Annotated in this window: 99 protein-coding genes, 5 tRNA genes, 2 rRNA genes and 1 pseudogene (2 of these 107 cut by a window edge); 27 read left to right on the top strand and 80 right to left on the bottom strand. The window is 64.4% G+C overall.

What is annotated here, in order from left to right; genetic code table 11:
• From VN634_06345 to nirK, 6 genes are all read right to left on the bottom strand, one after another.
• Positions 1-993, bottom strand: partial view of a hypothetical protein gene (locus VN634_06345; GenBank protein HXC50479.1) — the 5' portion only. Its footprint begins 456 nt before the window's first position; only the first 993 of its 1,449 coding nucleotides appear in the window; it begins with the start codon at positions 991-993; its stop codon lies off the left edge, out of view.
• A 206-nt stretch (positions 994-1,199) separates the two neighbouring features.
• Positions 1,200-1,928: a DUF1566 domain-containing protein gene (locus VN634_06340; GenBank protein HXC50478.1), complete on the bottom strand. Its 729-nt coding sequence runs from the start codon at positions 1,926-1,928 to the stop codon at positions 1,200-1,202.
• A gap of 128 nt (positions 1,929-2,056) precedes the next feature.
• Positions 2,057-2,857, bottom strand: a complete 801-nt coding sequence (locus tag VN634_06335; protein HXC50477.1) for a hypothetical protein — start codon at positions 2,855-2,857, stop codon at positions 2,057-2,059.
• 222 nt (positions 2,858-3,079) lie between these two features.
• Positions 3,080-3,685: an SCO family protein gene (locus VN634_06330; GenBank protein ID HXC50476.1), complete on the bottom strand. Its 606-nt coding sequence runs from the start codon at positions 3,683-3,685 to the stop codon at positions 3,080-3,082.
• On the bottom strand, positions 3,682-4,530 hold the full coding sequence (locus tag VN634_06325; GenBank protein HXC50475.1) for a formylglycine-generating enzyme family protein: 849 nt from the start codon (positions 4,528-4,530) through the stop codon (positions 3,682-3,684). Before VN634_06325 ends, VN634_06330 begins: the two co-directional genes overlap by 4 nt.
• 9 nt (positions 4,531-4,539) lie before the next feature.
• Positions 4,540-6,015 (bottom strand): copper-containing nitrite reductase, encoded by a 1,476-nt coding sequence (gene nirK / locus VN634_06320; GenBank protein HXC50474.1) that lies wholly within the window; start codon positions 6,013-6,015, stop codon positions 4,540-4,542.
• Between the two features lie 274 nt (positions 6,016-6,289).
• Here nirK and VN634_06315 point away from each other — a divergent pair, with 274 nt between their 5' ends.
• From VN634_06315 to VN634_06305, 3 genes are all read left to right on the top strand, one after another.
• Entirely contained in the window at positions 6,290-7,162 is an 873-nt protein-coding gene (locus VN634_06315) for a hypothetical protein (protein HXC50473.1), read from the top strand.
• An 86-nt stretch (positions 7,163-7,248) separates the two neighbouring features.
• Positions 7,249-7,926 carry a hypothetical protein gene (locus tag VN634_06310; protein HXC50472.1) on the top strand — a complete coding sequence of 226 codons (678 nt, stop codon included), beginning with the start codon at positions 7,249-7,251 and terminating at the stop codon, positions 7,924-7,926.
• The gene (locus VN634_06305; protein HXC50471.1) at positions 7,923-8,825 is read left to right on the top strand and encodes a hypothetical protein; all 903 of its coding nucleotides are present in this window, start codon (positions 7,923-7,925) and stop codon (positions 8,823-8,825) included. The genes VN634_06310 and VN634_06305 overlap by 4 nt, the downstream gene beginning before the upstream one ends.
• 54 nt (positions 8,826-8,879) lie before the next feature.
• On the opposite strand, the gene VN634_06300 is transcribed toward VN634_06305, so the two are convergent.
• Together VN634_06300 and VN634_06295 are read right to left on the bottom strand one after the other, a co-directional pair.
• Positions 8,880-10,223 carry a DUF1501 domain-containing protein gene (locus VN634_06300; protein HXC50470.1) on the bottom strand — a complete coding sequence of 448 codons (1,344 nt, stop codon included), beginning with the start codon at positions 10,221-10,223 and terminating at the stop codon, positions 8,880-8,882.
• A 14-nt stretch (positions 10,224-10,237) separates the two neighbouring features.
• Positions 10,238-12,307 carry a DUF1800 domain-containing protein gene (locus tag VN634_06295; protein ID HXC50469.1) on the bottom strand — a complete coding sequence of 690 codons (2,070 nt, stop codon included), beginning with the start codon at positions 12,305-12,307 and terminating at the stop codon, positions 10,238-10,240.
• A gap of 331 nt (positions 12,308-12,638) precedes the next feature.
• Here VN634_06295 and VN634_06290 point away from each other — a divergent pair, with 331 nt between their 5' ends.
• Together VN634_06290 and VN634_06285 are read left to right on the top strand one after the other, a co-directional pair.
• Complete coding sequence (locus VN634_06290; GenBank protein ID HXC50468.1) at positions 12,639-16,025, top strand: BREX system ATP-binding domain-containing protein; 3,387 nt, start codon at positions 12,639-12,641, stop codon at positions 16,023-16,025.
• Between the two features lie 503 nt (positions 16,026-16,528).
• Complete coding sequence (locus VN634_06285) at positions 16,529-17,113, top strand: AbiV family abortive infection protein (protein ID HXC50467.1); 585 nt, start codon at positions 16,529-16,531, stop codon at positions 17,111-17,113.
• A 2,295-nt stretch (positions 17,114-19,408) separates the two neighbouring features.
• Here VN634_06285 and VN634_06280 read toward each other — a convergent pair.
• The 9 genes from VN634_06280 to nuoB form a co-directional block, all read right to left on the bottom strand.
• Positions 19,409-19,485 (bottom strand) — tRNA-Arg (locus VN634_06280).
• 84 nt (positions 19,486-19,569) lie between these two features.
• Positions 19,570-20,721, bottom strand: a complete 1,152-nt coding sequence (locus VN634_06275; protein HXC50466.1) for a DUF3047 domain-containing protein — start codon at positions 20,719-20,721, stop codon at positions 19,570-19,572.
• A 19-nt stretch (positions 20,722-20,740) separates the two neighbouring features.
• The gene (locus VN634_06270) at positions 20,741-22,156 is read right to left on the bottom strand and encodes an amidase (protein HXC50465.1); all 1,416 of its coding nucleotides are present in this window, start codon (positions 22,154-22,156) and stop codon (positions 20,741-20,743) included.
• A gap of 59 nt (positions 22,157-22,215) precedes the next feature.
• Positions 22,216-23,232: a glycosyltransferase family 2 protein gene (locus VN634_06265; protein HXC50464.1), complete on the bottom strand. Its 1,017-nt coding sequence runs from the start codon at positions 23,230-23,232 to the stop codon at positions 22,216-22,218.
• Between the two features lie 69 nt (positions 23,233-23,301).
• Positions 23,302-23,844, bottom strand: coding sequence for a hypothetical protein (locus tag VN634_06260; GenBank protein HXC50463.1), 543 nt, complete (start codon positions 23,842-23,844; stop codon positions 23,302-23,304).
• Between the two features lie 194 nt (positions 23,845-24,038).
• On the bottom strand, positions 24,039-25,433 hold the full coding sequence (gene dnaA, locus VN634_06255) for a chromosomal replication initiator protein DnaA (GenBank protein ID HXC50462.1): 1,395 nt from the start codon (positions 25,431-25,433) through the stop codon (positions 24,039-24,041).
• A gap of 626 nt (positions 25,434-26,059) precedes the next feature.
• Positions 26,060-27,670 carry a 2Fe-2S iron-sulfur cluster-binding protein gene (locus tag VN634_06250; protein ID HXC50461.1) on the bottom strand — a complete coding sequence of 537 codons (1,611 nt, stop codon included), beginning with the start codon at positions 27,668-27,670 and terminating at the stop codon, positions 26,060-26,062.
• 21 nt (positions 27,671-27,691) lie between these two features.
• Positions 27,692-28,987 (bottom strand): NADH-quinone oxidoreductase subunit NuoF, encoded by a 1,296-nt coding sequence (gene nuoF / locus VN634_06245; GenBank protein ID HXC50460.1) that lies wholly within the window; start codon positions 28,985-28,987, stop codon positions 27,692-27,694.
• A 61-nt stretch (positions 28,988-29,048) separates the two neighbouring features.
• Positions 29,049-29,588 carry an NADH-quinone oxidoreductase subunit NuoB gene (gene nuoB / locus VN634_06240; GenBank protein ID HXC50459.1) on the bottom strand — a complete coding sequence of 180 codons (540 nt, stop codon included), beginning with the start codon at positions 29,586-29,588 and terminating at the stop codon, positions 29,049-29,051.
• A gap of 169 nt (positions 29,589-29,757) precedes the next feature.
• Between nuoB and VN634_06235 the strand changes: the two genes are divergently transcribed.
• Positions 29,758-30,339 (top strand): hypothetical protein, encoded by a 582-nt coding sequence (locus VN634_06235; GenBank protein ID HXC50458.1) that lies wholly within the window; start codon positions 29,758-29,760, stop codon positions 30,337-30,339.
• Between the two features lie 250 nt (positions 30,340-30,589).
• Here the strand turns inward: VN634_06235 and VN634_06230 are convergent, their stop codons facing one another.
• From VN634_06230 to VN634_06115, 24 genes are all read right to left on the bottom strand, one after another.
• Positions 30,590-31,543, bottom strand: coding sequence for a transketolase C-terminal domain-containing protein (locus VN634_06230; protein HXC50457.1), 954 nt, complete (start codon positions 31,541-31,543; stop codon positions 30,590-30,592).
• Positions 31,544-31,545: 2 nt separating this feature from the next.
• Positions 31,546-32,364 carry a transketolase gene (locus VN634_06225; GenBank protein ID HXC50456.1) on the bottom strand — a complete coding sequence of 273 codons (819 nt, stop codon included), beginning with the start codon at positions 32,362-32,364 and terminating at the stop codon, positions 31,546-31,548.
• 127 nt (positions 32,365-32,491) lie between these two features.
• Positions 32,492-33,136: a histidine phosphatase family protein gene (locus VN634_06220; protein HXC50455.1), complete on the bottom strand. Its 645-nt coding sequence runs from the start codon at positions 33,134-33,136 to the stop codon at positions 32,492-32,494.
• On the bottom strand, positions 33,126-34,325 hold the full coding sequence (gene moeB / locus VN634_06215) for a molybdopterin-synthase adenylyltransferase MoeB (protein ID HXC50454.1): 1,200 nt from the start codon (positions 34,323-34,325) through the stop codon (positions 33,126-33,128). The genes VN634_06220 and moeB overlap by 11 nt, the downstream gene beginning before the upstream one ends.
• A 142-nt stretch (positions 34,326-34,467) precedes the next feature.
• Positions 34,468-34,692 carry a hypothetical protein gene (locus tag VN634_06210; GenBank protein HXC50453.1) on the bottom strand — a complete coding sequence of 75 codons (225 nt, stop codon included), beginning with the start codon at positions 34,690-34,692 and terminating at the stop codon, positions 34,468-34,470.
• Positions 34,689-35,300, bottom strand: a complete 612-nt coding sequence (locus tag VN634_06205) for an NADH-quinone oxidoreductase subunit I (GenBank protein HXC50452.1) — start codon at positions 35,298-35,300, stop codon at positions 34,689-34,691. The genes VN634_06210 and VN634_06205 overlap by 4 nt, the downstream gene beginning before the upstream one ends.
• A 16-nt stretch (positions 35,301-35,316) precedes the next feature.
• On the bottom strand, positions 35,317-35,925 hold the full coding sequence (locus VN634_06200; protein ID HXC50451.1) for a glutathione S-transferase family protein: 609 nt from the start codon (positions 35,923-35,925) through the stop codon (positions 35,317-35,319).
• A gap of 181 nt (positions 35,926-36,106) precedes the next feature.
• Positions 36,107-36,919 carry a hypothetical protein gene (locus VN634_06195; GenBank protein HXC50450.1) on the bottom strand — a complete coding sequence of 271 codons (813 nt, stop codon included), beginning with the start codon at positions 36,917-36,919 and terminating at the stop codon, positions 36,107-36,109.
• Between the two features lie 22 nt (positions 36,920-36,941).
• The gene (locus tag VN634_06190) at positions 36,942-38,204 is read right to left on the bottom strand and encodes a hypothetical protein (GenBank protein HXC50449.1); all 1,263 of its coding nucleotides are present in this window, start codon (positions 38,202-38,204) and stop codon (positions 36,942-36,944) included.
• A gap of 81 nt (positions 38,205-38,285) precedes the next feature.
• Entirely contained in the window at positions 38,286-42,188 is a 3,903-nt protein-coding gene (locus tag VN634_06185) for a carboxypeptidase regulatory-like domain-containing protein (GenBank protein ID HXC50448.1), read from the bottom strand.
• A 128-nt stretch (positions 42,189-42,316) separates the two neighbouring features.
• Positions 42,317-43,525, bottom strand: a complete 1,209-nt coding sequence (locus VN634_06180) for a Coenzyme F420 hydrogenase/dehydrogenase, beta subunit C-terminal domain (GenBank protein ID HXC50447.1) — start codon at positions 43,523-43,525, stop codon at positions 42,317-42,319.
• A gap of 69 nt (positions 43,526-43,594) precedes the next feature.
• Positions 43,595-44,113: an adenine phosphoribosyltransferase gene (locus VN634_06175; GenBank protein ID HXC50446.1), complete on the bottom strand. Its 519-nt coding sequence runs from the start codon at positions 44,111-44,113 to the stop codon at positions 43,595-43,597.
• 22 nt (positions 44,114-44,135) lie between these two features.
• A complete protein-coding gene (gene surE, locus VN634_06170) occupies positions 44,136-44,876 on the bottom strand; it encodes a 5'/3'-nucleotidase SurE (protein ID HXC50445.1) in 741 nt (246 codons plus the stop codon).
• A gap of 119 nt (positions 44,877-44,995) precedes the next feature.
• A tRNA-Pro gene (locus VN634_06165) sits at positions 44,996-45,072 on the bottom strand.
• 99 nt (positions 45,073-45,171) lie between these two features.
• Positions 45,172-46,494, bottom strand: a complete 1,323-nt coding sequence (locus VN634_06160) for an ammonium transporter (protein ID HXC50444.1) — start codon at positions 46,492-46,494, stop codon at positions 45,172-45,174.
• 118 nt (positions 46,495-46,612) lie between these two features.
• A complete protein-coding gene (locus VN634_06155; GenBank protein ID HXC50443.1) occupies positions 46,613-47,149 on the bottom strand; it encodes a MerR family transcriptional regulator in 537 nt (178 codons plus the stop codon).
• Positions 47,146-47,481 (bottom strand): integration host factor subunit alpha, encoded by a 336-nt coding sequence (locus VN634_06150; GenBank protein HXC50442.1) that lies wholly within the window; start codon positions 47,479-47,481, stop codon positions 47,146-47,148. The genes VN634_06155 and VN634_06150 overlap by 4 nt, the downstream gene beginning before the upstream one ends.
• Positions 47,478-49,904, bottom strand: coding sequence for a phenylalanine--tRNA ligase subunit beta (gene pheT, locus VN634_06145; GenBank protein HXC50441.1), 2,427 nt, complete (start codon positions 49,902-49,904; stop codon positions 47,478-47,480). The genes VN634_06150 and pheT overlap by 4 nt, the downstream gene beginning before the upstream one ends.
• A gap of 12 nt (positions 49,905-49,916) precedes the next feature.
• A complete protein-coding gene (gene pheS, locus VN634_06140) occupies positions 49,917-50,969 on the bottom strand; it encodes a phenylalanine--tRNA ligase subunit alpha (GenBank protein ID HXC50440.1) in 1,053 nt (350 codons plus the stop codon).
• Between the two features lie 43 nt (positions 50,970-51,012).
• On the bottom strand, positions 51,013-51,369 hold the full coding sequence (gene rplT, locus VN634_06135; GenBank protein ID HXC50439.1) for a 50S ribosomal protein L20: 357 nt from the start codon (positions 51,367-51,369) through the stop codon (positions 51,013-51,015).
• A gap of 12 nt (positions 51,370-51,381) precedes the next feature.
• Entirely contained in the window at positions 51,382-51,579 is a 198-nt protein-coding gene (gene rpmI / locus VN634_06130) for a 50S ribosomal protein L35 (protein HXC50438.1), read from the bottom strand.
• Entirely contained in the window at positions 51,566-52,120 is a 555-nt protein-coding gene (gene infC, locus VN634_06125; GenBank protein HXC50437.1) for a translation initiation factor IF-3, read from the bottom strand. The genes rpmI and infC overlap by 14 nt, the downstream gene beginning before the upstream one ends.
• Positions 52,117-54,033 carry a threonine--tRNA ligase gene (gene thrS, locus VN634_06120; protein ID HXC50436.1) on the bottom strand — a complete coding sequence of 639 codons (1,917 nt, stop codon included), beginning with the start codon at positions 54,031-54,033 and terminating at the stop codon, positions 52,117-52,119. Before thrS ends, infC begins: the two co-directional genes overlap by 4 nt.
• Before the next feature lie 171 nt (positions 54,034-54,204).
• Positions 54,205-54,279 (bottom strand) — tRNA-Val (locus tag VN634_06115).
• A 169-nt stretch (positions 54,280-54,448) separates the two neighbouring features.
• Here VN634_06115 and VN634_06110 point away from each other — a divergent pair.
• Together VN634_06110 and VN634_06105 are read left to right on the top strand one after the other, a co-directional pair.
• Positions 54,449-55,534 (top strand): AI-2E family transporter, encoded by a 1,086-nt coding sequence (locus VN634_06110; GenBank protein HXC50435.1) that lies wholly within the window; start codon positions 54,449-54,451, stop codon positions 55,532-55,534.
• Positions 55,535-56,225: 691 nt separating this feature from the next.
• A complete protein-coding gene (locus VN634_06105; GenBank protein HXC50434.1) occupies positions 56,226-57,455 on the top strand; it encodes a hypothetical protein in 1,230 nt (409 codons plus the stop codon).
• 276 nt (positions 57,456-57,731) lie between these two features.
• Here the strand turns inward: VN634_06105 and VN634_06100 are convergent, their stop codons facing one another.
• The 9 genes and pseudogenes from VN634_06100 to ispE form a co-directional block, all read right to left on the bottom strand.
• Positions 57,732-59,009, bottom strand: coding sequence for a DUF1329 domain-containing protein (locus tag VN634_06100; GenBank protein ID HXC50433.1), 1,278 nt, complete (start codon positions 59,007-59,009; stop codon positions 57,732-57,734).
• Between the two features lie 12 nt (positions 59,010-59,021).
• The gene (rplI, locus tag VN634_06095) at positions 59,022-59,519 is read right to left on the bottom strand and encodes a 50S ribosomal protein L9 (protein ID HXC50432.1); all 498 of its coding nucleotides are present in this window, start codon (positions 59,517-59,519) and stop codon (positions 59,022-59,024) included.
• 27 nt (positions 59,520-59,546) lie between these two features.
• Positions 59,547-59,750, bottom strand: a pseudogene (rpsR, locus tag VN634_06090) (30S ribosomal protein S18).
• Positions 59,751-59,863: 113 nt separating this feature from the next.
• Complete coding sequence (gene rpsF, locus VN634_06085; GenBank protein HXC50431.1) at positions 59,864-60,337, bottom strand: 30S ribosomal protein S6; 474 nt, start codon at positions 60,335-60,337, stop codon at positions 59,864-59,866.
• A gap of 81 nt (positions 60,338-60,418) precedes the next feature.
• Complete coding sequence (pth, locus tag VN634_06080; protein HXC50430.1) at positions 60,419-60,997, bottom strand: aminoacyl-tRNA hydrolase; 579 nt, start codon at positions 60,995-60,997, stop codon at positions 60,419-60,421.
• A gap of 12 nt (positions 60,998-61,009) precedes the next feature.
• Positions 61,010-61,642 carry a 50S ribosomal protein L25 gene (locus VN634_06075; protein HXC50429.1) on the bottom strand — a complete coding sequence of 211 codons (633 nt, stop codon included), beginning with the start codon at positions 61,640-61,642 and terminating at the stop codon, positions 61,010-61,012.
• Between the two features lie 18 nt (positions 61,643-61,660).
• Positions 61,661-62,602, bottom strand: coding sequence for a ribose-phosphate pyrophosphokinase (locus VN634_06070; protein HXC50428.1), 942 nt, complete (start codon positions 62,600-62,602; stop codon positions 61,661-61,663).
• Between the two features lie 69 nt (positions 62,603-62,671).
• Positions 62,672-62,744: transfer RNA gene (locus tag VN634_06065), tRNA-Gln, on the bottom strand.
• 30 nt (positions 62,745-62,774) lie between these two features.
• Complete coding sequence (gene ispE, locus VN634_06060) at positions 62,775-63,695, bottom strand: 4-(cytidine 5'-diphospho)-2-C-methyl-D-erythritol kinase (protein ID HXC50427.1); 921 nt, start codon at positions 63,693-63,695, stop codon at positions 62,775-62,777.
• A gap of 46 nt (positions 63,696-63,741) precedes the next feature.
• On the opposite strand from ispE, the gene VN634_06055 reads away from it, so the two are divergent.
• Both VN634_06055 and VN634_06050 read left to right on the top strand, forming a co-directional pair.
• Complete coding sequence (locus VN634_06055; protein ID HXC50426.1) at positions 63,742-64,524, top strand: inositol monophosphatase family protein; 783 nt, start codon at positions 63,742-63,744, stop codon at positions 64,522-64,524.
• Between the two features lie 139 nt (positions 64,525-64,663).
• Positions 64,664-64,736 (top strand) — tRNA-Arg (locus VN634_06050).
• Positions 64,737-64,798: 62 nt separating this feature from the next.
• Here VN634_06050 and VN634_06045 read toward each other — a convergent pair.
• Positions 64,799-65,947 carry a DPP IV N-terminal domain-containing protein gene (locus VN634_06045; protein ID HXC50425.1) on the bottom strand — a complete coding sequence of 383 codons (1,149 nt, stop codon included), beginning with the start codon at positions 65,945-65,947 and terminating at the stop codon, positions 64,799-64,801.
• Between the two features lie 103 nt (positions 65,948-66,050).
• Between VN634_06045 and VN634_06040 the strand changes: the two genes are divergently transcribed.
• Positions 66,051-67,340, top strand: coding sequence for an integrin alpha (locus tag VN634_06040; GenBank protein ID HXC50424.1), 1,290 nt, complete (start codon positions 66,051-66,053; stop codon positions 67,338-67,340).
• A gap of 74 nt (positions 67,341-67,414) precedes the next feature.
• Positions 67,415-69,211, top strand: a complete 1,797-nt coding sequence (locus tag VN634_06035) for a trypsin-like serine protease (GenBank protein HXC50423.1) — start codon at positions 67,415-67,417, stop codon at positions 69,209-69,211.
• Positions 69,212-69,257: 46 nt separating this feature from the next.
• Here the strand turns inward: VN634_06035 and VN634_06030 are convergent, their stop codons facing one another.
• The 3 genes from VN634_06030 to VN634_06020 all read right to left on the bottom strand — a co-directional run bounded on the left by VN634_06030 (position 69,258) and on the right by VN634_06020 (position 72,395).
• The gene (locus VN634_06030) at positions 69,258-70,598 is read right to left on the bottom strand and encodes an Npt1/Npt2 family nucleotide transporter (protein HXC50422.1); all 1,341 of its coding nucleotides are present in this window, start codon (positions 70,596-70,598) and stop codon (positions 69,258-69,260) included.
• A 166-nt stretch (positions 70,599-70,764) separates the two neighbouring features.
• On the bottom strand, positions 70,765-71,700 hold the full coding sequence (locus VN634_06025; protein ID HXC50421.1) for a transporter: 936 nt from the start codon (positions 71,698-71,700) through the stop codon (positions 70,765-70,767).
• A complete protein-coding gene (locus tag VN634_06020; GenBank protein ID HXC50420.1) occupies positions 71,697-72,395 on the bottom strand; it encodes a potassium channel family protein in 699 nt (232 codons plus the stop codon). The genes VN634_06025 and VN634_06020 overlap by 4 nt, the downstream gene beginning before the upstream one ends.
• 236 nt (positions 72,396-72,631) lie before the next feature.
• On the opposite strand from VN634_06020, the gene VN634_06015 reads away from it, so the two are divergent.
• The 11 genes from VN634_06015 (at position 72,632) to VN634_05965 (ending at position 80,506) form a co-directional block, all read left to right on the top strand.
• Positions 72,632-73,462, top strand: coding sequence for a hypothetical protein (locus VN634_06015; protein HXC50419.1), 831 nt, complete (start codon positions 72,632-72,634; stop codon positions 73,460-73,462).
• 391 nt (positions 73,463-73,853) lie between these two features.
• The gene (gene rpsU, locus VN634_06010) at positions 73,854-74,051 is read left to right on the top strand and encodes a 30S ribosomal protein S21 (protein ID HXC50418.1); all 198 of its coding nucleotides are present in this window, start codon (positions 73,854-73,856) and stop codon (positions 74,049-74,051) included.
• Positions 74,052-74,238: 187 nt separating this feature from the next.
• On the top strand, positions 74,239-74,421 hold the full coding sequence (locus VN634_06005; GenBank protein HXC50417.1) for a hypothetical protein: 183 nt from the start codon (positions 74,239-74,241) through the stop codon (positions 74,419-74,421).
• Positions 74,422-74,502: 81 nt separating this feature from the next.
• A complete protein-coding gene (gene cysC / locus VN634_06000; protein ID HXC50416.1) occupies positions 74,503-75,117 on the top strand; it encodes an adenylyl-sulfate kinase in 615 nt (204 codons plus the stop codon).
• A 10-nt stretch (positions 75,118-75,127) separates the two neighbouring features.
• On the top strand, positions 75,128-75,880 hold the full coding sequence (locus VN634_05995; GenBank protein ID HXC50415.1) for a hypothetical protein: 753 nt from the start codon (positions 75,128-75,130) through the stop codon (positions 75,878-75,880).
• Positions 75,881-76,078: 198 nt separating this feature from the next.
• Positions 76,079-76,294 (top strand): hypothetical protein, encoded by a 216-nt coding sequence (locus tag VN634_05990; protein ID HXC50414.1) that lies wholly within the window; start codon positions 76,079-76,081, stop codon positions 76,292-76,294.
• Positions 76,284-77,201 (top strand): COX15/CtaA family protein, encoded by a 918-nt coding sequence (locus VN634_05985; protein ID HXC50413.1) that lies wholly within the window; start codon positions 76,284-76,286, stop codon positions 77,199-77,201. Before VN634_05990 ends, VN634_05985 begins: the two co-directional genes overlap by 11 nt.
• Positions 77,202-77,212: 11 nt before the next feature.
• Positions 77,213-78,112: a heme o synthase gene (gene cyoE / locus VN634_05980; protein HXC50412.1), complete on the top strand. Its 900-nt coding sequence runs from the start codon at positions 77,213-77,215 to the stop codon at positions 78,110-78,112.
• Positions 78,109-79,041 carry an ATP-binding cassette domain-containing protein gene (locus VN634_05975; protein HXC50411.1) on the top strand — a complete coding sequence of 311 codons (933 nt, stop codon included), beginning with the start codon at positions 78,109-78,111 and terminating at the stop codon, positions 79,039-79,041. The genes cyoE and VN634_05975 overlap by 4 nt, the downstream gene beginning before the upstream one ends.
• A 38-nt stretch (positions 79,042-79,079) precedes the next feature.
• A complete protein-coding gene (locus tag VN634_05970) occupies positions 79,080-79,865 on the top strand; it encodes an ABC transporter permease (GenBank protein HXC50410.1) in 786 nt (261 codons plus the stop codon).
• A 41-nt stretch (positions 79,866-79,906) separates the two neighbouring features.
• The gene (locus tag VN634_05965; GenBank protein HXC50409.1) at positions 79,907-80,506 is read left to right on the top strand and encodes an SCO family protein; all 600 of its coding nucleotides are present in this window, start codon (positions 79,907-79,909) and stop codon (positions 80,504-80,506) included.
• 20 nt (positions 80,507-80,526) lie between these two features.
• On the opposite strand, the gene VN634_05960 is transcribed toward VN634_05965, so the two are convergent.
• Positions 80,527-81,765 carry a glycosyltransferase family 87 protein gene (locus VN634_05960; protein HXC50408.1) on the bottom strand — a complete coding sequence of 413 codons (1,239 nt, stop codon included), beginning with the start codon at positions 81,763-81,765 and terminating at the stop codon, positions 80,527-80,529.
• 98 nt (positions 81,766-81,863) lie between these two features.
• Between VN634_05960 and VN634_05955 the strand changes: the two genes are divergently transcribed.
• The 4 genes from VN634_05955 (at position 81,864) to VN634_05940 (ending at position 86,984) form a co-directional block, all read left to right on the top strand.
• Positions 81,864-82,622, top strand: a complete 759-nt coding sequence (locus VN634_05955; protein ID HXC50407.1) for a glycosyltransferase — start codon at positions 81,864-81,866, stop codon at positions 82,620-82,622.
• Positions 82,623-82,632: 10 nt separating this feature from the next.
• Positions 82,633-83,862 carry a glycosyltransferase family 87 protein gene (locus VN634_05950; protein ID HXC50406.1) on the top strand — a complete coding sequence of 410 codons (1,230 nt, stop codon included), beginning with the start codon at positions 82,633-82,635 and terminating at the stop codon, positions 83,860-83,862.
• Positions 83,863-83,938: 76 nt separating this feature from the next.
• Positions 83,939-85,744, top strand: a complete 1,806-nt coding sequence (locus VN634_05945) for a DUF6798 domain-containing protein (protein ID HXC50405.1) — start codon at positions 83,939-83,941, stop codon at positions 85,742-85,744.
• Entirely contained in the window at positions 85,737-86,984 is a 1,248-nt protein-coding gene (locus VN634_05940) for a CapA family protein (protein ID HXC50404.1), read from the top strand. The genes VN634_05945 and VN634_05940 overlap by 8 nt, the downstream gene beginning before the upstream one ends.
• A gap of 2 nt (positions 86,985-86,986) precedes the next feature.
• Here VN634_05940 and VN634_05935 read toward each other — a convergent pair whose 3' ends face one another.
• From VN634_05935 to VN634_05815, 25 genes are all read right to left on the bottom strand, one after another.
• Entirely contained in the window at positions 86,987-88,993 is a 2,007-nt protein-coding gene (locus VN634_05935; GenBank protein ID HXC50403.1) for a hypothetical protein, read from the bottom strand.
• A gap of 55 nt (positions 88,994-89,048) precedes the next feature.
• Positions 89,049-91,481, bottom strand: coding sequence for a hypothetical protein (locus VN634_05930; GenBank protein ID HXC50402.1), 2,433 nt, complete (start codon positions 91,479-91,481; stop codon positions 89,049-89,051).
• 167 nt (positions 91,482-91,648) lie between these two features.
• Positions 91,649-93,568, bottom strand: a complete 1,920-nt coding sequence (locus VN634_05925) for a hypothetical protein (GenBank protein HXC50401.1) — start codon at positions 93,566-93,568, stop codon at positions 91,649-91,651.
• A 64-nt stretch (positions 93,569-93,632) separates the two neighbouring features.
• Positions 93,633-94,436, bottom strand: a complete 804-nt coding sequence (locus tag VN634_05920; GenBank protein HXC50400.1) for a DUF1566 domain-containing protein — start codon at positions 94,434-94,436, stop codon at positions 93,633-93,635.
• Positions 94,437-94,710: 274 nt separating this feature from the next.
• The gene (locus tag VN634_05915) at positions 94,711-95,976 is read right to left on the bottom strand and encodes a hypothetical protein (GenBank protein HXC50399.1); all 1,266 of its coding nucleotides are present in this window, start codon (positions 95,974-95,976) and stop codon (positions 94,711-94,713) included.
• Between the two features lie 187 nt (positions 95,977-96,163).
• On the bottom strand, positions 96,164-97,456 hold the full coding sequence (locus VN634_05910) for a D-alanyl-D-alanine carboxypeptidase (protein HXC50398.1): 1,293 nt from the start codon (positions 97,454-97,456) through the stop codon (positions 96,164-96,166).
• Positions 97,456-98,445, bottom strand: a complete 990-nt coding sequence (locus VN634_05905) for an NADPH:quinone oxidoreductase family protein (GenBank protein HXC50397.1) — start codon at positions 98,443-98,445, stop codon at positions 97,456-97,458. The genes VN634_05910 and VN634_05905 overlap by 1 nt, the downstream gene beginning before the upstream one ends.
• 114 nt (positions 98,446-98,559) lie before the next feature.
• On the bottom strand, positions 98,560-99,546 hold the full coding sequence (locus VN634_05900) for a tetratricopeptide repeat protein (GenBank protein HXC50396.1): 987 nt from the start codon (positions 99,544-99,546) through the stop codon (positions 98,560-98,562).
• 94 nt (positions 99,547-99,640) lie between these two features.
• Entirely contained in the window at positions 99,641-100,624 is a 984-nt protein-coding gene (locus VN634_05895) for a type II secretion system F family protein (GenBank protein ID HXC50395.1), read from the bottom strand.
• Between the two features lie 12 nt (positions 100,625-100,636).
• Positions 100,637-101,608 (bottom strand): type II secretion system F family protein, encoded by a 972-nt coding sequence (locus VN634_05890; GenBank protein ID HXC50394.1) that lies wholly within the window; start codon positions 101,606-101,608, stop codon positions 100,637-100,639.
• Positions 101,609-101,616: 8 nt separating this feature from the next.
• Positions 101,617-102,915 carry a CpaF family protein gene (locus VN634_05885; GenBank protein HXC50393.1) on the bottom strand — a complete coding sequence of 433 codons (1,299 nt, stop codon included), beginning with the start codon at positions 102,913-102,915 and terminating at the stop codon, positions 101,617-101,619.
• A 106-nt stretch (positions 102,916-103,021) separates the two neighbouring features.
• Positions 103,022-104,221, bottom strand: coding sequence for a P-loop NTPase (locus tag VN634_05880; protein HXC50392.1), 1,200 nt, complete (start codon positions 104,219-104,221; stop codon positions 103,022-103,024).
• A gap of 33 nt (positions 104,222-104,254) precedes the next feature.
• Positions 104,255-105,376 carry a Tad domain-containing protein gene (locus VN634_05875; protein ID HXC50391.1) on the bottom strand — a complete coding sequence of 374 codons (1,122 nt, stop codon included), beginning with the start codon at positions 105,374-105,376 and terminating at the stop codon, positions 104,255-104,257.
• Positions 105,377-105,557: 181 nt separating this feature from the next.
• The gene (locus VN634_05870) at positions 105,558-105,989 is read right to left on the bottom strand and encodes a TadE/TadG family type IV pilus assembly protein (GenBank protein ID HXC50390.1); all 432 of its coding nucleotides are present in this window, start codon (positions 105,987-105,989) and stop codon (positions 105,558-105,560) included.
• A gap of 45 nt (positions 105,990-106,034) precedes the next feature.
• A complete protein-coding gene (locus VN634_05865; protein HXC50389.1) occupies positions 106,035-106,346 on the bottom strand; it encodes a hypothetical protein in 312 nt (103 codons plus the stop codon).
• 13 nt (positions 106,347-106,359) lie between these two features.
• Positions 106,360-107,772: a type II and III secretion system protein family protein gene (locus VN634_05860; protein ID HXC50388.1), complete on the bottom strand. Its 1,413-nt coding sequence runs from the start codon at positions 107,770-107,772 to the stop codon at positions 106,360-106,362.
• A 158-nt stretch (positions 107,773-107,930) separates the two neighbouring features.
• On the bottom strand, positions 107,931-108,767 hold the full coding sequence (gene cpaB, locus VN634_05855; protein HXC50387.1) for a Flp pilus assembly protein CpaB: 837 nt from the start codon (positions 108,765-108,767) through the stop codon (positions 107,931-107,933).
• A gap of 33 nt (positions 108,768-108,800) precedes the next feature.
• A complete protein-coding gene (locus tag VN634_05850; protein HXC50386.1) occupies positions 108,801-109,331 on the bottom strand; it encodes a prepilin peptidase in 531 nt (176 codons plus the stop codon).
• A 92-nt stretch (positions 109,332-109,423) separates the two neighbouring features.
• Positions 109,424-109,585, bottom strand: coding sequence for a Flp family type IVb pilin (locus VN634_05845; protein HXC50385.1), 162 nt, complete (start codon positions 109,583-109,585; stop codon positions 109,424-109,426).
• Positions 109,586-110,017: 432 nt separating this feature from the next.
• Positions 110,018-110,170, bottom strand: coding sequence for a Flp family type IVb pilin (locus VN634_05840; GenBank protein ID HXC50384.1), 153 nt, complete (start codon positions 110,168-110,170; stop codon positions 110,018-110,020).
• Between the two features lie 212 nt (positions 110,171-110,382).
• Positions 110,383-110,532, bottom strand: coding sequence for a Flp family type IVb pilin (locus VN634_05835; GenBank protein HXC50383.1), 150 nt, complete (start codon positions 110,530-110,532; stop codon positions 110,383-110,385).
• Between the two features lie 259 nt (positions 110,533-110,791).
• Complete coding sequence (locus tag VN634_05830; protein ID HXC50382.1) at positions 110,792-110,953, bottom strand: Flp family type IVb pilin; 162 nt, start codon at positions 110,951-110,953, stop codon at positions 110,792-110,794.
• 168 nt (positions 110,954-111,121) lie between these two features.
• Positions 111,122-112,159, bottom strand: coding sequence for a sigma-54 dependent transcriptional regulator (locus tag VN634_05825; protein ID HXC50381.1), 1,038 nt, complete (start codon positions 112,157-112,159; stop codon positions 111,122-111,124).
• Between the two features lie 296 nt (positions 112,160-112,455).
• A 5S ribosomal RNA gene (rrf, locus tag VN634_05820) occupies positions 112,456-112,570 on the bottom strand.
• 82 nt (positions 112,571-112,652) lie between these two features.
• Positions 112,653-115,343, bottom strand: a 23S ribosomal RNA gene (locus tag VN634_05815) (it continues 315 nt past the right edge of the window).

Below are 115,343 nucleotides of genomic sequence, written 5' to 3'. Positions count from 1 at the left end.
GTCCGGATCGTCGCCGAGCGGCGAGAAGCGCAGCGCGGTCGGATGATCTTCGACGTCGCCGAACTTGTTGATCAGCAGCTGCGTCGTGTCGTCGAACACCAGCACGCGTCCCGAAGCTTCGGCGATGTACAGGCGGTTCGTGACCGGATGGAAAGTCAGCGCGGCCGGATCGTTGACCTGGCGATCGCTGTCGCCGAACGCGCCTACGATCGTGCCGGTGCGCAGGTCGAACACGCGCACCAGATCGAGTGAATCGTCGATGATGACGAGGTTGCCGTTGGCCGGATCCGAAGCCCCCTGCACCGGCTCGGTCGTGAACTCGTCGGCGTCGGCGACCGGTCCGAGAAGCTTGCCCTCGGTGCCGCCGAACTGAAGCAGCGAGCCGACCAGATAGAGCGACGGGAACGTATTGAGCTCGATCGTCTTGGTCGCGTTCGACTCGTCGCCGATGGCGGTCAGGCGCACCTCGAACGGACCGGCCACGTCGGCGCGGAAGGTCGCGACGACGCCCTCGTCGCCCTCGCCCAGCCCGCAGATCCCGGTTTCGCAGTCCGGAGAGGACGTGCCGGAGTTGATTACGCAGGTCCCGGGACTCGGGCAGTCGTCGTTCTCGTGGCAGAAAATGGAGTCGTCGGTGCTGCAGTGGTCGTCGTCGTTGGTCGTACAGACCACGTTGGCGTCGTTGCGGCAGTGGTCATCCAGCGCGGTGTCGTCGCTGCCGCCGCTGACGATTCGCCACTGGAACTCGAGGCCGTCCTGGGGACCGTTGGGATCGGTCGTCTGGCCGGCATCGAGGACGAATCGCTCGCCAACATCCTGAATGGACTCGTTTTCCTCGATGACGATGCGCGGTGGCGGCGGGTTCTTCTTGTCCTTGCTGCCGCCGCAATCGGCCGACAGAAGCATCGCCAGGGCAAAGGCCGAGGCCATGATCGTGGAGGTTGCGCCAGGCGCAAGACGGAACGTGGAACGACGAGAAACAGGATTTCGCACCGGGTGAGGCCCCTTTTTCAATCGGGAAAAGCTGGAATCCGGCGCACCTTAGCGGCGCAACTTGCCGGTTTCAAAGCCGTCGCTGCACATCCGGCGGCACCGGTGCGTACCTCGGCGCCTGGCCCGGCGTAAGAGGCGGTTTCGGGCTGCCGAAGCGGCCGCGGCTCGGCCGTGCGGGGACGATCGATCCGGCTCTGTGCGCGCCGTCAGAGGCCGCCGCGAACCGCGCGCGCGAAGTTCTGCTCGGTCTTCGTCGTCGAGTCGGTGTAGCCGTTGTACATGTCGACGAACCACGCGTCCTCGTTGGTCTCCTGGTACGTCGTCGACGTCCAGTACCAGTCCGGCTGGATGCAGTTGCAGGTCAGCACCGTGCAGCCGGTTCCGCAGTTGCTGTCGAATTCGGGAGCGACGGCGGGACTGAACGTATCGAAATTGAGAAGCGTGCGCGCCTCGACGATGTTCGGCAGCCGCCAGTCGTTGTGTCCGGCGAACGACTGCGAGTTGAGCGTATCGACGCGGTCGAGCGCTTCGCTCCACGTATAGACGTTGCCTTCATCGTGGATGCTGCCGTCCTCCGACAGCTTCTCCCACGTAAGCCCGGTCGTCTCGTCGGTGATCGTGCCGTTGCCGTTGTCGGTGTATGTCGCCGGCACGCCTTTTTTGAGCGCCGCATCCTGACCCGTGCCGGCGCAGTTGATGACGTCACCGCCCTCGTTGAAGCACTCGCTCTGACCCGACTCGAGCGGCGTTGCCGCCGCAGGGCACTGAAGCGCCACCGGCTGGCCGACCGCCCGCTTCAGCACCGACAGCGCATCCGCCGTCGTCACCGTCCCGCTGGTATTGACGTCGCCGCAGATCGGATCTGCGGCGCGGGATTGGGCTGGAATTGCGAGAAGGCCGACGAACGCGGCAGACAGAACGGTACGGATGCGCATTGGCTGGTGCTCCTGGAAGGTGGTGCGGCGCAAGATACGTCGAGGAAGCGCCCGCCTCCAGTTGCAGTGAGCACGTCGAAGACGACGGCCGGGGTCTCCCCTACCCCGACCGCCGCCAGCCCCGTGCGCTATTTGTTGTGCGCGTTGCCGTGTCCGCCGCCCGAGTGTCCCTGAGGCCCATGCGACGGCGAATGCTGGCCGCCTTGGCCTCCATGGCCTCCGTGCGTTGCATGCTCACCCTGGGGGCGACTGGCCTCGTGCATCTGCGGCTGATGACCCTGCGGATGGCTCTGGTGCTGCGGACCGCGGTATTCGTGAGCGGTGCCGCGCGTCTCGTGATGCGCAGGCCCGGCTCCGTGTCCCTCGTGGCGCGTCGTCGTTGCACGCGTCTCGCTGTGCGTGGTCGTGCCGCGGTACTCGTGGCGCGCAGTCGGCGCCGACCTTACGTCGCGCGTCACTGTACGAGCCTCACCGTTGTGGTCCGAGCTCCAGCGCCGCTCGCGCTTCCAGTTGCTCCAGTTCTGATGGGCATCGTCGTACGAAACCCTCTCATAGTTCCACGGGCGGCCTCTCCATTCGTGACGGCTGTACTCGGTTCGCCAGTCATGCGGAACGGAGCGATAGAAGTACGGCACGCTCGAATATGACTCCCAGTCGCGGTCGTAGTAGTGCGACCGGTACCAGTGGCCGTGCCACGGCCGCCACCACCAGCCATCGACGAAGAAGATGTCCTCGCCGTAATCGGGAACTGCGTACACGTACGTTCCCGGCAGGACCACGAGCTGCGGCGGAGCCGCGAACACGACCGGCGGAGGAAGCCCGATACCAACGGAGACGTGGACCTGGGCGCGAGCGGGAAGCGGCGCAAGCGTCAGCGCGACCGCGGCACCTGCTGCCAGCAAAAATTTCGTGGGATGTCGTTCGATCATGGCTTTCTCCTTCAGAGACCGTGTCATCGCCGACCCTTCGACGGCGTGGTGACGCCACCCGCTAAAGTGCGTCGCAGTCACTGAGCTTGCAGCAATGGACGAATGCTGAGGAGACGATATTCCCCGAAGTGCCCATAAAGAGCCGCGTGCGAGTCGCCGCGAACGAGGCGCACTCGCATGCATCTCCCGCATCCGGGGAAACAGGGCGCAGATGCCGGCAAATTACTTTGCGTGAGCGACGAGCGACGTTACGGCTTCGACGACGTCGCCTGCATCCGCATCCAGTCCGATACTTTGCTTGACGATCCTGCCTTCGGCGTCGAGCACGGTGATCATGTTGCTGTGGGAGTAGCCGCCGTCTTTTTCCTGCCGGTAGCGGAAGCCGAGAAGTGCGGCCAGCTCGCGGACGTCGTCGTCGCTACCATGGAGCAGCGTCCAGTCGCCTTTGAGCTCCATGCGTTCGGCATACGCCCGAAGCTGCGCGGGATCGTCGTGGGCAGGGTCCATCGACACCAGGACGAAGCCGACGTCGCTGCGCAGCTTGTCCGGTAGCGAGGCTTCGACCGACTTGATGCGGCCGATGATGATCGGGCATGCGTACTCGCAGGCCGAATAGAAGATGGCGAGCACGCGCACCTTGCCGCGAAGCGACGCGAGCGCGATCTTTTCGCCGTCGGCACGCGTCCAGCGCGATTCCACCTGGTAGATCGACGCCGGATCGATCTCGCCGGCTGCCGCTGCGGACACTTGCGGCGTCGCCGCAGAGACTGCACCGGCGGCTGCGCACATGAGCAGTGTTGCCGCGAGAAGCAGGGTCGGAGTTTTCATCTGCTTTCGTCCGTTGTGCTGCGCGCGCAGCGAAATCCGAGGTTGGGAACGGAATACTTTGCTTCGAGACTGCTGCGGAACGCGTAGCGCATGAAGGCTGCATAGTCGCGAAAGTCGGATGCACCGGCAGCTCCGGATCCGCAGAAGAGATTCCGATCGAGGCCGGTGTCGGCGCGCGACTCGCCGGTGACCATGGCTGTGTTGAAGTCCTCGACCCATTCCCAGACCAGCCCGTGAAGACCGCGCACGCCGTGGAAGTCGGGCGGCATCGAACGGACGGCGGGAAGCGGGAAATGCGTCGGCTGCGCATACCATGCGAGGATCTTCTGGTAGTGCGCAGGGTCGTCTTTGCCGCGCGCGCTGGTGTCGCTCGCTGCAGCGGCCATTTCCCATTCGGCGAGGCTCGGCAGCCGTTTGCCGCGCCATTTTGCGTACGCACGCGCGGCAAACCACGACACGTTGGTCACCGGACCGTCCGGGCGGATCCTGTCGGGAGAGCCAAGCTCGAGATCGCTCTGCCACTGTTCGAGATAATGCCCGTCCACGAAGAGCTTCGGAGCCTGGGAGCGCCGCCAGCGCGGATTGGCTTCGACGAAGTCGAGGAACTCGGCGTTGGTGACCGGCACCTCGTCGAGAAAGAACGCCGCGACCGGACTGGTGCCTTCGTTCTTGTAGAGCGGCTCGTACGTGCCTGCCGGGATCAGGATCATCCCCGGCGGCGCGTTGACGATCGCTGATGCGGAACCTGCCGCGACGCGTTCGGGCGCCGCTTCGGCCATCGCGGCCAGCGCAAGAACGACGACGGCGGCGGTCGCGCTGCGTCGCGCGCGATTGCGCCGCGTCACCGCCCTCTCCTACTTCGGAATCGTCGCGCGCACTTTGGCGACATCGTCCGGACTCAGCATCGGCGAGTGATTGCCCCAGCTGTTCATCACGAACGTCAGCACGTTGGCAATCTCGTCGTCGGACAGGTTCTGCGGCGTCATCACCTGGTTGTACTTGTTCCCGTTGACGACGACTTCGCCCTGCTTGCCTTCGATCACGATGTGAATCGCACGTTGCGGGTCGGCCAAGAGGAAGTCCGAACCGGCAAGCGGCGGGAAGATGCCGGGCAGACCCTGGCCGCTCGACTGATGGCACGCCATGCACGTGCGATTGAAGACCCGCTCGCCTTCCGAGATGCGTTCGGCCATCGACAGAGCATGCGTCGGGGCGGCCGGCTTTGGGACCTGCGTGGGCTGGCCTTCGGGCAGATAGACCTCGTCGAACTGTTTTCCGGAATAGATTTCGGGAGCGAGCTCGCCATCGACCTTGAGCATGCCGAGCGAGCCCTTGTTGAACGTGCGGAAGATCGAATGATCGACGATCACGTACGTGCCGGGCACTTCCACCTTGAACTCGACGATCGCAGAACCGCCGGCCGGGACGAGCGTGGTCTGCACGTGGTGGTTCGCGAACGTCCCGCCTTCGGCGAAGACATTGTCGAAGATCTCTCCAATGACATGAAAGGACGAGACCAGGTTGGGTCCGCCGTTGCCGACAAAAAGCCGGACGGTTTCGCCCACGTTCGCGTGCAGCGCGTTGTCTCCGACCAGCGCACCGACCGAGCCGTTGAAGACCACGTAGTCGGCATCCTCGCGCAGAGCTTTTTCCATCGAGAACGGCTGCAGGCCCTGTTCGCCGTAGCGTCCGGTCGTGTAGAACTCGCCCTGCATCACGTAGTACTCATGATCGACCGGCGTAAGCCCGCCTTCGGGCTCGACGAGGATCAGTCCGTACATTCCGTTGCCAATGTGCATGCCGACCGGCGCCGTCGCGCAGTGGTAGACGTAAAGCCCCGGGTTGCGCGCCGTGAACGAGAAGATCGAAGTGTGCCCGGGCGCCGTGAACGATGATGCCGCTCCGCCTCCCGGGCCCGTCACCGCGTGCAGGTCGATGTTGTGCGGCAGCTTGTTGTCAGGATGGTTGTCGAGGTGGAACTCGACGAGATCGCCCTGCCGCACGCGCATGAACGGCCCGGGGACGCTCCCGCCGAAACCCCAGAACGTATAATCGACGCCGTCGGCCAGCCGCGCGGTGAACTCGCGGACCTCGACATCGATGACCATCTTCGCCGGCGTCAGTCGTTTGATCGGCGGAGGAACCTGCGGTGCGTGCGTGAGAACCGCTTTCTCTTCTGGGAAAACGGCGGCGGCATTCGCGAAAGTGGGAATGCCGAAGAGGACTGCTGCGACGCCGAAGCACAACGCGAGCATGCGTGCCTGCGATTGCCGATAGCGGCCGAAGTGCTCAGTCGGACTGCGTTTTTGCTTCGAGCGCTCCGGTCCCATGCATGTCTCCTTGTGCTTGCGACGCGTTCCATTGGCTGGTGCGGTGCAGAGTAGAGTGCAGGTTCCGTGCCCCGGCAGGATCTGGATTGGCCGAGCGCGTTTCGGCGCGCTTTGCCATCGCGATCCAATGCAGAAACATCTTGCAGTATACGCGGGAAAGGCCGCGAAATAACGCGCTGATCGCCTGGCTCTCTTGTCCCGGACCACCTGTCATGAAAGGTTGCTCCCTGGAACACGCTGGGCTGGCGGACGCCGGTCCCAAGAAGGGGGTCCGATGAAAAAGTCTTTCTCCGTTACACTTACCTTGATCGCAGTCTTTGCGTTCGCCGACTTGAGCGTCGCCGGCGGCAAACCCGACGGTGCAACCTGCCACGTTCACAAGAGCTGCCAGAGCAAGCTCTGCCTGCGCCAGCAGCCGACCGACAAATTCGGCAAGTGCTGCGACCAGCAGGACTGCGCTGAGCAGAACAAGCAGTGCGGAGAGATCGACAACGGCTGCGGGATTCCGATCCAGTGCGGCGACTGCGATCCCGGCAGTAACTGCGTGAACAACCAGTGCGTGGCCGGCACGACGACGACCACGACGACTTCGACGACCACGACGTCTTCGACGACGACGACGACGAACATCGACGGCTGCGGCAATCACTTCTGTGGTACCGATTCGTCGCCGCTCTGCAGCGAGACCGGTGGAAGTGGCGGCTTCTCGGATTGCTACGTGTTCCAGAACCCCGACAGCACGTGCGGCGTTTGCGCCAGTAATTTTGAGTGCGTGACGCCGAACTGCACCCAGACCAGCGACTGCGCACCAGGCCAGGTCTGCGCAATCAATTCATGTTGCGGCGCAGGTGGAGTCTGCACGAATACGTGCACGCCGACGCCACCATCAACCTCCACCACCTCCACCACCACGACCTCGACGACTTCGACGACGAGCACGACGCTCGGATGCATTCCGACCAGTGGCGATTGCAGCCTGGGCGGCGAGGCTTGCTGCGAAACGGCTTGCCAGAATACCGGTAGCGGAAGCACCGGGTTTCAGTGCGTGCCCTGCATCGGACTCTTTGCGCCGTGCACCCCGGGCGGCGTAGCTTGTTGCAGCGGCTCGTGCCAGTTCGTCGAGGGATCCAATTCGTGCAACCCGTAGCGTAATCTTTCGAGGCGCCCGATGCTGTCGCTCAGCATCGGGCGCCTCGGCCGAATACGACACGCCTCGAATTGCAGCTACGGGCGATGGCCGGCTCGCGAACACACGTGCCGTCTGACAGCGGCACACGGTGGCGCCTCCACGTGAACGGTTCGCATCATCCTGACAACACCGCTCCGCCAACGAAGACGCCTGCGTCGGCGGAACGATTCGCACTCTGGGCACCGGCGAGCCTGTTCGTTCTCGTCGCCCTCATCCATCTCCACCAGAACTGGACCGCGAACCTCAATCCGTGGTTCGGCGGCGGATTCGGGATGTTTTCCACGACCGACCGGCCGTGGCCGCAGTCGCTTTCGCTGGAAGCCGAAGACGCAGCAGGAAAGCGCTACCTGGTGGAGTGGATTCCGGAATGGTCGGATCACACCGAACGCGACAAGCTTGGTGCGCAGCCGAACGCGAAGGCGCTGTCTGTCACAGCCGGCTATGCGCTCAACTCCCGCCGCTCGCCGAATGCAGGAGCCGTAAGGCAACTCCTGGTCACGCTTGATAAGGCAAAACTCCTCGACCGCCTGACCCTGCGAGAGGACGCCGCCACACTCTCGAAGATTGAGGTTGTCCGCGCGCAGTCGAGCGACGACGCGTCGTCCGATCTTGGCCTGGTTCATGCCCGTGCGCGCGCTTGGCGACTGGGGTTCGACACGAAATCCGCGCGTTTCCGGACCGAAGCCATTGGAGAGCCCGGAGAGGCGAGTCGCCAGCCATGATCGCGGGCTCGGCTGTGACGGTCTTCGTCGAGGACCTTATTGCAGAGCCTCGAGGACGCACGGCGCTGCGCCTGACCGCCGTCTTTCTTCTTGCAACGAGCCACGTCCTGTTCGCATGGCACCCCGCAAGCGTTTTTGCTGCAGCGCTCGGTGTCATGATGCTGCTCAGCCCGCGTCTTCTCGAAAGTCGGTGGACATGGGCTGGCGTGTTCGCGGTTCTCGTGTGGGGTCTCGTGACGCGCTGGCCCGTTACCGAGAACAACCGCTATCTCGATGCTTACTGGGTGCTCGCGTGCTGTTTGGCCTCCGGCTTGACTGCAGACGAATGCGACCGCGTGCTTGCCCGTAACGGAAGACTGCTGATCGGACTTACGTTTACCCTGGCGGCGACGCAGAAGGCGCTTCGCGGTGGCTATTTCGACGGCTCTTTCATGCATGGCCTTGTGCTTTGGGACGAGCGCTTTCGCAGCGTGGCCAGCCTGCTCGGAGGACTCGACGCGAAGGACCTCGCGATCAACAGTCAGTTGAAGAGCGCCCTCGGCTTCATGCCGTGGGCTGTCGAAAGCGTTTCCTTCGTGACGAGCGAGCGCCTTCGTCTGGGAACCTTCGTACTCGGATACCTCGTACTTCTGCTCGAAGCTTCGGTAGGCCTGTCGTTCCTGCTGCCTGGGCCGCGATGGCTCACGCGCTGGCGCCACTACCTGCTTTTCCTTTTCGTGCTGCCGACCTATCTGCTTGCGCAGGTTTCGCACTTTGGCTTGATTCTGACGATCATGGGATTCGCGCAATGTCCCACCGAACAGCGCCGCCTTCGCCTTGCGTATCTGCTGGTCTTCGTCTTTGTCTGTTTTGCCGACATGACCGCACCGATGCTGATTGCCGCGACAGTGGGCGCATAGCCCTCTTCCGCTTGTGCAATCCGACCAGCGTTCGATCGAAAGTCCCCGTCCGCGTCAGCCCATGAACCCGAGATCCTGCGCGGTGAACTTCTCGACCGACGGAAACGCCCACGCGAGCTCGTCGTCGCTTGCTCCGAACCATCGCCCGAGCGTGAACGCGAACTGTTCGGTCGACTGTTGGGGAATCCATACGCCGCGCGTGTTCGCGTCGTCGGGCCCGCTCAGCTGGAAGTTCGGCATCTGTCCGTAGAGGCCGCCATGGACCGCGCCGCCGATCACGAACTGGTGGTTTCCCCATGCGTGATCCGATCCGAGACCGTTCGACTGCAGCGTGCGGCCGAAATCCGCGAGGCTGAACGACGTGACCTGGCTGCCGAGATGCAGATCGTTTTCCACGCACGTGTGGAACGCGTCGAGCGCCGCGTCGAGCTCGAGAAACAGGTCCCACTGCTGCCAGTCCTGGCCGCTGTGCGTGTCGAATCCGCCGAGCGTTGCAATGAATACCTGACGTCCCGGTCCCTGCCCGGCGCGAAGCTGCATCAGGCTGGCGATGAGCTTCAGCTGCTTGCCGAGCGTCGTTTGCGGGAACGTCGTGGCGAGCGGTGTTGACGTGCTGGCTGCGGCCAGATCCGTGCCGAGCTGCATGCCCTCGGCGAACGCCTTGTTCGCCGCTGCGCGCAGCAGACTGCCGCCGTCGAAGCTGAGCAGGCCCACGATGGCCTGCCGCCGGTTCAGGCTTGCGCTCGACGGCCACAGGTTGAGGCCGGCCAGGTTCAGGTTCGTACCCGGCGGAACGACGTTGCCCGAGTCGTTCAGGCTGCAGATGAACGGCGCCGACGACGCGGTGGAAATGCCGCCGAGACTCTTGTTGCCGGCCGACACGCAGTCGAGAAGCCGTCCGCCCCACCCCGTCGCATCCTCGCGAGGAACTCCGCCCATCTGGATCTGCACCATCTGGTCGGAGTGCGAGAACAGATTGGACGGCACTTGTTTCGTATTGTGGAGAAAATCGTAGCGCGTCAGCGGCTCGAGCAGGTTACCGGTGTTGAGCGCCATCGCGACCCTGCCCTGCTGGTAGCGGGCGTGCAGCTTCGGCAGCCCGTAATGGAATGCGTACGGCATGCCCTGGTGCGTGAAGCTCGTCGAGCCGAGCTTGCTCATCGGAATCGCGAGCGCTGTGCGGGCCGACGCGTAACTTCCATAGCGCGCGGCGTCGAGCGGGATGATCATGTTGTTGCCGTCGCAGCCACCGGCAAGGTAGATGCAGACCAGTGCCTTGTAGTCACCGGCGGTGGTCGCGAAGGCTTCGCCGGGCCGTCCGAACGCGGCGAGCGCGCCGAGGCCGGCTCCGGCCTTGAGAAAATTGCGCCGCGAGAATCTCTTGTCGAAGTATTTCATGTTGCTTCCTCGCCTCAGCGAATGACCGCGTACTCGCTGGAGATCGCGGCAATGTAGAGAGCACCGATGGCGCGCTGCTTGGGATCGGTGACGACGTAGCAGTCGTTCAGGATCGCCTGCCGGAGCGGCAGCGACATGGCGCCGTGGAAGAGCCTGGCGTCGACCAGGTTGACCAGGTTCGTCGCATTCGGCGCCGCCGTCACGAACGGCGTGATGTCGAGCGTGAACGCGGTGCTGAGCTGCCCGGTGAGCAACGTATAAATGAAGTTCGCACGCTGGATCGCCATGGCCGGCGTGAAGATCTGGAACTCCGGTCCGTAGAGCTCCGGGTGTTTCGGGAACGCGGCAAGCGGCGAGTAGAACGAGAACACGCTGAGCGGCGCCAGCGGTTCTTCGCCGAGCCCAAGGAACAGGTAGAGCACCTGGCTCGCATCGATCACCTGCCCGCCAAGCGCACGCACCAGCCCGAGCACGTGCAGCATCGGATCCTTGAGGCGCCCCTGCGTGGAGGTCGGAGTGTCCTGCCGTGCTTCGGCATCGGTCAGCACGGCCTTGATGACGGCCGCCAGGTCGCCGCGAACGCCTTGTCCGTTGTTCACGAACACATCCGCCACGCGCTCGATGTACTCGGGGCTCGGATTGCTCGTCACGAGGCTGCGGATGATCCGCGTGGCGAAGAACGGCGGGACGTTCGGGTGCTGGAACAGGCGATCGAGCACGAAGCTCAGCTCGGCGCTCGCGGTCATGCCGTACGGCACGACGATCCCGTCGAAGATCGTCTTCTGCGATTTGTCGTGGCTCGGATCGTACGAGGTCATCCAGCCGTTGAAGTTCGCCGGATTGTTGGGTCCCGTCACCTTGCCCGGCAGCGTCGGATACACCCAGCCCGTGAACGCATTGGCAAGGTTTCGCACGACGTCCTGATCGTAGGTCGCGATCGTGTGGCCGGCCGCGTCGAGCGACGCGAATCCGTCCTGGTCGAGCTTGTAGGTTCCGATCGTGAACAGCTGCATCAACTCGCGCGGATAGTTTTCGTTGGCGCCCGACATGCCGTTTATCGCCGGCTTCTTGCTGTTCACCATGTCCAGGTACTTGCCCATCGTCGGGCTCAGCGTGACTTCCTGGAGCAGCGTGCGGAAGTTGCCGAACGCGTTGTTCGCGAGCAGCCGTACGTACGGGCTTAGCTCCTCGCCGTTGGTATTCTTGTTCATCGAGACGACGAACAGCTGCGACAGCGCAAAGGCGACGCGCAGTCGAAGCTGGTCGGGGGCCATCGCCATCTGGCGGATCCATTCGGTCGGCACCTGAGACACAGTGAGACCGTCCGGCATGACCGAAGGCGGCGTAAGCGCCGGATTCATCTGCTTGGCGATCCACGCGTCGATGCCGATCTGCTGTACTTCGGCGATGTCCGGATCGGTTGGCCCGAACGTCGCCTGCTGCAGGAAACGGATGGCGGCGAGCGTGTCCGGATTGATGGAGCCGGGCGAAGCCGCGGGAACGATGACCAGCGCCAGGTCCGTCGAGCTTACCGGCCCGGGGTTTTCGACGTGCAGGTTGAGACCGCCGAGCTGGCTCGCGCTGAGGCTGCCGCTCGCCTGAAGCTGCGTGTCGCCGAGAAATGTCGTCGTCAGCGCCGTGGTTCCGAGAAAGACCTGCGCGCCGGGAACGAAGCGGCTGCCGACGACGTCGATGGTGAACGCGCTGCCGGCCGTGAGCGCGCTCGGAGTCACCGACGTAAGCCAGGGAACCTGGTTCCGCACGGTGACGATCGATGAGCCCGTGACCGTCGCGTCGGCCATCGAACGAGCGGTCAAGGTGACAACCGTCGGCGCCACGGTGAGCGCCTTCGGCGCGGTGTAGACGCCAGCGGTCGTGACAAGGCCTTCCTGCAAGCTGCCGCCCGGATGACCGTTGACTTCCCATGTGACCGCGCTGCTAGCGAGGCCGGAGACCGCCGCGACAAACGTGCGGCTGCCGCTGACGGGCAGCGTGACGGTTGCCGGAGAGACCACGACGGATGCCGCCATTGCGAGGGTCGGGAGCAGCAGCGTCAGTGCGAATAAGAAAACGGAGACAGACACCGATTTCCGGAAATCAGTGTCTGTCCCCGTTTTCTGTGTCGTGCATGCTCCGCGCGTGTGCTGCTGCGCCTTGTCGGAACGAGCGCGGTAATGCGCGCATCCCGACGTCATTCTGAAACGATGGTCCATGACGGCTCCCCTTCGAGAAAAGTTTTCCATTCGCGTCGCTTGCGCGGCGCGCGGAAGTACATCCAGCTCTGAATGAGTGTTAAGACGTTCCCCCGTCTCTCCTCTCGAAAGACAAGGCGTGAATTCGGATGGAACAGTGTGACGTCTGCGGCCGCACGATCGACGAACGCGCGGTTTTCCGGGACGTCTTTTAGACAGACGCATGAATCTTCGTCGCCGCGGGTTCGCGACGTCGTGGTTCGAAGATGCGCATGCCGACGATTGCGACGTCATGCGGGTCGCGACGATCGCCGCACGTCCGCTCTCGCAGCAGCGATGCCGTCATGGAATGATGCGTGCGGGGATTGCGACGATGACGCCATTCGTAGGACGTGCGCGCGAGCTCGAGCTGCTCGCCGCCGATCTCGCAGCGGTGCGCTCGGGCGCCGGCCGCTTTACTCTGATCATCGGCGAGCCCGGTATCGGAAAGACCCGCCTCGCCGATCGTGTGGCTTCGATGGCCGCCGCTCAGGATTTCGACGTGCACTGGGGCAGATGCTGGCAGGGAGGCGGCGCTCCGGTGTTCTGGCCGTGGCTGCAGCTGCTTCGTTCGTGCCGCGAGCGCGCGCTGCCGCCCGACGATGCGGGCCGCGTTGCGTGGGCGACCGCACGCGTCGATGCGCTGCTTCATCAAGGCGAACCGCGCGAAGAGGCCGGCGCAGCACTCGACGTCGATCAGGCGCGCTTCCGTCTCTTCGATGCCGTCGCCAGTTTTCTGCACGCGCACGCCCGCTCGCGGCCGCTGGTACTGGTGCTCGACGACCTTCACGATGCCGACGACGCTTCGCTATTGCTGCTCCACTTCCTGGCTCGCGATCTCCGCCGCTCGCCCATCCTCATGCTCGGCACCTGCCGCGAGGCCGAGATCCGTCGTTCCGCGTCACTGACGACTGCTTTCGCCGCGCTGGCCCGCGAGAGCCATAGCCATCTTCTCAGAGGCTTCGCGCGCCACGAGCTCGAAGAGTTTCTGGATATCGTCAGCGATGCGACGTTCGATTCGGGTCTTCGCGACGATGTCTGCAGGATCACCGAAGGCAATCCGTTTTTCGTCGACGAGGTGACCAAAGCCCTGCTTGCACGCCCGACCGATGCCGCACGCACCCGCATGGAAATTCCTTTCACCGTCAAGGAATTCATCCGGCAGAGACTCGAGCCGCTGGAAGAACGGGCGCGGCGTCTGCTCGAGGCAGCCGCCGTGCTGGGACGCGAGTTCGATGGCCGACTACTTGCCCGCGCCGTCTCGCAGCCTGTCGAGGAATGCCGCGCGCTGCTCGAGCACGTGACGCGCGAAGGTCTCGTCGAAGCAGCCGACAGCCAGGGCCGCGCGTGGCGATTCGTGCACATGCTGATTCGCGAAACCCTGCGCGAGGACCAGGAGCCGCCGGCGGCACGGGAGCTTCATCTGCGTATCGCGGGCCTGCTTTCCGAGGATCGGCAACGCGGGGTGCCCGTTCGCATGGCCGGTGTGGCGTATCATCTGGTGGAAGCCTTGCCGCTTGCAGATCCGTCGATCGTGCTGGCGGCGCTCCTCGACTCGGCTCGAGAAGGGATGTCCACCCTCGCGTTCGAGGAAGCTGCGCGCGACTTCGCCCGCGCGATCGACTTGCTCGAGCAGGGCTCAACCGCCTCGACGCCGGACGCTTCGCAGGCCGTCGCGCTTGCCGCGATCCTGGTCGAGTACGGACAAGCGTTGCGCTACGGCGGCCAGCTTGGAAAGGCTCGCGAGACGTTCCGGCGTGCCGCATCGCTGCTGAGACAACACTGCGGCGGGTCGGGCACCGACATGGCGATCCGCGACTGCTTCGCGCGCGCGGCGCTCGGATTCGGCAAGGTCAGCGAAACCGGAACCATCGACGACGAGCTCGTCGCGCTGCTTAAGGAAGCACTTGCTCTGTTCGATGGCGCCGACTCCGCACTTCACGCGAGCCTTCTGGCGAGACTTGCAATGGCGCTCTACTTCGTCCCCGGATCGACCGAGTGCGTCGTGCTCGGCCAGCGCGCCGTTACGATGGCCGAGCGGACCGGAGACGCGCGCGCGCATGCCGATGCGCTGGTCGCGCAGCATTTCGTCCTTTGGAGACCGGGGACCGCGCCCGAGCGCCTGCGCGTGGCGGAATCGCTCATCGCGCTTTGCGCTCGCGTCAACGAGAAAGAGGCCGCGCTCGAGGCCAGGCTGTGGCGCATCGCCGATCTGATCGAGCTCGGGCAGGTCCCGCGAGCGCGGATCGAGCACGAGTCGTACGACGCCGATGCTGAGGCTGCCCGGCTGCCTGTTCACCGCTGGCACGCGGCGATGCTCCGGTCCACGTTCGCGTTCCTCGAAGGACGCTCCGACGACGCGCAGCGCGAAGCCGACAATGCGCTCGCGATCGGATTGAGCGCCGAGCTTCCCAACGCAAGAGTGTTCCATCTTGCGCAGGTGCTGCAGCTGCGTACCGCCGAAAGACGCATGCCGCTGCTTCAGGCGCCGCTCCGGCGCACTGCCGATGCGCTGCCTCTGATGCCGATCTGGACCGTCTGTGCGGCCGAGGCGGCTCTCGCTGCGGGCAGCGAGCCGGATGCGCGTCGGGATTACGAGCGATTCGCTGCACACGGGTTCGCGTCAGTGCCTCGCGACGGACTATGGCTGGCGACGATCGCCGTGCTGTCGCGTCTTGCCGTCGGGCTCGGCGATCGCGAAGGCGGTGCATGCCTCCGCGAGCTGCTGCTTCCATTCCGCGATGCATGGGTCGTGTCGGTCACCGCGATTTCCGTTCCAGGGCCGGTACGGTTCTTCCTCGGCCTGCTTTTCGAATTGACAGGCGATCGAGAGGTAGCGATCGGTCATCTCGAAGCGGCTGCGGAGTTTGGGCGCGTCGTTCGCTGCCGCAGCGTGGTCGACGAGTGCGAACGGGAATTGTCGCGTCTCGTGGCGACGGCGGAGCTCGGCGCTTTATCGGCTCGCGCACTCTCCCCGGGTGAAGCCGTGTTCCATCGCGGCACCGATTTCTGGACGCTCGCCGCCGGCGGTCATGCGTTGCGGCTGCGAGACAGCAAGGGGCTGCGGTACCTGCACTACCTGATCGAGAATCCTGAGAAGGAGTTCCACGTGTTCGACCTCGTGGCCGCCGTCGAGGGTTCGCTGCCGTCGGCATCGAGCGCATTCGACGAAGAGCTGATGCCGGGACGCGAGGGCGACACCGGCCCGATCGTCGACGCGGCTGCCCTATCCGCCTACAGGAACCGGCTGCGCGAGATCGATTCCGATCTCGCAGCGGCAGAGGCGTTCCATGACACCGGTCGCGTCGATCTGTTGAAGGCGGAACGCGAGTTCGTCACGCGAGAGATTGCCGCCGCGATGGGCCTCGGCGGCCGGCGTCGCGGCAGCGGCTCGCCGAGCGAACAGGTGCGCGTGCGCGTGACGAAGGTGATCGGTCTGGCGATGCGCAGGATTGCGGAGGCGAATCCCGTGCTGGGGCGCGTGCTGGCGCGGGAGATTCGGACGGGGACGTTCTGTACGTATCGGCCGGATCCGGATCGGCCGATACGGTGGATTACGCGGGCGGAATAGTCACTGTGTGGATTCGGCCACAATCCCAACCCCCGAAACCGGCGTTGGGTCGGTTCTTCTCTTGTCTTCACAACTCAGCCTCGCCGCCGGCTGCTCGGTCGGTCCGTTCATTTACCGACGTTCCCTTCGTCGTGATGGCGGCCTCGATGTCCGCAAATGTCGCGGCACCGTCGCACCCGGAATTGCCGCGACGACTGGCTGCCGTAACTACGTCGTGCCGGCGGGTGCGCCTATTCCGCAAAGTAAGAAGCCACCCAGCTAAGCCGGAGGCACGAAGTCGGCGATTCGGCGGCGTTCATGTGACAATCCTCGGTGAGAGGCATGCGTGACGTGCGTCCACGTATGTCCGGCGTGGAAACGCACGGGATGCTGCGTCGATAGATGACGCGAGGTCACGGTTAGACAACCGTCGAATAGTTAGCCTTCGCCCCCTTCTCGGCTCGCTCACTCGCAAGATGTCAGGTGATTCGAAAGCCGTAGGGAAAAGTTCGTGGAATAGCGTGGTGGACGAGCCCTTACGTAAGCGTTTGCTCGGGACAGCGAAGTTGGCGCGCGACAATGCAAGCGAATTATTGAGGGAAGCGAAATTACTTTTGTCGGATACGGCGTTCGCCCGTGCCGGAGTACTCGCGATATTCTCTGAGGAGGAGTCCTCGAAATCGTTCATCCTATCCGTAAGTGCGCGTGACGGACGGTGGGACTCGGTATTGTACGAAGGACTCCGAGATCACGGCTCTAAGCAGGCAATCTCACAAGCCATGATCCAGTATGCCGAGATCATCGTGCGGAGCGTTGTTGAGCAAGCGAAGACGGCTCCTCTCGCAGCAATCGCTTCCGTGGCTAGTTTGCTTAACGACAAGCAGAAAATTACCGAGTTGGGACTCAAGGCAATGAAGCAGATGCAGGACGGAAAGCAGCGGGACCGACTCCGGCAACGCTTTCAGTACGTTGCTGTTGATAAGTCAGGATTCGCCCCCAGCCGTCCGGAAACGACTAAACGCGAGGACGCCGAGGTGTGCATTGCCGCGGCCGAGATGGCTCTGAAGATTGCCGACATCGGGATTGACCCGATCAAGAATTCTCTGTGAGAGTACCGGCCGCAGAATCTCGCGAGCGGCTGCCTGTCGCTCTTAGACGCACGAGCAATGCAGTTCCACGCTGGCGTTCACAGCAGCGCGTAGCGTTTTGAGCGCGTCGCCGGTCGCCACGACGCCATTCCCGTCCACGTCGCAGATGCATGGCGCTACCTCGCAGAACGTCGGCTGGCCAACTGACGCTCTCAGAATTGCTAAGGCATCGCTAGCCGCTGGCGCAGTGGCCGTCGGTCCGGAAACTGGCGCGCCACACACAGCATTACTAGTGCAGATGGGAAGCACCGACGGTAGAACGCCCCAACACTCGACAGTCCCCTCGGCGCGTATACCGCATCCTAAATCTCCGCCTATCGAAACTGAGGTGAACGGCCCCGACAGTGGTGAATATGCACTACCCGAGCAGAGAATTTCGCCATCGGGCCGGAGGCCGCACGTCCGGAAACCCGCAGCGGAAAGCTGCGTAAATGTGCCACCCAGCGGAGGAACAGCACTGCCCCAGCAATAGATCGTTCCGTCTGTTCGAAGTCCGCAGGAGTGACTCACGCCGCTGACAATCGACGTGAAGGTGCCGTCAGGCGGCGAGGTTCCCCCACCGGTCCTTCCCCAACACTCCACCTTTCCATCATTTCTTATGCCGCATCCAAAGGACGTAATTCCATCGCCGCCAGCAGAGATTGCCTGAAATGGTCCGGGTGGTGGATCCGCGAGATCCCAACACGCTGCCTCGTGAGAATCGGCCTTGATGGCACACGTTCCATAGCCACTGCCGGCCACCGCAGAAAAGGAGCCAAGGAACTCGCGCGCATTCCACGCGCCGTACTGGCCCCAGCACCTCAAGCCTCCGTCTTCGCGAATGCCGCAAGTGTGAAACGCACCAGCTGCGAGTGATTTAAATCGTTCGTCAGGCGGCGAGCCTTCCCCCTCGATATTGTAACCCCAGCAATCCACTTTGCCGCCTTCGTGAATTCCACAAGCATGCGACAGGAAATTCCCGCCGGCCGCGATACTCACGAATGGCGCGCCGGGAACTGATGACTGCCCCCAGTGGCTATTGCCCCAACACTTCACGATACCAGCGACGGTCACTGCGCACGTGTTGTATGCTCCGGCAGAGAGATCTTGGAAGACCCCGAGAGGAGGGACGGATTGTCCCTCAATATTTCTGCCCCAGCATTCGAGATTGCCGGTGTCGCGAATTCCGCAACTGTGGAAGCCGCCCGCCGAAACTCGCAAAAAAGCGCCGATTGGTGCCGTCGCTTGACCTTCATCATTCGAACCCCAGCACAGCGCGGTGGAGTCCGTCCGAATCGCACAAGCATGAGCGTGACCGACGGATACCGTCGTGAACTGCCCGCTTGGCGCAGCGGCTATTGCACCCCAGCAACTTATGTTGCCGTTGCTTCTCAGTCCGCATGTGAAGTCGCCGCCCGCGGCAATCCCGCTGAACGTTCCCGGCGGAGTCACACTCTCACCTTTGCTGTTGTCTCCCCAGCAATGAAGTCCTCCGGAGACGTCGATACCGCACGTATGTCTTTCCCCGGCAGAAATCGCGACAAATTTGGTACCAGGCGCATCCGATTGCTTCGCTGAGTTATTGCCCCAGCACCGGACGCGTCCATCGTCGGCGAGTCCGCAGGCGTGGTTGCCGCCAGTGGCTATCTGTTTGAAGACGCCCGGCGGTGCGAGCGTCTGGCCAGCCTCATTGCGGCCCCAGCATTGAATTGTTCCGCCAAGCTCGATCTTGCAGGCAAAGAGTCCACCTGCACTAACCTGAGATGCTAAGCAGTATGCGCCAGCGACAGCGGCGTGACACGTGAGAATTGTAGCGAAAATGCCGGGGCAGAATCGAGTTCCGACTGACCATGAGCTTTTCTGCGGATGGCAGGAGCCAGCAGCCCGCGGCTCATTGCCTAGCCTACGATTCATCGCATTGCGTCCTTCATTCACTACCGCGCTCAGCTGAATGCGCAGCTTTTCACTCCGGCTCGGGTGTCGCTAACTCCCAAGTCCTCGCCCACCCGCGGTCGGTGAGCTACGTCTCTGATCGGGTCTGGGTTACGGGCACCGTCTAGAATGGTCTGGATTCGTCCGGTTGGAGCGCGGGTGCGGACGATCGAGCAAAGGGATGGATCGGGTCTCTCCTCATGCCGGGGACGGCAAGCGGTCCGAAAGAGCCCTCGCATTCAGGTGTGGGTGACTTGTTAGGTGACTTGGCGGCAAGATCGCAAGTTGACTGCGTGGGGACCGAAAAAGGAACCAACCGTAATCTATTGACGTCACGGGCTTATTTGGTGCCCTCGGCTGGACTCGAACCAGCGGCCCCAGGATTAGGAATCCTGTGCTCTATCCACCTGAGCTACGAGGGCACAAGGCGGAGCAGGCTTCTCTAGCCTGCCCTGCGGCAACGGTCCACCCAAGCGAAAGACGAAGACGAACGGCGGGCCGCGAGATCAGTCGATATCGAGCGTCCGCCCCCCACCATCAATCCTGATATCCCGGAACGACGCCCTGCCCTTCCGCCTCTGGAAGATACTGACCGCAATCAGCCAAACCCGCACGACACGCTTCGGCGGCTCGCCCATATACTTGCGATAGTCCGCCTGAAGATCGCGGCTCTCATCCAGCCACTGCCCGAGCCCCTCCTTGCCGCTGCGAACGACCACGTGAAACTCGCGATCCTTCCACGTCGCCAGCGGACACCAGTACCCCGTGCCGGCCGCAAGCTCCGAGCTCCACGTGTAAGTAATGTCGCGCCCGTTCTCGAACTCGACCGCAATGCTCAGGTAATCGTGCGAAGCCTGCGTGTCCTCACGCATCTCCGACGGTAGCTCGTCGACCTTCCAGCTCCACTTGATGCGCGTATCCGGGTTGAGGTCGAACGCGGCTTCGTGCTGGAGAATGCTGACGTTCTTCTCGGTGTAGCACGCGATGCACGGACGCTTGCCGTCGGTCGCATCCCAGAAGATCTCACTGCGGCCGAGGAACCAAAGGTATTCCCAGTTCTTCGGCGGGGGCAGCGGGTGCCGAAGGCGTTCGGCTTCGTCGGCGAGCCTCTCGTCGCGATCCGACAGCGAATCGAGCCCGTCCTGCGCGTTCGACTTCCAGCGCAGCACGGCGACGGTAAGACCGCCCTTGAACTTGCTGTAGTCGGAAAGCGGCGTCGAGACGCGGCCTTCGCGATCACCCCACTGCCCGGGAAAGCATCCCGCCAGGTAGAGCCGTCCTTCGGCCTCGGCGCGGAAGCTGTGCGTGTCGCGCGTGCCGTTGAAGATCTTTCCGCTCTCGCCGACGCGCATCCACAGCTGGAACTGCGGGCCGACCCAGATGTCGAGCTTGTCGGACAGCACGACGCGGCCGGCGGCAAGCGTCGTGACCCATTCTCCTCGCGCCAGGTGAATGCCGGTGTCGAACCACGGCACCTGCGTGGCGTCGATCTCGAAGATCTGCGCGTCGCGGATCGGCGAATGTTTGGTGTCGCGGAACTTGGCGAACCAGACGCGAAGCTCGTCGCGTTCGGTGTTGGCGGCCGCGGTCGGCGGCTGCGACTTGCGAGCGGCCGACCAGCGGCGCGCGGCTATGCGAAGATCGTGCGCGATACTCACCGCAATCTCCTTCGAAAGGTCAGCAGACCGGCGGCCGGCGCGTGATCCACGGCGCGGCCTGTTCGAGCTGCGACGAAACCCGGATCAGCTCGGCTTCTCCCCACGGCTTTCCGACCAGCTGCACGCCGATCGGAAGACCACTTTGGCTCCAGTGCATCGGCAGCGAGATCGCCGGCTGCCCGCTTACGTTGAACAACGGCGTGAACGGACACATCGCTCCGGCCTTCATCATCGGCATCGTCGGATCGGCGGCCGAGTCTTCGAACAGCTCGCCGATGCGCGGCGGCTCGGTAGCGATGGTCGGCGTCAGCAGCATGTCGAAGTCGCGTCCCCACGCGGCGACGAGCGCTCTCGAGAGAACCTGAAGATGCATCAGGCCGCGAACGTACGCGAGACTGTCCATCTGCGAGGCCTGCTCGCGAAGCGCGGCGTTGAGCGGCTCGACCTTCGAATAGTCGTCCATCTGGAAGTAGACCGAGCCGGTGTTCCAGACGACCAGGAACGACGGCATGATGTCGGAGTATTCCGGCCACTCGGGCTCGCCTTCGAAGACGTCGTGACCCGCGGCTTCGAGCAGCTTTGCGGTCTTCTCGACGGCTGCGATGCATTCCTTGTCGACGGGGGTTCCGGTCGGCGCCTTGGTCGTAAAAGCGATGCGAAGACGGCCCGGGTCGGCGCCGACTTCCTTCAGGAACGGACGCTCCGGCGCCGGAGCGTTGTACCAGGCGCCGGCGTCGAACGTGGCGGCCACGTCGAGCGCGAGCGCCGTATCGGCAACCGTGTGCGTGACGGTGCCTTCGACTGCGCCCCCGTGCATCACGTCGGAGACCATCGGACCGTTCGGCACGCGCCCGCGGCTCGGCTTGAGACCGACCAGGCCGCAGCACGACGCAGGAATGCGGATCGAGCCGCCGCCGTCGTTCGCGTGTGCGATCGGCGCCATGCCCGAAGCGACGGCCGCTGCGGCCCCGCCGCTCGAGCCCCCTGGCGAACGGTCCGGATTCCATGGGTTGCGCGTCGCGCCGTACGCGTCGTTTTCCGTAACGGGAACGGTGCCGAACTCGGGAGTGTTCGTGCGATACGCGAGCACCGCGCCGGCGTCGCGCAGCGACTGCGCGATGTGCTGTGTGAACGTCGAAATGCGGCCGAGTCCCCCGCGCGAACCGAACGTGGTCGGCCAGCCTTCGACGTCGGTCAGGTCCTTGATCGGAATCGGAACGCCGTGAAGCGGCCCGAGCTTTGCTCCGCTGCGGACGGCCTCGCGAGCCCGCAGGGCTTCGGCGCGGGCGCGCTCGTCGTCGCGCCAGATGACGGCGTTCAGGATCGGGTTGAGCGCGTCGACACGGGCCAGGTACGCGTCGAGGACCTCGACGGGATCTCGCTCACCACGTCGGATGGCCGCGGCGAGCTCGATGGCCGAGGTATTCGGATTCATGCGTGATTGCTTACACGCGGCCGAAAGGCCGGACAAGCGCACCGGTGGACCGGATGAGGTCAGTCCTTGAACGCCAGCTCGCGAAGCGGAAGCCGGTATTTTCGGAGCAGCCGGTAGACCTCGACCATGCCGAGCTTGCGGTTGCCCTGGATCTCGCGCCGTTGCCGCCAGACCTCGGGCAGCCGGGCGAATGCCGATGCGTACGATTTGACGAGGATGCGCGCGAGGGAGCCGCGCGAGTAGTCGCGCCGGAACGTGCTCGACATGCCTCGCCCGCTCGCTGCGGCGTAGCCCTGCATGGCGTAGCGCGCGATCGTCCACAGCGGGCTCACGAACAGAAGGCGCAGCGGCAGAAGACGCACCGCGTTCCAGATCCGGTTCCGCTCGACGAGGTACGCCTTGAACGCCGAATGGTACCCGCTGGTCATCGACTTCTTGTGGTAGGCGACGGCGCTCGGCACGTACCGGCAGCGCCATCCGCGAAGCTGGCCGCGAAGGCCGAGGTCGAGGTCTTCGAGATACGCAAAGTACGCGTCGTCGAACAGACCCACTTCGTCGATCATCTCGCGGCGGTAGACGGCAGCGCAGCCGTTCGGGCACAGCACCTCGTCGGCTTCGGCGTACTGGCCGACGTCTTCCTCGAGCCATCCGCGCGAGCGGCAGATGCCGTCGGGATAGACGAGCAGGCCCGTCGAGTCGTAGACGTCGCGGCGGTCGAACATGCGCACGTTTGCGGCGAACATACCGAACGCCGCGTCGCGCCCGGCGGCCGCATCCATCTCGGCAAGGAAACGCGCGTCGAGCTCGGCATCGTTGTTCAGTAGAACGATGAGGTTCCCGGTGGACACGGCATACGCGGCGTTGTTTCCGCCGCAGAAGCCGATGTTCTCTGGCATCGCGAGCAGGCGTGCTTCGGAATGCTCGCGGGCGAGGAATTCGGCGCTGCCGTCGGTCGAGCCGTTGTCGACGACGATCACTTCGAAGTCGCGAAACGTCTGCTCGCGCAGCGACGCAAGGCAGTCGGCCACCAGGTCGCGACCGTTCCAGTTCAGGATGAGGATCGAAAAGCGCGGCATCACGAAACCGGGATCGCCCCCGTCATGCGATGTGGAGCGAGCCGGCGAACGCTACGGTTCCGGCGGCGCTCAGCAACGGCGCACGAATCCGCCGCCCTCGCGCTGGCCTACCCTGCTTTCGACGAGCACATCGGCTTTGGCCAGCAGGTCTTCGCTCTTGCAGTGCTTCTCGATCATCAGCGACAGGTCGCTCAGGTCGTGCAGCAGCATCTGTTCGGCCTGCGCGCGAGCAGCAGGATCGGAAAGGATGTGGATCAGATCGAGCACGAGGTCTTCGAGCTCGAGGCTTTCGAGCTCGACCGCGATCTCGAAGGCGCGGTCCACGGAAACCCGCCCTGCGGCTTCGCTGTGGAGCGCTTCGATGACGGCTGCCGCTTCATGAACGACGCTGTCCTCGACCTCGAAGCGCAGCGAGTCGCCGGCCTGTTCGATCAGCGCAGCGATGAGCGCGAGTGCGCCGACGTGGCCGGCCTCGTGCCGTGCCATCGACATCCAGAAGCGGTGAAGGTCGGGCTCGTCGCGAAACGTGGCCGCAAGCCGCGTGTAGATGCCCATCGCGAGCGATTCGAGCCGCGATGCCTCCCGGATGATGTCGCCTACCGCCTGCGTCATTGCCGGTCTGCTAGCAGACGGCCGGTCGTAAAACGAATAGTTGCGATTTCGCGGGGTTGTAAATTGGGGACAGGTACAATTTCGCAGCGACGGCGCGATGGAACGGGCCGTCGATTTGGCGAAATCGTACCAGTCCCCAGCGAAATTGTACCTGCCCCCGTATTCGCGCCTCGTATTCGCCGTGCGCAGATCCCCTACGCCGTCGCCGCCGCAATCGGCGCGCGTCCTCGCAGCGACGGCGAAGTGCCGAGCATCTTCTCCATCTGCTGCAGCTTGGCGGCAAAGCCGGTGTCACCGGACTGACGCTCGGCGACCGAGCGTACGGCGCGAAGGATCGACGTGTGGTTGCGGCCTCCGAGCGCGTGACCGATCTCCGGAAGCGAAGCGGCCGTAAGCTTGCGGCACATGTACGCGGCAATGTGCCGCGGCCACGCGACGCGCCGTGAGCGGTCGCGCGACAGCAGCTCGTCGCGCGAAAGGCCGTGTACCCAGGCGACCGTGTCGATGACGACATCGAGGTCGATCGGGCCGCGGCGCGACAGGTACGGCGTGATCATCGTTTCGACGACGCCATCGTCGAGCGGAAGCGACTGATGGTTGCTCGCAGCGCGAAGGCGCGAGACGAGGCCTTCGACCTCGCGCACGCTACCCTGCAGCTGCACGGCAAGGCGCTCGAGGATGTGGTCGTCGAGGTGGATGCCGGCCTCGCTCAGCTTTCCCTTGAGGATGCGCAGGCGAAGCTCGCGGTCGAGCGGACCGAGATCGGCAAGAAGACCGCCGGCAAAACGGCTCTGCAGGCCGCGCTCGAGATGCTCGAGCTCATCGGGCGGACGATCGCTCGCGAGCGCGATCGGCTTGCCGCTCTGATGGAGAAGGTTGAAGACGTGGTAGAGCTCCTGCTGCGTACGCTTCTTGCCGGCGAGAAACTGCACGTCGTCGATCAGCAGCGCGTCGCAGCCGCGGAACTCGCGGTGGAACGCGTCCATGCGTCCGCCCTGCAGCGCTTCGACCATGCGACGCGTGAAGTCTTCGCCCTGATAGTAAAGGACTTTCTTGCCGCGGCTTCGAAGCGAATGGGCAACCGCAAGCAGCAGATGGGTCTTGCCGAGACCGACGCCGCCGTAGAGAAACAACGGATTGCCGCCTTCGCGCGGACTGCCTTCGGCAAGCTGGCGCGCGCCGAGATACGCAAGGCGGTTACCTTCGCCGACGAGAAAGCCGTCGAAAGTCTTTTCGCGAACCGGCTTGGCTTTGGCCGCGGGAACGGTTCGCACCGGAGTCGGCGACGGACGCACGCTGCTTTTTCCGCGCTGCGCAGCAAGCGACATGCCGAGCTGGCCCACGACAACGACAACCTGGCAGGTTTTTTTTGCAGCCGCGGCGACTGCAGCTTCGATGGTCGGCAGGAACGACTGCTTGACCCGGTCACGGAACAGACCGAACGGCGCTTCGAGTGTCAGCGTCTCGCCGTCGAACGATCGTGCTCCGAGCTCGAGAATCCAGGTCTGGAAATCCTTTTCCGAAACGCGCGCTTCGATCAGCGCGCATGCTCCGGTCCAGAGCCGTTCTGCTTCGTTGGTTCCGTTCACCTATTCACCTCCACGGTGACTCCGGTTCGGGCCTGGTGGCCGATACACAGGAGTTGGTCTGTTCGTCGCGTGGCGCGACGCCGTTGGTAAAAAAGCGACAAATGTCTTTTTTTGGAAGAACCGCGACGAACCGTTTCACCAATGCGACACGCGCCCCTTCTCTGCGCGCGTCTGCATTTGTTTTCCCTGTGCCCTTCGCGGTGCGCAGTGTGTACGCGGCTGCGACGTCTGCCGCAACTTAAAAAACCACGGATGTTATTTTTGCAGTGAAATTTTGCGGCCACGAAATAGCGGGGGTTGATGGTGGATAACTAGTGCGCGTTCTATCGAGAGAATCGCAGTGCGCACATGCAGGCTGTGAATAACTTGTGAATCGACGTGCGGAGTGAATTTGCAGCGCTGCATTCGCGCACGCACGCGCAGCCGCGCACAACGCGAAGCACGCGATGTGTGACAAATCACTTTATGGTCGACCAGAATTTTCGATGAAGAAAAAGAGTGATGCGTGGCTGGTATGGTCGCGGCTTGCGCGGACATCTGAGTAGCGCAGGCGCAAAATCGAAGCGAGCGCCGGCAACGAAGTGTCCGTAAATTCTTTTCGAGCGAAAAAAAGGCGTGGATTTTTTTCAGGCGGTCGGCTGTTCGCCTGGTGTGCGAACCGGCGTGCGTTCCCGCCCTTTCCAGGATTCCAGTGGCACGCCGTGTGCTCCGACCTGAGCGTATGTTCGACCTTCGCCGAGACCCATTTCGATGCAGGCTGCCCGGAACACTTCGTCGGCGCTCAGATACAGCGGACCGCCGAGCTCGGCGAGGAAGTTCGCGAGAACCTGCCAGCCCGGTGCGGCTTGTCCCGGCGGCGCAATCGTTGCCGGAAAGATCTGCAGCCTTCCATGACGGTTGACGAACGAGCCCGCCGATTCGAAATGGCTTCCGATTGCGAGCACCTGGTTCGCATACGCCATCGTCTTGCTGACGGAATCGGCGACGACGACCGTTTCCGCCAGATTTTCGAGGAACGGACACCATGCGGCTTCGTTGTCTTCGACGATGTCTCCGCGCAGCGCAAGAACGGCGTCGACGCCGGACGGCGGCGTGAGCTGCTCGACGTAACCGAGCGCGACCAGTCCTGCGCGGTTCGGGAAGCGATCGGTCGAGATCAGTTTGTCATCGTCGGGAATCGCCGAAGTTGGCGGTGAAGCGACAATGAGCGGGCCGCCACCGAGTCGGGCGGCAATTTCGCGCGCGAGATAGCCTTCTTCGATCGAGCATGCGGCCGATGCGACGACCGCGACGCGCGTGCGATTCTTCAGCGCCGCAGCGGACCTTGCGGTCACATCTGCAAGCGATGTCTCGACGAACTCTTCGCCCGCGCGCAGGTAACTGGAGACGAGGCGATGCTCGCCTTCGTTTCGGTGCCAGGTGCGGCGGCCGTCGTCACACATCCAGTACCCGTTCACATCCAGGTTGGCACGGGGTTTGAGACGGAAGATTTTGTTCTCGCGCGAATCGACGTCGATGTTACAGCCGTTCGCGCAGCCCGCGCAGATCGACGGCGCGGTGTCGAGGTACCAGACGCGCGCACGGAAGCGGAACTCGCGGCTCGTGAGCGCGCCGACCGGACAGATGTCGACGATGTTGGTCGAGTACGGGTTGTCAACCTGCTTGCCGCTCGCAAGATGCAGCTCCTGGTGATCGCCGCGCTCGGTAAGGCCGAGCTCGCAGGTATGCGTGTACTCCTCGAGGAAGCGCACGCAGCGCGTACACAGGATGCAGCGCTCCTGGTCGAGCATGATGTCGGGGCCGACCGGAATGACCTTGCCTTTCTCGACCTTCTCTTCGAGCGCGAACCTGGAATGGTAGCGCCCGTAGTCCATGTAATATTCCTGCAGCTTGCACTCGCCTGCCTGGTCGCAGATCGGGCAATCGATCGGATGATTGATCAGCAGGAACTCGAGGACGCCCTGGCGTGCTTCCTGCACCCGGGGGTTGTTCGACTCGATGACCATGCCGTCCTGCACGAACGTGTTGCAGCCGATCTGCAGCTTCGGGAGCGGATTCGGCTGCTTGGACGACATCGCGCGGATGTCGACCAGACACATGCGGCAGTTGCCGGCGATGCTGAGGCCGGGGTGATAGCAGTAGTGCGGGATCTCTTCGCCGGCCATCTCGGCGGCCTGCACGACGTTGGTGCCGTCCGGCACGACGATTGTCTTTCCGTTGATCGTTACGCTTGCCATCGTTCGTCCTGCGCGGCCCGGTCAGGCGGCGGCGTGCTGGCTGTCGGCAGTCGCCAGCGGCGCAACGCCGCCGCGAGCGGCCGCCTGGAATTCTTCAGGGAACTTCGCAAGAAAGCTGCGCACCGGCATCGCGGCGGCATCGGAAAGCACGCAGATCGTGGTTCCGAGCATTCCCTTGGCCACGGTGTCGAGCGTGACGAGGTCGCCTTCGCTCGCGCGGCCTTCGTCGAGACGGATCAGGATCTTCTCGAGCCAGCCGGTGCCCTCGCGGCACGGCGTGCACTGCCCGCACGACTCGTGGTGATAGAAGTGCGCGATGCGCCTGAGCGCCGCGACCATGTCGGTCGAATCGTCCATCACGATGATGCCGGCCGAGCCGAGCATCGAGCCGGCCTTGGCGACCGAATCGAAGTCCATCGCGATGTCGCACTCGTCGGCTTTCAGCACAGGGACCGACGAGCCGCCCGGAATCACGGCCTTCAGCTTCCGGCCCGGCAGCATGCCGCCGCAATGTTCGAAGATCAGGTCCATCAGCGGCGTGCCCATCGGCAGCTCGTAGGTGCCGGGCCTTTTTACGTGGCCGGAGACGCAGTACAGCTTCGGCCCGGGTCCGGAGTCGGGCCCGATGCCTTTGAACCACGCCGCGCCGCGCTCGAGGATGTGCCGCACGCACACCAGCGTCTCCACGTTGTTGACGATGGTCGGACAGCCGAACACGCCGTAGACGGCAGGAAACGGCGGCTTGATGCGAGGATGGGCACGCTTGCCCTCGAGCGATTCGATCAGGCCGGTCTCTTCGCCGCAGATGTACGCGCCGGCGCCGCGATGCACGTGGATGTTGAGCTCGCGCGTGGTGCCGAAAACGTTCTTGCCGAGAAAGCCTTTCGCCTTCGCTTCGGAGATCGCCTTGAGCAGCACGTCGGCGCCGAAAGCGAACTCACCGCGAATGTAGATGTACGCGTCGATGCAGCCGATCGCCCACGCCGAGATCATCATCCCTTCGAGCAGCTGATGAGGATCGTTGTCCATGATCGCGCGATCTTTGAACGTGCCGGGCTCGCTCTCGTCGGCGTTGCAGAGCAGATAGATCGGCTTGCCGGTGCCCTTGGCGAGAAAGCTCCACTTCAGGCCGGTCGGGAATCCTGCGCCGCCGCGGCCGCGCAGATTCGACTCCTTGACGGTTTCGAGCACCTGCTCGGGAGTCATCTCGTTGAAGACGCGGCGCGCCGTCTTGTAGCCGCCGTCGGCGATGTAGTTGTCGATCTGCCTCAGGTCCACGGAGACGTCGCGGTAACGAAGCAGTACGTGCTGGCTCATACGCTGAAAGACTCGCTGTTCGCTGATCGAGAAGAAGACCGGACGGTGTGTCCGGCGTGGTTTACGCTGCCGGCTTCGCCGAGAACGCGGTCATCGACGGCTCACCCTGGATCTTGCGCTGCAGGGCCATCAGCGCGTCGAGCACGCCTTCGGGACGCGGCGGACATCCGGCGACGTAGACGTCGACGGGGATCAGCTTGTCGATTCCCGGAATCGTCGTGTAGTTGTCGTAGAACCCGCCGCTCGACGCGCACGCCCCGAACGCCATCACCCACTTAGGCTCCGCCATCTGTTCGTAGACGCGGATCAGGATCGGAGCCTGGCGCGCGGTCACGGTGCCGATGACCATCAAGAGGTCGGACTGGCGCGGCGTGAAACGCGGCAGCAGCGCGCCGAAGCGGTCGATGTCGTACGGCGCCATCGACAGCGACATGTATTCCATTGCGCAGCAGGCGGTCGCGAACGGGTATGGAAAGAGCGAGTACTTGCGGGCCCAGGCGAGGGCTTGGTCCACTCGCGTGCAGACGACGGATTCGGCGAGAATTCCTGCGTCGCCGCGGACGTCGGCGATTCTCGGCAGCGTCGTGATCGGTTTGGCCATGGCGAGAGTTCTAAGGTTGGTTCGCGTAGTTTTCAACAGCGCACCGTCGGCAGGCGCGGCATTCATTGCGCCGGCGTCCCATCGCCGGTAAGAGCGCGCCCACCCTGCAATCCGCGCGCGCACGCCTCCGGATTCGGCGGGCGCTCGGTCATCGACAGAGACTACTCCCATGCAGTTCGGAATCTTCGGCCCACGGCGGGAAGTCACCCGCGAGTTCTGGCTCGAGGGCGGCCGGTTCGACCGCGTCGAGATCGAGATCGGGCCGGGCAACTGCGGCTTCCTGCGAAGCGCGGCGGTGGCCGATCCGCGCACGCTCTTTGTCGGGATCGAGTGGCTGCCGAGCTCGGTCGTGCGTGCGCACCGCGCCGGGCCCCTGCCCGCCAACCTGCGGCTGTTCGAGGGCGACGGCTCGTGGATCGTGCGGCACCTGCTGGCCGAGCGCAGCATCGATGCGGTGCACGTCTATTTCCCGGATCCGTGGTGGAAAAAGCGCCACCACAAGCGCCGGCTCTTCCAGCCCGAGCTGTGCGAGTCGCTGGCTACGGTGCTGGTCCGGGGCGGGACCGTCGATGTCGTAACGGACGTCGTGCCGCTGTTCGCCGAGATCCGCGAGCGCATGGAAGCCGCCGGCTTCCTCACCGAACCTTGGGAGCGCCCCGTCACCGCCGCCAGCGCCTACGAAAACAAATACCGCCGCCAAGGCCGCCGCTTCGAGCAGGCCCGCTTCATAAATGGGGACAGGTACATTTAATTTTCCGCAACAAAATCCGCCCCATCAATCCGAGACAGACACCGGTTGCGGGAAATCGGGGACAGACACTGATTTCGGCAAATCGGGGACAGACACTGATTTCGGCAAATCGGGGACAGACACTGATTTCGGCAAATCGGGGACTGTCCCGGATTAACGGAAATCGGGGTCTGTCCCCGATTACCCCGATTACCTTGAAAGCGCGGCCGTTGAATTCGCTGCGTTTTTTTAAATGTACCTGTCCCTATTTTCAGGCGACGCCGCGGTGGGATCGGGTGGTGCTGCTGATGAAGTTGCGGGCGACGCGGGCGATGCCCTCGGCGTCGAGGCCGTGCTTGGCGTAGAGCGCTTCGGCGGTGCCGGACTCGCCGTAGCCGTGCACCCCGTGGATGCGGATCGCGACGTCGCGCACTTCGGACAGCGCCTCGACCACCGCACCACCGACCCCACCGGCAATCCCATGGTCCTCGACCGTCAGCAGCCGGCCGCAGCGGTCGGCGGCCCGATGCAGGGCATCGACGTCCAGAGGCTTGATCGTGTGGAGGTTGAGAACCCCCGCCGAAATCCCTGCCTTGGAAAGCTTTTCCGCAGCACCGAGGGCCTCGGCGACGACTGCCCCGGAGGCGACGATCATGAGGTCGCTGCCGTCGCGAAGCTCAACCGCCTTGCCGAACTCGTACCGATAGTCCGGCCCGTTCACGTCCGCGACCGCCTGCCTGGTCAGCCGCAGGTAGGCCGGGCCGCCCACATAGTCCGCAAGAAACTCGGTCGCACGCTCGGCCTCGATCGCATCGGCCGGCTGGAGCACGACCATGTTCGGCAACGACCGCATCAGCGCGATGTCCTCGAGGCCCATCTGCGAGTAGCCGTCCTCGCCGACGCCGACGCCCGAATGCGTGCCGACCAGCCGCACGTTGGCGTTGTTGTACCCGACCGACATGCGGACCTGCTCGAACCGGCCCGTCAGGAAGCACGCAAAGCTTGCGGCGAACGGGACCAGCCCGCCGAGTGCCATCCCGGCCGCGATCCCGACCATGTTGCCCTCGGCAATGCCGATCTCGAAGAACCTCGACGGGAACGCATCGGCGAACTTCCTGGTGTGCACCGAGCTCGCGAGGTCGGCGTCGAGCACAACGACCTTCGGATGGGTGCCTCCGATCCGGACGAGTGCTTCGCCGAACGCTGCGCGTGTCGCCTTGGCCATGGCTACGCCGCCTCGAGCTCGGCGAGCGCGCGCTCGAGCTCTTCGGCCGACGGCGCCTTGCCGTGCCACGCGTGCGTGTCTTCCATGAACGAGACGCCCTTGCCCTTGACCGTGCGCGCCAGGATCACGGTCGGCCGCGCTTTCTCGAGCCGCGTGCTGTCGAACGCGTCGAGCAGCGCTTCGACCGAATGGCCGTCGACGTCGCAGACGTTCCATCCGAACGCCGCAAACTTCTGCGCGAGCGGCTCGACGTCGAGCGTACCGGCGACGTGCCCGTCGAGCTGGACCTTGTTGCAATCGACGATCGCACACAGCTTGGCGAGCCCGAACTTGCCGGCCGACATCGCGGCTTCCCAGTTCTGGCCGGCCTGCAGCTCGCCGTCGCCGAGCAGGCAGTAGACGCGATAATCATTCTGGCGGTCGAGCCGCTCCGCGAGCGCCATGCCGACCGCCACCGACAGGCCCTGTCCGAGAGAGCCGGTCGCCGCTTCCATGTACGGAAGCCGCACGTGATCGGGATGGCCCTGCAGACGGCTGCCGATGTGGCGCAGCGTGCGAAGCTCGTCGCGAGGGATCGAGCCTGCGCGCGCCAGAGCGGCGTACACGACCGGCACGCAATGTCCTTTGGAGAGAACGAAACGATCGCGCGACGGATCGTCGGGTTTCCCCGGCTGATGACGCAGGATCCGGAAATACAGACACGCGACGATTTCCGCGGCTGACAGTGAACCGCCGGGATGACCGGAAGCGGCCGCGTGAATCATGCGCAGCGATTCGATGCGAAGCTCTCGTGCGATTCCCTGGAGTTGCTCGGCTGACATGCCGACGAAACGTGCCTTTGCCTGCCGCGCTAGTCAATACACCTCAGTCGAGGTTTGTGCGGGTCATGTCGTCGCGCTCCCATCCGACCGCGCGACTACGCCGTCGCGCTTCCATCCGACCGCGCGACTACGCCGTCGCGCTCCAGTGCGTGTGACTTCGTGCGCGTTCCGGGTCGGCGAGCATGTTGAGGAACTTCACCTCGGGCGCGCCTGCGCCTATCGCAATCGCCGACAGGCCGCCGTTGTCCGTGCGGATGCGCCGGTACGCTACGAGCGGCGTCGCAAGGAAGTGGCAGATGAGCGTACGGATGATGTCGCCGTGCGTGACGAAAAGAACGCACTCGCCTGCGCGCAGCGTGGCGAGGCTTTCGAGCCCGCGCCGCTGCACGCTCTCGGCGGTGTCGCCGCCGGGCGTCGCGTTGGCCACCGGATCGGTCGCGAAGCCGTGGTAGCGCGGGTCGGTCGCAACTTCTTCGTAGGTCTTTCCCTGCCACTCGCCGAAGCGCACTTCGACAAGGCGCGGATCGGTTTCGATGGTGCGGCCGAGATGCTGCGCGACGATCTCGGCGGTCTCCTTCGCGCGCACGAGCGGGCTCGAGACGATGCGGTCGATCGCGAACGATTCGAGCAGGCGCGCGGCGTGTCCGGACTGCAGCCGCCCGTCATCGCTCAGCGGAATGTCGAGATCGCCCATGACCCGCCTGTCGCGGTTCCAGGCGGTCTCGCCGTGACGCATCAGAATTGCGGTCGCGGTTCCGCCATCAATGAACATGACGGTCGTCGCCGCCGCCAGACGGCGGGCGAAGTCCGCAGAACTCCTCATAGTCGATCAGCCCGGTTATCGTCGGGTGCTCGCCGCAGATCGGACACTTCGGATCGCGGCGCAGGCGCAGCATCGTGATGTCGAACGCGAGCGTGTCGAGCTTGGCGATGCGTCCGATCAGCGGCTCGCCGGCGCCGAGGATGAGCTTGATCGTCTCGAGTGCCTGCATGCAGCCGACGAGGCCCGGCAGCACGCCGAGCACTCCGGCCTCCGCGCAACTCGGCGCCATGCCCGGCGGCGGAGGCTCCGGGAACAGGCAGCGATAGCAGGGGCCCTCGTGCGGTTTGAACACCGTCACCTGACCTTCGAACTGGAAGATGCTCCCGTGCACGTTGGTCTTGTTCGTCATCACGCACGCGTCGTTGACGAGATAACGTGTCGGGAAGTTGTCGCATCCGTCGACGATGATGTCGTAGTCCGCGATGATGTCGAGGATGTTCGACGAATCGAGGCGCGTGCGGTGCTCGACGACGCGCACGTCGGGGTTGAGCGCATTGATCGCGATCCTTGCGGACTCGACTTTCGGCGTGCCGACGCGGTCGGTCGTATGCAGGATCTGGCGCTGCAGGTTCGAAAGATCGACGACGTCGTCGTCGACGATGCCGAGCGTGCCGACACCGGCCGCAGCAAGATACAGCGCAACCGGCGAGCCGAGGCCGCCGGCGCCGAGGCAAAGCACCTTGGCGTTCAGAAGCTTCGCCTGCCCCGCTTCACCGACTTCGTCGAGCAGGAAGTGCCGGCTGTAGCGGCTGACCTGCTCGCGCGTGAACGCGAAGTCCTGGACCCACGGGAAGCCGCCGTTTTTCCACGCGCCGAAACCGCCGCCCATCGAGCGCACGTTCGAGTAGCCCATTTCCTTCAGGATGCGGCCGGCCAGCAGCGAGCGTACGCCGCTCTGGCAGTACGCGATGATCGGCGTCTGCTTGTCGGGCACGTGACCTTCGACCTGCATCTCGAGGAACCCGCGCGGCACGCTGACGGCGCCGGCAAGGTGCCCGTCGCGGAACTCGTCTTTCTCGCGCACGTCGAGCACGACGGCGCCGGTTTTCGAGTCGATCGAGCGCTTGACGTCGTCGGCCGTTACTTCCGGCACCGCGCGTCGCGCTTCGTCGAGAATCTGTTGATACGTCTTCGCCATGGCTTGTTTTGCCTCTCTTCTGCTGCAACGAGGCCGACAATGGTAAACGGATCGCGCGACGATTGGTAACCGGTCCATTCCACGAAAAAGGGGACACGGCCCCTTTTTCTAGCCGCGCGAAAAGGCGACAGGCCGCCTTCTTCTAGCCCTGGTGGCCGTCGTAGAGATCGGCGCGGTACGCGAGCCACGATGCGATCGCGCGTGCATACGAAGGCTGCACGAGCGCCCGCGGCCAGCTCAGCGCCGAGACCAGCGGCATGCGACGCGACAGGAACAGCGGGTTACCGGTGGCGCCGAGGAAGAAACGAAGTTTTTCCCCGTCTGCCCGACCGAGAAGGCCGGCGCGCCACAGGTAGTAAAAGATCACGCGTCGGCCACGGCCTCGTCGGCCATCGCCTCACCGGGTTTCGCGCGCTTGTACGAATCGATCATCTGCCGCATCAGCTCGCCTTCGCCCTGGTCGCGCATGATGCGCGAACGTTCCATCAGCTGCTGCTTGTCCTCGATGAACTCTTCGCGCGTGTAGCCGGAGACACGCGGATGCACCGAGGTGTCCATGCGGATCGCATCGCAGGGGCAGGCTTCCACGCACATGCCGCAGTAGATGCAGCGAAGCGTGTCGATCTCGTAGCGAAGCGGAAACTTTTCCACCGTCGGATCCGGATGCTCGCCCGCTTCGATGTGGATGCAGCGCGCCGGGCACGCGGTGGCGCACAGAAAACACGCGGTGCAGCGCACCGAGCCGTCGTCCTTGAGCGTCAGGCGGTGGCTTCCGCGATACGACGGACCGTAATCGAAATGCTGCTCGGGGTACTGCAGCGTCACCGCCGCCTTCGTATCCTTTGCGATGCCCAGCTGATGGCCGATGTGAAGGAACAGGTTGCGCCAGAAGCGACCGCCCGTCACGAACAGGCCACGAATCACTTCGGGCACGAACATGCGTTCGCGGAAATTGAGATCGTCGGGGCGTCTCATTGCCGGTGGGCTGGCCTCAGGCCGCGCTCTTCGCGACCCGGCCGATGCTCGGCCGTGCGAGCAGGCGCGCCTTCCATGCGGCCACGTTCGCCAGTGACGGATCGATCGTGACGCCGACGTTCGGCAGCATCAGCAGCGCCGGGGCGAACGCGACGTCGGCGAGCGAGAAGCTCTCGGCGAGGTACTCGCGGCCGGCGAGCTCGCGCTCGAGCATCTGCAGCGCCTTGGCGACGGCGTCCTTGGCGGCCTGGACGCGGGTCTCGTCCTTCTCGGCGGCTTTGGTCTCGCGCTCGAGCGCCATGACCGGAAGCGTGAAGGCGCGATCGGCGAAGTCGACGAGAAGCCGTACGCGGGCGCGCTCGCCGGAGTCTTCCGGGAGCAGCTCGGGCGGATGCGGATACTCGTCGTTGAGGTACTCGTTGATGATCGTGGACTCGTAGACCACGCTCGATTCGTCAACGAGGACGGGAACTTTGCCGAAAGGATTCAAGCGGCGGAACTCTTCGCTCCGCTGCTGACCCTTGGCCAGATCGACATTGACCGAGTCGAAGGAGAGCTCCTTCTCGGCCAGCACGATCCGGACTTTCCTGCCGAATGGGCACCCTGGGTAATCGTAAATTGTCATCGTCTGAGCCTGCGCAATCGCTGGTTAGTAGACGAAACCCTGCACTGGCGCAATGCGTCTGTGGCGGTTGTCCGCGTAAGCCGGCCCCCGCCATCCGGGCGACCGTGTCCGGTTCGGAGAAATCGGGGACAGACACCGATTTCCCGAAATCGGTGTCTGTCCCCGATTTCAAACTGCGGTCTCAGTGCTGGGCGGCCTGCGCCTGGTCCGCGACGCCGCCGAGACGGTCGGCCGCTTTGCGGGCCGCCGCGCCCACCGTGTCGGTCCGCTTGGCGAGCTCGTCGAAAGTGGGCTTGAGCGCTGTCAGGTTGGCCGCGGCGGCGGCGTCGATGAGCTTCGTCTTTTCCGCTGCCGGCGCATCGCCCGAGAGGTAGCTCGCCACGGCCGCAACGTCGGTGTCTTCGAATCCATCCTTCAGTTGCGGCAAAGACGACAGGAACACGACGGCATCCTCGCGCAGCACCGCGTTGTGCGCACCGAGCGCAGCCACTAACCCGCGGACCTCTCCCTTCCACCTGTCGCGGCCGTGCAGCTCGGTCGCGGGCAGGAAGCCTCCGAGGATCTTCTTCGCTTCGGCAATGTCGTCGCCGCGGAACACGTAGCGACGACCGGCCACATCATGGCGGCGCGTGGTGGGCAGGTTGTCCTTCCAGTACGCATGCTCGGACAGCAGTCGGATCGGCGCGAAGAATACGTCGTGCTCGTTGTAGTACGGATGGTCTTTTTCTGCCTCCGGTACTTCGTAGATGAACATCAGGTTGCGCGGCTTGGTCTTCTTCGGAGCCCACAGCAGCTCATTGATCGTGGACGGAAACGCCAGCAGCTGTCCCTGGCGGAACTTGAGCGCGCGGCCGAGCTGAACGGTTCCGACGGCCCAGGATTTCTCGGCTGCTTCGTAGATGGTCTTTGGTTCCGCGTTCTCGGCAGTTGCGGTCGCTGCGAACGAAAGAAGTGCTGCGACGAAGACGTTTCGGATTTTCCGCGATGGTTTCACTGCACACCTCTCGCCTTTCGGATCAATGCTTATGCTGCAGCCGGACGCCCAGAATGATGCCGATGAGGCTGCGGACTTCCGGATCCGGATGCTGTTTATACTGGGTCTCGAGGATGACGCCGCAGTCCGGGCATCCTTCCATGCTGCGGAGCCCGTTGGCCGCCGCAGTCGCCGCCGGCCCCTGCTTTTCTTCGAGCGTCTTCTTCAGCACTGCGGTAGCTGCCGGTCCGCCGATGGCGGCCAGGGATTTGCCGGCCGATATACTGGTCGCATCACCGCGTGCGAGCGCCTCGCCGAGAAACACGATGACGTTCTCACCGCCGCTGTGTGCAAGACCTACGCCGACGCTGTCGATGATCCTGGGATCTTCCTGCTGGACGAAAAGATCCTTCACCCGCTGCATCGCCTGGGGATCCGTTGCTGCACGTCGGCCAAGCGCCTCTGCGGCATAGCATCGCATCTCCTTGGAAGACGAGCGCGACAGCTCGAGGAGACGACCGGTCTGCGGCCACTCACCGAAACCGGCGAGGCCGCGGAGGCCGACAGCTCCGGACGCATCGTCCCTCTTTCCGAGCTCTGCCAGAGACGGCTTGATCGCCGTCACCTTCGCCGCAGCAAGCGCGTCGACGAGCGGCATCTTCTCCTCGAACGGCGCGTCCCCGCCAAGATAGGCAGCAAGCGGCGCAACATCGGAGTCTGCGAAGTCGCGTGCGAGATTCGGATAGCTGGTCAGGAACCTGGCGGCGTCCTCACGAACGACCGCGTTGCCGGAGCCGAGGGCAGTTATGACGACGCGCACTTCGGCGACTTCGTGGTCGCTCGCCTTCGCGTCCGACGCTGCGAGAAAATCGGCAAGGATCCGTTTCACTTGCGGAATGTCGTCGCCGCGGAACACGTATCGGCGGCCGCCGTAGACCTGGTAACGGCGTTTGCCCGGCAGCTTCTCGCGCCAGGACGAGTAATCCGGAAGCTGGCGAAACGGAGCCAGAAACACGTCGTGCTCCTTGAAGTACGGGGTGTTCTTCTCTTCCCTGGGAACGTCGTACATCAGCGTCAGCGTCTGCGGCGTCGCGCCGCGCGACCACACGAGCTCATCGATCTGCGCCGGGAAGGCCAGGATTCCGCCGTTGTCGAATGACTGCGGATGGCCGAGCGATACGACACCCACGACCCACGCCTTCTTCGCGAACTCGAACAGCGTGCCAGGTTCGGGCGTGATCTCGGCTCGGGAAGAGACGGCCAGTGACAGGACACACAGCGAAAAAAGAACCCGACGCTTCAGCATCTGTCTCCTCAAAAGAAAAAAGCGGGGGCCCCATGGGGACCCCCGCTTCTTCTTGCACCAACCTTACGGTCGGTTCCAGTCTCAGAGCGGACAGGCTGCACTTCCATTGCTGAAAGTGCACGTGTTGTCGCCGTCGTCGAAGAACAGCGGGTTCGAGTACGCGAGCGCAAGCTGGCCGCTCTCGTTCAGGTTCCACGGCAGCGCCGCGCCGCCATCGGTGAGCTGCGACAGCGTGTCGTTGCCGGTCTCGCTGATGTCCTGCGGCTCGATCGGGAACAGCGGATGCGACACGCCATCGGTGCCGCGCACGACCACGACGACCCACGAGTCGGCCGCGACCGTCACCGGAATGGAAACGTCGGAGACCAGGCGCGTGCCGAAGCCCGAAACGCCTGTCGATGTCCCGACGGTGAAGTGCGTCGCGTCCGCAACCAGCGCCTTCGTCAGCGTCTTCTGCGGAACCACCGTCGAGCACTTCGACGGATTGACGGATCCGAAGAACGTCCACTCCGACTGACAGCTCGTGGGCGAGTTGATGTACACGTCGATCGTATCGTATTCGGCCCACGTCGGAGCCTCGACATGAACCGAGATCGTGTTCGCGTCTACGCCCGGCAGGTACGTGGTCGTCCGCGGGCTGCCCAGCGCCTGGGACGCCGTTCCGTTGAGCGAGACTCGCATGAACGGGCCGTTCGATCCGATGGCACGCATCCCGTTGACGTTCTGCGCGAGCTCTTCCGCGCTGATGGACCCCGGCGCATCCGTCGACGATGCGACGAACGTACGCGGACCGCCTGCCTGGACCGAGATCGAGCTGTGCGTGTCCGAGTCCGCCGTGCCGGCGCGGAAACGGCCCTGGCTCAGCAGGTTGAACCAGTCGGCCATGTTGTCACCGCGCAGCAGCGCAGTCTGCCCGCGGCTGGCTTCGATCCAGACCTCGAGGGCCGTGAAGTTGTCACCGTACAGGTTGGTCGAGCTCGGCGGCAAGCGGAGGTAACTGCTGAGGTTACCGGCCGCCGTGCAGACTCCGGGCGCCTGACAGGCGCTACCGGCCCCGCACGTTCCACCGGTACAGTCGCCGGCACCGGTGCAGGTGTTGCCGTCGTTGACGCCACCAAGGCAGATCCGGATCTGGCAAGGCTTGCCAAAACCGCTCGTCGGCGCGTCGGGTCCGCCAACGCAACGATACACGTCATTGCTGCTGATCGGCGGGTTCTGCGCGGTATCGATGCCGAGCGCATTGAAGTGGCCGAGCGTCCCGCTGTTGAAGTGGTTGACCTGGACAACCTGCGTGCCCGGATACGCAGCACCGACGGTGAAGATCTCGCTCGGCAGCGAATCATAGAACCCACCGGACGGGTAGCCGGTTCCGATCCCGAGATGGGCACTCCAGTCGATCGCACCGCCGGCAAGCTGGGCGCTATCGACCGTCAGCGGCCAGACGTTGAAATGACCGTAGTGGCTGGTCGTGACTTCGTCCGACGGAGAGTTCGCGATCAGCGAGCCGACGCCCATGCTCGAGATCTCGTCCGCCAGCGAATGGATGAAATCGTGATCGGTGTTCACGAAGAAATCCACGCCTTCGGCGATCATCGACGTGATGCGGCGCTCGCGGGTGATCGTGCTGTCCGGGCTGTTGATCATGTGAACGTGGGTATCGATCGACACGAAGCCGGTCGTATCGACCACGTGGCGCACCACCGCATTGATCGTCGTATTGGCGCCTTCGGTCACCACCAGTGCCTGATTGTCGGCGTCGTATTCGTAACCGTGCGAGACGACCACGCGGTACGTGCCCGGCTCGAGGTCGAACGTGCCGGTCGTGCCACTTGCATCGGCGAACTTCGCTTCCGCAAGGCCGAATACGTCGCCCTTCTCCTCGAAATCATAACCGAAGAAGCGGCCGAACTGGGGAATGACGAACGGCTCTCTGTTGAGCGGGTCAGGACTTGCCTGCGGTCCGACGATCGAAACTTTCGCTGCGATCGGGTTCCCGAGCTCGTCCACGACGTTGACGGTTACCGTACCGGTCTTTGGCAGCACGAGATCCGCCGCAACCGTGGTCTTCTTCTCTTCCGTGATGACTCCCGCCAGCAGCGTCGGAACGTCGTCGTGACCCGGATACGGCGTCCCGCCCTTGCGGTAGTAGATGTCGTAATCGCCCGCCGGAATGATGAAGCGGTAGAACCCGTTTTCATCGGTCAGCGTGGACGTGAAGATGTCGTGACAGTCCGTGTTGGGACTGCAGGAGCCGTTGATGGTGTTGCCGTTCTTGACCAGGGTCACGTGCGCATCGGCGACCGGATTGCCGTCGGTGTCTTTCACGAATCCCTGAAGAGCGGACTTCGGCCGCAGGAAAATCTCGGTATGAGCCTTCGTCACGTCGGAGATCGTCTTCCCGATCACGAACCAGCGGCGGAAGGTTTTCTCACCTCCATTGCCGGTGACGGCAAAGCCACCCTGGTCCTTGGCGTTCATGTTCCCGAACAGCGTGTCGAACAGGTTGTTGTTGCTCACGTAGGCGTACACGCCCGAGGATGCGAAAGTCCCGGTCTTGGTCGCGCCCACCTGCGGCGATGCGCCAGCCTGCGGGAAGACGACACCGTACGTCAGGCCGGCGGCGTCCATGCGTCCCTGGAACGCAAGGAAGTCGAGCGTCTGCCCGGGCGATGCCGTGTTGCTGCCGTTTCGAATCTGCGTTTCGCCGTAGCCCTGCCCGGGCCCGAACGGCTCGAGCTGACCACCGGGATTGATGAAGTCGCCCATGAAGTAGTGGGCGGTGCCGCTGCCCCCGTTGTTCGTGATCGTCGTCGCCATCTCGATGACGTTCGAGTACGGGCTCAGGATCAGGTGCGTTTTCACGGAGATCGGGATGTCGACGTCGTTGGCTTCGGCGGGCACGGTCAGCGCGCTGTTGGCCGCGGTCACGAGGACGTCGGGCTTGATCGGGTCGAACAGATCGTCGTCGCCGCTCGACTCGATGATCGCGGCCGGCGAGAGCTCCGGATCCGTTCCGGCGTTGAGCACGTCGACGTTGGTCGTCGCCTGTGACGAGCAGATGTTGATCTCCGGCTGGATGCCCTTGAAGCTGTCGCGATCCTCGGAGGGGTCACTGCGCACGAGATCCGCGTCCATGATCTCGCCGCCGTTGAGCAGCATGAACGAGTGCTGGCGGCCCGGCGCGCGTACGACGGCGCGCACGTTGCCATTGCGGATCATGAAGTCGCCGACCCTGCCCATCGCGAGCGGGCCGCCGATCAGGTCGTTGGAGTCCGCGATCACGAAGGCATGCGCCGGATTGGTCGCCGACGGCGCGCAGGTCAGCTTGAACTTGACGCCGTAGTCATCCGCGGCGTCGCTTACGCTGAACGAGACGTTCGCCTTGTTCTTCTTCGCCGAGAAAATGCACGAGTCGGTCTCGTCGGCGGTACATTCGAGGTCGCTCGTACAGCCGCCGCCGCTCGCGCACGCGCCTTTGAGCTTGAGATTCACCTTGACCGGCAGGTCGGCGTCGGTGCATGCGTTGACCGCCGAGCCTTCGAGACTGGCCAGTCCGTTCTCCAGCGTGATCTGGTTATAGACGGCCAGAGGCGTTTTGAACGCGTTGGTGGCTTCCTTGACGCCCGGCTTGCTGAGCAGGGACGCCGTAATGGGAGCGGTGTCACAGCCGCCGTTCGGTACGTTCACACAGATGCCGACGCGGAACGTGCACGTGCCGTCGGCGGTGCCGTCGGCGTCGCAAGCCTCGCCGTCAATGCAGACGATCTTCTTGGGATCGACGAACGGCGTTCCAGAAGAGTCCTGCGGGAGGCCGACTGCAACGCGGCAGACATCGCCCGTACCACCGGTGGCAAAGCGGCAATCGGCCGCGGTTTCGACCGTATTCGTGTTGGGGTCGATGCACCGCGCATCCGCCCGCTGAACGCCAAAAGCCAAAGCGACTGCTGCGAGCCCGGCGATGCCGAGCTTTCTCCAACTTTTCATGAGCCCTCCCAAAGGCAGAACGAGCGGTAAAATATGTCAGCCGAACGGCCGAAACCGCGGAGAAGGTAATCGTCGGCACAAGGTTGAGTCAAGCCAACATCGTCGCTGCGGTGCGGCGTTGCGTGAGCTTACGCGTTCGGTGCGGGGCGGTAATACGGAGGACGCACGAACGAATTGTTGCTCGTCGTGCCCGCCGGCACGCGCTGGTGCTGGCGGCGCGCAAGACGCAGCAGCACTTTGAGCGAGCTTTCGAACTCGTCGATCGGTTTCACTTCGATCACGTCGGCTTCGATCAGCTCCTGCATGACGCGCCGTCCCAAATCGGTCCGCGTGATCGTGATCGTCCACCCCATGCAACCCACGCCGCCGCACGACACATCGGCGAGCTCGGCCGAAAAGTCACCGCAATGATGACATTCCGGCCGCGCGTGCTCCTGCGCCTCGACAAGCGGGATCTTCACCAGATCGCCGTTCTTGCGATACACGAGCACCTCGCCCTTCACGTTGAACTTGGCGATGTCGGTCAGGGGGATACCCATTTCGCCCTGGATCTTGCCAACCATCAGTCCTTCGAAGTCGAAGACCTCCGAGCACAGCAGGCCCACCCGCAGTGCGATGCGGTCGGACGGATCCTTGAGGCTGCGCGTCTGGCGCTCGATCATCTTGTCGCGCTTCTTTTCGGTGTGGATGAAGCCGGTATCGCGGTGCTCGGCCTTGCGGGTGGGTGTGATCTGGCAGGGCACGCCGACGAAGGCGACACGGTCGCATCCCTTCTGGCCAGCCTCCTCGAGCGCGAGATCGTTGGCGCAGTACGTGTACCAGGAGCCGGCGGCGGCGATGATCTCGGCTTCGGTGGTCGCGCAGATCGGCCGCGGCGCACACGGACGTTCGGGATCGGCAGCCGAGACCACCGCGCCGTCGATGCGGCCGGTGCGAAGGGCATGTACGAGCAGCGCAGTGACCACACCGCCGTCCTGCGCGACGTCGAGGATCAACGGATCCTTGACGCGCGCCGCGAAGATTTCCTGGTACTTTCCGAAACCGCCCGCGTGGATCTTCCCTTCCTGGTTCGCGAACACGCGATCGGCAAGGTTGAACTCGCGAGGCGTAAGACGCGGGCAGACCTGCGCGCAGACGTCGCAGCCGATACCCTCGCTGATTCCGCAGAAGTCGAACGGGGCGGTCGCCTTCGCGGTCTGCTTCGGCTTGCTGTCGATGTACTCGATGACGTTGTGCGGACAGACGAGCACGCACGAGCCGCACTCGCAGCACGAGCCGTACGCGACGACGTCATTCATCATGTCCTTGAAGCTCGGCTTGGTCTGCTGATCCACCATCGTCCCCTTCGAAATCGGAAAATCGGGGACAGACACCGATTTCGTGAAATCGGTGTCTGTCCCCGATTTCTAGTCGCCGTTGTACTGAAGCAGCGAGTGCACTGGAACCGGCGCGAGCGCGGCGCGGCCTTTCAGGAACTCGAGCTCGATCAGGAATCCGCATTCGACGACGTTTGCGCCGCACGCCTCGGCGAGCGTGATGGCGGCCTTTGCGGTGCCGCCGGTTGCGAGCAGGTCGTCGACGATTGCGACGCGCGCGCCGGGGCGCAGCGCGTCCTTGTGGATCTCGAGCGAATCCTTCCCGTACTCGAGCGCGTACGTGACGGTGTGCGTGTCGTGCGGCAGCTTGCCGGGCTTGCGCACGATGCAGAGACCGACGCCGAGTGCGTATGCGACCGGCGCGCCGAACAGGAACCCGCGCGACTCGACGCCGACGATGGCGTCGACGTTGCCGCGATAACGCTCGGCCATCGTATCGACGACGTGCCGCAGCGCACGGCCGTTGCTGAGCAGCGGCGTGATGTCCTTGAACCGGATGCCGGCCTTCGGAAAGTCCGGTACGGTCCGGATCAGCGATTCGATGTCCACGAGTGTCTCCGGGCGCCGTGCGTCACGGCCAGTTCAGGCGCAGCGATGCCAGTTTCTGCATCGCTTCGTAGTTGGTCAGGTCGAGGTGCAGCGGCGTAACCGACACCAGGCCGTCACGGATCGCGGTGAAGTCGGTGCCCGGAGCGTCCTCGAAGTCGAGCTCGCTGCCGCCGATCCAGTAATACTTGCGGCCGCGCGGGTCGTCCTTCTCGACGATCGCATCGCTGTAGCGGCGCTTGCCCTGGCGCGTGATCGCGAAACCGACCGGAGCAGGAAGGTCCGGCACGTTCACGTTGAGAAGCGTGTCGGGCGGCAGGCCCTCTTCCTTGAGCTGGCGGACGAGGCCCACGGCAAAGGCCGCCGCCGCGTCGTAGTGGAATGCGACTCGGCCGACCTGCGAGAACGCGACGGCCGGCACGCCGAGCAGAACCGCTTCCATCGCAGCCGAGACCGTTCCCGAGTACGTGATGTCGTCCCCGAGGTTTGCCCCGCGGTTGATGCCCGAGACGATCAGCCACGGCCTTTTCGGCAGCAGTCCGTTGAGCGCGAGGTTGATGCAGTCGGTCGGCGTTCCGTTGACGGCGATCCAGCCGGGCTGGATCTCGTCGGCCCGAAGCGGCCGCTCGATCGTCAGCGCGTGGCTTACGGCCGACCGCTCCCGGTCGGGTGCGACGACGATGACCTCGTCGAGCACGCGCAGCGCCTCGACCAGCCGGGCGAGCCCGCTCGACTGAATGCCATCGTCATTGGATGCGAGAATCATGCGCCGGCGATCCTGCCAGTTAAGTGCCCGCCGGCTCCCGGAAGGTCAATTCGGTCGAAAAAATCGGGGACAGACACTGATTTCACGTGCGCAAAACCATTCTCTGTCCCCGATTTCAGTGGTCGGGGTGACTGGATTTGAACCAGCGACCACCTACACCCCAAGCAGGTGCGCTACCAGGCTGCGCTACACCCCGAAGAGTCGCGACGATACTGGCGAGTAGTCCGAAAGACAACTCGCCCGCCGCATCCTGAATCGCGCTGCGCGGCTCTTTCGCCACGAGCGTCGATGTCGATCACATGTCGTAGCCGGTCTCGCCGTGGCACGCGAGATCGAGGCCCATGCGCTCGTCTTCCTCGTTCACGCGAAGCCCGATGGTCGCATCGAGCACGCGCGCCAGCACGAACGTGACGACGAACGAGTACGCGAACGTGGCCAGCACGCCGATCGCTTGCACGTACAGGCGGTGGACGTTTCCACTGTCGATAAGGCCGCCGGCCTTGTCGGGAGTCAGTGCGGCGACGCAGAAGATCCCGGTGGCGATCGCGCCCCAGCTTCCGCCCACGCCGTGCACGCCGAACGTATCGAGCGAATCGTCGTAGCCGAAGCGGCTCTTGACGACGATGGCGCCGTAGCAGATCGCCGCAACGCTCGCGCCGATCGCGATCGCACCGGGAACGTCGACGAACCCGCACGCCGGCGTGATGCCGACGAGGCCGGCCACGGCGCCCGAGGCAAAGCCGAGCGCGCTCGCCTTGCCGCGATGATACGCTTCGATGACGCTCCACGTGGTCGCAGCCGTTGCGGCTGCAACATGGGTAGCGATGAATGCGCCGACTCCGACGGCGTTGGCGCCGAGCGAGCTGCCGGCGTTGAAGCCAAACCAGCCGAACCAGAGGATCGCGGTGCCGACGAGCGTCATCGTGAGGTTGTGCGGCTTCATCGCGGTGTGCGGGTAACCGATGCGGCGCCCGAGCACGAGAGTCAGCGCCAGCGCCGAGACGCCCGAGCTGATGTGCACGACCGTGCCGCCGGCAAAATCGAGCGCCCCCATTCCGAACAGCCACCCGTCGCTCGCCCACACCCAGTGACAGATCGGATCGTAGACGAGCGTCGCCCACAAAAGGATGAACAGCACGTAGCTGCTGTATTTGATGCGCTCGGCGATCGCGCCGCTGATCAGCGCCGGCGTGATGATCGCGAACATCATCTGGAAGACCATGAAAAGGCTTGCCGGAATGGTGTAGCCGGGCCATGCAACGTCGTTCGAAACGCCGTGCAGCACGAACCACGACACGCCGCCGATGTACGGACCGCCGGGGCTGAACGCGAGCGAGTAGCCGATGACGACCCACTGCAGCGTGATCACGCCCATCGCGATGAAGCTGTGCATCAGCGACGACAGTGCGTTCTTGGTGCGCACCATGCCGCCGTAGAACAGCGCGAGGCCCGGCGTCATGAACAGAACCAGAGCGCTCGAGACCAGCACCCAGGCCGTGTCGGCGCCGCTGATCGTGGACTCGGCCGGCGCGTCGGCGCCCCAGGCGGTGCCGCACGTCGCGGCCAGCATCAGCATGAGAAAAGAAAGCGCCGGGCGGCGCATGCGAACGATCGGCATCATTCCTCCGGAAGGCGGCAGTGAGCGGGCGCGGGCTTTTAAACCGGGACCGTCCGGCTTTTCAAAACGAGCGGCACTCGCAGGGCGCGGGCGACGCGGTTTTCGAGTAGCCGGCGTTTCAGCCGAGGGAGTCGCGGATGCGGACGAGGGCTTCGCGGATCTCGGCGAGAGCGCCGGTGGCGGCGGCCTGCGGCTCGGCGCCCATCGACTCCTCGCGGAGTTTCTTGCGCGCGCCTTCGATCGTGAAGCGGCGCGTGTGCAGGAGGTCCTTGATGCGAAGCAGCAGCTCGACGTCGCGCCGCCGGTACAGGCGGTGCTTGGAGCGGGTCTTGCCGGGCTTGAGGATGCTGAACTCGGTTTCCCAGTAGCGAAGCACGTACGGCTTTACGCCGACGATGCGGGCGACCTCGCCGATCTTGAAGTAGAGCTTGTCGCCGAGCAGCGCCGCGACGGCTTCGCTGACCTCGTGCTGGTCGTCATCGGAGCCGGCGCCTTGAAGGTCGGGCTCATCGCCGTCTTCCTGATCATCGAGCTCGTCGCCGTCCTCCGACTCGTCCTGATTTTCCTCGCCGGCGTGGGCCTCGTCGCGAGGGTCGGCAGGCGCGGCGTCCTGTTCGGGATCGGGGAAGTCGGCGGATCCGGGCGGTGGGGTCACGATGCCGCCTCGTCGGCGTTGATCGTGCGCTTGAGGACCTGGCTCGGCTTGAACGAAAGCACGCGGCGACCGGAGATCACGATCTCGTCGCCGGTCTGCGGGTTGCGGCCTTTGCGCGGCCGCTTCTCGTTGATCACGAAGTTGCCGAATCCGGAGATCTTGACCTTCTCGCCCTGTTCGAGACGGGCCTTGATGACCTCGAAGATCGACTCGACGACCTCGGCCGCTTCCTTCTTGGAAAACCCGACGCGCTCGTAGATGTGCTCGACGATCTCGGCCTTTGTCATGCGCGACGCCTCCGCCGGCTGCCCGAAAGCAGCGCGGAATCTCAGATTCGTACCTGGGCGCCGAGGCGTCCAGTCAGGTGTCCAACCACCTTCTCGTGCAACGAAGTCACTTCCGCATCGGTCAGCGTGCGGTCGGCGGCACGGTACACAAGCCTGTATCCCAGGGCCTTGCGGCCATCTTCGATCCCCGCTCCCCTGTAATCATCGAACACCATTACGGATTCGATGCAGGGTTCATGCAATTCCTCGATCTCGCGGAGGGCGGTTCCCGCAGGTACGTCGATGTCGACGACGAGCGAAATATCCCTTTGCGAGCTCGGGTAGCGCGGGATCGGCTGCAGCCCCGGGTGCGCGCGTCTATACGCGACCGCCTCCCGGCAGTCAACTTCAAAGACGTAGATTTCTCCAGTGATTTCCGAGCCTTCCGCGACGTCCGGGTGGAGGCGCCCGAGCATTCCGACGACGTGGCCCCCGATCACGACCTCGGCGCCTGCCCTCGGGTGATATTCGGGGCGTCCCGTGACCGGACGGAAGTCGACCGGCGTGCCCGGCGCGAGCACGCCGAGCAGCTTCTCCACGACCGCCTTGAGGTCGGCGAACGTGAGGTCCCGCGACTCGCCCGGTGCGACGCCAGGACGCGGACCGTAGAGGAGTCCCGCCGCGACCTCGCGCTGGCCGGGCAGGCCTTCACCGGTCGCGACGAACGTTCGCGCAATCGAGAACAGGTCGACGCGCGGCTGCTGCATGGCGACGTTGGCCGCGAGCGCGGCAACGAGTGCGCCGAGCGCGCTTCGCTGCATCGCCGTGTCATCGCTGCGCAGCGGATTTCGCACCAGCACGCTTGCGCCGTCGGTGAACAGCCCCGGGTAGCGCGCGTTCGATGCTTCGGACGTGAACGACACGCTGACGTGCTCGCTCATGCCGAGCGACGACAGCAGGCCGCGAACACGTTCGGTCGCCTTGACGCTTTCCGGTACGCGCACCGGTGCGAGCTCGATCATTGGCATCGACGGCGCGATCGTCTCGTAACCAATGATGCGTGCGACTTCTTCGACGAAGTCGATCTCGCGCGCGAGGTCGAAGCGCCAGCTCGGCGGAGTCACTTCGTAGCCGGCGGCGCCGCCACGTGGCGGTGCGCCGATCGACGCGAGCACAGACTGGATGCGCTCGTCGGACACGTCGGCGCCGAGCATTGCGCGTACACGCGCGGGCCGCACGCCCACCGTGCTTCGTGCGGCGGGGCCCGGCCCTTCGCGCACGACTCCGCCTTCGATCTTTCCGCCGGCGACTTGGATGAACAGCTCCGCGGCGCGAAGCAGCGCACGCTCGACGCCCGTGCTGTCGACGCCACGCTCGAAGCGATACGACGAGTCGGTGATCATGCCGTGGCGCCGCGACGTGCGGCGTACGAACGTCGGCGCGAACATGGCGCTCTCGATGAACAGATCGGTCGTCGCAGCGCTTACGGCGGAGAGCTCGCCGCCCATCACGCCTGCGAGCGCGACCGGCTGTTTCTGGTCGGCGATCACGAGGTCTTCCGGCACGAGCGTCACGTCGCGTCCGTCGAGCGTACGGATCGTCTCGCTCTCGCCTGCACGGCGCACGACGATGCGGCTGCCGCCGATGAGCGCGAGATCGAATGCGTGGAGCGGCTGGCCCTGTTCCATCAGCACGAAGTTGGTCACGTCAACCACGTTGTTGATCGAGCGCAGCCCGCAGGCCGCAAGGCGCGTGCGAAGCCACGTCGGCGACGCTCCGATGCGCACACCGCGGACGACGAGGCCGTGATAGAGCGGGCACGCCTCCGTGTCGCGAATCTCGACGGATACCTGCGACGGGCCTTGCGGTCGCGCGATCGACGGCGACGGCGCGCGCAGTGACAGGCCGCACAGCGCAGCCGTCTCGCGCGCAAGGCCGAGCATGCTCAGGCAGTCGCCGCGGTTCGGCGTGATGCCGAGCTCGAGAACCGTATCGTCGAGCCCGAGAAGCGGAGCGGCGAGCGAGCCGGGAACCAGTCCCGCTTCGAGCGAGCCGGGGACAACCCCGGCGTTAAGAAGGATGATGCCGTCCTCGCCGCCTTCGAGCCCGAGCTCGGCGGCCGAGCACAGCATGCCTTCGGAATCGACGCCGCGAAGCTTGCTCTTCCGTATCTCGAGCCCGCCCGGAAGCTTCGCGCCGACGCGCGCGAGCACGACGGTGTCGCCCGAGCTGTGGTTCTTCGCGCCGCAGACGATGGTGCGAAGCCCGCCGGTTCCGTCGTCCACATGACAGACCGTCAAACGGTCGGCGTTGGGGTGCTGCTCTTTCTTTTCGATGCGCGCGACGACGAGGCGATCGTCCCACGCTTGCGACGGCGCATGGACGGCCTCGACCTCGATGCCGCCCATCGTAAGGCGACGCGCCACCTCATCGACGGAAGGCAATTCACCTTCCACGAGCTCACGGAGCCACTGGTACGACAGACGCATGGATCGGTAATCCTAAAACTGGCGCAGGAAACGAAGGTCGCCGCCGTAGAACAGGCGGATGTCGTCGATCTTGTACTTGAGCATCGCGATGCGCTCGACGCCGAGACCGAACGCGAAGCCGCTGAATTCTTCCGGATCGTAGCCGACCGCCTCGAAGACCGCTGGGTGGACCATTCCGGCGCCGAGGATCTCGAGCCAGCCGGTGCCTTTGCACACGCGGCATGTCCCTTGGAACGGCCCGAGGCCTGTGCCCTTCTGCTCGCAGACCACGCACGCGACGTCGACTTCGGCGCTCGGCTCGGTGAACGGAAAGAAGCTCGGGCGCAGGCGCACGGCGAGATCGCGGCCGAACACGCGCCGCAGGAACTCGGTGAGCACGCCCTTGAGGTGCGCGAACGTGATTCCGCGATCGACCATCAGCCCTTCGATCTGATGAAACATCGGCGAGTGCGTCACGTCGTCGTCGTGCCGGTAGACGGCGCCGGGCGCGATGATCCGCACCGGAGGCCGGCGCGCTTCCATCACCCGGATCTGAACCGGCGACGTGTGCGTGCGCAGCACCGAGCCGCCCTGGACGAAGAACGTATCGTGCATGTCGCGGGCGGGATGATCGGCCGGAATATTGAGCGCTTCGAAGTTGTGGTAGTCGTCCTCGATCTCCGGGCCTTCGGCGATTTCGAAGCCCATCCCGCCGAGGATCTCGCAGATCTCGGTCATCGTGCGCGAGATCGGATGGATCGTGCCGAGCGGCACGCCCGCTGCGGGAAGCGTCACGTCGACGGCGCCGCGAGCGAGCGCTGCCGTGCGCTCGTCGAGCCGGATCTCGGCTTCGCGTGCCGCGATGGCCTGGTCGACTTCTTCCTTGGCGCGATTGACGCGCTGGCCGAAGACCGGACGCTCGCCGGACGGCAGCGATCCGAGCACGCGCAGCGCGCCCGTCAGCCTGCCCTTCTTGCCGAGGTATTCGACCCGAAGCTTCTCGAGCGCCGCGCGATCGATCGCGCGACCGACGCAGGCAACTGCATCGGCCGCGATCGTCTCGGGAGATTCGGCTGCTTCGCTCATGCGATGTCAGCTTCGGCTTCGCTCATTCGGGCGGCTTCGCGGATCAGGCCGCCAGCCGCGACTTGGCGAGCGCGACGAGCTCGGCGAACGCGGCGTGCTCGTTGACGGCCAGCTCGGCGAGCGCCTTGCGGTCGATCTCGACGCCCGCTTGCTTGAGCCCGTGCATCAGCATCGCGTACGTCAGCCCTTCCAGGCGCGCAGCGGCGTTGATGCGGATGATCCACAGCGAGCGGAACTCGCGCTTGCGCACCTTGCGGTCGCGATACGCGTACGTCAGTCCCTTCTCGACCGTCTCGCGGCCCTGGCGGTAAAGACCGCGTCCGCCGACGTAGCCCTTTGCATAGGCAAGGATCTTCTTGTGGCGGCGCTTGCCCTTGGTTCCTCTGGTAACTCTCGGCATTGTCGTGTTCTCCTAGTGTCCCGGAAGGATGCGCTTGATCTGCTTCTCGTCGACCGACGCGACCATTCCGGTATGACCGAGGCTGCGCTTCTGCTTCCTCGTCTTGGCCGACAGCTGGTGGCGATGGTACGCGCGCTTGCGCTTGATGCGCCCGCTTCCCGTTACCGAGAACCGTTTGGCGGCTCCTCTCTTGGTCTTACACTTGGGCATTTCGCTCTCCCTTCGGCGGTGTCTTGGTCGGAACCACGATCACCGACATGTTGCGGCCTTCGAGCCGCGGCTCGCCTTCCGGTGATGCGACGTCGCTGATCGTCGACAGCACCTTGAGTAGCATCTGCTTTCCCATGTCGGGCCGGGTGATCTCACGGCCTTTGAAGAAGACCGTGACTTTCACGCGGTGCCCGGCGGCCAGGAAACGCTTGATGTGGCTCGTCTTGAATTCGATGTCGTGCGCCTCGGTGCGCGATCGGAGCTTGACCTCCTTCATCTGCTGCGAAGTCGACGAGCTCTTTTTCTTCGACTCCTGGACCTTCTTTCGTTCCTCGTAGCGGAACTTGTGGAAGTCCATGATGCGCACGACGGGCGGCGTTGCATCGCCTGCCACTTCGACGAGGTCCATGGCGCGCGTTTCGGCGATCTCGCGGGCGTCGGCCATCGTCATGATGCCGAGCTGTTCGCCCTTGCTGTCGATCAACCGGACCTCGCGAGCACGGATCTCGTTGTTGATTCGGAATTCCTGCGACTTGGCTATGGCACACCTCCAACACCAGACCGGCTGCGCTCACGCAGCCATCCGGTGAATTCTTCTACTGTCATTGGGTCGACCTGTTCCCCGCCGCGAAGGCGCGGGGCTACGGTGCCGCCGGCAACTTCCTTGTCGCCGACGACGGCGACCACCGGGATCCTGGCGGCCTGGGCTTCGCGAATCTTGAAGCCGAGCTTTTCGTTGCGGAGATCCGAGCGCGCGCGAATGCCCGCGCGTTTAAGTGTCGCGGTCACTTCGGCGGCGAACTCGTTCTGCCGGTCGGTGACGGTCACGAGCAGCACCTGGCACGGCGCAAGCCACAGTGGCAGCGCGCCGGCGGTATGCTCGATGAGGATTCCGAGGAAGCGCTCGAGCGAGCCGAGCACCGCGCGATGGATCATCACGGGGCGCTTGGCCTTGCCGTCGGTGTCGATGTAGCTGAGCTCGAACCGCTCCGGCAGCGAGAAGTCGAGCTGCACGGTCGAGAGCTGCCATTCGCGGCCGACGGCGTCGAGCACGCAGAAGTCGATCTTCGGCCCGTAGAACGCGCCATCGCCGGCGTTCAGCTTGTATTCGACGGACTCGGACGCGAGCACTTCGCGCAAGGAATCTTCCGCAAGCTTCCACATCTCGTCGGAGCCGATCGACTTTTCGGGCCTCGTCGAAAGGTAGACGCGGGTTTCGCTGAACCCGAATGTCGAGTTCATGTGGCGGATCATTTCGATGACCGAGCGGATCTCGGCCTGGATCTGCTCGGGCGCGCAGAAGATGTGCGCGTCGTCCTGGCAGAAGGTGCGCACGCGCGTAAGGCCGTGCACGACGCCGGAGCGCTCGAAGCGGTGCAGCCGGCCGAAGTCGGCAAAACGGATCGGCAGCTCGCGGTACGAGTGCAGGTCTTCGCCGTACATCAGGCAGTGGGTCGGGCAGTTCATCGGCTTGACCGCGAACTCGCGCTCTTCGACCGACGTGAAGTACATGTTCTCGCGGTAATTCTCGTAGTGGCCCGAGCGGTGCCAGAGGTCGACGTCGAGCACCTGCGGCGTGATGACTTCGCTGTAGTCGTACTGGCGATAGAGCCCGCGGATGTATTCGACCAGCAGGTTGTAGACGAGCGCGCCGTCCGGATGGAAGAACGGGCTCCCGGGCGCTTCCTTGTGGAAGCTGAACAGGCCGAGCTGCTTGCCGAGCTTCCGGTGGTCGCGGCGCTTGGCTTCCTCAAGCCGCGCAAGATGCTGCTCGAGCGCCTTGCGATCGGCCCACGCGGTGCCGTAGATGCGCTGGAGCATCGGATTCTTTTCGTCGCCACGCCAGTACGCGCCGGCAACGCTGAGAAGCTTGAATGCGCCGAGGCGCCCGGTCTCGGGCACGTGCGGCCCGCGGCAGAGGTCGATGAAATCGCCCTGGCGATAGAGCCCGACGTTCGAATCGGTGAGGCCCGCAATGATCTCGGCCTTGAACTCCTCTCCCATCGAGCGGAAGAACGCGGTCGCTTCGTCGCGAGGCATCTCTTCGCGCGTGACCGGAATGTTCTCGGAGACGATCTTCGCCATCTCGGCTTCGATGCGCTCGAGATCCTCGGGTGCGAAGCCGCGATCGAACTTGAAATCGTAGAAGAAGCCGTCGGCGATGACCGGACCGATGGTGACCTGGGCTTCGGGAAACAGCCGCTTTACGGCGTGCGCGAGAAGATGCGCGGAGGAATGGCGGATCAGGTCGAGACCTTCCTCGCTGTCGGGAAGGATCGGAGCGATCCAGCAGTCGTCGGAAAGGACTGCGGAGAGGTCGCGGGGGTGGCCGTCGATCAGCACCCCGATCGCGAGCTTGGCGAGTTTTCCGCTCAGCAGCTCACGGGCGGGAGTTCCCGCCGGGATGGTTCGAACGCCGCCGCCGGTCAGGCTGACGGTGATCTCTTTCGACATGCGGTTTCCGCGTGATGACCTTGGTTCCGTGCTTCAGGGAGCGGTGTGGTCCCGCATTTGGTGCGCTGCAGCTGCAGCGCACATCGCCCTGGCCTGGTTTGTCGAGGTCTTCTCTGCTCCTCCTGGATTCCGCTCGGGAATCCCGCTCAAAAATTCGTGCCGGGAGTTTCGTGGTAGGCGCGGGCGGGATCGAACCGCCGACCCCTACCGTGTCAAGGTAGTGCTCTCCCGCTGAGCTACGCGCCTACAGTCCGGCCGCAGCCGGCAAACCGACCGCGTCTGGTAACAACCACCGGCCACACAGTCAATTGCCGCGGGCATCGAAGTTCGCGCCGCTGCGCGTGATTCGGCCGATTCGTGCGTGCACGGCCGCGCGCTCGCTCGCCGCGGCGCAAGCCCATAGGATGACCGCTCCATGCACCGCCGGGATGCGTTCGCCACGCCGTTTCTGATCGTCGTGCTGATCGGGCTCGTTGCCCTGGTCGGCGCGCTCGTCCTGCCGTACGCGACGCCGATCGCCTGGGCCTGCGTGCTCGCGGCCGTGTTCTACCCGGTCTACCGGGTCCTGCTGCGGCTGATGCCTGGCAAACCGAGCCTGGCGGCAACGGTGCTGACATTGGCGGTGCTGGGGCTGGCCGTGGTCCCTGCCCTCCTCCTGACCGGGGTCGTCGCGCGCGAAGCAATCTCGGCCTACCACGGCGCTGCCGAGTTCATCTCGCAGAACCGGGTCAAGATGCTCGACGACGTCAGCCACCACTGGCTGGTCGAGCCGGTCTGGCGCTGGGTGAGCGACCATCTGGCGGGAAGTGAGGTCGATCCCACGTCGCTCGGCCTTTCGGGCCTTCGCTGGATGAGCGAATACGCGGCGGCCAACGCCGCGCAGGTGGCCAAGAACGTCCTCGCGTTCGTGATCGGGATCGGAATCCTGACGTTTACGATGTTCTTCGCGTTCCGCGACGGCGCTGCGTTCATGGCGTATCTCGAGGAATCGCTGCCGATGGATGCGCGCGACCGGCGGCGGCTGTTCGCGCGCCTCCAGAACACTCTGCTGGCCGTCGTGCAGGGCATGGCGACGACCGCGCTTCTTCAGGCGATCTTCATCGGCGTCGCGTTCTGGATCCTTTCGATCCCGTTCGCGCTGCTGCTGTCGGTGATCTGCTTCGCGTTTGCGTTCCTGCCGGTCGGCGGCTCGGCACTGGTGTGGTTTCCGATCACCGTCGGGCTCTACATCGGCGGGGAATACTTCCGCGCGACGGCGCTGTTGATCTGGGGAGGCCTCGTCGTCTCGTCGATCGACAACTTCGTGAAGCCGCTCGTCATCGGCGGGCAGGCGAACCTGCCGACGCCGCTTCTGTTCTTCGGGATCCTCGGCGGACTGCAGCTGTTCGGGTTCGTCGGCGTGTTCGCGGGGCCCGCGGTCGTCGCGGCGTTCCTGTCGATCGTGGCGATCTATCGCGAGCGGCTGCTCGAGCTGCCGGAGGGTCTCGATACTGGAGAGTAGCGCGGCGCGAGCACGCGCCGCGTGCCTTCGACGTGAGGGGTCCGATTCGGTTATCGATGCATCGTGGTGGGCTGCTTGGTCGCGGGCGGCAGGGTTGCGGCTGGCCTGCTGTGTCGATGCGGGTACCGGCGACGGGCTGGTTGTTGCGATGCGCCGTACGGCTAGCGCGGTATGTCCCGTACGGCATGAACATTCCGCGGGGAATGTGACTTACGTCTCGTCGGATGCATCGGCGCTTAGAGTGATCGGTGTGTTGAGCACCTGCACCGGACGATAGCGACGTGCGAAGGTTTGTCGGATAGTACGCGTGCGGCGATGGGCTCGGATACGTGCGGCGACGGGCTCGGATACGTGCGGCGACGGGCTCGGATACGCGGCGTCGGGCTCGGATACGCGGCCGGCTATGGGTCTGAAAAGTTCGGCGAAAAACACGCGCGGCGTCGGACGCGGATCACGGCCGGCTATACCATTTTTGTTATCGAAGCGTCGTTGCGATGTCGATTTCGCTTGACGCGATTATTCGTCGCTTGACGTCGCCTGTAGTGAAGCGAAACAGAGCGTACGACATTTTTCGCTACTCCGCCCGTATCTCCGCTCAGACCTCGCGCGATGTCGCGAAAGGCGCATGCCTCCGGGTGATCGCGTCCTTACCGAAAACGACGCCTGAAAAACCCGTGTTACAAGGGTCGTCATGACGACATCCTTCCACAGCATCGCAAGACTCTCCGAACAGGAACTGCTCGATCACTTCGAATGCCTCGTCGCCCGCGACCGTCGTACGACGGCGGCGCTTCTGGTCGCGATCGCCGAGATCGACGAGCGCAAGCTCTGGGCCAGTCACGCCTGCTCCTCCATGTTCAGCTTCTGCATGGAGCGCTTTCACATGTCGGAGCAGGTAACGGCCAAGCGGCTTTGGGCTGCGCGCACGGCGCGCCGCTTTCCAGTCGTGCTGGACCTGGTCGCACGCGGAGAGCTGCATCTCAGCGCGATCCATCTGCTGGCCAGGCATCTGACGACCGAGAACCACTTGCGAGTGCTCGAGCGCGCCACGCACAAGAGCTCGCGCGAGGTCGAGCGGCTGGTTGCCGAGCTGGCGCCGCGAGCAGATGTGGCGTCGCGTGTTCGTGCGATGCCCCGGCGTCGCGGTGCGGGCGTGGCGGCTGACGCGACTTCGATGCATTGCGAACAGGCCGTCGGTGCGAGCGATCGGTGCACTTGGGCAGACCGCGAGTCCGTCGGCTGCTCGAGTAATCAGCCGGACTCCCCGGACTCAGACGTCATCGGCGTCGCGATCGCTCCACGGTCAGCGCAGCCGGCAACAGTGACGAAGCCGATCGTTCCGCTCAGCCCGCGTCGTTACAAGATCGAGATCACCGTAGACGAGGCCACGCACGACAAGCTCCGATCGCTGCAAGATCTCCTCGGCCGGTCGGCGACCGGTCGCGATGCGGCCGCGATCATCAGTCGTGCGATCGAGGTGCTGCTCGTCCGGACACTCGCGCGCAAGGCAGGCTCGACCGATCGACCGAGGTCGACGATGCCGACGAAAGAAAAGTGCACCGATGGGTCGGGCTCAACGCCCACCGCCGATACGACGGCTTCGCAGCGAGCACAGCGATCCCGGACCATCCCCGCAGCCGTGCGGCGCGAGGTATGGCGACGCGACTCGGGACGCTGCTGCTACGCAGACGGACAAGGACGTCGCTGCCGCGAGACCAGCAACATCGAGTTCCACCACAGAGCTCCCTTCGCCATGGGTGGACCTCCTACGCCCAAGAACATCGAGCTGCGCTGCGCGGCACACAACCAGTATCAGGCGGACCTCGACTTTGGCCGCGCCTTCATGGACGCGAGGCGCGGCAATCTTGCCGATGCGCGAACATTCCGCGGGGAATGTCGGGGGATGGCGGCCACGCCGTGACGTCATCGGAGTGAAAGATCTTGTCGAGGTGGATAGTCCTGTTAGCGAAGGCGCACGCGAATTCCTCGGGCGTTCGGGTCGCCGAACATACCGACGACGATCTGCTCGGGACCGAAACCACCGAAGCGAAGGAAGCAGACAGGCGAGGTGCGACGCGGCGTCCGCGGTGCGCCTCTCGAACCACGCCCGGTCACCGATCGTGCCCACTGCGTCAGAAAGCGAAGTAACCGCGCAACCGAATGACGAGAGATCGCTCGTCCATCCGGGACGAGGAGCTCAGCGCCCGGCTTCGATCAGGCTCGACACCTTGAACCAGTCTTCGGTTGCCGACTGCGGCTTGTCGAAGCCGATGTCGATGTACCAGCCGGCTTCATCCGGAAATGCGATTCCGGGAATTGCCGCGCGCGTGCCGTGCATGAGCTGCATGTCGATCACGCTGAACGCGTAGATGAACATGCGCGGCTCCTTGTACTCGTATGCGACCTTCGGGTTCGGCCGCGTCGACGTGCGGATGCTCTGCATCACCGTCTTCCAGAGCTCTTCGTTCTGGTCGTACAGGTCCGAGTAGATGATGAAGTTGGTTTCCTTGTCGACGAAGATGATGCGCTTCGAGTACGCGTAGCCGGCTACCTTGGGCTTGCCTTCGATGATCCACACCGACGGCCGCATCTCCCAGTTCTCGCAGAACGTCATTCCGCCGTCTTTCTTGCAGGGCTCCGGTGGCAGCCGCGTGCCGTGCAGCGACGCGAGCATCGGCTTCTCACCGATGAGCTTCCATTCGAACCACGGGATCTGGCCGGCATAGCCGCCGTACGAGTCGACGTCGATGTCCTGGCCGAAGAGCGCGTCGCTGCGCTGCGCGCTCGACAGGCGCCGCACGCGACGGAGCGAAGGCAGGTACAGCCACGTGTCGTCCTGCCGGAGCAGGTCGAGGTAGCGGATGCTGATGCCGCCGACGCCCTTCAAATCGAACGGCTCGATCAGCGGATAGAGGCCCGATTTGCGGAACGCCTGGTCCCCGTTCTTCGGGAACGCCGGGATCGGCTCGTGATGGATGCGTCCGGTGTACGGAAGGATGCGCAGCCAGTCCGCGACGAAATGCCGCTCGACCTCGTACTTGCGGTTGCCGTTGGCGTCGATGTAGAGCGAGCCGGTGTCGGCGTCGACCAGGTGCAGGTTGAGGTCATCGGTGAAGTAATGGGTGTTGAGGAAATCGTACATGATCTTGACGGCGGCCTTGGGGTCGTCGTTCGAGATCGTCGGAAACGGTTTGCCGGCCACCCAGTCGACCACTGCATTGCGGTCGTCGAGCTTGACCTGTGCCGAGTATTTTTCGGTCGCCTTCTGGTAGTCGACCGGAATGGGAATCTTCTCGTAGGGAACGATCTTGAGGTCCATGCCGTTGTGCACGGACCAGAGGACACCGGGCGAGACGAAATCCTTGACGGTATCGGCTGTGTCCTTGGTGATCGTCTGGCCCGGTGCAACATCGGCAGCGAGCGCCGGCGTGATCGAGAATAGTGTCGCGAGAACGCACAGCGCTGCTTTTATCATCGAATGGTCCCTCTAGGCCTCGGAAGCTTCGGAGCCGGCTTCGTCGGTACCTCCCTCTAGCATACCCCCGGCAGCCTTTACGACCACCGTCACCGTCGCGGTGATGTCCTGGCCGACCCGGACCAGCACCGGAAACTCTCCGATCTCCTTCAGGGGCTCTTTCATCTCGATGCGACGGCGATCGATCTCGAGACCCTTCTCCTGGATCAGGCGGTGCACGTCGATGTTGGTCACCGATCCGAAAAGCTTGCCGCCCTTGCCAGCGCGCTGCTCGATCTCGACGCGAAGGCCCTTGAGGCTGTCGGCGAGCCGCTCGTAGGTGCCGCGTTCGCGCTGCTTCTTGACCTCGATGACGGCCTTGTCGTGCTCGAGGCGCTTCAGGTTGCTGCGGTCGGCCGGAACGGCCAGCCCCTGCGGAAAAAGATAGTTCCGCGCGTAGCCGGGCTTCACCTTGACGACCTCGCCGATGATTCCGAGCGACGGCACGTCTTCTCGCAAAATTACTTCCATGATTGTTCTCCGTTGGCCGTGCGCCGCTTACTCGGCCGAATACGGAAGCAGCGCGGCGTTGCGTGCCCGCTTGATCGCCACCGTAAGGCTTCGCTGGTGTTTCGCGCAGGTGCCGGTCGTGCGGCTGGGCACGATGCGGCCGCGCTCGCTGACGAACGTCTCGAGCACCTCCGACCACTTGTAGTCGAGAGGCAGCGACTTCTCCGCGCAGAAGCGGCAAACGCGCCGCCTGCCGCGCGAGCGTCCGAAGCGGCCGCGAGGCCTGCGGTCGCGCGCTCCGCCCTTGTCGTCTCCGCCCCGGTCCCGGTCGCCGCCGCGTCCGCCGCGATCATCCATATCGCTCATTACTGTACCTCCCCGGCTTCTTCGTTCATGTCGGCCGGAATCTCGATGTCTTCGATCTCAGCGGCCGCTTCCTCGCCGCCGGCCGCGGCTTCAGCCTGGCCATCGGCCGGGCGATCGACGCTGCGCATCTCGCTAAGCGGTGCGTCGCGGCGGTCGTAGTGCTCGCGCACGCGCGGCTCGGGAAGCCCGGTGTGTTCCTGCTGCACGCTGACGAAGCGCAGCACGCCTTCGACGATGCGAAGGTTGCGCTCGAGCTCTTTGACGGTCTGCGGCTCGGCCTGGTACTCGATCAGATGGTAGTGGCCCTGCCGCTGCTTGCTGATCGGATACGCGAGGTCGCGCACGCCCCAGTCGCGGTTCTCGTCGATCGAGCCGCCCTGACCCGTAATGACCGTCTCGAAGCGCGTGAGGAGCTTTGCCCCTTCGTCGCCGAGATCGGTGCGAAGCACTACCAATGTTTCGTATGGACGCATTCGTTTTCCTTCCTGTTCGTTGCTGCCGTCGTTCGTAAGTCGAGTGTGTTGCCTGCCGGATGATGGGTGGCGATGCGGCCGTCAGCGGCCGTTGAACGCCTCCATCGCCGGGATGATGCCGTTGGTGACGATGTGGCAGGCGGCGTCCGCCGCCGCCTCGATGGCCTGCGCCGCGAGCTCGCGCTCGTCCGCGTCGAACGGCGAAAGCACGTGCTCGAGGACTTCCCTGCCCTCGGCCGGCCGGCCGATGCCGACGCGTACGCGTGCGAAGTCCGTGGTGCCGAGATGTTCGATGATCGAAGCCATGCCGCGATGACCGCCGGCGCCGCCTTCCGGACGGATGCGAAGCCGCCCGAGCGGCAAGTCGAGGTCGTCGTAGATGGCGATGAGGCTCGCGGCCGGAAGGCCGAGATCCTGTAGGGCGGCGGCCACAGCCGGGCCGCTGGCATTCATGTACGTCTGCGGTTTCATCACCAACACCATGGAACGGCCGAGCATCGCCCGTGCCGTCAGTGCCCCGTATTCGGGACGCCGGATGTCGCTACCTGTTCTGGCGGCAATGACGTCAGCTACCTGAAAGCCGACGTTGTGCCGCGTTTGCCTGTATTCCTCGCCCGGGTTTCCGAGTCCAGCGACGCAGAACCGGGGCTCGGCCGTCACGCCGCCGCCTTCTTAGCTGCCGGCAGGCGCAGCAGCGGCAGCCGGAGCAGCCGCGGCAGCCTCTTCGGTCGGCGCTCCTGTGGTGGCTTCGACCATCGGCGCCAGTACCGAGACGATCGTGAAGTTGTCCTGGTAGATCGCCTCGACGCCTTCGGGCAGCGCGAGGTCGGCAACGTGGAGCGCGTCGTGAATGCCGAGCGCCGTGACGTCGACTTCGATCTGCTCGGGCAGGTTGGCCGGCAGCGCGCGCACTTCGATTTCGCGGCGCGCAGGCTGAAGCACGCCGCCGTCGATCAGGCCCTTTGCCCTGCCGGTGAACGCGAGCGCGATGCTCGTCGTGACGGGCTTGTTGGCATCGACGCGCAGGAAATCGACGTGGATCGGCGTTCCGGAAACCGGATGGCCCTGGATCTCCTGGATCAGCGCGAGGCCCTGGTCGAGCGACGATTCGGCCGAGCGCAGCTTGATCAGATGCGCGCCGGCGCGTGCCAGGCCGCTCTTGTTGAACTCGTGGGCGTCCATCTTGACGCAGACGCTTTCGGATCCGGCGCCGTAGAGCACCCCGGGCAGCTCGCCCGCTTTGCGCAGGCGGCGAGGCGATTCGCCAACAGGCCGGGGAACGACATTGAGCTCGATACTTCGCATGACTTCTTCCTTCCTTCCTTACTCGAACAGTGAGCTGATGGATTCTTCCTGGTGCGTCCTGCGAATGGCCTCGGCCATGAACGGCGCAACCGAAACGATACGGATCTTCGGGTTGGCCAGCACGGCCGCGGTCGGCGCGATCGTGTCGGTCGTAATCACGGTGTCGAGCCTCGATGCGGAGATGCGATCGACGGCCGGTCCGGACAGTACTCCGTGCGTCGTGCACGCGAGCACGCGCTTGGCGCCGGCTTCGATGATCGCCGTGGCGGCCGCGCAGACGGTGCCCGCCGTGTCGATCATGTCGTCGATGATCACCGCCGCGCATCCGGTCACGTCGCCGATGATGCGCATTTCCTCAACCTGGTTCGCGCGCACGCGGCGCTTGTCGATGATCGCCAGCGTCGCTTCGAGCCGCTTGGCGTACGCCCTCGCGCGCTCGACGCCGCCGGCGTCCGGCGAAACCACCGCGAGCGGCATGCCGGTGACAGCTTCCGAGATGTACGGCAGCAGCACCGGGTTCGAATAGAGGTTGTCGACGGGAACGTTGAAGAAGCCCTGGATCTGCCCGGCGTGAAGCTCCATCGTCATCACGCGCGACGCACCGGCGGTCACGATCAGGTCGGCCACGAGCTTGGCGCTGATCGGTACGCGCGGCGAAACCTTGCGGTCCTGGCGGGCGTACCCGTAATACGGCACGACGGCCGTCACGCGCCCTGCCGATGCGCGCTTGAGCGCATCGAGCATCAGCAGGAGCTCCATCAGGTGATCGTTGCCGGGCGACGACGTCGACTGCACGACGAACACGTCGGCGCCGCGCACGTTGTCGTTGATCTCGACGAAGATCTCGCCGTCGCTGAAACGCCGGATCTCCGCGCGGCCGCGTGTCGCACCGAGATGCGCGCAGATCGCATCGGCGAGTGCCATGCTGGCGTTTCCGGCGAAGACCTGGATCGAGTTCATTCGTGTCGGCTCTCTTGCTCTGTCGCTGCTGCGGATGCGTTTCTATCGTCGTGTTCGAGTGGTCGGAGACTGGGCGGGAAGGATTCGAACCTTCGAATGCCGGAACCAAAATCCGGTGCCTTACCAACTTGGCGACCGCCCATCGAGCCCGACGACGCGACCGTGGCCTTCCTTACCGCAACTCTCCACTTTCGTGCGGAGCCGCCCGAGGCGCTCCACGAATCACTCTTGCCGCGAAGGCCTTGCCGGGGCCGTCGTACCGGGAAGCGGCGATGCGGGCGAGTGCCTCGCCGCCAAACCAGCCCACCACGGACGAGCCGCTTCCGGACAGAACCGTCGCTCGTGCGCCAAGCCCTTCGAGGCTCTCGCGAGCGCGGCGAACCGAAGCCACCCGCTGTTCGACTCCGCGCTGGAAGTCGTTGAAAAACCACGCTTCCACAGCGTCGATGTTTCGCGGTAAAGGGCGGTTTTTAGGGGCCACCTGCCCGGAAGTCAAACGTCCGAGCGCGCTCTTGTAGGCCCAGGCCGTGTCGATCCGGTCGCTCGGCACCGCGATTACCAGGGCGCCGTCCGGAACTCTCGCAAGACGTGTCAGACGCTCCCCGATTCCGCGCGCCCGTGCGGGCCGGCACGAAAGAAAGAACGGGACATCCGCCCCGAGCGACGTGGCGATCGAGTGGGCGTCCTCTGTCGACAGGCGCCTTCCCATGAGCGCGGGCAGGACCCGGATGACCGCGGCTGCATCGCTGCTTCCGCCGCCGAGCCCCGCGCCAAACGGTATGGTCTTGCGAAGCCGGATCGAGACCTTCGCGTCCACGCCGAGCCGTTCGAGCACGCGCGCGGCGGCGCGCGCCGCGAGGTTCTCCTGCCCTCCGGGCACTTTCTCGGGCCCGCTCACCGTGCATGCGACCGACCTGCTGCGCGAAGGCGCCGCGCGAAGCTCGAGCACGTCGTACAGCGAAACCGCGAACATCAGGCTGTCGAGCTCGTGATAGCCGTCGGCTCTCTTGCCGAGCACGCGAAGCGAAAGGTTCACCTTCGCCGGTGCACGAACTTCGAGAGACCGCGTAGGAAACGTGTGCGAAGTGCGCAAGCGCGCGGAGTTTGACGGTCACCGGGTCGCGTGACAACAACCGCCGGTGCTCGAACGCTCGCGACTTGCCTGTGATCTCGCGCTGCGGGCGGGCGCCGTGATCCGCGACGCCATGGGCCGGCGCCGCAACGTCGAGTACAAATCGGCCGTCGATCCGGTGACCGACGTCGACCGCCGCGCCCAGGAGGTCGTTGTCGACGGCATCCGCGCTGCCTTCCCGGACGATGTCGTCATCGCCGAGGAGGATGAGGGACAGCAGCGCGTCGACGGGCCGTGCTGGTACATCGACCCGCTCGACGGCACCGCCAACTTCGTCCACGGCCTGCCCCACTTCGCCGTCTCGATCGCATACTTCGACAATGGCCGTGCCGAAGCGGCCGCGGTCTACGATCCGTGCAAGGACGACCTGTTTCGCGCCGAGCGCGGCGGCGGCGCGTTTCTCGGCGACCAGCGCCTTGCCGTCTCGGAGGTATCCGAGCTCGACCGCGCGCTGCTTGTTACGGGATTTCCCTATGACCGGCGCGAGCATGTCGACCAATACCTCGCGTACTTTCGCGAGTTCCTGCTGCGCGCCCAGGACGTCCGCCGGTACGGCTCCGCGAGCCTCGATCTCTGCTACGTGGCCGCCGGCCGCTTCGACGGATTCTGGGAATGGAAGCTCCATCCGTGGGACACCGCCGCAGGCTGGCTCATCGTCGAAGAAGCCGGCGGACGCGTCACCGACTTCGACGCCAGCCCCTACGACCCCTGGCTCCCGCGCGTCCTCGCCACCAACTCCCGCATCCACGACCAGGCCGTCGAGGTGCTGCGAAAGATCACAGGAAAATAAATGGGGACAGGTACATTTTTCTAAGCGCCCGAATTGTCTCGGGATCGATTACCGGGCGTCGCGTTTCCTGTGTCGCCGGTCCGCGCTAAGACAGGTTCAGCCGCGTTTTTCGTTTGCAAGGCGCGGTCCCGCGCCGTGTGCCCTCGTAGCTCAGGTGGATAGAGCACCGGCCTCCGAAGCCGGTTGCACAGGTTCGAGTCCTGTCGAGGGCACTTCCTTTCCGCTGTTCCCCGCTCAGGCTTCACTGATGCCGCCGTTGCGCTCGGGGCAGTCCTCAGCTCTCGACCTCCGGGCAATCGAGCTCGACCGTCTGACCGACCGACACACGCAGCACGCGCAGCGCATCCGATGCCACGATGGATCCGCTGTCGTCGGTATCACAGCGAATCTTCGGACAGACCACAGGGCTCGCGACGCCCTTCTTCAGCACGGCAAGCGCGTCACTCGCCTTGATGCTGCCGTCGGCGTTCGCGTCGCCGCAGATCTTCGGCGTAACGGTCGGACAAAGGCCGGCGGCGATGTCGCCGCCCACGGTCTGCCAGTCGGGTCCGCGATCGTCGACGCCATCGTCGTTCGTCACCTGCACGAGCCCTGATCCGTCGGTCGAGCTGGCAAGAAAGATGTGAGTGTCGCTGCTGAACGCGATCAGCGTTCCGTCGGGAGAAAATGCGGGCTCGCTCTGGTTTCCGTTGAGTGAGACCAGAGACCGTTCGTTGTTACCATCCACGTCCATGATCCACAGATCGCGACCGACTGCTCCGCTGCGTTCGGTCGCGAAGGCGATGCGGTCGTTGTCCGGAGACCAGTCCGGATAGATGTCCATGCCCGGGCTTTCGGTGAGGCGCGTCGGTGACGTGCCGTCTGCATTCATCACGTAGATCTCGTAGTCGCCGTCGCGATTCGACGAGAACGCGATTTTCGCCCCGTCGGGAGACCATGCCGGCACGAAATCGATCGCGTCATTCTTCGTAAGCTGCCTCGTGGCTCCATTCGCGAGGTCGAAAAGGTAGAGCTCGTATTCGCCGTCGCGGTCGGAGACGAAGACGAGTCTCGTGCCATCGGGCGAGAAGACGCCCCAGTAATCGAAGGCGGGATAGACGGTCAGTCGCGTCTGGTCGTCGCCGCTTGCCGACATCGCGTAGAGCTCGGCGTCGCCCCCGTCGCGATTCGAATAGAACACGACGCATGCGCCGTCGGGGGACCACGCCGAGTCGCCGTTGAGCGTTCCGACGGAAGTAACGATCGAGACCTCGGCGTTTTCTTCGGCGGCTGCAATTGCGACCTGTCCGCTCAGGTCGCCCGGATCGAGCCGGCTGAATGTCAGAAGCCCGTTCTGTCGGGGCACAACGGCGCGCGCTGCAGCGACAGGCAGTAAAAGCTCGGACAGGAGGATCGCGCACAGGATTCGTTTCTGGTTCGCCATCGGACTCCTCCTCTAACAGGATCGCCTGGAACGATCACGGCATACATCGGAGCGACCGGCAACGGGTCGTCCTCTTCGGCCAGCACCTTCGGGAGTATTCTTCATGCGATTCCTCGCGACTCTTCTCTGCCTTTTCGTCGTGTGCAGCTGCGGCGACGGCGACCATGGTCACGGCTCGTCGTCGCAGAAGATCACGATGGGATCGGGCGGCTTTCACGGTCCGCTCGACGATGACGACTGGTTCGGCTTTGCGGTCGCGCCGCTCGGCGATTTCGACAACGACGGCGACGACGACCTCGTCGTCGGCGCGGGATTCGATGACGACGGCGGACCGGATCGCGGCGCCGTCTGGCTGCTGATGCTCGACAAGGATGGGAAAGTCACCCACGAGAACAAGATCAGTGATACGGCCGGCGATTTCGGCGGCGGCCTGAGCGATGGCGACATCTTCGGACGATCCATCGCGTCGCTCGGCGATCTCGACGGCGACGGCGTGACCGACCTCGCGGTCGGCTCGCGTCAGGATGACGACGGCGGGCTCGACCGCGGTGCGATCTGGATCCTGTTCCTCAATCGCAATGCGACCGTGAAATCGTACCAGAAGATCAGCTCGACCTCGGGAGGATTCGACGGAGAGCTCTCCGACGGCGACTGGTTCGGGATTTCGGTGACGAGTCTCGGCGATCTCGACGGCGACGGCGTCGTCGATCTTGCGGCCGGCGCGGTCTTTGACGATGGCGGCGTGGTCTGGATCCTGTTCCTCAACGACGACGGAACAGTCAAGTCCGAGCGACGCTTCGCCGGGAAATCGATTGGGGCGACCGGGCTGTTCGGCGAGTCCGTTGCGGCGATCGGCGACGTCGACGGCGACGGCGTGGTCGATCTGGCCGTCGGAGAGATCGAGAACAACGACGGCGGTACGGAAAAGGGGGCGGTCTGGATCCTGTTCCTCGACGACGACGGCTCGGTGGATCACGAGCAGAAGATCAGCGCGACGTCCGGGAACTTCCCCGACGCGCTGACCGAGTTCGAGCATCTCGGCGCGGCGGTCGGCGAGGCCGGCGATTTCGATCGCGACGGCACGCCCGACCTGCTGATCGGCGCCGACCTCGACGATGACGGCGGCACAAACCGCGGCGCGGTCTGGCTCGCGTCGCTGCGGCATGACGGAACCGTGAAATCCACGATCAAGATCAGCGATGCGTCCGGCGGCTTTGCGCTTCATCTCCAGGACGAAGACCGCTTCGGCCGCTCGGTCGCGAAGATCGGCTCCGGCCGGCACGAAACGCTCGTCAACCTCGCGGTCGGAACGATCTTCGACGATGACGGCGGCAGCGACCGCGGTGCGGTCTGGAATCTGTTCGTCGACACGCGAGACGACGTCGCACAGTAACGCAAGGGCTGCGGCGATCGGATTCGGGATTCCGCTGCCTTGTGACGGCTCTGCCTCGATGTCATCGGTGCGTCATGCGAATTTTCTGGTGCAGTGCGCTGGTCGGCGGAAGTCTGCTTCTGGCGCCGGTGCAGGCCGATGCCGAACAGCGAGCCGGGCATCCGCGGGTTGTCGACGGCACTGTGACGGTGGATCCGCCTGCGGTGGGCGAGATCCTCTACTCCGCCTGCGGCGGGACACTGATCGGCTGCCAGACGGTGCTGACTGCTGCGCATTGTGCACTGGGTGACCCTTCCGTCTTCTTTCGGCACCTGTTCTTCCAGCACGGCGGCATGGTCGACGTCGATCTCGACGGCAGCACGCTGGAGATCGGCTACGACATGGCGGTTCTCAAGCTCGCCTCGCCGGTGACCCGCATTCGCCCTCTGCCGATCAACCGGACAACGGGAAGCTATTCGCTACCGGGCACCGTCGTGGGCTGGGGCTGCGACCCGGTGCCCGGTGTCGGCGAGAGCATCAAGCGCTCGGCATCGACGACCGTTTCCAATCTGTTTGTAAACGCCGTCACGGCTCAGGTCGGAGGCTGCAGCGGCGATTCGGGCGGGGTGTTCCTGACAGACTTCGGCTCGGGAACCGTGCTGGCCGGCACCATCGAGGGCACCTACGGCAGCGGCATCGAAGGGCCAGGCACGTACTACTACCAGTCGCTGATTGCAGCGGCCGCGGGAGCGGACATCAACAGCACTGCGTGCGGAAACGGAGCCCAGGCGGGCGACCCCAACAGCACGACCTTCCCTTTCAGCGGCAGTATCAGTGCGGGCGCGCCGCAACAGACCCACTCGTTCTCCGTCGCACCCGGCACGACCGAGCTGCGTGTCGCGTTCAACGAAGAAGACAATTTCAACGTGTTCATCCGCTTCGGCGCGCCTGCGACGACGACCACCTACGACTGCCGGATCGACTACAACGTCCAGGCTTCGCTTTCCTGCACGTTTCCAGCCCCGCAGGCCGGCACCTGGTACGCCCTCGTCAACCGAGTCAGCGGTAGCGGGATGTATCAACTGACCGCGACGACGTTCTCCGACTGCAGCGATGCTCTGAACGCCGGCATCGCGTGCGACGACGGCAATTCGTGTACGGACAACGACGTCTGCGCAGCACTTGCCTGCACGGGTACGCCCGTGCCGGATATGACCAGTTGCGGAGTCAACGCGGATAGCCAGTGCACAACCGGCGGGACCTGCCAGGGCGGCATCTGCGAGCCCACCATCGTTGCCGACGGCACCGCCTGCACGCCATCCGGCGATAACGCAGCTTCCGGCCGGTGTCGCGACGGGTCCTGCCACCTTGCGTGCCCGGGCGAACCACGCAGCGGCTGCCGCACTTGCGAGCGCTCGAAGTTCACGTTCGCAAGCGACGCGGACCCGAGCCGGAAGAAGCTGCAATGGTCATGGTCACGCGGACAGGCGGTTCCCGCTGCCGACCTCGACGATCCGCGTTCCGCGACCGAGTACGCGCTGTGCGTCTATTCGAATACCGGACACCTGCTCGCGACGGCGGCATTGCCGACGGGCGAGAGCTGGCGGGCAAAAGGCGGCATTCCTCCGCGAGGGTTTCGATTCGACGGCACGGGCGACACGGCCAGCGGCGTGACTCGCGCCGACGTGAAGGCCGGCACCGACGGAAAGGCAAAAGCGGCGGTTCGCGGCGCAGGTGCCGACTTGCCCGATCTCACGCTTCCGATCTCGTCGACCATCGGGATGACTGTGCAACTCGTCCACAACGATCCCGCTCCGCAGTGCTGGACGGCCCAATACAGCAACGCACCCATCAAGAACGACGGCGAGATGCTTACCCTGAGCTTACCGTGAACGCTGAGCGAGCTGCGTAGTCGCCGAGCCGCACATCCGTGGAGTCCTATGCAGCCTCCGGCGCCCGCCCCTCGGTCGTCAGCGCGTGGTACTCGCGTCCGATCTGCCACGCGATCACCAGCCACACTGCAACGAGCACGGCGTTGACGAGCGCGAATCCGCGTGAGTCCAGCCCGATCCAGTTGATCCCGACGAAAACGACCGCGGCAGCTCCGACGTCGCCGAGCCGCACGAAAAACGAATCGATGGCCTGTTTCGCGCTGTACTTCTGTTCGGTCGTGCACGGCAGGAACAGCATGTTGCGGACGGTGTTGTTCAGCGAGTAGTCGGTCGAGTTCTCGGCAACCTTCGACGCGAAGACGGTGCTCAGCAGCGGCACAGCGGCGATGACGCCATATGCTCCGAGCGAAACGATCGGCAGCGCGAGCACGGCCAGGCGCACTCCGAACCATTTCACGATGCGCGAGACCACGAACAGCTGCAGCACGAGGCCGGCCACGTTGACCCATGTGAAGAATTCCGAGTAATACGCGCCGATCATGCGCTTGACGCCGGCTTCGTCGCCCGCGCCGAGCAGCGCGACCGCCTGATGCTGAATGGTCTGGCCGAGAATGAATTCGCCGGTCGTCTTCACGGCGTTGTGCAGCAGCATCATGAAGGCGATCAGCAGCAGATAGCGGGTCTTGAACACGAGGCCGAAGGCTCCGGTACCGCCGCCGTGCGGGGCATGGGCAGCATGGGACGGCGAGCCGCCGTGTGTCCGACGCCGCTCGCGCGCGTCGATGTAGTTCGTCAGCGCGAGCTCGAGCACGAGCAGCCCGGCGCCGACCAGCATCAGCTCGAGCACGCCGATGTGATGGATGAACTGGCCCGACACCGCCGATCCCACGACGGCGCCGAGCGACGCGCCGAATCCGACGATCGGAAACAGTCTCTCGCCTTCATCCTTGCTGTAGATGTCGTTGGCGAACGACCAGAACTGCGCGACCACCATGATGTTGAAGATGCTGATCCACAGAAAGAACGGGATGCCGAGGCGCGCACCCGCATGGCCGAGCGCGTAGAACGCGAGCAGGCACAGCACGAAGAACCCGGTGACGGTGTTGATGAGCCGGCGGCGGTCCATCATGCGCACCAACCTGCCGTAAAGCGGCACGACCGCAGCCAGCAGGAACACTTCGGCGACCGACAGGTACGTCTTCGCAGCAGCCGAGCCCTCGCCGAGCACCAGCGCCTCGCGCACCGGCTTGAGCACGTAGTAGGCCATCAGGATCAGAAAGACGTTGAGGCCGAGCAGCAGCGCGGTCGTTCCTTCGCCCGAGCGAACGACGGTGAAGAGGCGAAGGAAGCGATCCAGAACCGACGGAGTGCCGTTTTCAGTTGCCACGGTTGAGGTTGTCACTTGGCCGCACCCTGCCCGTCATCTGGCGTTACAGCAAGACACAGCGCGAACGCATCTACACCGAAACCCTCACACGCGAAGTCCCGGAAAATCGGGGACAGACACCGATTTGGCAGCGATGCGAAATCGGTGTCCCTCCGTGATTTCCGCCTCACAGCCCGCCGCCCCACCGATAGCTCAGCCCGACGCCGACCGAATCGAAGTCCGACCCGGTGCGAGCCGTGGCGCCTGTGCTCGCATAGAGCTGTGCCGACAGGTGTCGCGACAGCGGCTGCGTGATCGTGCCGCCGATCCGCGAGCTCCCCTGCCGGTCGTCGTTCTTCCTGCCGTCTATGGTCGTCGTTCCGCCGCCGTACCAGGTCGCATCGAGCGAGACCCACGTCCCGATCCGGAACGAATAGATCGCGTGGGCCTGGACCGCGTACAACGGATCCTGCTCGCGCTTGTGGTCGCTGAAGAAGTGGTTGTTGTCGGTGTAGAGCTTGACGCTTGCGGCGGCGTCGATCGTCACCTGCCCCCAGCGCTTGGAGACGCCGAGCTCGGGCTTGAACGACCAGCGATTGGTTCCGATATTGACGAGACGCTCCGATTCGTAGCGCCCGAGCGGCGCCGAGATCGACAGGCTCGCGCCGACGATCCAGTTCTGCTCGTAGCTTGCGAAATCCTCGAGCGGTGTCGCCGGTGCACCGAGCAGGTTCGTCGAGAACTTGAAGATCGGATCGACCAGTCCGGAGAAATCGCGCTCGACCGGCATGCCGTTGAACACGGCGGATCCGGAAACCCATGCATACGGAAGGATCGCCCCGGCTTTCGCGGACTGGCCGAAAAGCGCGAACGAGCGTGCATACGCGAGGTACAGGCCATGGATGTCGATCTCGCCGTCTTCGAGCGGAACTGCGGGATCGACGCTGACGCCGCCGGTGCTGTAGCTGTAACCGAGATTGAGAAAATTGATTCCGACCGGAGTGTTCGCATACGCCCGAGGCTCGAGATCCTGCGCATGCGATCGCACCGCAGTAGCGGCGACGAGCAGCGCAGCGATCGCGACGACCCGCCGCAGCAACCATCGGCAACCGCCGCTTCTCATCGAGGCTGGTCGGTGCTCCCGCTGAGCCGCTCGGCTTCTGCAGCGCTGGATCGGCCGGCTCCGTGCGCGCTGATCTGCAGGCTTACCAGGCGCGCAACGATGATCGCGAGATAGAACTGTCCGGTGATTCCTTCGGCGACCGCCGCATAGCGCGATGCCAGGGTCAGCGGAGTGATGTCGCCGAAGCCGATCGTCGACAGGCAGGTCAGGCTGAAATAGACGAAGATCGGAAACAGGTGCTGTTCGTTCACACCGGGTGCGAGCTGCAGGCTGAACGATTCCGGGTGGCGCGTGAAGATCACGATGTACAGAAGCGTCCAGCACAGCCCGAGCAGCAGGTAGATCGAGATCGACATACTGATCGTCTCGCTGGTCACCTCTCGCTGCTTCAGCAGGATGCGGATCTGGCTCCACGTGACGAACGACAGCAACACGAACCACGACAGCGCTCCCGCCAGCACCAGGCCTCGACCTGGAAAGAAGAGCATCAGCACTCGCTCGACGATCGCCGGGATCGCCAGCGCCCAGCCGACAACGATCCACCGGCGCTGCTGGGCTATCAGGGCCTCGCGCTCGCCCACCATGTCCTCGACATGAAGCGTGAGCAGCGCGGCGAGCACGACGAAGACGAGCGCAAGGCTGAAGACCACGGCGCCGGGGCCTGTGTCGCCGAAGAGCGGTCTTACGGCGAACATGAAGATGATCGTGATCAGAAGGACGGTCTGCCGGTGCGCACGGAAAATCGCTCCCATACGCCCGCGAAGGGCCATCACCGGTGCGTTCCGAAGGCAGGCTTTCGTCTCATGAGAGGATGTTCAAACCCTTCTCGAACGCATCGGCAATCCCGGCTGGGCAGGAACAGGCGGTAAGCCCCCCTTTTCGGCTGCCCATGATCGGCTAGACTGCGAGGCAGGGAGGGAGAAGGAGGACTATGCGCGCTTCGAGCTCTTTGTGCCTCATCGCCGCCGGAACGCTCGTGCTTCATCTGACCGCGGCAGCGATAGCCGCCGCGCCGCCGCAGTTCACCTGCGGCGACGTCGTCCAGCCAACCGGCGTCGCTGCGAGCGACGCGCTCGCCACGCTGCAGTCCGCCGTCTTTCTGCGCAGTTGCGAGCCGTGCGCATGCGACGCCGACGGTTCGAGCGTCGTCACCGCCTCCGACGCGCTGCTGGTTCTGAAGAAAGCGGTCGGACAGAACGTGACCGTGCGCTGCCCGTTCTGCTGCGCCGAATGCGCGTGCACGCCGCAGACGCTCACGCTGACTCTTGCCGACCTTTCTCCGTGCGAAGGCTGCATTCCGCGCGTTCCGGTCTCGAACCACGATATCGACGGGATCACGATCTCGTTCTCGACGGACTTCAACGATGCCTACGAGCTCGATGCCGTGGCGGAGTGCGTCTGGGAGACTGTGATTCCCGAAGCCGTGATCGAGAAAGTCTACTTCGGATCCGGAGATCCGACCTGCAGCGGCAGCTCGACGTCCAGCGAGGGCGGTGGCGTGCTGGTGCGCGTCACGCGCGAGAACGGCCACTGGGAGCTCCGCGCAGGAACCTACACGTTCTCGCTCGGCTGGGGCGACGTCGCATCGGCATCGGTCGCATCGGCATCGTGCGAGGCCGGAGGCTCCGCGGCCAACGACAACGAGACGTGTCATCTCGCCGGCGAAACCGATCCGAATGACTACGACACCCACGTCGTCGGCGGAGACGCGACGGTTGCGATTTCGGATCCCGAGCCGGTCTGCACGCAGGCATCGCCCTAGGCGGCTGCGAGCGGGCCGCCCCGGCAGCCTCCACTCCACGTCCTTCGTGGTCACCGGATCCCCGTGACCCGGGGAGCCGGCCACCGTCTGTCCGCAGGGATCGGCAATCCGGCCGGGCAGGAACGGCAGGCGGCCAGGCAGACCTTCTCGTCGCTCGTGCCGAGGACAGGGTCGCCGGGACGGATGGAACCCGGCCCATCCTCGTTTTGACCCTCGTTGCCAACCCGGGCTCCGCCCTCCCCTCCGGCCCATTTCACCCCTGCGAAACGACCGTTTTCGGCCTCCGGGCTGTTGGCGTTCGCGGGATGATCGGATAAGGTCCGCCGGTTCGTGTGCCGGTCAAAGGCGTCCTGGCGGACGACCGGATCGGACCAGACAAAAGGAGAAGTGGATGGAGGTACGTGTTGACGGTTCGCTCGAGCGCGCCATGCGGGTTCTCAAGAAGAAGCTCGCGGCCGAGGGCGTCTTCAAGGAGATGAAGGTTCGCGCTTTTTACGAGAAGCCGAGCGTTCGTCGCAAGCGCAAGCGCCAGGAAGCCGAGCGCAAACGTCGCAAGGCGATGCGTCGCGCCCAGCGGCAGAATCCCTGACAACCACCACTCCCCCGGATCTTGACCGACTGGGGGGCCTGCGCTACGGTCCGCGCACCGCTGAAGTTATCCCCGCTTCGACTGTTTCGCTGCAAAGCCGCAGTCCTGCGGGGTCATTCCGAAAGGATCCGGTCCGGACACCGGCAATATGCCGAAGGACGCTTGGGTGGTGAAGGAAGCTGTGGAGATGGAGTATCCCAAGTGCATGAAGTGCGACGACGGCACGCTCGTCCCGCTCTCCGACTACGGCACCGAAGGCGCATCCGTACTTTACAAGGCGTGGGTCTGCGTGAACCCGGACTGCGGATTCTCGCTGCGCATCGACAAGGGCCAGGTCACGTACGGCAAACGACTCGAGCCCACACGCTAAGAGCTTCCACGTAAATTTTCAGATGGGCGCACCCGACGGGCGCGCCCTCACTTTTTTTCAGCACTGCATTCAGGAAAGGCCATGACGGAACCGAAATCGAAGAACATTGTTTGGCACCAGACGACCGTTACCCGCGACGAGCGCGAAGCCATCAACGGCCACCGCGGCTTTACCGTGTGGCTGACCGGGCTTTCCGGATCGGGCAAGTCCACGATCGCAAACCTCATGGAAAAGGCACTGTGGGAGCGCGGCGTGCGCAGCTTCGTGCTCGATGGCGACAACGTCCGCCACGGCCTCAACAAGGATCTCGGCTTCTCGCCCGCCGATCGCACCGAAAACATTCGCCGCATCGGCGAAGTGGCCGCGCTGTTTACGGATGCAGGCGTCGTCAACATCACGGCGTTCATCTCGCCGTATCGCGCCGATCGCGAGATCGCGCGCAAGGCGATGCCCGAAGGCTGCTTCATCGAGGTCTACACCAAGTGCGAGCTCGACGAGTGCGAGAAGCGCGATCCGAAGGGCCTCTACAAGAAGGCACGCGCCGGCCAGATCCCCGAGTTCACCGGCATCTCGGCGCCGTACGAGGCGCCCGAGAAGGCCGAGCTCGTCGTCGACACTACCGGACAGACGCCGGAGCAGAGCCTCGGTGCGATCCTCACCTTCCTCGAAGGCAAGGGATACATTCCGAAAGCGTGATGACGTCGCGATGAAGACGAGCGGTAGCGCCTCGGCCGGCCTTGCCGGTATCACCACAGCCGGCTTTGCCGGCATTGCGATGCTGGCGGCGATCCTGTCTGCCGCAGGCGCCGACGCTGCCACCATCGTAGGTCACGTCCGCCTCACGGGGCCGATCCCGAAGCCGCCGACGATCACGATGACGGCCGATCCGGTGTGTGACCGCCTGTCGCCCCACGGACGACCCGCCGAAATGATCGTGGCGGGCCCCGACGGCGCGCTCGCCAATGTCTTCGTCTACGTACGCAGCGGCTTGCCGAAGAAGTTCGTGATTCCGCCTTCGACCGCCGGCGAGGCAAAGCTCGACCAGGTCGGCTGCGCGTTCGTTCCGCATGCGATCGCGCTCAGGGTCGGCCAGGAACTGACCATTCACAGCAGCGATCCGACCATGCACAACGTGGCCGGCCGCTCGATCGAAAACGCGCCGTTCAACGATGCGACGCCCGGAGAAGGCGCGGTGCTTCGCCGGACATTCGACCGGCCGGAGCTTCCCGTGAAGCTGAAATGCGACATTCATCCGTGGATGTCGGCCTACGTCGGCGTGTTCGACCATCCGTACTTTGCGGTTACGGGCCGCGACGGCTCGTTCACGATCGACGGCCTTCCCGAGTCGGAATATACCGTCGAGGCGTGGCACGAGACGCTCGGCAGTCACGCCGTCAAAGTCGAGATCGACGACGAGAAGAAGATCGCGACGGTCGATTTTTCCTTCGCTGGAAACTAAGCCCCTGCCGGGCTAGCTTCCGCCTGCTGCGCCGGAATCGTGCAGCGCAAGGCGAGCCTGAACTCGCCCCACCATGAAGGCGAAGTGTTTTCGCCGGTCACACGGAAGGCGAACTCTTTCGCCGGTCACAATGGAAGGCGAAGTCTTTTTCGCCGGCCAGAAACGCGAGTGACGCTCGCCTTTGGGAATTGCTCCGGCTTGGACACGCTCTCCGCGTCAGAATCGTTTGTTGAAGTTGCCCTCGCCGCGACTGCGATCGCGGTCGTGCTGTGGAGCCTCGTTGCCGGCATCCGCTCCACGCGCCAGTCTCCTGCTACGCCTCCAACCGGTGAGCTCGTCTGGACGATCGTTGCCGCCGCAGTGCTCGTCGGCACTGCTGCAGCCGTTCACCTCGGAGCGGGTCATGGCCTCTGATCCGCGACGCTCACTGCATCGCATGGCTTGGGCAGGGCTCGTCGGGGCTTTCCTGCTCGTCCTTGCCGGCGGCCTCGTCACGAGCCGCGACGCCGGCCTTGCCGTGCCCGACTGGCCGCTCGCGTTCGGCAGCCTCAACCCTCCAGGATGGTGGCAGATGGAAAACGTGCGCACCGAGCACAGCCATCGCATCCTCGCGTTTCTGGTCGCGTCGTGGACCGGATTCCTGCTCCTCGTCGTGCTGCGGCGGGAAACGAGCGTGCTCGTCCGGCGATTCGCGATCACGGCCGCTGCGCTCGTGATCGTGCAGGCGCTGCTCGGCGGACTGCGCGTGCTCGAGCTCTCGGTCGATCTGGCGATGATCCACGGCGTGGTCGGGCAGCTGTTCCTTGCCAGCCTTGCGGCGGTGGTGGCGGTGACGTCGCCTTCCTGGGAGCGTGCGTCCGCGGTGCCCGAGACGCGCCGCGAGCGCGTTCAGAGCGCCGTGCTGCTCGGTGCAGTGGCTGCGCAGCTTCTGCTCGGACTTTTCATCCGGCATCTCGGACCATCCGCGCGACCGCTGTCGGGAACTCCGCTTCTTTATGCGCACGTGATCGGCGCCGGAGTCGTGCTTTGCGCGCTGCTCGATCTGCAGCGCGACTGCGGCGCACGGTGTGCGCCCGGCGGCAGGCTGCTGCTGCCGCTCGTGTCGCTTCAGATCGCGCTCGGCATTGCGGCCTACGTGACGACCGACGACATGACGTTCGACCGCCAGGCGACGATCCTCGAAGCCTGGCTGCCGACCCTTCACGTCGGGGCCGGCGCCGCGCTGCTGGCGACGGTGGTCGTAAGGAATCTCCACGCGTGGCGTTCGGTCCTCGTCGATACAGCCTCCGCGCCGCACGGCGCGTTCGGAAGAGTGCTGTGAGAGGCGCCGCCATGCCCACGGCGAGCCGGCCCGCAATGGCGGACCGCTCCGAGGTCTTTCTCGAGCTGATCAAGCCGCGCATCACGATCATGGTGCTGCTGACGGTCGCCGTCGGCTATTTCTCGGCGGTTCCGGTTGCGACGTCCGCGCTCGGCGTGCTGCACGTGCTGATCGGGACCGCGCTGTCGTGCTCCGGCTCCGGAGCGCTCAACCAGTATCTCGAACGCGACGTCGACCTGCACATGGACCGTACGCGCTTTCGCCCGCTTCCCGCCGGCAGGATCTCGACGACGATGGCCGCATTCGTCGGCGTGCTGCTGTCGCTCGGCGGCGTGTTTTATCTTTCGGCGACCGTCGGCCCGCTGGCTGCGGCCCTCAACGCGCTGACGATTCTGTCGTATCTGTTCCTGTACACGCCGATGAAGCGCGTGCATCCGTTGTCGACGCTTGCCGGCGCCGTTCCGGGCGCGCTGCCGCCGGTCATCGGCTGGGCCGCCGCCAGCGGCGAGATCGGTGCCGGTGCGATCGTGCTGTTCGCGATCCTGTTCCTGTGGCAGGTGCCGCACTTTCTCGCGATCGGCTGGATGTACCGCGACGACTACGCCAAGGCCGGCTTTCCGATGCTCGTCGTGATCGACCGCAGCGGCGATACGACCGCGCGGCTGATGTTCGTCTACGCCGTCGTTCTGGTTCCGGTCTCGCTGCTGCTCGTCGCGACGACGGCCGCCGGGCATCTTTATTTCTGGAGCGCGCTCGCTGCCGGCGGGCTCTATGTCCATGCCGCGAGGCGTGCCGGCATCGAGCGCACGCGCGAGTCGGCGCGCCGCCTGCTACTCTCGTCGGTCGTCTACCTGCCGGTGCTGTTTCTCGCCCTGTTCGTCGAGCACGCGTGGCGCTGGTTTCACGGATGAGCCCGCAGGCGCCGGCGGTTCGTGTCCGCGACCTTCGTCATCGCTACGGCGAAACCGTCGCGCTCGACGGCGTTTCGTTCGAAGTGCCCGACGGCGAAATCTTCGGCGTCCTCGGCCCGAACGGCGGCGGCAAGACGACGATGTTCCGCATCCTGTCGACGCTCCTGCCGGTCGATCGCGGCCACGTCGAGATCTTCGGCGCGGACGTTGCGGTCGATCTCGGCGCTGTGCGCCGCTCGATCGGCGTCGTGTTCCAGTCGCCGAGTCTCGACATCAAGCTGACCGTTCGCGAGAACATGCGCTGCCACGGCAGCCTGTACGGAATTACCGGACGCGATCTTGCCGCGCGCATCGACGAAGGCCTCGCTACGCTCGGGCTCACCGACCGCGCCGACGTGTACGTGGAGACGCTGTCCGGCGGTCTCAAGCGCCGCGTCGAGCTGGCCAAGGGGCTGCTTTCGAAACCGCGCATGCTGATCCTCGACGAGCCGTCGACCGGTCTGGATCCCGGTGCGCGACGCGACCTGTGGGACTACATTCTCGCGCTTCGGAGCGAACAGGGCACGACGGTGCTCGTGACGACTCACTTGATGGATGAAGCGGAGCGCTGCGACCGGCTTGCGATCCTCGATCGCGGGCGCGTCGTCGCCATCGACACGCCGGACGCGATGCGCTCGAGGATCGGCGGCGACGTGCTTACGATCCGCAGCGCCGACTCGACCCGTCTGCAGGCGGAGATCGAGAAGCGCTGGGGCATCGCCGGCAGTTGCGTCGACGGGTCCGTCCGCCTCGAGCATGCCGACGCGCGCGGCCTGGTTCGCGAGATCTACGAAGCGTTTCCCGACGACATCGAATCGATCCAGCTCGCGCGGCCCACGCTCGAGGATGTCTTCATTCACGAGACCGGACACCAGCTCTGGAACGACTGAGACCGGGCTCCGCCGGATACTCCGCAAAGAAGAAGACGATGGCATCGAGCTCCTACCTGGCAAGCCGCGCGCTCGCGCACCGCGAAGTCGTCCGCTTCCTGCGGCAGCGCAACCGCGTGACCGGTGCACTGGCTCAGCCGGTGCTGTTCTGGGCGATCTTCGGCGCCGGGCTGAGCCCGTCGTTCCGGACCGGCGCGATCGGCTACAGCGAGTACTTCTTTCCGGGCGTGATCGTGATGATCCTTCTGTTCACCGCGATCTTCGCGACGATTTCGATCATCGACGATCGCAACACCGGTTTCCTGCAGGGCGTGCTGGTCGCTCCGGTGCCGCGCTCGGCGATCATTCTCGGCAAGGTCGTCGGCACGACGGTGCTCGCGGTCGGACAGGCGCTGCTCGTCAGCCTGGCTGCGCCGCTGTTCGGCATGTCGATTTCGTTCGCCGGAATCCTGCTTTCGATCCCGGTGCTCGTGCTGCTCTCGATCGCGCTCGCAGGCCTCGGAGTCTGGATCGCATGGCGCATGGACTCTACGCAGGGTTTTCACGCGATCATGACGTCGTTCCTGTTCCCGATGTGGCTGCTGTCGGGCGCATTCTTTCCTCCGGGCGGCACGCCGAAGTGGCTCGCGATCGTGATCGCGATCAATCCGCTCACGTACGGCGTCGCGCTTCTGCGGCACGCGCTCTATCTGGGAAGCCCGATGGCGACCGCCGGCCTTCCGTCGCTGACGGTCTGCATCGTGGTCACCACGCTGTTCGCGGTTGCCACGATTGCCGGTGCATCGTCGGCGGCCAAGGCCCGCACCGGCGGCGCACATCCCTGAGCGGCGCCGGCGAGCGTGACGCGAGCATGTCGAGGACGAATGTGAAGCGAGCACGCCCACGGCGTGCGCAGCGGCTGCTGCTGACGGTTGCGACGGTGCTTGCCGCCGGCAGCGCCGGCTGTCACCTGTTCTCGTCGCCTCCCCCGATCGTCTCGGAAGCTCCGTCGTTCGTGCTGGTTGCCGACGACGGCAAGCCGATCGATTCGGCGTCGCTGCGCGGGCGCGCGTGGCTGGCAAGCTTCCTCTACACGAGTTGCCCGGGACCGTGCCCGAGGCTCGTCGAAAAGCTGCAGGGCGTGCGCCGGGCGATTCCGCCCGAACGCCTGAAACTCGTCTCGTTCAGCGTCGATCCGGAAACCGACACGCCCGAGGTGCTGCGCAAGTACAAAACCGCCCATGGAATCGATGCGAAAGACGACTGGACGTTCGTAACCGGTCCATCCGCCGAAGTTCTCGAAATCATCCAGAAGGGCTTCCTGACCGGAGTGCAGCGCGAAGACGAACCAGGAGCCGAAGGCGGAGTTTCTCACGGCACGCGCGTCGCGCTCGTCGATCGCGATGGCCACGTGCGCGGCTTCTACTCGACCGAACAGGACGGCGACCTCGCGCGCCTCGAACACGATGTCGGCACGCTCGACTGACCGAAATATCGGCCGCGCGTTTACTCGCCGATGATCCGTACCGACCGCGTACCGGCTTTTCCGATTGTGCCGATGGTGCCGATGGTGCCGAAGACCACGACCAGGAGCGCGAGCAGGACGAAGATGAGCGGGCTCGCCGGCAGCGCGGCGGCCGCGACCTGGCTTGCGCAGGCAACCCAGAAGAACGCAGCCTCGCCCGGACGCCCGCGATCGGCTACGAGCATCATCGCCGGCAGCGCGATGCCGGCGTCGTAGTACAAGGCATGCGGCGCAATCAGCAGCGATGCCGTCATGCCGATGGCGAGAACGGCGGGAAGGTCGCGCTTCCCTTTTGCGAGCGCGACCCACGCGACCCACAGCGACAGCAGGCCGGAAAGAACCATCCAGCCGCGTTCCCATCCGTAAAGGTCCGTCAACTGCCCGAGCGAGATCGATGCGTGAAGGTTGAAGCGGCGATCGGGGCCCGCATAGTCGCCGAGCATCTGCATCCACTTCTGCGGCCAGTCCCATCCCGCGAGGAAACCGCTCGCGACGAACAGCACGACTGCGGACGCAGCCGCGCCGGTTGCGACTCGAAAACGGCCGGCAAGCAGCACCACGCCGGCCACCGGAACCAGAAGCTGCGGCTTGTACGCGAGCACTCCGAGCAAAAGCCCGGCGGCGACGTCGCGTCCGTCGTGCAGCAGCCGCCACATTCCGCAGAGAATCAACAGCGTCAGCGCGGTGTTCTGGCCGCCGAGCACGGCGCGAAACATCGGATAGAATGCCAGCACCAGCGCGCCGGCAAGCCACGGATCGCGGCGGATCGTCGCAGACAGCGGACGCAGCAGCACGAGCGATGCTGCAATCGACGCGAACGCAATCAGCGTGAACAGCGCATAGGCCGCGCGATACGGCAGCATGGCGAGCGGCGCATAGAATGCCGCGACGAACGGCGGATACAGGAACGGCAGAAGGCCGTCGCGCGGCATTCCCTGCTCGTAGGATTCCTGGACGTCGAAGTCGTAGAGCTCGGCGAGGCGGCCGTCGAGCGCGATCTTTCCCGCCATGTGAAACGCCGGATAGTCACCGCCCCATGCCGCCGGCGCCTTTTCGTCTCCGAATCCGGAGGCAACGGCCAATGCCCAGCCTGCGACGAGACCGGCGATCACGACTCGCGGCGCCATGCGGCCGAGCCATCCCCAGTCGACGGCAGGCGTTCCTGTCGGAGGTTTTGCGGGAGGTCCTGCTGGAGCCTTTGCCGGAACGGGATCGCCCATCGCTCCGGTCTGTTAGCTGACGGCCGACGCACATCACAATCGGCTCGCGCACTGGACGCACTGGCAACGGGCGAGTACGGTTCGTCCTGGTTTCCGCAATGACCGCTGCCATTCGACCGGTGATCGTCGTGCCGTGCTACGACGAGGAGACGAGACTCGACGCGGCGGAGCTCCGGCGGCTCGCCGAATCCGCCGACGTCTGGCTCGTCGACGACGGCTCGCGCGACCGCACGCACGAACGCATCGAACAGATCGCGGCCGGAAGCGGCGATCGCATCGTTGCATTCGCCAACCAGCGAAACCTCGGCAAAGCCGAAACCGTCCGCCGGCATCTCGTCGAAGGCTGCGAGCGCGGTGCGCCGATCGTCGGCTTCCTCGACGCCGACCTTGCGACGCCCGTCGACGAAATGACAGCGATGATCGCACTGCTCGAGAGCTCCGGAGCCGAAGCCGTCACCGGCGCGCGCGTCGGCCTTTCGGGCCGCGACATCCAGCGTTCGGCGGTTCGCCACTACTTCGGCCGCGTGTTCTCGACGTTCGCTTCGATCGCGATCCGTGCCCGCTACTACGACACGCAGTGCGGAGCGAAGGTGTTCCGCAACACCGCGTCGCTCAGGGCGGCGCTGGCCGATCCGTTCCTGTCGCGCTGGGCATTCGACGTCGAGCTGATCGGACGACTGCTGGCCGGTACGCCGGACGCAGCGCCGGTCGCCAGCGACAGCCTCGTCGAGTTCCCGCTTTCGACCTGGCACGACATTGCGGGCTCCAAGCTCACGGCCGGAGCCGCCTGGAAGAGCGCGGCCGAGCTGCTTGCGATCGGCCGCGATCTCCAGCGCAGGCGGCGGCGCTCCGCCTGAATCCTCTGCCGTGAATATCGCTGCGGATCTGCGCTCGGCGCTGGACCGGGTTACGCGCCCTCCTCTGCTGACGGCAGTCGCGGCTCTGATGCTTGCACTTCTGCTGGCGGTCGTCGGACACCATCTCTCGGGGCTGCGACCTCCGTCCGGCGGACGGATCGACGCCGGAACCGGGGATTTCCTCGCGTTCTGGACCGGCGCGGTTGCGGTCCACGAAGGCAGCGGCGCGTCGCTCTACGACTACGACGTGCAGCGCGAGATTCAGCAGCGCACGCTCGGCGGCCCGTCGGCCGCGTTCCAGGGCTACCTCAATCCGCCAATCCTCGCGATTGCGCTCTCTCCGCTGGTGCCGCTCGGCTATGTCGCTGCGTTTGGTGTCTTCGACGTCGCCTGCGTGCTGTCGCTTGCGGCGGGTCTGGCGATGCTCTGCGCGATCGCAACCGGCATCGGCCGCGTGCGCGGAGGCCTTGTCGCGCTCGTGCTCGTCGTCGCGAGCTTTCAGCCGATGGTCGAGACGACGTTCGGCGGGCAGAACACCGCAATCACGTTCGCGCTGCTCGCGGGCCTCGCGTTTGCGCACTGCAGGAAGTCGACGCTCGGTGCTGCGCTTGCGCTCGGGCTGCTGACGTACAAACCGCAGTACGCCGCCGGTGCCGGCATCGCGTTCGTGATTGCCGGCGAGTGGCGCGTCATCGCGGGTGCGGCGGCGATTGCCGCGCTTCACTGGGTCGCCGCGTCGCTGTGGTGCGGGCCGGCGTGGCCGGCGGCGATGCTCGCTTTCGAACGGGCCTATCGGCCTCTCGAGCAGGCAGCCAACGCGCATACGCATTTTTCGTGGACGGCCGTCAGCAGCGTGCTGCTTCCGGAGCCGTTCGCAGCGGTGGCGGCTCTGGCCGGCTTCGCAGCGGTGCTCGCAGTCTGGTGGCGCTACCGGCTGCTCGCTTCGCTCGAGCCGCGGGTGTGGTTCGCGCTCGTGGTGCTCGGCACGATGCTGATCAGCCCGCACCAGCAGTATTACGACGCGGCGCTGCTCGCGCTGCCGGCGGCGCTGCTCGTCGACGCCGGGCTTCGCATGCAGCGTCCAGCCGGCCTGGGCACGCGCGTCGCGCTCGCCGCCGCGTACGTCGGGTATCCGGCCTGGGAGCTCGACGCGTTCATCCAGCCGCTGTTCTTCGTGCTGCTTGCGCTCTTCGTGTGGGCAGTTCGAATGGCGAAGTCCGCCGGGCATGTGCCGGCGTGAAGCGCTGTCCGATCCCGATGGCAGCTGCACGGCATCTGGACGTCCCGGTCGCGGCCGCGTATCCTCCGGAAACGCAATGAACCGGATCGTTTCGGAGCCCGCGACGCGCATGGCGGCCGGTCGGGTCCGGTCCTCGCAGCCTGACTGGGCGGCCCTGTCGCCCGCTCTCGTCATCGCTACCGCGCTACTGATCCATCTCGCCGTCGGTTACCGCCCGCTGCCGTCGCTCGACGATTTCGCGTACCTGCCGGTCTTCCGCCACGCTGCCGATCCTTCGCTGTATCCGCGCGACGTTCTTCTCCAGCAGATGAGCCTGCATTCGCTCGGCTGGTACTGGCTGTTCCGCATCGCCGACGCGACGGTCGGGGTCGCACGCGGGTTCTGGGCAGCGACGCTGCTTCTCGGCGTTGCGACGGTTGCCGGTGCGTGGCGCCTGTCGCGGTCGCTCGGAATGTCTCCGGCGCTGTTTCCGTTTCTCGGCCTGCTGGCGTTCGCAAGCCAGCTGAACGGCGTCGGGCGCGGCGCGTACGACGGCGCATTCGGCGGCGCAATGCACGGCCAGTGGATGGCGCTCGCCTGCCTGCTGTTCGCGTACGATGCGTTCGTGCGGCGGCGTGCTGTCGCGAGCGGCATCGCGCTCGGGCTGGCCGTGCTCAGCCACGTGTCGGTCGCGATTCATGGAGCGATGGTGCTTTCGATTGCGACGATGCTGTTGCCCGGGCCGAAGATCCGCCCGCTCGCGACCATCGCGCTCGTATCGGCGCTGCTCGGCGCGCCGGCGCTAGCGCCGCTCGCCGCGCATCTCGCACACTCTCAGCAGGCGGGCTGGACGACGACGCAGATCATCGACGGCGGATACCTGTTCCGGCTTCCGCACGAGTACACGCTCGACATCGGCCGCACCGGCAATCTCGGAGCGCTGCTGCTCAGCCTTGCCGCCATCGCCGGCGCGCTGTTCCTCCGGAGATCTCCGGCCAAGCGGCCGGCGGCGCGCATGATGGCGCTCGCGGTCGGACAGGCGGCGCTGCTCGTTCTCGGCGCGGTGTTTTACACCGGCTTTCCGCACGCGTCGCTGGCGCCGTACCTGCTTGCGTTCACGCGCACATCTCCGCTGCTGGTCGTGATCCTGTGGGCCGTTGCGCTTGCCGGGCTCGACCGGTTCCTGGTCGAGCGTGCGAGCCCCGTTCCGTTCCATCTGCTGGCCGGCGTTGCGCTCGCGCTCGCGGTGGTCTTCGAGCTGCGTCTGTTCGTGTCGTGGAACACCGCGTCCGCGTCGCTGCTCGCTCTCGGCGCGGTGCTGTGCGGGCTCCGGGTGCTTGAGCTCGACGTGCGCCTTCCGCGCGCCGTACTAGGCGGTCTGCTCGCCGCTCTGGCCGGCATTGCGCTCGATGCCTCGGCGCGGCGCGATGTCCTGGAGACGGTGCCTTCGCCGGACGCGGCGGAGCTTTACCAGTGGTCGCGTACGTCGACGCCGGCCGACGCGATGTTCATCGTCCCTCCCGGCTTCGAGACGTTCCGGTGGTTCGCACGGCGCGGCGCATACGTGGACTTCAAGCTGTTCCCGCCGGCGACGCTCGAATCGGTATCGACGTGGCGCGAACGTCTCGATGACGTGGCCGAGCCCGACCGGCGCGCTCTCGCGCTCGACGGCTGGCGCGCGGCCCGCGAGTTCGATCGCTGCTACGCCAATCGCAACACGCCGCAGCGCATTGCGGCATTGCTGGCGCGCACGGGCGCCGACTTTTTCGTGTGGGATTCGGACGGGCTGCGCATTCCTCCGCTCGTCGATGCGGCTCGCGAGCCGAGCGCGAAGCTCGATCCCGTGTTCGTGAACACGCGGTTCACCGTCTACCGGCTGCGCAGCGGGCTGAGCGATGGCTGAGCGCACGGCGATCGACGGCGCCGTGAACCTCGTGATCACGGCCGCCATCGCCGCGACGATCGCGGCGCTGCTTCCCGACGACTCGCGGCCGCCGAGCTCGCCGGTCGTGTTCGTCGAAGCGGCGAACGTGACTCCCGCATCGCCTTCGGATCTGGCCGCGCGTACACAGCCTGTCACGCCGGCAGCATCGCCTGCGCCGCAGGGCGCATCGAAGGATCCCGCGGAGGCGCGCATCACGTTTGCCGGCGACATCATGGAGCATGCGCCGCAGCCGGGCGGATCCTTCGACGAATCGTACGCGCGCATCGCTCCGATTCTTCACGGGAGCGATCTGGCCGTCGGCAACCTCGAGTTCCCGGTGCTCGAGGGACGCGCCGTCGGACCTGAAAACGACACCGTGCGCTTCAACGGGTCACCGGCGCATCTCGATGCGCTCAAAGCCGCGGGGTTCGGCCTGCTCTCGACCGCCAACAACCATGCGTTCGATCAGGGCGTGGACGGCATGCGGTCGACGATCGACGAGCTCGAACGGCGGCAGCTCCGCTATGTGGGCACCGCGCGGACCAAAGGCGACCTCGCCCGGCAGCTCGTCGTCGTCGACGTTCACGGAATCCGCGTCGCGTTCTTCGCGTACACGGGCCTGCTCAATACCTATCTGAAAGACGACCTCCAGTTCGAAGATCCTCCGGCCGACCTTCCGCTCGCGTTCGCAAATTTTTCGGAGTGGGACGGCGAGTACCGCGAGATCGCCGACGCGATGTTCCGCGCCGATGCGCAGCGTGCGCGCAGCGCCGGCGCGGACTTCGTCGTCGCGCTGACGCACTGGGGAGAGGAGTGGACGTTCGCACCGACCGGCGACCAGCGGGACGCCGCGCACGATCTGCTCGGCGCCGGCTTCGATCTCGTCGTCGGCGGTCACGGCCACGTGCTGAATGCGCCCGAGGTCCACGACGGCAAGCTGATCGTCTATTCGCTCGGCAATCTTTTCTGCGATTTTGCCGAATGGCAGGCGCGCACCGGTGCGCTGCTCGACGTCGTCGTGCGCCGCGATGCGGACGGCCGCACGAGGCTCGCCGACTTCCGAATGCATCCGCTGCTGGTGCGGCGCGAAGGCCACGTGATCGAGCCGCTCGACGAATCGGCCGAAACGGCGACGGGCGAGACGGCATCGGCGTGGCGACTCGCGCGGCGCTTGCTCGGTCCGGCGGTCCCCGGCGAGCACGCCGAAGCCGCGCGCTGAGCTCAGGTGCGGGCGGGCTGCCGGACGACCGCGAAATGGCTGCGTCCGAGCAGGAACGCGCACCCGTAGAGCAACGCGGTCACGATCAGCAGCGAGCGATATCCGACGATCAGCGACATGTACTCGAGCACGCCGCCGAACATCGCACCGAGCAGGTTGGCGCCGAACGATGCGGTCGGATCGGCGACGTCGCGGAAGCGCTGCGCGAAGACCAGGTTCGCGACGAACACCGGAGCGAATGCGAGCGCGGTGGCAACGGCGAAGCGCGCCGGCAGCGCGAGATCGAGCACCCACGAGCCCGGAACGGCCCAGGCTACGGCGAGCGCGGCAAGCAGGACGAGGTAAAGGCGCTCCGGCTTCTCGAACCGGACCCGGCGCGTGACTTCGATCGCGGCAAGCACGGTCAGCAGGATGCCGCCGAAGACCACCGCGTTGACGAACCACGTGGTGCCGAACAGCAGCGCGAACTGCACGACGTTCTTGGTCTCCAGCAGCAGGAACGCCGCGCCCATGAAGAACAGGTCGCCGTAGCTCGTCATCGAGCGGTACGATCCGCCGACCACCTTGATCATCAGCGCCGAGCACAGAAGGATCAGCGAGATCGTCACAAGATAGAAGCCGGGAATCGAATCCGAGCGCAGGTACAGGAACGGATGGTTGTCGGTTGCCGGCGGCGGCACGGCTTCGCCGGCAGCCTTCCAGCGCTCCGGGCACGACAGCGTGGCCGCATCCGGGCTGGCCGCCATCACCGCGAGCCCGCCTTCGTCCGATCCCCTCTCGAAGATGCACGGCGCGTGTCCGTAGACCGCTTCGAGCGTGCCCGCGAGGCGATCGACCAGCCACGGCTCGCGGTAGAAGTTGTACATCGCGAACTCGCCGCCGGGCGCGAGATGCGCGCGCGCGGTCTGCATCGATTCGAGCGTGAAAAGATAGCTCTCGAGCCGCAGCGAAGACTGCCCCGCCACCAGCGTCAGCGAGTCGGGCAGTGCGAACAGGATGACGTCGTAAAGCTTGTCCGAGCGCTGCAGGAACGCGCGCCCGTCGTCGATGTGCACGTCGACGCGGCTGTCGTCGTACGGATGGCTCGGATGGAGGGCCACGCCGAGCTGCTGCAGGCGCGGGTCGATCTCGACGGCGTCGATGTGCTCGACGCCTTCGGCGAGCGCGATGGCCACGTCGCTGCCGGTGCCGGCACCGACGATCAGCACGTTCTTCGGCGGTCCCTTGGCGGCCCGGTACGAGTACGGCAGGAAGTAGAACTCTTCGTCGCGGCGCCGCTGCTCGGGCGTTCCCATGTGCTGATGGGGAATCCCGTTGACGCTTACGCGGTCACCGTCGACGCGAACCTTGTAGTACGGCGACCAGAAGTAGCCGGGCTGCATCGACTCGGCCCCGAGCGCAAGGATCATCACGCCGAGCGCAGCCACCGAAACGAGTGTGCGCGGACTCCGGAAGTCGAGATCGACGAGCCACAGCAGCAGCGCCGCGGCGACTACGCCCCAGACGACCGGAGGGGCCCACGCGAACGACAGGCTCGAGAACACGACGATCCCGATGATGCTGCCGGTGATATCGAGCCGGTAGGCGTCGAGCGGATCGAAGCGCGCGAACTGGCGCGCGACGCCCTCGCCGATCATTGCCATGACGATTGCAACGGCAAGGAACACGATCGGCAGCGTGGCCCAGATCGGGAAACCGGACGGACGCAGCTCGCCGAAGAAGATCAGGCTTTCGCCGGTACGGTCGATCGTGACCGGCGACAGGTACACGTAGAGAACGAACAGTCCGAGGCCGATCGGCGCGAGCTGAAAACGGTCGGTCTTCGCGTCCGAACGCAGGAAGCCGACGCCGATGCCGAGAAAGCTCCCGAGCAGCACGAAATTGGAGAAGTACGACAGGTAGACGATGTTCGAGCCGGACCACCGGATGAGCGCGAGCTCGACGAACAGCATCAGGAAGCACAGCGCGACCAGGCGCAGGCGCGGATGACGGAGAGAAGCGGATTGCATCAGGAAGATCCCATTTCAACATGCCTTGCGGCCGGCTGGAAGCCCGGTGCGCGTTTCATGCTGCCACCTGCGGCCGGAAACGCTGCAGCGCAAGCCATGCGCCGACGTAGCCGATCGCCGCGACGAACAGCAGCACCGTGTAGCCGGTCTCCATCGCGAGAAACATGCCGGCAACCGACGCAATCGTTCCCGCAAGCCCGTTGATGGCCCACATCCACGGCACGAGGCGATCCGAACCTGCCCGCGACAGGGTCGCAATGCCGGTCGGTAGCGCAGTTCCCATGCAGACGCCGAGCGGCACGATCAATGCTGCCGCTGCGAAGACGCGGCTCGCGAGCGGCCAGCCGTGCCAGGCTTCGAGCAGGCCGGGGACGACGAAGATCGTCAGGGCGAGCATGGCGAGAAGCGCCGGAAACCCGATTCGCGCCACGCCCCGCCAGCGCGCGACCAACAGGCTGCCGAGCGCCGTCGACAAAAGCAGCGAGAACAGCACCACCGAGAGCGCGTAGGTGGGATGGCCGAGGAAGACGATGTAGCGCTGCAGCACGCCGAGCTCGACCGCCATGAACGACATGCCGATGGCGGCGAAATACGCGATCTCCGCAGGCGCGTCGGCCGCCGTGAAACGCGCCTCCGGCGGACGCGATGCTTCGATCTCCTTCAGCGGGGAAAAGACCAGGATGCGGCCGGCCACGAGCGCGATCGCGAGGATCGATCCGAAAAGGATCGGCACGCGTCCGCCGTTGCTGGTCCGGCTCGTGTAGAAGAAGAACGGCCGCTCGTCGGTCGGCGGCGTCACGTCGAAGCCGTCGGCCGCGGCCGCCGACAGATCGCCTCGCGCGAGCGCCGCGATGTCCATGCGGTGGCGCACGCCTCCGGCCGTCGGCGGCCACAGCACGGCGAAGCCTTTTTCATCGGCAACGCGCGCGAGCGTGGAGCGGTCGGCGTCGGTCAGCGCGCTCTGCTTCATCATGCACGTCGCAACCCAGCTCTGGTGCGGCGACGACGCGTTGAAGACGACCGCGATGTGGTCTTCGGGAGCGCTGACGCCCGCCGAGCGCAGCGCCTCTCCCATCAGCGCGATGACGCGCGCGGTCTCCGCATACGTATCGGCGCCGTACCAGCGCGAGACCGCGAAGATGCCGTCCTCGGTCAGATGCGAGAGGTAGGAATGAAACGCTTCGCGCGTGTAGAGCGCGTTTTCCGACAGCATCAGCGCGCCGGTCATCGAGGCCGCCCATGTGTCGATCATCGACATCTGGATGAGGTCGTAGCGCTCGGGTGTGCGCGACAGCTCGCTGCGCGCATCGCCGAGGCGGTAGCTCACGCCGGCGCGCGAATACGGGCGACCCGAATAATCGCCGAACTGCGTCTCGACGGCGCGCACGACCAGCGGATTGAGCTCGACGACGTCGACGTGCCTGGCGCCGAACGCGAGCGCCGTAAGAAAGTCGCGTCCGCCGCCGCCGCCGATCACGAACGTACGATCGAGACCGCCGGGAGCGAGCCAGTACGCCGCGGCCGTGACGTCCCATTTGAGCGTGTCGAAATCAGCAAGCGGCCGCGTACCGCCGCCTTCGAGAATCTGCGTGCCGGCGTCGGTGTCGAGCTCGATCCACATCGCTTCGGGCGGGGCGCCTTTCCATTTCTCGCTGATGCCCCATCCCGCGCTCCAGCGTTTCATGTCGGCGCGCGTCTGCTCCGGCGACTGCCTCGTGGAGAGCAGCTCGACGGCCGCAAGCGTGCCCGGCATCTCGGGGCTGACCGTCACGCGGGCGAGCGGATTCCATTTCTCGAACAGTACGCTGGCCTGGTCCTGATGCTTGGCCGAGCGCAGCCGCACCCACGACGGTTCGAGAACGACGACAACGGCAACGCCGACGAGCACGGCGGTCGCCGCGATGGCGTTGCGGCGATCACGCTGGCTTCCCGCCAGCAGCACGCCGGCGCCGCTCGCGACCGCGCCGCAGATGCACAGCAGCTGCACCGGAGCGAAAGCGGTCAGCGCGGGAACGGCAACCAGACAACCGGCGGCCGCACCGACGAGGTCGGCGAAATAGACGCGTCCGATGTCCTCGGGCCACGACGAAAGCAGCCACGCGACCACGTATCCGCAGATGTGAAACGTCGAGTAGAAGCCGATCGCGGCCGCCGCGAAGTGCGCAGCCTGATAGATCTCGCCGGGCCAGGAGACCGCGCCGACCGCGATGTAGACGAGACCGGTCGCCGCGACGACGGGGCCGGCAAACGAAGCCATGCGCGCGGCAGGATCGAGCCCGAGCGGTGCGGAGCCGGCGCGTGAACGGTCGCGGTATACCGCCGTCGCCGAACCTGCGAGCGCGAGCATGACGAGCGCCAGAACGGCAAAGGCCGCGTGATATGCGACCGTCGCCGACAGGAGACGGGTCGCCGAGATCTGCACGAGCAGCACCACGGCCGACAGCAGCGCCATCGCGAGGCGCGCCCTTGCCGGTGCATGTGATTGCAACTTGTTCCCCCTCGCCACGAACCGTCCCGCCAGGTCAGCGATTGTACCGGCCGGGCCGGTGATCGCCTACACCCGCAGGATCATTTCGCAGGAAGAGGTCGAGATCGTGTTTTAGCGACGCAGATCGAAATTCGACGAGAGCTACGCCGTGACGACTCGGCTGTTCGTCACGGAGCAGGCGGGCACTGGAGGTCGGTCGGTTGTCCTACCGCCTTTTTCAGCACTCGCAGCGAGTCGCCTGCCTGGACCAGGCCATTCTTGTCGGTGTCGCAAAGGTAGAGCGGGCAGCTGACTCCCACCTGTCCGACGGCCGTCCGAAGCACTTTGAGAGCGTCGGTCGCGTTGACGACGCCGTTCGCGTCGGCGTCGCCGCAGATGACATTTGAGGTGCTGCCGACGCACAGGCCGGAGCTGCACCGGTCGTTGAACGTCGCAGCGTTGCCGTCGTTGCAGATCGCCTGGTCGGGATCGTTGCCGTTGCAGTTGTCCTGCGCTTCGAGGCACGACTCCGTGCAGTCACCGTCGCCGTCGGCGCCCGGACACGGATTGCCCGTGTGCTGGCTGCAGGTTCCGCTCGAACAGGAATCGCCGCCGTTGCAGTACAAGCCGTCGTCGCACGCCAGCGTGTTGTTCGAATGCGCGCACGTGCCGGCGCCGTCGCACTTGTCGTCGGTGCAGGCGTTGTCGTCGCTCGTGCATGCGGTCGTGGCGGGCTGAAAGGCATCCGCCGGGCAACCGCCGGCGACGCCGTTGCAGCTTTCGGTGAGGTCGCACAGCCCCGTAGAAGCCCGGCACACCGACGTGCTCTTGAGGTCGGTCGGGCAGTCGTTCGCCGATCCCGAACAGACCTCCGCAAGATCGCAGACGCCGGCCGGCGCACGGCACACGGTGGTCTTCTTGAGATCGGTCGGGCACGCGCCGCTGGCGCCGGTGCAATTTTCGGCAAGGTCGCAGATTCCTGTCGCGCCCCGGCAGACGGTGGTGGCCGCTTCGAAGCTGCAGGCCGAGCAGCAGTCGCCGGCGGCGAGGTTGCCGTCGTCGCACTGCTCGACTCCGGCGCGAACGATGCCGTCACCACAGGCGGCAACCGTGCAGCCGTTGGTACAGGCATCGGTTCCGATCTGGTTTCCGTCGTCGCAGGCTTCGCCGGCGTCGAGATGCCCGTCGCCGCAGTACGGGCCGTTGATGCAACCATCGCTGATCGGCACGACGGAGGCGGAGACGACCTTGGCTTCGACGTTGGTCGCAATCACGTTCTGGATCTGCATCGAGCCGAGCTGCAGCGGTGAAGCATTGGTAAGGAAGCTGCACTCCCAGAGATCCGCCGGAAGAGGAATTGCACCGGGAGAGATCAATCCGAGTCGCAGCTCGTGATCCGCGTCGCGGTCGAGCACGGCGGTCAGCGAGGACGCGAGCGCTTCGCTGCAGGACACCGACGCGCCGGTGCCTTCGAAATCGCCGTTCGCGGCCGCATAGTTGACCCAGAACTGCAGCCCGCCGAGCGGCGTCGCGCCGCTGACGCGGAAGCGCACGCGGCAGCGCTGCGAGTTTCTCGTGAGCTTGCAGCCCGACGTACACGCGACGCTTGCTGCGCCGGTGTCGCATTCCTCGGTGCCTTCGACGACACCGTTTCCGCAGACGGCCTGCTGCGAACAGAAGATCGCGCTGACATGGCCCGTCACCGCCAGCGGCGCGAGCTGCGGATCCATGGATTCGTCGATGGTGACGCTGAACTGGTTTGCGGTCGGCACCGCCGAGTTGCTCTGGAACTGGCAGCGCCAGAAATCTCCTGGAAGCGGGACGCCGATCACCGACAGCAGGCCGAGGTCGAGGCTTTCGGCGATCGTGTCGTGACGCGCCGACTGATAGGCGCCGTCGGCAAGCCCGGTACAGGACACCGCATCACCGCTGCCGACGAACGCGCCGTCCGCGCTACCGTAGCCGATGCGCATCTCGAGGCCGCCGAGACTGCCGGTGCCGTCGACGGCGATCGTCACGTCGCAGATCTGCGCGGCCGCGGCGGAGCACGGGGCCAGCGCGACGGAAGCGAGCACGACTCTCGAGAGGATTCGGTTCAGCGGTTTCATCCTTGCGGATCGATGGGTCAGCTGCGCGCCGCTTCTTTCGCGGAAGCGAGAGCGCATGCCGATCCTAGTAGCCGCCGCGGACCGCGCGCACGTACTGGTACACGGTCTTGGTCGTGTTGGTGGTCTGTCCGTTCTGGAACGAGATGTACCACGCGTTCTGCGGGCTCGGCTGCGTGGTGGTCGACGTCCAGTACGACGCGGACTTGGTGCAGCTGCAGGCCAGTGGCGTGCAGCCGGACGCGCATCCGCTGTTGAAGATCGGGAACGTGTTCGGCGCGCCGCCGACGTTGGTCGCGCTGAAGTCGAGCAGCGTCGTCAGCTCGCGGATGTTCGGCAGTCTCCAGTCGGTGTGACCGGCGAACGCGCTGTTGTTGAGCTGGAGGATCTTGTTGTACGCGCCCGACCACTGGTAGGTCGCATTGTCGTAGTCGTGCAGCGGATCGCTGTCGTCGGAGAGCTTTTCCCAGGTCAGCGTCGAGCGCGTGTCGGTGATGGTGCCGTTGCCGTTGTCGATGAACTGATTGGTGACGCCGGCCTTGATCTTGCCGTCCTGTACCGTGGCGGACGTCGCGCAGTCGATCGTGTCGATCGGAAAGCTGACGTCGAGCGGATCCCAGCAGGTCGTCTGCCCGGTCTCGGTAAGCCCGCCGATCGGGCACTGCTCACCGCCGTTGCACGAGCAGGACAGGGTGACCGTCAGCCCGATCGCACGCCGCAGGACGCTCAGGGCGTCGGCAACGCTGACCTGCGAATCGTCGTTGATGTCGCCGCAGTCGTGAGCCGGCATGCAGACCTGTGCGGGCGATGCTGCGGCTGTCGCGAGGATCGCGACCGTCAGGATTCGGGACAGGAACTTGTGTGTTTTCATAAGCTACGCTCTGCGCCTTGGAACTCGGAGGGTGGATCGGCGCGCCGGGACTTATCCCGATTGAACGCACCTGTGTAAAGCCCGCGGCTGTGGTCGCTCTCACCGCAACAAGGCGGATCAGGCGCGGCGGTCCAGGATGGAAATCGGGGTCAGACACCGATTTGCCGAAATCGGTGTCTGACCCCGATTTTCCGAGATCGCGGGTCGTAAGGAGCGGGGCTGGAAGCGGGATCGGTCATCGCTGCGACGACACGATCCCGCTTCTGTCTGGGATTCAGGCCGCCTGGGTCGACATTGCGTCGGCCAGGATGCGCGACGTGCTCGGACGCATGATGCGCGGATCGACTTCCTTGCCCTCGAGCAGAGTCTGGCGAACCTGTTTGCCCGAGATGAACACCGGCTTTTCGTCCTTGTGGTTGTCCATCAGGTCGACGCGGCCGGCCGAATCGTAGTACGCGGCAAAGCCGACCTTGAGCGGCTTGATGTGCAGCTCGCCGGGCAGGTTGTCGAAGATGTCCTGCGCGTCGAAGTCGCCCCAGATCGCCGTGCCGTCGTGGTACGGCGCATCGGCATGCTTCCTGCCGATGACGATATCGGTGAAGCCGAAGTTCTGGCGGTAGATCGCATGCATGACGGCCTCGCGCGGGCCGCCGTAGAACATCTTGATGTCGAGTCCGAGCAGGATGACACGGTCGGGCACGCTTTCGCCGCGCGGTTCCCACAACGTCGGATCGCTGTCGCCTTCGCCGATGCCGCGCGAGGCAATCAGGGCCTCGTATGTCTGCATGCGGATCTCAGCATTGACGTCGTCGCCCTTGGTCTCGCCGACCAGCGGGTTCAGCGCCGCCGCTGCGTTGTGACCCTGGCGGATGAGCTGCTCGAGCCCGTAGACGAGCGCGTATTCGTGCGCGCGGTGCAGCGGGTTGCGGGTCTGGAATGCGACCACGCGGTCCCAGCCGTGCGCACGGATCAGCGCGCGCACTTCGCGCGGGCTGAGCACGTACTTGCCGAAGCTCGGATTCTTCGGCTGCGGCAGCACGCGGATCGTCCCGCCGATGAGATGGGTCTTGTCGGCGTCGCCCTTGAGCACCATGTCGGCGCCGGGATGGTCGGTACGGTCGGTCAGGTAGACCTTGGAAAGGTAGCGCGGCTTGTCCCACTCGAACACATCGGTGATCTCGAGGGTCGCGACGATGTCGCCGGCCGAGTTGACGAGGGCGACCTCCTGGCCTGCCGACAGCTTTGCCGCCAGCTCGCTCGTGACCGGCAGCGACAGCGGAATGCTCCACGCGTACTTCTTGCCGTCGTGAACGATGACCATCTCGTCGAGCACGCGGTTGTAGGTGGTCGAGTCCATCGGTCCGGTCAGCGGCGTCAGCGCGCCGTCACCGAAACGATAGACCGTCGAGAGGTCGGCATCCGAGACCGGGACCCGCACGAGCTTGTCGGCGGCGGCACGGAAGGCGGCCTGTTCTTTTTCGGGAACGCTGCAGGAAATGGGTTCGACATACCCGCCATGGGCAGGAACGAGATCGGACATCGAGACTGTCTCCTCCGCAAAAGCTCTGCTGGAATGTTGTCGTCGCCGCAGGTTGCGGTAATGGCCCGGACCCGCCGGGCCGCCGACGATAATGCGTGATTTGTCAGCAACGTGGCGTGATTACAACCGCCCCGCCGGCTGCGGAGCCACGTAGCTTCTGCTGGTCGTGCGGGCCGCCGGCTGCGCGTCAGCGCGTCACGCGCACGACGCTTGCCTCGTCGGCCGAAGTCGGGACCGGTGCAGGACATTTCACGGGCGGAACCGGTCCGGCGCGCAGCAGAACCGTGCGGACGAAGTCCTCCTCGGCTCCCCTCGCCTTCGGCAGCTCGTTTCCGGCCCCCGGCGCGGCCACGAAGAACAGCAGGCCGGGGCTGACCGGCACGAATCCGGCCAGCGCCGAGACGCCGCCGTCCTGGAGGTTGAGCGTGCCGGTCTTGCCGACGAGCCCGTTGGCATCGCCGCTCTCGCGCAGCCGAGGAAAGAGCTCGTAGAGCGTGCTCTCGCCGCAGCCGAGGACCGGCATCATGTCGGCCGGAACGTGCCCCTTGGCGGCGAGCGATGCGCGCAGATCGCGAAGAAGACGCACGATCAGGCGTGGCGTCATGCGGTTGGCATTCAGTCCCGACGACGTCGCGAAGCTCGTCTTGCGGCCGTCCGCGCCCCAGCGCTTTTCGAAGAAAGCCGAGAGCTCCGAAGCCGGTCCGATCGATGCGTCGAGACGTTCGATGTCATTGTTCGAGAAAACGTTGAAGCGCCGGAGCGCAACGATGAGCGGCTCGGAGCGATGCTCGACGACCGGTCGCCATTTCGGCGGCATGTCGGTGCGCGGGCCTCCCGACACGTGGATGGCCGGAGGATGCGCGGGATCCCAGTGCCGTTTTTCGGCAATCTCGGCCCAGCTCTTCTTTTCCTCGGCGGTCCACGTCGACGGCGACCATGCCGCCAGCAGGCGGCGTCCCATGTCGAGCCGGCGCTTGATCGGATCCGGCTCGCGGCCGACGGTGCCGCGCTCCCATCCCATCCAGAACGTCGCGCCGACGTGCAGGTCGCCGTGAACATTGACGACGCCGGCGCTCACGAGCTCGCGCGCCACCATCAGCGCGTTCTCGAAGTGGAAGTCGGGATCGGCTCCGCCCTCGACGACAAGGCCCTCCACACTGGCGTTGTTCGCCGCGCCGGAATCGACGACTCCGAACGTCGTCGTGAAGCGGCGATCGGGGCCGAGCGTTTCGAGCGCGCGCAGCGAGGTTGCGAGCTTGACGACCGAGGCCGGATTGACCGGCTGGTCGGCGTCGTGCGAATCGACGGTCTTGCCGTCGTCGGTCTCGACGTGCCAGATCAGCGGCACGCTGTACGCGCACGCCATCGGCGGCGGCGCCGCGAGCGAAGCGGAGAGCACGACGAACGGCACGAGCAGCGTGCGGTATTGCCGCAGCCGCCGGGACACGAGCTGGCGCATTGCGCGCGGCGGAAACGGCATCAGGCCGCGTCCCGGTTCGTGACGAGGACGACCTTGCCAGTGACCTTGCGATCGAGCATCGATCGAAGAGCGGTTCCGGCCTGCTCGAGCGGATAGGTCGCACTGACGAGCGGTTTCAGCGTTCCGTTCGCGCACCACTCGGCGAGCTCGGCAAGGTTCTGCTGGTTGCGCTCGGGATCGCGTGCGGTGAACGCTCCCCAGAATACGCCGACCACTTGGCAACCCTTGAGCAGCACCAGGTTCATCGGCAGCGACGGAATGCGTCCGGCAGCAAACCCGATGACCAGATAGCGCCCTTCCCAGCCGATCGTTCGGAACGCGACGTCGAACAGGTCGCCGCCGACCGGATCGTAGATCACGTCGGCGCCGTGCCCGGCGGTGATCTCGCGAATCCTGTCCTTCAGGTTTTCGCGCTCGTAGTTCACGCATTCGTCCGCGCCGTAGCGGCGGCAGACCTCGAGCTTTTCGTCGCTGCTCGCGGCAGCGATCACCCGCGCGCCCATCGCTTTTCCGATCTCGACCGCGGCCAGACCGACGCCGCCGGCTGCTCCAAGGACCAGCAGCGTCTCGCCCGCGCGCAGAGCGGCCCGGTCCTTGAGCGCATAATGCGACGTCCCGTACGTCATCGTGAAGCCGGCGGCGGTGATGCTGTCCATGGCCTCGGGCGTGCGCATCAGGCGCGACGGGTCCATCACCATCTCTTCGACGAATCCGCCCCAGCCGCACATCGCAATGACACGATCGCCGATCTTCCAGCCGGAGACTCCGTCGCCGATCTCGGTGATCACGCCGGCAGCCTCGCCGCCCGGCGAGAACGGAAGCGAAGGCTTGAACTGGTACTTGTTCTCGATGATCAGCGTGTCGGGAAAATTGATCCCGCAGGCATCGACGCCGATGCGAACCTGGCCGGAGCCGAGCTCGGGCGACGGGACCTCGTCAACGACGAGCGATTCGGGTGGACCGAATTCCTTGCAGACAACCGCGCGCATCGGGAACCTCCTCGAAAGGAGTTGGCGTAGCACGCAGCGACGCGCAACGCGAAATGCCGACGTTCGCGTTTACGCCATGTGGTGTGCGGCGCAATGCTTCCGGCGAGCGCTCGATCAGGGACAGGCGGTTTCGCCGCGGCCCGATCCGCCGGCTTTCGCGCGGTCGCGTGCGATGACGAGGTTTTCCTGCGCCGCCGCATAGAAGTGCGTGCTCACCTTCATCGCTTTCTCGAAACAACCGGCGGCTTCCGACGGCTTGTCCTGCTCGAGCAGCACGATGCCGACGTTGTTGTACGCGACGGCCAGCTCGGAGCCGCGGCGGAACGAGTCGACGGCGCGCGGATACTGTCCCGAGCGGGCGTATGCGCGGCCGAGGTTGTTGTAGACGCGCCGGCGATCTTCGGGCCGGGCCGTGCGTAGCGCTTTCTCGAGCGTCTCGATCGACTGCGGATAGTCTTTCTTCAGGTAGTACGCGACGCCGAGGTTGTTCAGGATCGAGGCTTCGACGGGGCGCACGCGAAGCGCGGCCTTGTATGCGACGATCGCATCGTCGGGGCGGCCGAGATCGTCGTACAGCATCCCGAGCGCCTGCTGTGCCTTCCAGTTTCCCGACTCGAGGCGGACGGCTTTCTTGAGCGCGGCTTCGGCTCCTTCGTGATCCTTGGTCGCCAGCAGCGCTCGTCCCTCGCCTTCCCAGCCGCGTGAGTTCGACGGATCGTGCCTGGTCATCGACTGGAAATACGGAAGCGCTTCGCCGGGCATGTCCTGGCGCAGATAAACGGTGCCGATCTTGTACTCGAGCTTCCAGTCACCGGGATGCAGCTCGAGCGCTTTCTGGTATTTCGACCGTGCAAGGCCCATCTGACCGCGTGTCAGGTAGGTGTCGCCGAGCTTTTCGTAGTCGGCGGCGGTCATCGACGGAAGATTCTTGAGCGTGTCTTCCTCGACCGGAACGCCCTGCGCCTGACGCTCCATGATGTCTTCGTAGACACCCTTCTCGAACGGCTCCTGGAGAAACTTCGGCACCGAGCAACCGCCCAGAAGGGCGCCTGCTGCCAGCATGATCGCGATCCCTGCGAACCTTTTCGTACCAGTCTTCACTTGATGTGCCTTTGTTCGGGAGGGGGCGCATATCGCCGAGCGTTCCCGGTTCTGCCCAGTCACTTGCCAGTTATTTGCCGGTTTGTCTGCCCGTCTACTTGCCGGCGAGTGCGGGCAGCAGGATCCGCACGCCCTGGATGACTGCAGGACCGAGAATCACGATGAAAATCGACGGGAAGATGAAGAACATCAGCGGAAAGAGCAGCTTGACCGGAAGCTTGCCTGCCATCTCCTCCGCGCGCTGCGTGCGCGCCGTGCGCATCGCATCGGAATGCACGCGCAGCGCCTGACCGACGCTCGTTCCGAAGCGGTCGGTCTGGATCAGCAGTGCGACGAGGCTTTTCACTTCGGGAATGTCGGCGCGCCAGCCGAGGTTTGTCAGCGCCTGCGCGCGCGGAAGACCCGCACGAAGCTCGAGCGAAACGAGATGCAGCTCCTCGCACAGGTCCGGATGCGGCAGCGCGAGCTCGACACCGGTACGAAAGATTGCCGCGTCAAGGCCGAGACCGGCTTCGATGCACACGACGAGCAGATCAAGCGCGTCGGGAAAGCCGTTCGTGATGCGGGTCTTGCGCGTCTTCGCAGTCTGGTAGAGCCACAGCTCCGGCCCGTACAGGCCGACCGCAGCCAGCGCGAGGTACATGAGCGAGCTCTGCAGGATCGGAGCTTCGTCGAGTGCGTGCACCGGCAGGATGAAGACAACGGCCGGCAGGACGACGGCGAACAGCACCTTGACGCCGGTGAAGATCGACGGAGCCGCTTCGCGCCGGTATCCGGCGCTCATCAGGCGCTGCGCGAGCGCGGAGCCCTGCGGCGCTTTCTCGTTACCCTGGTTGGCCTCGCCGATGCGCTTGAGCATGCCGACGATGAGCTCGCGGAAGTATCCGAATCCGGTCTTCTCTTCCTGTCGGTTGGTGCCGTCGGTGCCGCCCGAGCCGATCACGCGGGCCCTCGTCTCGCGCCGCTTGCGCGCAAGGTCGACGAACTCGGCGATCGCGTAGACGGCGATGAAGCACGACGCGAACGCGGCCATGGAGATATACAGAAGCGGCGTTGTATTGGTCGGATCCGGTTCCATCGTCCTTCCTGCTCAGACCTTGATCGCGATCATGCGCCGGGTGACGTAAAGTCCGAGGAGCATGAAGAAGAATCCACCTTTGAGCATTTTGATTCCGGCGGGATCGGACCACAGCAGAGAAATGTACGTGGGGTTGACGAGGTAGAGCGCCACGCCCAGCGCGAACGGCAGCACGAACATGACCAGGGCGGAAATCCTGCCTTCTGCCGAGAGCGTCTGGATCTTTCCGTAGAGCTCGAAGCGCGAACGGATCAGCGACGCGATGCCCTGGATGATTTCGGCAAGATTACCGCCGGTCTCGAGCTGCACGAGAAGCGACGTCACGAAAAACTTGAGATCGATCAGGTCGACGCGCTGCGACAGGTCTTTCATCGCTTCGGCCACCGAGACGCCGAAACTGATTTCGTCGAACGCTTTTCGGAATTCCGTGCGGATGGGATCGTCCATTTGCTCGCTGACCATCTTCAGGCCCATGATGAACGCGTGTCCGGCCATGAGCGTGCGGGCGATCAGGTCGAGTGCATCCGGAAGCTGCATTTCGATGGATTTGAGGCGCTTCGTGCGCCGTCGACGCTGGAACGCGTACGGAAGCGCACCAAGGCCGGCGGCGAATCCCAGGATCCACAACGTGCCGAAACGTCCGTAAATCCCGAGCACCGCACCGATCGTGCCGCACACCGTCGTGATCAGCAGGAACACGCTGACCGGCATGTCGCTGTTCGCCTGCCGCAGCAGTTTCTTGACCTGTGCCAGCAGCGCAATCCGGTTGGCGAACGCGGTGTACCACTCGTCCTTGTTCATCGCGTCGCGACGTACGATGTCGATCGCGGCGGCGCGGGCTTCGTCGTCCATCGTCAGCCGCATGCGGCGCGCGGCAGCGGTCGGATCGCCGTAGGCGGCCTGGTCGTACAGGTAGTACAGGCCCATGATCAGCAGCAGGATCGAGACGAAGATGGCAACGGATACGAGCAGCGGCAGCGACATGGCGATTCTCAGATCTCGTAGATGCGGTGCGGATTGAACAGATCGGGCGGCACGTGCAGGCCGAGGGACTCGAACTTCTGCACGAACTTCGGACGGATGCCGGTGGCCGCGAACTTGCCCTTGACGCGACCCTGCCCGTCGATGCCGCTCTGCGTGAACGCGAAGACGTCGTTCAGCGTGACGACCTCGCCTTCCATGCCGGTGATCTCCGACAGGCTCGTCAGTTTGCGCGTGCCGTCCGACATACGCGTCATCTGGATCAGCACGTCGATGGCGGATGCGATGTAGTGACGCATGGCCTTGGTCGGCAGATTGAGGCCGGCCATGGCAACCATCGTCTCGATACGGGTGAGCGCGTCGCGCGGCGTGTTGGCGTGGACGGTGGTCAGCGATCCGTCGTGACCGGTGTTCATGGCCTGGAGCATGTCCAGTGCTTCGCCGCTTCGAATTTCGCCGAGGATGATGCGGTCGGGGCGCATACGCAGGCAGTTCTTGACGAGATCGCGCTGCGTGATTTCGCCCTTGCCTTCGACGTTCGGAGGACGCGTCTCGAGCCGCACGATGTGCTCCTGGCGCAGCTGCAATTCGGCCGAGTCCTCGATCGTGATGATGCGCTCGTCGCCGGGGATGAACCCGGAGAGGATGTTCAGGATCGTCGTCTTTCCGGTGCCGGTACCGCCCGAGATGATCACGTTCAGGCGGGCGCGGACGATGCGCTGAAGCACTTCGCCGATCTCGGGAGTCAGCGACTTCTTGTTGATGAGGTCGCCGAGCATCAGCGGGTCGCGGCTGAACTTACGAATCGAGACCGCCGGGCCGTCGAGCGACAGCGGCGGAATGATCGCGTTGACTCGGGATCCGTCCGGAAGGCGTGCGTCGACCATCGGCATCGACTCGTCGATGCGGCGGCCGACGCCGCTGACGATGCGGTCGATGATCTTGCGCAGGTGAACGTCGTCGCGGAAGCGGCAGTCGGCGCGGTGCAGCTTGCCCGCGCGCTCGACGTAGACGTTCTGGTAATTGTTGACGAGGATGTCGGAGATGGTCTGGTCGTTCAGCAGCGGCTCGAGCGGTCCGTATCCGAGCACCTCGTTCTGGATGTCGACGACGAGCTGCTCTTTCTCCCGCATGTTGAGCGGGACTTGTTCTTCCGTGAGGATGCGCTGGATGAGGCGGCCGAGCTCGCGCTTGAGAGACTCTTCGTCGAGAGCAGCTGCTGCAGAGAGATCGAGGACTTCGATCACACGCTCATGGACGCGGCCTTTGAGCTCGTGGTAACCCGCCAGCGAAGGGCTGGCTCCCGTCAATCCCTTTCCTGCACTTGCCGGCAATCCCATCGCTGGTCCCTCCCTTCTCCCCCGTGACGGCTGCCGCCACTCGCGTGTCTATATAGCACAGCCCTCGCTGTGAACGTCAGGCTACCGATGGTGTCGGCTTCGTGATCCGGTCGCTGACCGACCGGAACATGCCCGACAGGAACGACGTTCGTGACGCACCGGACTCCGGCGTGTACAGCTCGGCGGCGATCTTCTTGATCTCCTTCGACAGTGCAGACCTCGGAGCGTGGCTCACCACCGGCTGCCCGCCGTTCAACGCGTCGACCGCCGCCTCGAAATCCTGCGGCAGCTTCCACTGCGCCTTGAGACCGAGAACCTTGCGGGCTTCGGTCAGGATCAGCTCGTCGCGATCGGCGTAGCGATTGACGATCAGGCTGATCACGTTCGGGTCGAGCCCGGAGCCTTCCTCACCGCGCAGCGCGTCGAGGAGGCGTTTGGTGCGGCGCACGACCGGAACCGTCAGCACGGCGACCAGCAGCACGTGCGTCGACAGCGTGAGCGCAGCGTACGAGGACATGTCGATGTTGTGGCCGCAGTCGACCACGACGAAGTCGAACATGCTGCGCATCATTTTGACGCAGCGATCCACGCATTCGGACGTGACGTGCCCGCCGGACAGCTCCGAATCGCCGAGCGGAAGCACTTCGACGCCGGATGCGTGCTTGGACAGCATCTCGCTCAGGAACGCATGGTCGAGGCGCGAAAGGTCGAGGTCGAGATCGCGCAGGCTGCGGATCGGGTTGATGTCGAAGAACGCCGGGACGTCACCGCCGCGGAGATTGAGATCGACGATCGCAACGGCCGCGCCGTTGGCCCGCAGCGCGGCGGCCAGGCTCGCTGCAATCGTCGTCGTGCCGATGCCGGCCTTGCCGCCGACGATCGAGATGACCTTGCCGCTGCGACGCGTATCGACGGCGCCCGCCTCGACGTGCCGTTCGCGAAAACGCTGGAAGGCCTGCTGGACTTCGTCCGGCCGCAGGGGCTGGGTCAGGAACTCCTTGACGCCCGCGCGCAGGACCTCGAGCAGCAGCTGCGGATCCATCCGCGCGGAGGTAATGAAGATCTCCGTCGACGGCGAGGACTGCTGGACGGTCCGGATGCGAGCGAACGTCTCGTCCGGATCGGTCGCGTCGAGCTCCAGAACGAGCAACTGGGGAAGGGAGGTTTCGTCTTCGCGGCGAAGCACGAAATCCGGCAACGCCCCGACATACTGTTCCAGCGCCTGCCGAACGCTGTCGTTGTAGATTTCGAGTCGTACCCCAATTCTTCCCGTCATTCTCTCTCTGCCTTCAGGCCCGGAACTGGTCCGCTATTGGACCATACCCGGGCTGCCAACCAGGGTACCATAGTCGTCGCCGCCGCCTTCGCCAAAGTCGACGATGTTACAGTCGATGGTGGCATCGATCGTATTGGCCGGCGAAGTCGTGACCGAATAAATATAGGCTGTCGCGAATCCGACGATCTTGATCGCTCCCTGCGGGTTGGCGCAATCGGCGGCTTCGTAAACCGGCACGATCGTCGTCCATGTACCCGAGCTGTTCTTGCTCGTCTCGTAGAGCAGCTTCATGTTGTTGAACGCTGTCGCAACCGCGCCCCCGGTGAACTGAAAGCTGTCGACGTTGGCCTCCACCGGAGGACTGACGTAGCTGCCCGACTTCAGATCCGTGAGAATGCTCTTCAGCTTCGCGGCGCTTGCCGGCTGCTCGGTGTACGTGTGCCAGCCGGCGCAGCTCTGCGAGTTCGTAATCGTCTCTCCGGTCTGGGGACCGGTCGGATAAAGACGGATGCCGTGTCCGGCAGTGTCGTGCTTGCCGCACGGTGAGTTCCTGGCGGTGAACCAGAACTTCGAGATGCCGACCGGAATGCCGAGCTTGCCGGAAGGCACCTTCCTCAGCGAAGACAGCGTCGATGCAGACGATGCCTGGACCGAAAGGCTGTTGATTCCGAGAACCCGGCCAAGACCGGTGGCGAGAACACCGTTGACGTTCTGGTCGCGACGCGCGGTAACCTTGATTCCGGTAACGCCGGTTCGCGCAGGAGTAGTCGGCTCGAGCTCACCGTTCTCCTTGTTGAACTTGCCCCAGATGATGTCGTCGTTGGTTCGAATCGTGATCGCGACACCTCCAGCCTTGTTGAGCTGGCTGAACGAGTTCACTTTGGCGGCGACGCGAGACTGCTCCGAATCCGTCAGGTAGTGGTACTTGTAGGAGTCGGTCGTCGACCAGCCATCCTGCTGCTGGTAGATCAATGCCAGCTCGCGAGTGCCGGCCAGCGTCCCGGTATCGGCAACGTTCTGGAGCTGGGTCTTGACCACCAGTCCATAACCGATGTCGACCGCGAACGCTGCGATACCGATGATGGCGACGAGGACGACCGCCATGAAGATCGTCGTCGCGCCCTTCTCCCGGCTGATGTTGTTTAGGCTGTTCATTGCACCGTCTCCTGTTGGGGTTCATCACGCGGTGCGCGAGCCAGCAATCTGGACCGCGGTATTCTCAGCCGCGATCAGATCGCCGCGCTGTGACTGAACCCGGACGTTTTCAAACGTCCCCCACCTGTTTCGATCACTGCCCTCCAGCAAATGGCGTCCCCGAACGCCCATTCCCTGTCATCTATTCACACTGCATCGACACCGTGGCGGAAAGCGTCTTGGACGCATTGACCGTCGAGCTACCGTAAAAAAGCTTCGTCAGATTCGAGACGACCTGAAAGCTCGATGGATAGGTCGCCGTCACGGTCAATGTCTGGCCCGCGGCCGTACACGGACAATTGTTGGTGCACGTGACGGTCCGCGAAGTATTGCTCAATCCGACACTGGTCATATACGCCTTGACCGCATCCGTGATCTCCGTCGACGTCTTTCGCGGCGTGGCCATCACGACTCCCTTGCGAGCTCCTTCACGAACCGCACTGGTAAGCTCCTGCTGATACCAGAGCGCGAGCCCGAACTCGAAGACCCCGAACAGAACCAGGAAAACGATCGGCATCGCCAGGGCGAACTCGATCGCAGAAGCCCCTTTCTCGCGATCTTGGGTCCGTAACATCACCGTCACTATCCTTGCGCTGGTCGAGCAACCCGGATCATCCCGTCAGTTGCTCGAAATGCCGGCCAGGCCGGCAAACGTCTGGGCGGCCTTGGTCTCGGCCGTCCTTTCGAAACTCTGAACGTAAGTCGTGTTGACCTGTTCCGCCGCAGGGCCATCCAGCCCGGCGACGACCCTCTGGTTCTTGCCGGCTTCCGGATTGAGGATCTGCGCCTGGGCGACCTGCGGTGCGCGGTACATGTCGTACATGTCCTTGCCCTGCTTCAGGTACCCGCCGCATCCCGTGAGAAGAAGTGGACCTGCGACGGCGATCGCGACAACCCGGCCGATGATCTGATGAGACTTGTGAGCTTTCATGTCGTCCCCCTTCCTACGGGTTTACGTGGCCGAAATCGCCATCGAAACTGTGCGAGGCGCTGCTGCCGCCGGCCGGAGCGGTAGAACCATGCGGCGGTGCGATCTCGGTCTCGGTCGTCTCGACGACCGTTTCCGTCTCCACCGTACGCGAGGCCGCCGTCTTCTCGAGCTTGCCGAATCCGTAGAAGTCGAGGTCGTTCGGCTCCGTGAAATCGTCCGTCGGGAGCGAAACGGCCTGGGCGTCGATCGGCTTCACGAGATGGGGCGTCACGAGGATGATCAGCTCGGTCTCGCTCTTCTGGAACTCGGACGACCGGAACAGGGTCCCGAGGATCGGCACGTCGCCGAGCACCGGGTACTTGGAGAGCTTCTCGCGGACCGACGACCGGATCAGGCCGGCGATCGCGAAGCTCTGGCCGTCGCGGAGCTCGACGACGGTCGAAGCTCTGCGCGTGGTGATCGACGGAATGATGAAGCCGTTGAGCACGATGGCATTGGCGAAGTCGAGCTCGGAGACTTCGGGCGCGACGCGCATGCTGATCACGCTGCCGCCGAGGACGGTGGGCGTGAAGTTCAGGCCGACGCCGAACTTCTTGAAAAGGATCGTCGTGGTACCGAGAGCCTGGGGCACGGGCACCGGGAACTCACCGCCGGCGAGGAAGCTTGCTTCCTGGCCGCTCAGGGCTACCAGCGTCGGCTCCGCGAGGATCTTCGCCAGGCCGTTTTCCTTGAGCGCATCGAAGAACACCGTCCAGTCGTCGCCGCCCGTCGTGAAGCGCACGATCGCGTTCGCGGCAACGGGCACGTAGCCCCACGGGGCGGCCTTGCTGGCCGCAGCCGTGATCGATCCCGGCGAGAACACGCCCTGTTGTGCGATCGCCGAGATGTCTCCGAGTGTCGTCGTCGCCCACGTATCGGAACCACCGGCGAGGTAGCCGATGTTGATGCCCAGCCGGCGGACAAGCTCGCGGGTCAGCTCGGCGACGCGCACTTCGAGCATCACCTGCTGAACGCCGCCGACCTGCAGGAGGTTGACGACCTTGCCCGGCGCGTAGGCCTCGGCGACCGACAGGACATGCGACAGTCGCGTCGTGCTCGAAACCGTTCCGGAGACGGTGATGTGGTCGTGACTGGTCGACACGCGCAGCCCGGTTTCCTCTGGGAAGAGCGTGTAGAACTGCTCCTTGAGCTCGCTCATGTCCGGATGAACGTTGATGCCGTAGACCTTGTAGACCTCGGTCTCCGACTGCCACAGCGTCAGGTTCGTGATTCCGACCCCTGATCCCGTGACGTAGATCTGTCGCGGCGAGAGCACCACGACGTCCGCGACGGCAGGATTGGCGAGCGAGGCCCGGGTAATCGGAACCGGACTTTCGACGATCACGGACTTGCCGAGCGTGATCTCGAGACTGCCGGTCGGGCTCACGCCCTCGGTTTCCCCGTTTGCTCCTCGAGCAGCGAGCAGCAGGAGCGCCGGAAATACCAGTGCCCTCGCAATTTTACGTACACTACAAATTCTACCGCTTGTCGCCGCCGTCATCGGTGCCCCTTCCCTTTTAGCTTTCACAGCAAATCCAGTGCCGCCTAGAACGGAACGACAGTGACTTCCTTGCCGCGGATAAGCTGCACGCCGACATTGAGCGTGCTTCCCCGCTTCTTCCCTGTCTCACCACCTTGGTAGCTGCTGAGAAGAGTCTCGATCGTTGCACCCGGAGTCAGAGCCTCTTCCTTCGTCAGCGGGCTGCGCAGAGCGAGCCGGAATTTTCCGCGGGTCGCCGCGAAGGCCAGCTTCTCGGCTTCGGCGGGCGTGACTTCGAGGGTGATCACCTGAACCGGCATCGCGACTTCGTCTTTTCCCGTGCGGACGAGCTCGGTACCGATTGCGAGGACCAGGGTGTCGGCAAGCACGAGCTTGGTGATTCCCTTGGTCTGGTTCTCGCCGTCGTCCGTCGTGTCGACGGTCACGAACAGGTCGACGTGGTCGTTCGGCTTTACGAAGCCTGCCACGCCCACCTCATCGTCGACCTTGACGGACATTGCCCGCTTGCTCGGATCGACCAGCGCGGCGACGCCGTGGGTCGCGTCGAGTGCGGCAAGCTTGGTCTGAAGGATCGCCTCGTTCTTCGAGACGTCCACGATAGCCACGCGGCCGACGAGTGCGCTCATTTCCTCGGCTTTGAATGCGCCGTTGGGAAGCATGTCGGCTTCGAGCTTGGCCGGACGAAGCATTTCGAGGGTCAGAGTCGACCCGCGGGGAATGTCGAAGTTGGCAACCGCGACATCCGTCTTGACGGTAGTGTCTTCGACTTGTGCCGGCTGTACCTGCGACTGCGAACGGAGCCAGCGGTACGCAATGCTGCTGGTAGAGAACGCGATGATTGCGGCCAGACCTAGAAGTAAAAATGGACGATAGCGACGCATAGACCCACCTCTTTATTACGATCGACCACCGGACTACGGAGCCCCCAAGAACTGCTCCGTGGCCACGCCTAACGCCATCGCAATGGCGTAGCGGAGCCTCGGATACGAACCGAGAGACGCAACCAGCGGCTGCACATCCCCCCCTGACAGAATCAGAGATGTCCCCTCAAGCCGCAGGCGCCGGCCGGTATCCGACCAGCCTCCGCGAGTCCACATGGAATATACAACAATACCGAGAGCGTAAATACCGCCGAACAGTGCCGTATACAGGAAGATCCACAATACGCGATACGGGCCGGTGAAGGCACCGATGGCGGCCATGAGCTTGACGTCCCCTGCGCCCATGCCGCCCTTCACGTAAAAGAGGATCAGTATTGTGAATCCGGCCAACCAGCCGCCCAGTCCCCACATGACGCCCTGCATCCCGCCGATTGCGGACTGGAAGCAAAGCGCCAGGACAGTTGCGGGCATCGTCAGCCAGTTTGGAACTCGCTGATCGAGCAGGTCGGTGATTGCCGCCGTAAGGACGGTCCCGACAAGCGCCACCTGCATCGCGAACTCCACTCACTCCCCCTTTCCCGGCATCCCCGGCATCCGCTCATCCTTGCCTCGGCCGAACCGAGGCAAGCATGAGCTCCTCTTGACGAATGTCCCGCCTACGACAGCGAGGTCGAAACCGTGCTGAACGTCGACGAGAGCTTCGTGCCGACAATCTTCATCGATGCAAGCGCAGCGATGGAGATCAGTGCGGCGAGCAGGCCGTATTCGATGGCGGTTGCACCGCTCTCGTCGCGAATGAACCTGGAAATCTCAGTCATGTTCCCCTCTCCTTTCTTTGTTTTGGTTCGGACAAGTTCACTGGTTGGACTGTCGGACGGCAGCTAATAGCAAAGCTGGTGCCACGGGTCACTACCGGTTCCCCGATTCTTTCCATTGGCCTCCGTCTCGTATCGGAACGCGTAGCCTGCGTCACAGTCGGTCGGCCGCGTTCAAGATCGCGCCAGGGCTCACATCGAGCTTCCCATCTCAAACACGATTGGTGCAGTGAAAACCCCGCACTTCATGACCGATACACCCGCAGGGGATGCGGGGGTAATCCCGCATCATCCGCGAGGACACCGTCGAAGCTGGCATACCCGGTGCCAAGCCGGCGGGCCACGGGGCCGGGTCGGCCGGCAGGGCAAAAAAAAGCTCGCCCCGGCTTTTGGCCGAGGCGAGCTTTGTTCGGAGTTGCCTTGGTTTTCAGTCGATTACGAGAGCGACGCTCCGACCTTGCTGAAGGTCGTCGACAGCTTCGTTCCGACAATTTTCATGGAGGCAAGCGCGGCGATGGAGATCAATGCGGCCAGAAGCCCGTACTCGATTGCCGTCGCGCCAGACTCGTCCTTGATAAAGTTCATCATGATGCTTTTCCCCTTCTCTTTCTTTGCGTTGTTTTGTTGAGTCCGGAGTTGCAGAGAGTCTGTCGCGCCGAACTCGGCGGAATACTAAGCAAGGAGGATGCCAGAACTGAGAATCCTCTCCCCGTGAGAAATGCCACCAGGTCCGGGCGAAAAAAAACCGCCCTGGTCCTTTCGAACCAGGGCGGTTGCTGTTTCGCAGACCTTACCGGTACTTACGACATCGAGGCGCCAACCGTGCTGAAGGTTGACGACAGTTTCGTACCGACGATCTTCATTGCCGCCAGAGCTGCGATCGAGATCAAAGCAGCCAGCAGACCGTATTCGATCGCCGTTGCACCGGATTCGTCTTTAATAAAAGTCATCATGGTTCGCTTCCCCTTTCTGTTACTTGCCTTGTTTTGATGAGATCGACGCTTCTACGAGAGCGTGGCACCGACTCTCACCGATAACCTAGCAAGGAGAATGCCATTCGTGAACAAATCCGCAGGAGATATCCGTGGTTTGTGACCAATCCCGGGCATTCCCTTGCATTGCACACGCTCGCCCGTCGGCCGTTCCTGCGAAAAAGCCGCCGTGGTCACTAGGGACCCAGGCGGCTTCTCGAGATGCGGCCAAAGCGAGTTACGACAGAGACGCGCCGACTTTGCTGAAGGTCGTCGAAAGCTTGGTGCCGACGATCTTCATCGAGGCGAGCGCAGCGATCGAGATCAAAGCCGCCAGAAGACCGTATTCGATCGCCGTGGCCCCACTCTCATCGTTCAGAAATGCAACAAAATTTCCCATGTTCGTACTCCTTTTCTTTGTTTTATCGTGACTCGTTCTTTGTTTTGTCGTGACGCTGGGGACGAATCCCGAGGTCACGCGGCAATGTTAAGCCATTTCGGGGGGTCGATGCCAACGGAATGTGAAATCTCCCACCTTCCGTGGCTCGGAGCGGAAGCCCGGCCTGCGCTAGCCGGCCAGCCAGGCTCGCGGCTGCGCGCGACGAACATCGTGCTTTCGCAGCAGCCGCTGAAAGTCGCGACGCTGCATGCCGGCCAGTCGTGCAGCCCGGGACACGTTGCCGTCGACGGCGGCCATGACCTGGACGAGGTAGGTTCTCTCGAACTGGCGGACCATTTTTTCTTTCGCATCACGAAAGATCTCGTGTCCACTGGGAGTTGTGACCCCGTTCCCATCGTCTTTCAGCGTCTTTTCAAAGTGATCGTCCGAGGATTCGCGGGTAAGGCCGATGTCTTCCTCACGGAGCTCCAGTCCCGCCGACAGCAGGACTGCCCTCTCAACCATCGACTGCAATTCGCGTACGTTGCCGGGCCAGTCGTGTCGCTGCAGACTGGCAAGAGCCTCCGGCGTGAAATGGACGCCTTCCTTTCCGTAGACGCTGCCGAAGATGTTGGCGAAGTGCTGGGCGAGAACGGGAATGTCGTCCTGTCGCGCACGGAGAGGAGGCATCTCGACCGAGAGCACGTGAAGCCGGTGATACAGATCGGCGCGGAAGTTCCCTGCAATGATCTGGCTGTCGAGGTCGACGTTGGTCGCGGCGATAATGCGAACATTGGCGTGCAGGAGCCGTGTGGATCCGAGCACACGGTATTCACGGTTCTGCAGAAACCGGAGGAGTTTTGCCTGGGCCGACAGGCTCAGACTGTTCAACTCGTCGAGGAAAAGCGTTCCTCCTTCCGCCTCGGCGAGAAGACCTTTGCCCGGGGCTCCGGCTCCCGTGTAAGCACCGCGAGCGTGGCCGAAGAGCTCGTTCTCGACGAGATCCTCCGGCAACGCTCCACAGTTGACGGGGATGAACGGCGCCGCGCTTCGGGAGCTCACCGCGTGAATGGCTTTCGCAATGAGCTCCTTGCCGGTGCCCGTTTCGCCGGTGATCAGCACCGTTGCGTCCGAAGACGCAAGCCGCGGGATCTTCCGCAGGACTCTCTGGAACGATTCGCTCTTGCCGACCAGACCGTCGGTGACCCGCCGTTCCGCAGGTTCCATACCGGCTGCGATAGCGCCATTGGGCGTAGACGCTGACACCTCAAGCGTAGCGCCTTCCGACATTTCCTTGACCTCCATTTCAGCCCCCTCGAGCACGAACTATCCCTGCGGTGACGCTCTCCCCAGAGCCCCGCGGGCGCGGGTTGGTCACTGCGATCTGCAGCGAAAATCCCGCACGGCATAGATACCCCAAATGCCCGGGTGTGGGAAAGCGTTAGTTGGGATTTTGTTGAGGGAATCGGTGGTCGGGGCGAAAAAAAGGCCCGAGCTCGTGATGAGCTCGGGCCTTTAAAGAGATCCGGCAGCGTCCTACTCTCCCGCACTCAGTTGTGCAGTACCATCGGCGCTGGAGGGCTTAACTGCCGTGTTCGGGATGGGAACGGGTGGATCCCCTCCGCTATGGCCACCGGAAATGGAAGCTCGGTTTCCCGAGCCGGCTTACTGACAGCTACAAACGAGTTGGAGAATGATTCGAGGTAACTCACACATGAGGAAGACCAAGCCTCACGACCTATTAGTACTGGTTAGCTCCACGCATCGCTGCGCTTCCACATCCAGCCTATCAACCTCGTAGTCTTCGAGGGGTCTTCAGGGGACCGAAGTCCCAGGGATACCTTATCTTGAGGGGGGCTTCCCGCTTATATGCTTTCAGCGGTTATCCCGTCCGCACGTAGCTACCCGGCAATGCCGCTGGCGCGACAACCGGAACACCAGAGGTGCGTCCATCCCGGTCCTCTCGTACTAAGGACAGCTCCTCTCAAGTATCCTGCGCCCACAGAGGATAGGGACCGAACTGTCTCACGACGTTCTGAACCCAGCTCGCGTGCCACTTTAATCGGCGAACAGCCGAACCCTTGGGACCTGCTCCAGCCCCAGGATGTGACGAGCCGACATCGAGGTGCCAAACCTCCCCGTCGATGTGAACTCTTGGGGGAGATCAGCCTGTTATCCCCGGCGTACCTTTTATCCGTTGAGCGATGGCCCTTCCACGCGGGACCACCGGATCACTAACACCTGCTTTCGCACCTGCTCGAGATGTCTCTCTCGCAGTCAAGCTCCCTTATGCGTTTGCACTCAAAGGCCGGTTTCCATTCGGCCTGAGGGAACCTTAGCGCGCCTCCGTTACTCTTTTGGAGGCGACCGCCCCAGTCAAACTACCCACCATGTAGTGTCCCGAACCCGGATAACGGGTCGCGGTTAGAGGCCAAAAGCAACAAGGGTGGTATTTCAAGGGTGGCTCCACGCAGGCTAGCGCCCACGCTTCAAAGCCTCCCACCTATCCTACACATGTTGCTCCTAGTTTCACTGCAAAGTTGTAGTAAAGGTGCACAGGGTCTTTCCGTCCTTCTGCGGGTACTCGGTATCTTCACCGAGAGTGCAATTTCGCTGAGTCTCTGGTTGAGACAGTGGGGAAGTCGTTACGCCATTCATGCAGGTCGGAACTTACCCGACAAGGAATTTCGCTACCTTAGGACCGTTATAGTTACGGCCGCCGTTTACCGGGGCTTCGATTCCCCGCTTCGCTCTTGCGAGCTGACGGGTCCTCTTAACCTTCCGGCACCGGGCAGGCGTCAGACCCTATACGTCGTCTTGCGACTTCGCAGAGTCCTGTGCTTTTGGTAAGCAGTCGCTACCCCCTGGTATCTGCGACCAACGATAGCTCGGGGAGTAAATCCCTCTACCAACGCTGGCACACCTTCTTCCGAAGTTACGGTGTCATTATGCCGAGTTCCTTAACCAGAGTTCTCTCAAGCGCCTTGGTATACTCTACCCGTCCACCTGAGTCGGTTTGCGGTACGGTCACCTGGTCAACTTCCTACGAGGTTTTTCTAGGGAGCATGGGATCAATCACTTCACGGAACCCGTAGGAACCGCTCGTCATCACGTCTCAGCGTTAAAGGAGCAGCGGATTTGCCTACCGCTCCCGCCTACGCGCTTAAACCAGGATATCCAACACCTGGCTGACCTACCCTTCTCCGTCACCCCTTCAGTCAAACGTTGATTCGGCGGTTCCGGAATATTAACCGGATTTCCATCGCCTACGCCTTTCGGCCTCGACTTAGGAACCGACTAACCCTGAGAAGATTATCTTTACTCAGGAAACCTTGGACTTACGGCGAGAAGGTTTTTCACCTTCTTTATCGCTACTAATGTCTGCATAAGCTCTTCCACGACCTCCACGCGTCCTCTCGGTCACGCTTCTCAGGCTAGTGGAATGCTCCCCTACCACTCGGAAACGCCCGCAGGCGGATCCGAATCCATAGCTTCGGTGACATGCTTAGCCCCGTTGAATTTTTGGCGCAGATTGACTCGACCAGTGAGCTGTTACGCTTTCTTTGAAGGGTGGCTGCTTCTAAGCCAACCTCCTGGTTGTCAGAGTCCTTCCACATCCTTTCCCACTTAGCATGCACTTGGGGACCTTAGCTGATGGTCTGGATTGTTTTCCTCTCGCCCATGGACCTTAGCACCCATGGACTGACTGCCCGGCTACACTTGACGGCATTCGGAGTTTGGTTGGGTTTGGTACTTTGGTGAAAAGCCCTAGCCCATCCAGTGCTCTACCTCCGTCAGTGACCACCGAACGCTATACCTAAATATATTTCGGGGAGAACCAGCTATCACGGAATTTGATTGGCCTTTCACCCCTACACACAGCTCATCCCAAAAGTTTTCAACCTTCACGGGTTCGGGCCTCCATCCTGTGTTACCAGAACTTCACCCTGGCCATGTGTAGATCATCCCGCTTCGGGTCTACTCCCTGCAACTCGTCGCCCTATTCAGACTCGCTTTCGCTACGGCTACACCTAACGGCTTAACCTTGCTGCAGAGCGTAACTCGCAGACTCATTAAGCAAAAGGCACGCGGTCACACCGTTCAAAGCAAGCCTTGAACATGGTGCTCCCACTGCTTGTAAGCGCACGGATTCAGTTTCTATTTCACTCCCCTCGCCGGGGTTCTTTTCACCTTTCCCTCACGGTACTGGTTCACTATCGGTCGCAAGTTAGTTTTTAGCCTTGGAAGGTGGTCCTCCCTGCTTCCCGCGAAATTACACGTGTTCCGCGGTACTCGGGAACTCTCTCCAGCAAGGCCTGCACGTTTCGTTTACGGGACTATCACCCTCTATGGTCGTCCTTTCCAGGCTCGTTCGACTACATGCAGACTTGATGACTTGCCGGGCTACGCC

The organism is Candidatus Limnocylindrales bacterium (assembly GCA_035571835.1).
Lineage (GTDB): Bacteria > Desulfobacterota > Binatia > UBA1149 > CAITLU01 > DATNBU01.
The sequence above is the reverse complement of the archived record's forward strand: the minus strand, read 5'-3'. Positions and strand labels throughout refer to the sequence as shown.

What these genes read in the sequence shown, in the direction of transcription:
- VN634_05960 (HXC50408.1), bottom strand. Translation starts at nt 81,765, where the DNA reads ATGGGCGATCCCGTTCCGGCAAAGGCTCCAGCAGGACCTCCCGCAAAA.
- VN634_06100 (HXC50433.1), bottom strand. Translation starts at nt 59,009, where the DNA reads ATGATAAAAGCAGCGCTGTGCGTTCTCGCGACACTATTCTCGATCACG.
- VN634_06185 (HXC50448.1), bottom strand. Translation starts at nt 42,188, where the DNA reads ATGAAAAGTTGGAGAAAGCTCGGCATCGCCGGGCTCGCAGCAGTCGCT.
- pheS (HXC50440.1), bottom strand. Translation starts at nt 50,969, where the DNA reads ATGAGCGAAGCAGCCGAATCTCCCGAGACGATCGCGGCCGATGCAGTT.
- VN634_05915 (HXC50399.1), bottom strand. Translation starts at nt 95,976, where the DNA reads ATGTCCGATCTCGTTCCTGCCCATGGCGGGTATGTCGAACCCATTTCC.
- VN634_06300 (HXC50470.1), bottom strand. Translation starts at nt 10,223, where the DNA reads ATGAAATACTTCGACAAGAGATTCTCGCGGCGCAATTTTCTCAAGGCC.
- VN634_06110 (HXC50435.1), top strand. Translation starts at nt 54,449, where the DNA reads ATGCACCGCCGGGATGCGTTCGCCACGCCGTTTCTGATCGTCGTGCTG.
- VN634_06230 (HXC50457.1), bottom strand. Translation starts at nt 31,543, where the DNA reads ATGGCCAAGGCGACACGCGCAGCGTTCGGCGAAGCACTCGTCCGGATC.
- VN634_06250 (HXC50461.1), bottom strand. Translation starts at nt 27,670, where the DNA reads ATGGCAAGCGTAACGATCAACGGAAAGACAATCGTCGTGCCGGACGGC.
- thrS (HXC50436.1), bottom strand. Translation starts at nt 54,033, where the DNA reads ATGTCGAAAGAGATCACCGTCAGCCTGACCGGCGGCGGCGTTCGAACC.
- nuoF (HXC50460.1), bottom strand. Translation starts at nt 28,987, where the DNA reads ATGAGCCAGCACGTACTGCTTCGTTACCGCGACGTCTCCGTGGACCTG.
- VN634_05835 (HXC50383.1), bottom strand. Translation starts at nt 110,532, where the DNA reads ATGACTTTTATTAAAGACGAATCCGGTGCAACGGCGATCGAATACGGT.
- VN634_06005 (HXC50417.1), top strand. Translation starts at nt 74,239, where the DNA reads ATGGAGTATCCCAAGTGCATGAAGTGCGACGACGGCACGCTCGTCCCG.
- VN634_06160 (HXC50444.1), bottom strand. Translation starts at nt 46,494, where the DNA reads ATGCCGATCGTTCGCATGCGCCGCCCGGCGCTTTCTTTTCTCATGCTG.
- VN634_06220 (HXC50455.1), bottom strand. Translation starts at nt 33,136, where the DNA reads ATGTTCATTGATGGCGGAACCGCGACCGCAATTCTGATGCGTCACGGC.
- VN634_06105 (HXC50434.1), top strand. Translation starts at nt 56,226, where the DNA reads ATGACGACATCCTTCCACAGCATCGCAAGACTCTCCGAACAGGAACTG.
- VN634_06265 (HXC50464.1), bottom strand. Translation starts at nt 23,232, where the DNA reads ATGCCGCGCTTTTCGATCCTCATCCTGAACTGGAACGGTCGCGACCTG.
- VN634_05905 (HXC50397.1), bottom strand. Translation starts at nt 98,445, where the DNA reads ATGCGCGCGGTTGTCTGCAAGGAATTCGGTCCACCCGAATCGCTCGTC.
- VN634_06025 (HXC50421.1), bottom strand. Translation starts at nt 71,700, where the DNA reads ATGAGAAGCGGCGGTTGCCGATGGTTGCTGCGGCGGGTCGTCGCGATC.
- cpaB (HXC50387.1), bottom strand. Translation starts at nt 108,767, where the DNA reads ATGCGTCGCTATCGTCCATTTTTACTTCTAGGTCTGGCCGCAATCATC.
- VN634_05970 (HXC50410.1), top strand. Translation starts at nt 79,080, where the DNA reads ATGGCATCGAGCTCCTACCTGGCAAGCCGCGCGCTCGCGCACCGCGAA.
- VN634_06260 (HXC50463.1), bottom strand. Translation starts at nt 23,844, where the DNA reads ATGACGCAGGCGGTAGGCGACATCATCCGGGAGGCATCGCGGCTCGAA.
- VN634_05945 (HXC50405.1), top strand. Translation starts at nt 83,939, where the DNA reads ATGAACCGGATCGTTTCGGAGCCCGCGACGCGCATGGCGGCCGGTCGG.
- VN634_06180 (HXC50447.1), bottom strand. Translation starts at nt 43,525, where the DNA reads ATGGTGGATCAGCAGACCAAGCCGAGCTTCAAGGACATGATGAATGAC.
- VN634_06200 (HXC50451.1), bottom strand. Translation starts at nt 35,925, where the DNA reads ATGACAATTTACGATTACCCAGGGTGCCCATTCGGCAGGAAAGTCCGG.
- VN634_06305 (HXC50471.1), top strand. Translation starts at nt 7,923, where the DNA reads ATGATCGCGGGCTCGGCTGTGACGGTCTTCGTCGAGGACCTTATTGCA.
- VN634_06335 (HXC50477.1), bottom strand. Translation starts at nt 2,857, where the DNA reads ATGATCGAACGACATCCCACGAAATTTTTGCTGGCAGCAGGTGCCGCG.
- rpsF (HXC50431.1), bottom strand. Translation starts at nt 60,337, where the DNA reads ATGCGTCCATACGAAACATTGGTAGTGCTTCGCACCGATCTCGGCGAC.
- rpmI (HXC50438.1), bottom strand. Translation starts at nt 51,579, where the DNA reads ATGCCCAAGTGTAAGACCAAGAGAGGAGCCGCCAAACGGTTCTCGGTA.
- VN634_05955 (HXC50407.1), top strand. Translation starts at nt 81,864, where the DNA reads ATGACCGCTGCCATTCGACCGGTGATCGTCGTGCCGTGCTACGACGAG.
- VN634_06235 (HXC50458.1), top strand. Translation starts at nt 29,758, where the DNA reads ATGCAGTTCGGAATCTTCGGCCCACGGCGGGAAGTCACCCGCGAGTTC.
- VN634_06205 (HXC50452.1), bottom strand. Translation starts at nt 35,300, where the DNA reads ATGAGACGCCCCGACGATCTCAATTTCCGCGAACGCATGTTCGTGCCC.
- VN634_06330 (HXC50476.1), bottom strand. Translation starts at nt 3,685, where the DNA reads ATGAAAACTCCGACCCTGCTTCTCGCGGCAACACTGCTCATGTGCGCA.
- VN634_05840 (HXC50384.1), bottom strand. Translation starts at nt 110,170, where the DNA reads ATGATGAACTTTATCAAGGACGAGTCTGGCGCGACGGCAATCGAGTAC.
- VN634_06020 (HXC50420.1), bottom strand. Translation starts at nt 72,395, where the DNA reads ATGTTCGCCGTAAGACCGCTCTTCGGCGACACAGGCCCCGGCGCCGTG.
- VN634_06040 (HXC50424.1), top strand. Translation starts at nt 66,051, where the DNA reads ATGCGATTCCTCGCGACTCTTCTCTGCCTTTTCGTCGTGTGCAGCTGC.
- VN634_06340 (HXC50478.1), bottom strand. Translation starts at nt 1,928, where the DNA reads ATGCGCATCCGTACCGTTCTGTCTGCCGCGTTCGTCGGCCTTCTCGCA.
- VN634_05935 (HXC50403.1), bottom strand. Translation starts at nt 88,993, where the DNA reads ATGCAATCCGCTTCTCTCCGTCATCCGCGCCTGCGCCTGGTCGCGCTG.
- VN634_05825 (HXC50381.1), bottom strand. Translation starts at nt 112,159, where the DNA reads ATGGAACCTGCGGAACGGCGGGTCACCGACGGTCTGGTCGGCAAGAGC.
- cysC (HXC50416.1), top strand. Translation starts at nt 74,503, where the DNA reads ATGACGGAACCGAAATCGAAGAACATTGTTTGGCACCAGACGACCGTT.
- VN634_06315 (HXC50473.1), top strand. Translation starts at nt 6,290, where the DNA reads ATGAAAAAGTCTTTCTCCGTTACACTTACCTTGATCGCAGTCTTTGCG.
- VN634_06270 (HXC50465.1), bottom strand. Translation starts at nt 22,156, where the DNA reads ATGAATCCGAATACCTCGGCCATCGAGCTCGCCGCGGCCATCCGACGT.
- nuoB (HXC50459.1), bottom strand. Translation starts at nt 29,588, where the DNA reads ATGGCCAAACCGATCACGACGCTGCCGAGAATCGCCGACGTCCGCGGC.
- VN634_05880 (HXC50392.1), bottom strand. Translation starts at nt 104,221, where the DNA reads ATGACGGGAAGAATTGGGGTACGACTCGAAATCTACAACGACAGCGTT.
- VN634_05940 (HXC50404.1), top strand. Translation starts at nt 85,737, where the DNA reads ATGGCTGAGCGCACGGCGATCGACGGCGCCGTGAACCTCGTGATCACG.
- VN634_06015 (HXC50419.1), top strand. Translation starts at nt 72,632, where the DNA reads ATGCGCGCTTCGAGCTCTTTGTGCCTCATCGCCGCCGGAACGCTCGTG.
- VN634_06310 (HXC50472.1), top strand. Translation starts at nt 7,249, where the DNA reads ATGGCCGGCTCGCGAACACACGTGCCGTCTGACAGCGGCACACGGTGG.
- VN634_05985 (HXC50413.1), top strand. Translation starts at nt 76,284, where the DNA reads ATGGCCTCTGATCCGCGACGCTCACTGCATCGCATGGCTTGGGCAGGG.
- VN634_05920 (HXC50400.1), bottom strand. Translation starts at nt 94,436, where the DNA reads ATGAAAACACACAAGTTCCTGTCCCGAATCCTGACGGTCGCGATCCTC.
- VN634_05870 (HXC50390.1), bottom strand. Translation starts at nt 105,989, where the DNA reads ATGTTACGGACCCAAGATCGCGAGAAAGGGGCTTCTGCGATCGAGTTC.
- VN634_05875 (HXC50391.1), bottom strand. Translation starts at nt 105,376, where the DNA reads ATGAACAGCCTAAACAACATCAGCCGGGAGAAGGGCGCGACGACGATC.
- VN634_06035 (HXC50423.1), top strand. Translation starts at nt 67,415, where the DNA reads ATGCGAATTTTCTGGTGCAGTGCGCTGGTCGGCGGAAGTCTGCTTCTG.
- VN634_06290 (HXC50468.1), top strand. Translation starts at nt 12,639, where the DNA reads ATGAATCTTCGTCGCCGCGGGTTCGCGACGTCGTGGTTCGAAGATGCG.
- pheT (HXC50441.1), bottom strand. Translation starts at nt 49,904, where the DNA reads ATGCGTCTGTCGTACCAGTGGCTCCGTGAGCTCGTGGAAGGTGAATTG.
- VN634_06075 (HXC50429.1), bottom strand. Translation starts at nt 61,642, where the DNA reads ATGCGAAGTATCGAGCTCAATGTCGTTCCCCGGCCTGTTGGCGAATCG.
- rplI (HXC50432.1), bottom strand. Translation starts at nt 59,519, where the DNA reads ATGGAAGTAATTTTGCGAGAAGACGTGCCGTCGCTCGGAATCATCGGC.
- VN634_05890 (HXC50394.1), bottom strand. Translation starts at nt 101,608, where the DNA reads ATGTCGCTGCCGCTGCTCGTATCCGTTGCCATCTTCGTCTCGATCCTG.
- VN634_05830 (HXC50382.1), bottom strand. Translation starts at nt 110,953, where the DNA reads ATGGGAAATTTTGTTGCATTTCTGAACGATGAGAGTGGGGCCACGGCG.
- rpsU (HXC50418.1), top strand. Translation starts at nt 73,854, where the DNA reads ATGGAGGTACGTGTTGACGGTTCGCTCGAGCGCGCCATGCGGGTTCTC.
- VN634_06045 (HXC50425.1), bottom strand. Translation starts at nt 65,947, where the DNA reads ATGGCGAACCAGAAACGAATCCTGTGCGCGATCCTCCTGTCCGAGCTT.
- VN634_05925 (HXC50401.1), bottom strand. Translation starts at nt 93,568, where the DNA reads ATGAAACCGCTGAACCGAATCCTCTCGAGAGTCGTGCTCGCTTCCGTC.
- VN634_06190 (HXC50449.1), bottom strand. Translation starts at nt 38,204, where the DNA reads ATGCTGAAGCGTCGGGTTCTTTTTTCGCTGTGTGTCCTGTCACTGGCC.
- VN634_05895 (HXC50395.1), bottom strand. Translation starts at nt 100,624, where the DNA reads ATGGAACCGGATCCGACCAATACAACGCCGCTTCTGTATATCTCCATG.
- nirK (HXC50474.1), bottom strand. Translation starts at nt 6,015, where the DNA reads ATGGGACCGGAGCGCTCGAAGCAAAAACGCAGTCCGACTGAGCACTTC.
- surE (HXC50445.1), bottom strand. Translation starts at nt 44,876, where the DNA reads ATGATTCTCGCATCCAATGACGATGGCATTCAGTCGAGCGGGCTCGCC.
- VN634_06225 (HXC50456.1), bottom strand. Translation starts at nt 32,364, where the DNA reads ATGTCAGCCGAGCAACTCCAGGGAATCGCACGAGAGCTTCGCATCGAA.
- VN634_05975 (HXC50411.1), top strand. Translation starts at nt 78,109, where the DNA reads ATGAGCCCGCAGGCGCCGGCGGTTCGTGTCCGCGACCTTCGTCATCGC.
- VN634_05865 (HXC50389.1), bottom strand. Translation starts at nt 106,346, where the DNA reads ATGAAAGCTCACAAGTCTCATCAGATCATCGGCCGGGTTGTCGCGATC.
- cyoE (HXC50412.1), top strand. Translation starts at nt 77,213, where the DNA reads ATGCCCACGGCGAGCCGGCCCGCAATGGCGGACCGCTCCGAGGTCTTT.
- VN634_05910 (HXC50398.1), bottom strand. Translation starts at nt 97,456, where the DNA reads ATGCCGTTTCCGCCGCGCGCAATGCGCCAGCTCGTGTCCCGGCGGCTG.
- rplT (HXC50439.1), bottom strand. Translation starts at nt 51,369, where the DNA reads ATGCCGAGAGTTACCAGAGGAACCAAGGGCAAGCGCCGCCACAAGAAG.
- VN634_05845 (HXC50385.1), bottom strand. Translation starts at nt 109,585, where the DNA reads ATGACTGAGATTTCCAGGTTCATTCGCGACGAGAGCGGTGCAACCGCC.
- VN634_06070 (HXC50428.1), bottom strand. Translation starts at nt 62,602, where the DNA reads ATGAACTCGATCCAGGTCTTCGCCGGAAACGCCAGCATGGCACTCGCC.
- moeB (HXC50454.1), bottom strand. Translation starts at nt 34,325, where the DNA reads ATGGCGAAGACGTATCAACAGATTCTCGACGAAGCGCGACGCGCGGTG.
- VN634_05995 (HXC50415.1), top strand. Translation starts at nt 75,128, where the DNA reads ATGAAGACGAGCGGTAGCGCCTCGGCCGGCCTTGCCGGTATCACCACA.